The 112,792-nt window shown below is 58.5% G+C and carries 113 protein-coding genes and 3 pseudogenes (1 of these 116 cut by a window edge); 65 read left to right on the forward strand and 51 right to left on the reverse strand.

The features are described 5' to 3' along the window. Positions 1-134: 134 nt before the first annotated feature. The 16 genes from BLQ98_RS18255 to BLQ98_RS18265 form a co-directional block, all read right to left on the reverse strand. Positions 135-284, reverse strand: a complete 150-nt coding sequence (locus BLQ98_RS18255) for a hypothetical protein (protein WP_167354529.1) — start codon at positions 282-284, stop codon at positions 135-137. A 187-nt stretch (positions 285-471) separates the two neighbouring features. Continuing rightward, positions 472-1,497, reverse strand: coding sequence for an IS110 family RNA-guided transposase (locus BLQ98_RS09475; RefSeq protein WP_093733195.1), 1,026 nt, complete (start codon positions 1,495-1,497; stop codon positions 472-474). A 125-nt stretch (positions 1,498-1,622) separates the two neighbouring features. Beyond that, positions 1,623-1,997 (reverse strand): helix-turn-helix domain-containing protein, encoded by a 375-nt coding sequence (locus BLQ98_RS09480; protein WP_093733108.1) that lies wholly within the window; start codon positions 1,995-1,997, stop codon positions 1,623-1,625. Between the two features lie 254 nt (positions 1,998-2,251). Next, positions 2,252-3,160 (reverse strand): EamA family transporter, encoded by a 909-nt coding sequence (locus tag BLQ98_RS09485; RefSeq protein ID WP_093733109.1) that lies wholly within the window; start codon positions 3,158-3,160, stop codon positions 2,252-2,254. 135 nt (positions 3,161-3,295) lie between these two features. Further along, on the reverse strand, positions 3,296-4,576 hold the full coding sequence (locus tag BLQ98_RS09490; RefSeq protein WP_093733110.1) for a Rieske 2Fe-2S domain-containing protein: 1,281 nt from the start codon (positions 4,574-4,576) through the stop codon (positions 3,296-3,298). 102 nt (positions 4,577-4,678) lie between these two features. After that, a complete protein-coding gene (locus BLQ98_RS18260) occupies positions 4,679-4,969 on the reverse strand; it encodes a putative antibiotic biosynthesis monooxygenase (protein WP_093733111.1) in 291 nt (96 codons plus the stop codon). 85 nt (positions 4,970-5,054) lie between these two features. Further along, positions 5,055-6,956: a TRAP transporter permease gene (locus BLQ98_RS09500; protein ID WP_093733112.1), complete on the reverse strand. Its 1,902-nt coding sequence runs from the start codon at positions 6,954-6,956 to the stop codon at positions 5,055-5,057. Beyond that, positions 6,953-7,936 (reverse strand): TAXI family TRAP transporter solute-binding subunit, encoded by a 984-nt coding sequence (locus BLQ98_RS09505; protein ID WP_093733113.1) that lies wholly within the window; start codon positions 7,934-7,936, stop codon positions 6,953-6,955. Before BLQ98_RS09505 ends, BLQ98_RS09500 begins: the two co-directional genes overlap by 4 nt. A 189-nt stretch (positions 7,937-8,125) precedes the next feature. Next, positions 8,126-8,701, reverse strand: coding sequence for a MarR family winged helix-turn-helix transcriptional regulator (locus tag BLQ98_RS09510; RefSeq protein ID WP_244148407.1), 576 nt, complete (start codon positions 8,699-8,701; stop codon positions 8,126-8,128). Positions 8,702-8,751: 50 nt separating this feature from the next. Continuing rightward, a complete protein-coding gene (locus tag BLQ98_RS09515) occupies positions 8,752-10,512 on the reverse strand; it encodes a thiamine pyrophosphate-binding protein (RefSeq protein WP_093733114.1) in 1,761 nt (586 codons plus the stop codon). A gap of 21 nt (positions 10,513-10,533) precedes the next feature. After that, positions 10,534-12,006, reverse strand: coding sequence for an aldehyde dehydrogenase family protein (locus tag BLQ98_RS09520; RefSeq protein WP_093733115.1), 1,473 nt, complete (start codon positions 12,004-12,006; stop codon positions 10,534-10,536). A 71-nt stretch (positions 12,007-12,077) separates the two neighbouring features. Continuing rightward, a complete protein-coding gene (locus BLQ98_RS09525; RefSeq protein ID WP_093733116.1) occupies positions 12,078-12,515 on the reverse strand; it encodes a hypothetical protein in 438 nt (145 codons plus the stop codon). A gap of 9 nt (positions 12,516-12,524) precedes the next feature. Beyond that, the gene (locus tag BLQ98_RS09530; RefSeq protein WP_244148408.1) at positions 12,525-13,517 is read right to left on the reverse strand and encodes an ABC transporter substrate-binding protein; all 993 of its coding nucleotides are present in this window, start codon (positions 13,515-13,517) and stop codon (positions 12,525-12,527) included. Then, positions 13,514-14,704, reverse strand: a complete 1,191-nt coding sequence (locus tag BLQ98_RS09535) for a Gfo/Idh/MocA family protein (protein WP_093733117.1) — start codon at positions 14,702-14,704, stop codon at positions 13,514-13,516. The genes BLQ98_RS09530 and BLQ98_RS09535 overlap by 4 nt, the downstream gene beginning before the upstream one ends. Next, positions 14,694-15,632: a PDR/VanB family oxidoreductase gene (locus tag BLQ98_RS09540; RefSeq protein WP_093733118.1), complete on the reverse strand. Its 939-nt coding sequence runs from the start codon at positions 15,630-15,632 to the stop codon at positions 14,694-14,696. The genes BLQ98_RS09535 and BLQ98_RS09540 overlap by 11 nt, the downstream gene beginning before the upstream one ends. A 408-nt stretch (positions 15,633-16,040) precedes the next feature. Further along, a complete protein-coding gene (locus BLQ98_RS18265) occupies positions 16,041-16,190 on the reverse strand; it encodes a hypothetical protein (RefSeq protein WP_167354530.1) in 150 nt (49 codons plus the stop codon). A gap of 163 nt (positions 16,191-16,353) precedes the next feature. Here BLQ98_RS18265 and BLQ98_RS09545 point away from each other — a divergent pair. Continuing rightward, positions 16,354-16,913 (forward strand): annotated as a pseudogene (locus BLQ98_RS09545) (IS5 family transposase); the annotation flags it as partial. Here the strand turns inward: BLQ98_RS09545 and BLQ98_RS18660 are convergent. Together BLQ98_RS18660 and BLQ98_RS09555 are read right to left on the reverse strand one after the other, a co-directional pair. Next, on the reverse strand, positions 16,868-17,137 hold the full coding sequence (locus BLQ98_RS18660; protein WP_167354531.1) for an integrase core domain-containing protein: 270 nt from the start codon (positions 17,135-17,137) through the stop codon (positions 16,868-16,870). The pseudogene BLQ98_RS09545 and the gene BLQ98_RS18660 overlap by 46 nt on opposite strands. Positions 17,138-17,269: 132 nt before the next feature. After that, a complete protein-coding gene (locus BLQ98_RS09555; protein ID WP_093733199.1) occupies positions 17,270-18,028 on the reverse strand; it encodes an IclR family transcriptional regulator domain-containing protein in 759 nt (252 codons plus the stop codon). A gap of 104 nt (positions 18,029-18,132) precedes the next feature. Here BLQ98_RS09555 and BLQ98_RS09560 point away from each other — a divergent pair, with 104 nt between their 5' ends. The 3 genes from BLQ98_RS09560 to pcaF are packed head-to-tail and all read left to right on the forward strand — an operon-like array spanning position 18,133 to position 20,744. Then, on the forward strand, positions 18,133-18,852 hold the full coding sequence (locus tag BLQ98_RS09560) for a 3-oxoacid CoA-transferase subunit A (protein WP_093733119.1): 720 nt from the start codon (positions 18,133-18,135) through the stop codon (positions 18,850-18,852). Next, positions 18,852-19,544, forward strand: coding sequence for a 3-oxoacid CoA-transferase subunit B (locus tag BLQ98_RS09565; protein WP_093733120.1), 693 nt, complete (start codon positions 18,852-18,854; stop codon positions 19,542-19,544). Before BLQ98_RS09560 ends, BLQ98_RS09565 begins: the two co-directional genes overlap by 1 nt. Then, positions 19,545-20,744, forward strand: a complete 1,200-nt coding sequence (gene pcaF / locus BLQ98_RS09570) for a 3-oxoadipyl-CoA thiolase (RefSeq protein WP_093733121.1) — start codon at positions 19,545-19,547, stop codon at positions 20,742-20,744. Between the two features lie 10 nt (positions 20,745-20,754). Here pcaF and BLQ98_RS09575 read toward each other — a convergent pair whose 3' ends face one another. Then, positions 20,755-21,669, reverse strand: coding sequence for a LysR substrate-binding domain-containing protein (locus BLQ98_RS09575; protein WP_093733122.1), 915 nt, complete (start codon positions 21,667-21,669; stop codon positions 20,755-20,757). A gap of 75 nt (positions 21,670-21,744) precedes the next feature. On the opposite strand from BLQ98_RS09575, the gene pcaD reads away from it, so the two are divergent. The 5 genes from pcaD to BLQ98_RS09600 all read left to right on the forward strand — a co-directional run bounded on the left by pcaD (position 21,745) and on the right by BLQ98_RS09600 (position 25,357). Continuing rightward, complete coding sequence (pcaD, locus tag BLQ98_RS09580; RefSeq protein ID WP_093733123.1) at positions 21,745-22,527, forward strand: 3-oxoadipate enol-lactonase; 783 nt, start codon at positions 21,745-21,747, stop codon at positions 22,525-22,527. Continuing rightward, positions 22,524-22,910 (forward strand): 4-carboxymuconolactone decarboxylase, encoded by a 387-nt coding sequence (gene pcaC / locus BLQ98_RS09585; protein ID WP_093733124.1) that lies wholly within the window; start codon positions 22,524-22,526, stop codon positions 22,908-22,910. The genes pcaD and pcaC overlap by 4 nt, the downstream gene beginning before the upstream one ends. Then, on the forward strand, positions 22,903-23,631 hold the full coding sequence (pcaH, locus tag BLQ98_RS09590) for a protocatechuate 3,4-dioxygenase subunit beta (RefSeq protein ID WP_093733125.1): 729 nt from the start codon (positions 22,903-22,905) through the stop codon (positions 23,629-23,631). Before pcaC ends, pcaH begins: the two co-directional genes overlap by 8 nt. Position 23,632: 1 nt before the next feature. Then, on the forward strand, positions 23,633-24,238 hold the full coding sequence (pcaG, locus tag BLQ98_RS09595; protein WP_093733126.1) for a protocatechuate 3,4-dioxygenase subunit alpha: 606 nt from the start codon (positions 23,633-23,635) through the stop codon (positions 24,236-24,238). A gap of 66 nt (positions 24,239-24,304) precedes the next feature. After that, complete coding sequence (locus tag BLQ98_RS09600) at positions 24,305-25,357, forward strand: 3-carboxy-cis,cis-muconate cycloisomerase (protein WP_093733127.1); 1,053 nt, start codon at positions 24,305-24,307, stop codon at positions 25,355-25,357. 8 nt (positions 25,358-25,365) lie between these two features. On the opposite strand, the gene BLQ98_RS09605 is transcribed toward BLQ98_RS09600, so the two are convergent. Further along, positions 25,366-25,605, reverse strand: a complete 240-nt coding sequence (locus tag BLQ98_RS09605) for a hypothetical protein (RefSeq protein ID WP_064224172.1) — start codon at positions 25,603-25,605, stop codon at positions 25,366-25,368. A 139-nt stretch (positions 25,606-25,744) separates the two neighbouring features. On the opposite strand from BLQ98_RS09605, the gene BLQ98_RS09610 reads away from it, so the two are divergent. Next, positions 25,745-26,308: a ParB/RepB/Spo0J family partition protein gene (locus BLQ98_RS09610; RefSeq protein WP_244148410.1), complete on the forward strand. Its 564-nt coding sequence runs from the start codon at positions 25,745-25,747 to the stop codon at positions 26,306-26,308. A 30-nt stretch (positions 26,309-26,338) separates the two neighbouring features. Here BLQ98_RS09610 and BLQ98_RS09615 read toward each other — a convergent pair whose 3' ends face one another. The 3 genes from BLQ98_RS09615 to BLQ98_RS09625 all read right to left on the reverse strand — a co-directional run bounded on the left by BLQ98_RS09615 (position 26,339) and on the right by BLQ98_RS09625 (position 28,827). Then, positions 26,339-27,055, reverse strand: coding sequence for an IS6 family transposase (locus tag BLQ98_RS09615; protein WP_093733128.1), 717 nt, complete (start codon positions 27,053-27,055; stop codon positions 26,339-26,341). Between the two features lie 288 nt (positions 27,056-27,343). Continuing rightward, positions 27,344-27,940, reverse strand: a complete 597-nt coding sequence (gene scpB, locus BLQ98_RS09620; RefSeq protein WP_093733129.1) for an SMC-Scp complex subunit ScpB — start codon at positions 27,938-27,940, stop codon at positions 27,344-27,346. Between the two features lie 2 nt (positions 27,941-27,942). Then, the gene (locus BLQ98_RS09625; RefSeq protein WP_093733200.1) at positions 27,943-28,827 is read right to left on the reverse strand and encodes a DUF1403 family protein; all 885 of its coding nucleotides are present in this window, start codon (positions 28,825-28,827) and stop codon (positions 27,943-27,945) included. Between the two features lie 157 nt (positions 28,828-28,984). On the opposite strand from BLQ98_RS09625, the gene BLQ98_RS09630 reads away from it, so the two are divergent. Next, entirely contained in the window at positions 28,985-30,118 is a 1,134-nt protein-coding gene (locus tag BLQ98_RS09630; RefSeq protein WP_093733201.1) for a tyrosine-type recombinase/integrase, read from the forward strand. A 103-nt stretch (positions 30,119-30,221) separates the two neighbouring features. Here BLQ98_RS09630 and BLQ98_RS09635 read toward each other — a convergent pair whose 3' ends face one another. Then, positions 30,222-33,638 (reverse strand): DEAD/DEAH box helicase, encoded by a 3,417-nt coding sequence (locus BLQ98_RS09635; RefSeq protein ID WP_093733130.1) that lies wholly within the window; start codon positions 33,636-33,638, stop codon positions 30,222-30,224. Between the two features lie 116 nt (positions 33,639-33,754). On the opposite strand from BLQ98_RS09635, the gene BLQ98_RS09640 reads away from it, so the two are divergent. From BLQ98_RS09640 to BLQ98_RS09720, 16 genes and pseudogenes are all read left to right on the forward strand, one after another. After that, the gene (locus BLQ98_RS09640) at positions 33,755-34,636 is read left to right on the forward strand and encodes a recombinase family protein (protein ID WP_093733131.1); all 882 of its coding nucleotides are present in this window, start codon (positions 33,755-33,757) and stop codon (positions 34,634-34,636) included. A 119-nt stretch (positions 34,637-34,755) separates the two neighbouring features. Then, complete coding sequence (locus BLQ98_RS09645) at positions 34,756-35,919, forward strand: ATP-binding protein (protein ID WP_093733132.1); 1,164 nt, start codon at positions 34,756-34,758, stop codon at positions 35,917-35,919. Between the two features lie 778 nt (positions 35,920-36,697). Beyond that, on the forward strand, positions 36,698-38,053 hold the full coding sequence (locus tag BLQ98_RS09655) for a ParA family protein (protein WP_208596040.1): 1,356 nt from the start codon (positions 36,698-36,700) through the stop codon (positions 38,051-38,053). Further along, positions 38,050-39,072, forward strand: coding sequence for a ParB N-terminal domain-containing protein (locus BLQ98_RS09660; protein ID WP_092765122.1), 1,023 nt, complete (start codon positions 38,050-38,052; stop codon positions 39,070-39,072). Before BLQ98_RS09655 ends, BLQ98_RS09660 begins: the two co-directional genes overlap by 4 nt. Before the next feature lie 227 nt (positions 39,073-39,299). Further along, positions 39,300-40,580: a plasmid replication protein RepC gene (gene repC, locus BLQ98_RS09665; RefSeq protein ID WP_093733133.1), complete on the forward strand. Its 1,281-nt coding sequence runs from the start codon at positions 39,300-39,302 to the stop codon at positions 40,578-40,580. Positions 40,581-40,954: 374 nt separating this feature from the next. Beyond that, positions 40,955-41,425, forward strand: a complete 471-nt coding sequence (locus BLQ98_RS09670; RefSeq protein WP_093733134.1) for a hypothetical protein — start codon at positions 40,955-40,957, stop codon at positions 41,423-41,425. Positions 41,426-41,465: 40 nt separating this feature from the next. After that, a complete protein-coding gene (locus BLQ98_RS09675) occupies positions 41,466-42,407 on the forward strand; it encodes an ArdC family protein (RefSeq protein ID WP_093733135.1) in 942 nt (313 codons plus the stop codon). Between the two features lie 23 nt (positions 42,408-42,430). Beyond that, the gene (locus tag BLQ98_RS09680) at positions 42,431-42,640 is read left to right on the forward strand and encodes a DUF6330 family protein (protein ID WP_009824441.1); all 210 of its coding nucleotides are present in this window, start codon (positions 42,431-42,433) and stop codon (positions 42,638-42,640) included. A gap of 88 nt (positions 42,641-42,728) precedes the next feature. Further along, entirely contained in the window at positions 42,729-43,118 is a 390-nt protein-coding gene (locus BLQ98_RS09685; protein WP_093733136.1) for a DUF3768 domain-containing protein, read from the forward strand. A gap of 154 nt (positions 43,119-43,272) precedes the next feature. Further along, a complete protein-coding gene (locus BLQ98_RS09690; protein ID WP_093733137.1) occupies positions 43,273-45,255 on the forward strand; it encodes a ParB/RepB/Spo0J family partition protein in 1,983 nt (660 codons plus the stop codon). A 76-nt stretch (positions 45,256-45,331) separates the two neighbouring features. Then, the gene (locus BLQ98_RS09695) at positions 45,332-45,925 is read left to right on the forward strand and encodes a hypothetical protein (RefSeq protein WP_009503761.1); all 594 of its coding nucleotides are present in this window, start codon (positions 45,332-45,334) and stop codon (positions 45,923-45,925) included. Further along, positions 45,925-46,578, forward strand: coding sequence for a DUF6927 domain-containing protein (locus BLQ98_RS09700; protein WP_093733138.1), 654 nt, complete (start codon positions 45,925-45,927; stop codon positions 46,576-46,578). Before BLQ98_RS09695 ends, BLQ98_RS09700 begins: the two co-directional genes overlap by 1 nt. A gap of 125 nt (positions 46,579-46,703) precedes the next feature. Next, a complete protein-coding gene (locus BLQ98_RS09705; RefSeq protein WP_074637394.1) occupies positions 46,704-47,030 on the forward strand; it encodes a type II toxin-antitoxin system PrlF family antitoxin in 327 nt (108 codons plus the stop codon). Further along, positions 47,027-47,545 carry a type II toxin-antitoxin system YhaV family toxin gene (locus BLQ98_RS09710; protein ID WP_093733139.1) on the forward strand — a complete coding sequence of 173 codons (519 nt, stop codon included), beginning with the start codon at positions 47,027-47,029 and terminating at the stop codon, positions 47,543-47,545. The genes BLQ98_RS09705 and BLQ98_RS09710 overlap by 4 nt, the downstream gene beginning before the upstream one ends. A 249-nt stretch (positions 47,546-47,794) precedes the next feature. Then, positions 47,795-47,947, forward strand: coding sequence for an antitoxin PaaA2 family protein (locus BLQ98_RS09715; RefSeq protein WP_009819682.1), 153 nt, complete (start codon positions 47,795-47,797; stop codon positions 47,945-47,947). 101 nt (positions 47,948-48,048) lie between these two features. Then, positions 48,049-48,243 (forward strand): annotated as a pseudogene (locus BLQ98_RS09720) (hypothetical protein); the annotation flags it as partial. A 35-nt stretch (positions 48,244-48,278) separates the two neighbouring features. Here the strand turns inward: BLQ98_RS09720 and BLQ98_RS09725 are convergent. Beyond that, positions 48,279-49,475, reverse strand: a complete 1,197-nt coding sequence (locus BLQ98_RS09725) for an IS256 family transposase (RefSeq protein ID WP_093733141.1) — start codon at positions 49,473-49,475, stop codon at positions 48,279-48,281. Between the two features lie 166 nt (positions 49,476-49,641). Here BLQ98_RS09725 and BLQ98_RS09730 point away from each other — a divergent pair, with 166 nt between their 5' ends. Together BLQ98_RS09730 and BLQ98_RS09735 are read left to right on the forward strand one after the other, a co-directional pair. After that, entirely contained in the window at positions 49,642-50,055 is a 414-nt protein-coding gene (locus tag BLQ98_RS09730) for a hypothetical protein (RefSeq protein WP_093733142.1), read from the forward strand. Positions 50,056-50,174: 119 nt separating this feature from the next. Further along, positions 50,175-50,501, forward strand: a complete 327-nt coding sequence (locus BLQ98_RS09735) for a YnfA family protein (protein WP_167354532.1) — start codon at positions 50,175-50,177, stop codon at positions 50,499-50,501. 138 nt (positions 50,502-50,639) lie between these two features. Here the strand turns inward: BLQ98_RS09735 and arsH are convergent, their stop codons facing one another. The 3 genes from arsH to BLQ98_RS09750 form a co-directional block, all read right to left on the reverse strand. Continuing rightward, on the reverse strand, positions 50,640-51,764 hold the full coding sequence (gene arsH, locus BLQ98_RS18705) for an arsenical resistance protein ArsH (protein WP_093733144.1): 1,125 nt from the start codon (positions 51,762-51,764) through the stop codon (positions 50,640-50,642). A 103-nt stretch (positions 51,765-51,867) separates the two neighbouring features. Further along, the gene (locus BLQ98_RS09745) at positions 51,868-52,254 is read right to left on the reverse strand and encodes a rhodanese-like domain-containing protein (RefSeq protein WP_208596041.1); all 387 of its coding nucleotides are present in this window, start codon (positions 52,252-52,254) and stop codon (positions 51,868-51,870) included. Between the two features lie 13 nt (positions 52,255-52,267). Next, a complete protein-coding gene (locus BLQ98_RS09750) occupies positions 52,268-53,179 on the reverse strand; it encodes an MBL fold metallo-hydrolase (RefSeq protein WP_093733145.1) in 912 nt (303 codons plus the stop codon). 136 nt (positions 53,180-53,315) lie between these two features. Here BLQ98_RS09750 and BLQ98_RS09755 point away from each other — a divergent pair, with 136 nt between their 5' ends. After that, on the forward strand, positions 53,316-53,633 hold the full coding sequence (locus BLQ98_RS09755; protein WP_208596042.1) for an ArsR/SmtB family transcription factor: 318 nt from the start codon (positions 53,316-53,318) through the stop codon (positions 53,631-53,633). Between the two features lie 85 nt (positions 53,634-53,718). On the opposite strand, the gene BLQ98_RS09760 is transcribed toward BLQ98_RS09755, so the two are convergent. Continuing rightward, on the reverse strand, positions 53,719-54,069 hold the full coding sequence (locus BLQ98_RS09760) for an ArsR/SmtB family transcription factor (RefSeq protein ID WP_093733147.1): 351 nt from the start codon (positions 54,067-54,069) through the stop codon (positions 53,719-53,721). A gap of 56 nt (positions 54,070-54,125) precedes the next feature. Between BLQ98_RS09760 and BLQ98_RS09765 the strand changes: the two genes are divergently transcribed. The 14 genes from BLQ98_RS09765 (at position 54,126) to BLQ98_RS09830 (ending at position 67,473) form a co-directional block, all read left to right on the forward strand. Next, positions 54,126-54,980 carry a cation efflux transmembrane domain-containing protein gene (locus tag BLQ98_RS09765; protein WP_093733148.1) on the forward strand — a complete coding sequence of 285 codons (855 nt, stop codon included), beginning with the start codon at positions 54,126-54,128 and terminating at the stop codon, positions 54,978-54,980. After that, positions 54,977-55,474, forward strand: a complete 498-nt coding sequence (gene lspA, locus BLQ98_RS09770; RefSeq protein ID WP_093733149.1) for a signal peptidase II — start codon at positions 54,977-54,979, stop codon at positions 55,472-55,474. Before BLQ98_RS09765 ends, lspA begins: the two co-directional genes overlap by 4 nt. Before the next feature lie 37 nt (positions 55,475-55,511). Beyond that, positions 55,512-56,033 carry a TRAP transporter small permease subunit gene (locus BLQ98_RS09775; RefSeq protein ID WP_244148411.1) on the forward strand — a complete coding sequence of 174 codons (522 nt, stop codon included), beginning with the start codon at positions 55,512-55,514 and terminating at the stop codon, positions 56,031-56,033. Further along, positions 56,023-57,396, forward strand: coding sequence for a TRAP transporter large permease (locus BLQ98_RS09780; RefSeq protein WP_093733151.1), 1,374 nt, complete (start codon positions 56,023-56,025; stop codon positions 57,394-57,396). Before BLQ98_RS09775 ends, BLQ98_RS09780 begins: the two co-directional genes overlap by 11 nt. 140 nt (positions 57,397-57,536) lie before the next feature. Further along, positions 57,537-58,790 carry a cytochrome P450 gene (locus BLQ98_RS09785; RefSeq protein ID WP_093733152.1) on the forward strand — a complete coding sequence of 418 codons (1,254 nt, stop codon included), beginning with the start codon at positions 57,537-57,539 and terminating at the stop codon, positions 58,788-58,790. A gap of 175 nt (positions 58,791-58,965) precedes the next feature. Further along, the gene (locus BLQ98_RS09790; protein ID WP_244148412.1) at positions 58,966-59,220 is read left to right on the forward strand and encodes a transposase; all 255 of its coding nucleotides are present in this window, start codon (positions 58,966-58,968) and stop codon (positions 59,218-59,220) included. A 41-nt stretch (positions 59,221-59,261) separates the two neighbouring features. Further along, positions 59,262-60,194, forward strand: coding sequence for an IS5 family transposase (locus BLQ98_RS09795; protein WP_093733153.1), 933 nt, complete (start codon positions 59,262-59,264; stop codon positions 60,192-60,194). 120 nt (positions 60,195-60,314) lie between these two features. Continuing rightward, positions 60,315-60,614 (forward strand): type II toxin-antitoxin system RelB/DinJ family antitoxin, encoded by a 300-nt coding sequence (locus BLQ98_RS09800; protein WP_093733154.1) that lies wholly within the window; start codon positions 60,315-60,317, stop codon positions 60,612-60,614. Next, positions 60,601-60,876, forward strand: a complete 276-nt coding sequence (locus BLQ98_RS09805; RefSeq protein WP_093733155.1) for a type II toxin-antitoxin system RelE/ParE family toxin — start codon at positions 60,601-60,603, stop codon at positions 60,874-60,876. Before BLQ98_RS09800 ends, BLQ98_RS09805 begins: the two co-directional genes overlap by 14 nt. A gap of 107 nt (positions 60,877-60,983) precedes the next feature. Beyond that, positions 60,984-65,246, forward strand: a complete 4,263-nt coding sequence (locus BLQ98_RS09810) for a strawberry notch family protein (RefSeq protein WP_093733156.1) — start codon at positions 60,984-60,986, stop codon at positions 65,244-65,246. Between the two features lie 121 nt (positions 65,247-65,367). Next, positions 65,368-65,754, forward strand: coding sequence for a DUF6878 family protein (locus BLQ98_RS09815; RefSeq protein ID WP_093733157.1), 387 nt, complete (start codon positions 65,368-65,370; stop codon positions 65,752-65,754). Position 65,755: 1 nt separating this feature from the next. Next, a complete protein-coding gene (locus tag BLQ98_RS09820) occupies positions 65,756-66,217 on the forward strand; it encodes a DUF6915 family protein (protein ID WP_093733158.1) in 462 nt (153 codons plus the stop codon). Between the two features lie 99 nt (positions 66,218-66,316). Next, positions 66,317-66,637 (forward strand): hypothetical protein, encoded by a 321-nt coding sequence (locus BLQ98_RS09825; protein WP_093733159.1) that lies wholly within the window; start codon positions 66,317-66,319, stop codon positions 66,635-66,637. A 107-nt stretch (positions 66,638-66,744) separates the two neighbouring features. Further along, positions 66,745-67,473, forward strand: a complete 729-nt coding sequence (locus BLQ98_RS09830) for a DUF736 family protein (RefSeq protein WP_093733160.1) — start codon at positions 66,745-66,747, stop codon at positions 67,471-67,473. A 166-nt stretch (positions 67,474-67,639) separates the two neighbouring features. Here the strand turns inward: BLQ98_RS09830 and BLQ98_RS09835 are convergent, their stop codons facing one another. Both BLQ98_RS09835 and BLQ98_RS09840 read right to left on the reverse strand, forming a co-directional pair. Next, on the reverse strand, positions 67,640-69,979 hold the full coding sequence (locus tag BLQ98_RS09835; protein ID WP_244148413.1) for a S8 family peptidase: 2,340 nt from the start codon (positions 69,977-69,979) through the stop codon (positions 67,640-67,642). A 31-nt stretch (positions 69,980-70,010) separates the two neighbouring features. Beyond that, the gene (locus BLQ98_RS09840; RefSeq protein ID WP_093733162.1) at positions 70,011-71,093 is read right to left on the reverse strand and encodes an AAA family ATPase; all 1,083 of its coding nucleotides are present in this window, start codon (positions 71,091-71,093) and stop codon (positions 70,011-70,013) included. Positions 71,094-71,774: 681 nt separating this feature from the next. On the opposite strand from BLQ98_RS09840, the gene BLQ98_RS09845 reads away from it, so the two are divergent. The 6 genes from BLQ98_RS09845 (at position 71,775) to BLQ98_RS09870 (ending at position 79,273) form a co-directional block, all read left to right on the forward strand. Beyond that, complete coding sequence (locus BLQ98_RS09845; protein WP_093733163.1) at positions 71,775-72,704, forward strand: DUF2493 domain-containing protein; 930 nt, start codon at positions 71,775-71,777, stop codon at positions 72,702-72,704. A gap of 539 nt (positions 72,705-73,243) precedes the next feature. Continuing rightward, on the forward strand, positions 73,244-73,450 hold the full coding sequence (locus tag BLQ98_RS09850) for a hypothetical protein (protein ID WP_007120662.1): 207 nt from the start codon (positions 73,244-73,246) through the stop codon (positions 73,448-73,450). A gap of 561 nt (positions 73,451-74,011) precedes the next feature. Further along, a complete protein-coding gene (locus BLQ98_RS09855) occupies positions 74,012-74,593 on the forward strand; it encodes a helix-turn-helix domain-containing protein (protein WP_037941661.1) in 582 nt (193 codons plus the stop codon). Then, entirely contained in the window at positions 74,580-76,823 is a 2,244-nt protein-coding gene (locus BLQ98_RS09860; protein WP_093733164.1) for a relaxase/mobilization nuclease domain-containing protein, read from the forward strand. Before BLQ98_RS09855 ends, BLQ98_RS09860 begins: the two co-directional genes overlap by 14 nt. An 8-nt stretch (positions 76,824-76,831) precedes the next feature. Beyond that, positions 76,832-78,823, forward strand: coding sequence for a type IV secretory system conjugative DNA transfer family protein (locus BLQ98_RS09865; protein WP_093733165.1), 1,992 nt, complete (start codon positions 76,832-76,834; stop codon positions 78,821-78,823). Positions 78,824-79,045: 222 nt separating this feature from the next. Next, positions 79,046-79,273, forward strand: a complete 228-nt coding sequence (locus tag BLQ98_RS09870; RefSeq protein ID WP_037941664.1) for a hypothetical protein — start codon at positions 79,046-79,048, stop codon at positions 79,271-79,273. Here the strand turns inward: BLQ98_RS09870 and BLQ98_RS09875 are convergent. Further along, positions 79,270-79,905, reverse strand: a complete 636-nt coding sequence (locus BLQ98_RS09875) for a vWA domain-containing protein (protein WP_064217178.1) — start codon at positions 79,903-79,905, stop codon at positions 79,270-79,272. The genes BLQ98_RS09870 and BLQ98_RS09875 overlap by 4 nt on opposite strands. A gap of 305 nt (positions 79,906-80,210) precedes the next feature. Here BLQ98_RS09875 and pqqA point away from each other — a divergent pair, with 305 nt between their 5' ends. The 5 genes from pqqA to pqqE are packed head-to-tail and all read left to right on the forward strand — an operon-like array spanning position 80,211 to position 83,339. Then, positions 80,211-80,315, forward strand: a complete 105-nt coding sequence (pqqA, locus tag BLQ98_RS09880) for a pyrroloquinoline quinone precursor peptide PqqA (RefSeq protein ID WP_037941665.1) — start codon at positions 80,211-80,213, stop codon at positions 80,313-80,315. A gap of 24 nt (positions 80,316-80,339) precedes the next feature. Beyond that, positions 80,340-81,236, forward strand: coding sequence for a pyrroloquinoline quinone biosynthesis protein PqqB (pqqB, locus tag BLQ98_RS09885; protein WP_093733166.1), 897 nt, complete (start codon positions 80,340-80,342; stop codon positions 81,234-81,236). Beyond that, positions 81,233-81,979, forward strand: a complete 747-nt coding sequence (gene pqqC, locus BLQ98_RS09890) for a pyrroloquinoline-quinone synthase PqqC (protein WP_037941667.1) — start codon at positions 81,233-81,235, stop codon at positions 81,977-81,979. The genes pqqB and pqqC overlap by 4 nt, the downstream gene beginning before the upstream one ends. After that, a complete protein-coding gene (pqqD, locus tag BLQ98_RS09895) occupies positions 81,976-82,260 on the forward strand; it encodes a pyrroloquinoline quinone biosynthesis peptide chaperone PqqD (protein WP_037941668.1) in 285 nt (94 codons plus the stop codon). The genes pqqC and pqqD overlap by 4 nt, the downstream gene beginning before the upstream one ends. Next, on the forward strand, positions 82,257-83,339 hold the full coding sequence (gene pqqE, locus BLQ98_RS09900; RefSeq protein ID WP_037941669.1) for a pyrroloquinoline quinone biosynthesis protein PqqE: 1,083 nt from the start codon (positions 82,257-82,259) through the stop codon (positions 83,337-83,339). The genes pqqD and pqqE overlap by 4 nt, the downstream gene beginning before the upstream one ends. A gap of 2 nt (positions 83,340-83,341) precedes the next feature. Here the strand turns inward: pqqE and BLQ98_RS09905 are convergent, their stop codons facing one another. The 4 genes from BLQ98_RS09905 to BLQ98_RS09920 all read right to left on the reverse strand — a co-directional run bounded on the left by BLQ98_RS09905 (position 83,342) and on the right by BLQ98_RS09920 (position 89,321). Further along, positions 83,342-85,534 carry a hybrid sensor histidine kinase/response regulator gene (locus BLQ98_RS09905; RefSeq protein WP_037941670.1) on the reverse strand — a complete coding sequence of 731 codons (2,193 nt, stop codon included), beginning with the start codon at positions 85,532-85,534 and terminating at the stop codon, positions 83,342-83,344. A 5-nt stretch (positions 85,535-85,539) separates the two neighbouring features. Then, positions 85,540-86,709: an FIST N-terminal domain-containing protein gene (locus BLQ98_RS09910; RefSeq protein WP_037941671.1), complete on the reverse strand. Its 1,170-nt coding sequence runs from the start codon at positions 86,707-86,709 to the stop codon at positions 85,540-85,542. A gap of 33 nt (positions 86,710-86,742) precedes the next feature. Beyond that, positions 86,743-87,441: a response regulator gene (locus BLQ98_RS09915; protein WP_093733167.1), complete on the reverse strand. Its 699-nt coding sequence runs from the start codon at positions 87,439-87,441 to the stop codon at positions 86,743-86,745. A 113-nt stretch (positions 87,442-87,554) separates the two neighbouring features. Next, complete coding sequence (locus BLQ98_RS09920) at positions 87,555-89,321, reverse strand: PQQ-dependent methanol/ethanol family dehydrogenase (protein ID WP_037941673.1); 1,767 nt, start codon at positions 89,319-89,321, stop codon at positions 87,555-87,557. A gap of 222 nt (positions 89,322-89,543) precedes the next feature. On the opposite strand from BLQ98_RS09920, the gene BLQ98_RS09925 reads away from it, so the two are divergent. Further along, entirely contained in the window at positions 89,544-90,518 is a 975-nt protein-coding gene (locus BLQ98_RS09925) for an ABC transporter substrate-binding protein (protein WP_341833156.1), read from the forward strand. Position 90,519: 1 nt separating this feature from the next. Next, positions 90,520-91,131, forward strand: coding sequence for an ABC transporter ATP-binding protein (locus tag BLQ98_RS09930; RefSeq protein ID WP_093733168.1), 612 nt, complete (start codon positions 90,520-90,522; stop codon positions 91,129-91,131). Positions 91,132-91,139: 8 nt separating this feature from the next. Here the strand turns inward: BLQ98_RS09930 and BLQ98_RS09935 are convergent, their stop codons facing one another. Genes BLQ98_RS09935 through BLQ98_RS09955 form a run of 5 tightly spaced genes read right to left on the reverse strand, consistent with a single transcriptional unit; the run spans position 91,140 to position 95,243 of the window. Continuing rightward, on the reverse strand, positions 91,140-91,931 hold the full coding sequence (locus BLQ98_RS09935) for an ABC transporter permease (RefSeq protein WP_037941675.1): 792 nt from the start codon (positions 91,929-91,931) through the stop codon (positions 91,140-91,142). Next, positions 91,928-92,644 (reverse strand): ABC transporter ATP-binding protein, encoded by a 717-nt coding sequence (locus BLQ98_RS09940; RefSeq protein ID WP_093733169.1) that lies wholly within the window; start codon positions 92,642-92,644, stop codon positions 91,928-91,930. Before BLQ98_RS09940 ends, BLQ98_RS09935 begins: the two co-directional genes overlap by 4 nt. Next, complete coding sequence (locus BLQ98_RS09945) at positions 92,641-93,090, reverse strand: hypothetical protein (RefSeq protein WP_037941677.1); 450 nt, start codon at positions 93,088-93,090, stop codon at positions 92,641-92,643. The genes BLQ98_RS09940 and BLQ98_RS09945 overlap by 4 nt, the downstream gene beginning before the upstream one ends. Before the next feature lie 24 nt (positions 93,091-93,114). Further along, on the reverse strand, positions 93,115-94,086 hold the full coding sequence (locus BLQ98_RS09950) for a YVTN family beta-propeller repeat protein (protein WP_051843814.1): 972 nt from the start codon (positions 94,084-94,086) through the stop codon (positions 93,115-93,117). Continuing rightward, positions 94,083-95,243, reverse strand: coding sequence for an ABC transporter substrate-binding protein (locus BLQ98_RS09955; RefSeq protein ID WP_037941679.1), 1,161 nt, complete (start codon positions 95,241-95,243; stop codon positions 94,083-94,085). The genes BLQ98_RS09950 and BLQ98_RS09955 overlap by 4 nt, the downstream gene beginning before the upstream one ends. Before the next feature lie 163 nt (positions 95,244-95,406). Here BLQ98_RS09955 and pedF point away from each other — a divergent pair, with 163 nt between their 5' ends. The 6 genes from pedF to BLQ98_RS09985 all read left to right on the forward strand — a co-directional run bounded on the left by pedF (position 95,407) and on the right by BLQ98_RS09985 (position 101,365). Beyond that, a complete protein-coding gene (gene pedF / locus BLQ98_RS09960; RefSeq protein WP_037941681.1) occupies positions 95,407-96,111 on the forward strand; it encodes a cytochrome c-550 PedF in 705 nt (234 codons plus the stop codon). A gap of 1 nt (position 96,112) precedes the next feature. Further along, entirely contained in the window at positions 96,113-97,015 is a 903-nt protein-coding gene (locus BLQ98_RS09965) for a transporter substrate-binding domain-containing protein (RefSeq protein WP_037941683.1), read from the forward strand. 76 nt (positions 97,016-97,091) lie between these two features. Then, the gene (locus tag BLQ98_RS09970; RefSeq protein ID WP_037941685.1) at positions 97,092-97,610 is read left to right on the forward strand and encodes an SRPBCC family protein; all 519 of its coding nucleotides are present in this window, start codon (positions 97,092-97,094) and stop codon (positions 97,608-97,610) included. A gap of 34 nt (positions 97,611-97,644) precedes the next feature. After that, entirely contained in the window at positions 97,645-98,130 is a 486-nt protein-coding gene (locus BLQ98_RS09975; protein WP_037941687.1) for a (2Fe-2S)-binding protein, read from the forward strand. Positions 98,131-98,190: 60 nt separating this feature from the next. Beyond that, entirely contained in the window at positions 98,191-100,563 is a 2,373-nt protein-coding gene (locus BLQ98_RS09980; protein ID WP_037941689.1) for a xanthine dehydrogenase family protein molybdopterin-binding subunit, read from the forward strand. Positions 100,564-100,576: 13 nt separating this feature from the next. Beyond that, a complete protein-coding gene (locus tag BLQ98_RS09985) occupies positions 100,577-101,365 on the forward strand; it encodes an FAD binding domain-containing protein (protein WP_037941691.1) in 789 nt (262 codons plus the stop codon). 50 nt (positions 101,366-101,415) lie between these two features. On the opposite strand, the gene BLQ98_RS09990 is transcribed toward BLQ98_RS09985, so the two are convergent. Both BLQ98_RS09990 and BLQ98_RS09995 read right to left on the reverse strand, forming a co-directional pair. Further along, complete coding sequence (locus BLQ98_RS09990) at positions 101,416-102,306, reverse strand: FAD:protein FMN transferase (protein WP_037941692.1); 891 nt, start codon at positions 102,304-102,306, stop codon at positions 101,416-101,418. Continuing rightward, positions 102,303-104,405: a 4Fe-4S binding protein gene (locus BLQ98_RS09995; RefSeq protein ID WP_093733170.1), complete on the reverse strand. Its 2,103-nt coding sequence runs from the start codon at positions 104,403-104,405 to the stop codon at positions 102,303-102,305. Before BLQ98_RS09995 ends, BLQ98_RS09990 begins: the two co-directional genes overlap by 4 nt. Positions 104,406-104,543: 138 nt before the next feature. On the opposite strand from BLQ98_RS09995, the gene BLQ98_RS10000 reads away from it, so the two are divergent. Beyond that, positions 104,544-105,281 carry an ABC transporter permease gene (locus tag BLQ98_RS10000; protein ID WP_341833157.1) on the forward strand — a complete coding sequence of 246 codons (738 nt, stop codon included), beginning with the start codon at positions 104,544-104,546 and terminating at the stop codon, positions 105,279-105,281. 180 nt (positions 105,282-105,461) lie between these two features. Here the strand turns inward: BLQ98_RS10000 and BLQ98_RS10005 are convergent. Further along, positions 105,462-105,602: pseudogene (locus BLQ98_RS10005) on the reverse strand (IS3 family transposase); the annotation flags it as partial. A gap of 270 nt (positions 105,603-105,872) precedes the next feature. On the opposite strand from BLQ98_RS10005, the gene BLQ98_RS10010 reads away from it, so the two are divergent. Beyond that, positions 105,873-106,892, forward strand: a complete 1,020-nt coding sequence (locus tag BLQ98_RS10010; RefSeq protein ID WP_093733171.1) for an IS110 family RNA-guided transposase — start codon at positions 105,873-105,875, stop codon at positions 106,890-106,892. A gap of 476 nt (positions 106,893-107,368) precedes the next feature. On the opposite strand, the gene BLQ98_RS10015 is transcribed toward BLQ98_RS10010, so the two are convergent. From BLQ98_RS10015 to BLQ98_RS10045, 7 genes are all read right to left on the reverse strand, one after another. Beyond that, positions 107,369-108,013: a helix-turn-helix transcriptional regulator gene (locus BLQ98_RS10015; RefSeq protein WP_141135316.1), complete on the reverse strand. Its 645-nt coding sequence runs from the start codon at positions 108,011-108,013 to the stop codon at positions 107,369-107,371. A gap of 124 nt (positions 108,014-108,137) precedes the next feature. Then, positions 108,138-109,217, reverse strand: coding sequence for a TrbL/VirB6 family protein (locus BLQ98_RS10020; protein ID WP_093733173.1), 1,080 nt, complete (start codon positions 109,215-109,217; stop codon positions 108,138-108,140). 6 nt (positions 109,218-109,223) lie between these two features. Then, the gene (locus tag BLQ98_RS10025) at positions 109,224-109,628 is read right to left on the reverse strand and encodes a hypothetical protein (protein WP_093733174.1); all 405 of its coding nucleotides are present in this window, start codon (positions 109,626-109,628) and stop codon (positions 109,224-109,226) included. Further along, complete coding sequence (locus tag BLQ98_RS10030; protein WP_093733175.1) at positions 109,625-109,813, reverse strand: hypothetical protein; 189 nt, start codon at positions 109,811-109,813, stop codon at positions 109,625-109,627. The genes BLQ98_RS10025 and BLQ98_RS10030 overlap by 4 nt, the downstream gene beginning before the upstream one ends. Beyond that, positions 109,810-110,796 carry an ATPase, T2SS/T4P/T4SS family gene (locus BLQ98_RS10035; RefSeq protein ID WP_093733176.1) on the reverse strand — a complete coding sequence of 329 codons (987 nt, stop codon included), beginning with the start codon at positions 110,794-110,796 and terminating at the stop codon, positions 109,810-109,812. Before BLQ98_RS10035 ends, BLQ98_RS10030 begins: the two co-directional genes overlap by 4 nt. 4 nt (positions 110,797-110,800) lie before the next feature. After that, positions 110,801-112,180: a TraB/TrbI/VirB10 family type IV secretion system protein gene (locus BLQ98_RS10040; protein ID WP_093733177.1), complete on the reverse strand. Its 1,380-nt coding sequence runs from the start codon at positions 112,178-112,180 to the stop codon at positions 110,801-110,803. Next, on the reverse strand, positions 112,177-112,792 hold the 3' portion of the coding sequence (locus BLQ98_RS10045; RefSeq protein ID WP_208596044.1) for a TrbG/VirB9 family P-type conjugative transfer protein. The gene runs 83 nt beyond the window's last position; 616 of the gene's 699 nt are visible here — the last part of the coding sequence; the start codon falls outside the window, past its right edge; it ends in the stop codon at positions 112,177-112,179. The genes BLQ98_RS10040 and BLQ98_RS10045 overlap by 4 nt, the downstream gene beginning before the upstream one ends.

The following is a 112,792-nucleotide window of genomic DNA, read 5'->3' on the forward strand; positions in this document are numbered from 1 at the left end:
GCGATCACATCTGACGGGAAACGGTGCCGGTGATAGAGCGAAGAAGGGCTAGATTTGGTCATGCCTTCCCTTCGCATATCAACAGACCCGGTGCATTAAGTTTACGGTGCCCTCGGAGTGGTTTCGATACTAACTCAGGGCTCGCGAACCTTTAAGGACCCAATGTTGCGCACCGTGATCATGGTCTCGGGAATGTTTTCCAAACCCTTTTCCCATGTGTGGATGCCCCGTTTGATGCAAGAGATTTTTTTCAACGGTTCGAACATGTGATCGGGTACGGTCATGTGTCAGGCCTCAGTTTGCGACTTTTCACATGCCGCGGGCCGGTATGGCGATGCGAAGGTCGGGTCCAAATCAATGCCGCGAGCGCGAAGCTCTTTGGGAAGGCCTGGTTTTCCTAACCTCGATCTAATCGATCATTTTGTCCTTACTGTCTCTGTGTCCTTCTCACATCATACCGAGCGTTGCAGTTTACACAGCCGCGATCGGATCTCGATAATCTTCATGCTTCGTCATCATTGCCCAGATGGTGCGCGCTGTTTTGTTGGCCAGCGCAATCGCCACCAACATGCGCGGCTTGCGCTCCAACATCTGCTCCAGCCATGAGCCTTTCGGCGGGCCATTCTTGATCGCCCATCTGACCCGGGACATGGCACCAATGATCAACAATCTACGGATATCGCGTTGCCCCATCTTCGATGTCTTGCCTAATATTTGCCTGCCGCCGGTGGATTTCTGGACAGGGACCAACCCAAGCCATGCGGCATAATCACGTCCTCTCTTGAAGCCCTCCAGTGGGGGTGAGAACGCTTTGATTGCCATGGCGCTGACTGGGCCAATGCCCGGTGCTGTCTGCAAACGGATCGTCTCCGGGTCAGATTTCGACTCCTCCTTTAGACGTCGCTCTATCGCGACAACCTTGTCCGTGATGACACTGAGCTGATCCAGATGCACACGGCTAAGTTCCATGACAATTGAAGGCAGGTCACTATCTGGGTTTTCAATCTGTTCAGCTAATTTCTTCACAAAATTTCGGCCGGGTGGAGCGATGATGCCGTATTCCATCAAATGGCCGCGCAACGCGTTAATGATCGCATTGCGTTGCCGAACGAACAAATCTCGCGTCTTAAAAACCATAGAACGGGATTGTTGTTCAGCCGATTTGACCGGCACAAACCGCATCGTTGGCCGGACGGCTGCTTCTGCAATGGCCTCGGCATCGTTCGCGTCATTCTTCTGACGCTTGACGAATGGCTTCACATAGATCGGCGGGATCAAGCGGACGTCATGGCCGAGCTTCATGATCTCACGTCCCCAGTAATGCGATGAGGCACAAGCCTCCATCGCCACCACACAGGGCGGATGTTCGCTGAGGAACTTTAAGAACTGCCCTCGAGATAATTTCTTACGGAACACGGGTTCACCCGTCGCTGTCGCGCCATGCGCTTGGAAAACTGACTTTGCCAAGTCTACGCCAATCATTGTAACTTCGTTCATGGATGCCTCCTCCGGTTTGGTGCTTTCAACATCACCACTATGGCACAGTTTGATGCCGGTTTCGGGGTGGGGCATCCACACCATCAATACCGGATGATCTCGCCATTATTCCACGTGTAGTCGCTCTAAACCACAATGGCGGGTTCATCTGAAAGAATGACGCCCTCTTGAGCAATATTCGCTTTTAGGCGTTTGGATTTCTTCGGGCTTGGTTTTGAGCTTTCATCGGCAATTTCCATCGGGCGAAACACTCCCTTTTCTTTATCGAAGCGTTGTACAAACTGGAAAGGCTCGTCTCCGACAAGCAGCCAGGACGGCACGACATTCAAGGCCGTCACGATCCTCTCAACCATGTCCAAACTGGCCGAATTCTTCGCATTCTCCAGCTTGCCCATATAGCCACGATTGACCTTCGCCATCAGCGCAAGATCTTCCTGACTGATGCCGCGTTCGCGGCGCAGTTTCTGAATGTTGAGACCCACTTGGTGACGAAGTTTCATGTGACTGAAAACGCCACAGTGGGTCACATTTAGCCACTCACTATATTATACATTCGGTGAAGGAATGAAAGAAAAGGGTATGTTTTTAAAGGGGAAAATCAAAAAGGTAAAAGAGGCGGCACTGAAAGGTTCAGTGCCGCCAGTACTTCACTCACAGGGAGGAGGTAGAGGATGAAATGCGATTTTCGCCAGGACTCGGCGACGTACGAAAGTGGGACGGGTCAAGACAACAGATTCACTGTCGATAATACAGCTTAACCCATTGCTACCATCGCAACACCAATCGCGGCGACTATTGTCGCCAGGATCATCGCGCGGCCCGGCACAGGTTCGCTCTTGAACAGAAAGGCTGCAAAATATGCACCGACAAACATCTCGAGCGACCCAATGATCGCAACCACCGCGACAGGTGCCGAAAGCAAAGCAAAGAACAGCAGGATTTGCCCAAAAGACATTCCGAGGGCAGCCATCCACTGCCAGATGCCGGACGACTTCAAAACAGAGGTTATCGCCATGCGATATCGAACACTTATGCACGCCGCGATAAAATACCACACAACACCGGTCAAAGCGCCCACAAGCGCGCCCAAGGCAGCGTCTGGCAGGTCCTCCAATGCCAATTTGCGCGCGACATAAGCGAGAGCATAACAAAGGGCTGAAACCGCTGCCAGCAAGAGGCCGAGCTGGAGATTACCCGTGGGTATTGCGGACGCTTTAGCGGAGATTTGTGGCACCCGTACCCACATTGCAACGGCGATGCTGCACAGGATCACGATCATACCCACAAGAACCATTACCGAGTAACGCTCTTGAAGCAGGACAAAAGCAAGTGCTGTGGAAAACACCGGGATCAGCCGCCTGAACAGGCTGGAGCGAATAGCACCGGATAGCGCAATAGACCGGAAATTCGTCAACCGCCCAAAAACTGTCGCTAATACACCCGCGGAGATGAAGAACCCGATGCCGATCAGAAATGAGCGCGTGTCGTCAACGGTTGTGAGGTCGATGCCGCACGCCAGCCAGATCACGCTCGACAGGGCGAGCGTAAGCATGATTGAAAGGAAGACACCGTTGTCGCCCTTCGCTTTGGAGGCACCCTTGGCGACAGCGGCACCGGCGATGCCAAAACTTACCGCCGAAAGTAGTGCATATATCTCACCCATATTGGCTGCCCTTCAATTCTTTAGCGGCCTGTCTAAGCTAGACTCGCTGAAATCGGTTGGCCATTCCGCAAGTGCAAACAAACTGCGCACCCACCTTTGACAGGTCGGTGCGCAGTTTGGCCTAGAAAACACAGCTTACTCGGCGGCTTGATCTGCCGACGGGGAAGAAACAAGTGTACGCCAATCGACTTCTTTCGGATGAACACCTTCGTGGGACGCAATTTGCCCCTGCGGGATTTCGGACTCCGTTCCGATCGCCTTGCCGCCATCTGCCACTTTCTGCGCGGCATCTGCCATCAAGCGGCGAAACTCGACAATCGCCAGGTCGGACGCGCCAAGTGTATCGGTAGAACGCTGTACCCGGCTGCCCATGGACACCCACATGATGATATCTTCGTTCGGAATACCGGGAACACCTGTGAAATGGCCCTCTTTCATCAACTCACGGTCTTGCATGAAGTCATTTTCGAGTGTCCGCTTGGTCCGCCACTTCTTGTCCACATCCTTACCTGGAACCGCGTGGTTAAACGCGCGCCATTCGGCATTCGATGGTACATTGGGGCCACCAAATGCCAGAAAGTGAAATGCGGTTTCGTCGTCATTAATTGGCACGATCACGCTGGCCACTTTGTAATTGTTGTTTGGCGGAATCAGTGAGTAGTAAGGCGCGATGAACTCGGTGATCCGGAGATAGTTGTGCGTCTTTGCATTCTTGATTGGCTTGCGGATCGCGGCGTAGTGGAAACCATAGCTCGTCGTTTCGGTCTGCATGCGCGGTGACTTGTCCGTCGAGGGACGGTACCAGGCCTTGTCATCTGCCGACGCACTTTCGACCCGGGCGGGCTTCATTGTGGACGAGTGCAAAGAGGAAGAGTGGGCAGAATCAATCTGACCTTCGTGGATTTGGGCCCAGTTTGCAGGAACACGGATCTTGAGTACCGCAACCGGTGTATCCTCCTCCGGCGCAAATGCGGGCGGTTGGAATTCTGGCATGTCGTCTTTTTCACCCAGCCATGCCCAGACAAAACCACCCCATTCACGTAACGGGTAGGCGCGCGCCTTGACCTTGTCCATCAACGGGCTGCCTTCGGGCTCCGACGACATAGCGACAATATTGCCATCAACGTCCATCTTCCAGCCGTGATACAAGCAACGAAGCCCGCATTCTTCGTTGCGTCCATATACGAGAGAAGCTTTGCGGTGCGGGCAAAGCTCATCGAGCATCCCAAGGCGACCTTTTGTATCTCTGAAAGCAACGTAAGTTTCGCCGAGTACCTCCACACGCAAAGGATTGCCGTCGGGTGTATCGACTTCTTCGACAAGGCACACCGGTGTCCAGTGTTGACGCATGAGCTGCGCCATGGGAGCATCGTTTTCAACACGTGTAAGAAGCTCGTTTTCTTCGTGAGTAAGCATAAGTTCCTCCTTAGCAAAAGTGACTACATTAGTTTGATTAATTACTTAGCTATCTAAGTTTATATGTCAAGCTGAGAACTGTAATTACAGTTGGGCAAATCCTTATTGATATAGCCAGTCGTGAAGCTGACGGTTCAGGAATGGCAATATCAGACCGGTAGTCAGGCCCGTCAGGCAAGTCGCGATGATGAACAATGAAAGGACCACAGGCGTTGAATCGAGCACGTATCTGGAGGCAAGCACCAAGCATACCAGCGGAGGATAGACCGCGAGCATGCTCACCGCCCACCTTTTCCAGAAAACAGGCATCGAGCGCATCTCTACGAGGTCTGATTCATCTCTAGCCTGTTTGCCGTTAGTGATTTTACTCTTTGCTGGCACGGCTATCTCCATTGTCTAACGAGGTCATTTTTGTTCTGGCCCATCGCGGATTGGAAAGGCAAGGCAAAGGGAGTGTGCCCTGCCGTTCTTTTGTGGTTCACGACAGATTTATGGGGTCCTGCTTGCGGAGCAACATGACATAGCGCACAGCCATTGCAATAATCACGGCAATACCTACAAACGCCAATGGTATGCTTGGCAACACTGCGGCAATGGCAGCAACCACGAGGATAATTCGCTCCACCGGACTTAGTGCTACGCCGATATAGCCCTCGATCGAAATCGCTATTGCAGCAGTAGCAAACAAACCACCGATCAAAGCCACAGTGTTCGTCGTAAAATCACCTAGCAAAAGCAACCCGGGGTTCCAGATGAACGCAAATGGCATAAGAAACCCGATGGCTGCGAGCCTAACTGCCGAAAATGCAATCTTGAAAGGATCTGTATCGGCAATTGCGGCCGCTGCCAGCGCTGCAACCGCAATCGGTGGCGTAAGTGCAGACATAATTGCGTAGTAGAGCAAGAACATGTGGCTTTGAAGAATCGGATATCCGAGCTTTGCCAGCGCGGGACCAACCAGTACTGCTGCAAGAATGTAAGCACTTGGAGTCGGCATTCCCAAACCCAAGATGATCGTCACAATGGCGGCAATTATCAACGTCAAAGCCGGCTGCCCTCCACTGACTGTCAGGATCACGTTAGCTGACTTCATACCTAATCCGGTCATCGATAAACCACCAATCACCAAACCTGCAGCGGCACATGCACCGGCCACTGGAAGAATTCGAAGCGTAGTTTCGCCAAGCCCCTCTACGATCTGCCATGGCGAAAGCCGCGTGGCTTTCAGAAGGCCAGAGGCTATGACTGCCGCCAATACTCCAACACCCGCAGTGAATGTGGGCGAATAACCTGCAACAAGGGCTGCTACTATCCCGAAGATAGGTATGAGAAATACCCAACCTGTCCCGAACGTTTCAGCAGCTGTCGGAATTTCGCCATCGGACGGTCTGAGGTCTTCCTTAACGGCCCTGAAGTGAACCTGAAGAAAAACGCCTAGGTAATAAAGCAAGGCGGGAAACAACGCAGCTAGCACAACTTCTTTGTAAGGGACTGTGGTATATTCGGCGAGAATGAATGCCGCTGATCCCATAATCGGTGGCATCGCGCTACCGCCTGTAGATGCCGCAACTTCTACCGCGCCTGCAAAACGAGCACTGTAACCAAGGCGTTTCATTACGGGAATGGTAATCGAACCGGTCGCGACCACGTCCGAAGTCGGACTTCCCGACATTGTTCCGTAAAGGCCCGAAGAAAGAACCGCAATCTTTGCTGGACCACCCCTCGATTTTCCGGTGACCAATGACGCGAGGTTAAAGAAAAACTCTCCGCCGCCTGATTTCGACAAAAACGTACCGAACATTACGAACAAAAAGACATAGCTGGCCACAACCTGAATCGGAACGCCGAAAACTCCGTCTGTAGTAAACACCAGAATATCAAGAAGATAAGTATATTCAGATATGCCGTGTCCGAATGGTGGCGGAAGGTAAGATCCGAACTGGTTGTATAGCAAGAACAGGACGACAACGCCCGTCAAACCCAGACCTGTGGTTCTGCGCGTCACTTCCAGCGTCAGGAATAACAAAGCACTTCCGAAGAAAAGCTGTGCCGGCGTGAACGGATTGAGCAAGCTAATGCGGTCCGAAATTGCCCCGGCATTTAAGAAGAAAAAGATACCGCACGAGATACTGAGTAGCGTGAAAATCCAATCATAGAAGGGCACTTTGTTCGGCGCGTTAGGTGTTGCACCGATCGCGACAAACAAGATTGTGTAAATTCCGCTGACAAAAAGAATGCCCAGAATAAGAGGGTCGGAAATTGTGAACAAATTCGCGTATACGACCCAACCTGCAAAGATTGCGGAAGCAATAATCAGGGTGCGCTGCGAACCAGCCGCAAGCGTACGCCTGCGGCCGGTGGCTACAAGAGAACCTATCACTTGATCAAACCTGCTTCTTTATAGACTGCAGCTGCAGCTGGGTGGAATTCAAGAACGCTCGGCTTTGCAAGAAGTTCTGGTGACAGCGCTTTCATGGCTCCGTGTACGGCGCGAATTTCATCCATGTGGTTAAGCAGCGAGCTTGCCAGAGAACCTGCGGTTGCGTCGTCCATTGCATCTGTGGTGACCAGAAGTGCTCCGAGGGTAACAGTTTCAAGATCGCCAGCTTGATTAGGATAGCTGCCAGCAGGAATGACCATTGTACCTGTCCCGAATGCTTCATTCGTCGCGGCGATAACCTCCGCAGGAACCGCCAGCAAAACAACATCACTGTTTTCGTTCACAGCTCTGAAGGAAGAGTGGTTAATGAAAATTCCGTTTGTGATCATATCCAGGCGCCCGTCCTGAATCAAATCGGCCTGCTCGTTCGCTCCGGCGCGAACAAATTGTCCGCCTGCGTTGCTAAGTGACTCCTCGGTTACACCAACCAATTCTAGCATATGCAGGGCTATGTTTGATGTAATGTTGCCGGACCGGTTGATCCCGATCCGCACCGCTCCCCCGCTGGTCGCGATATCGTCAATACTGTCAATGTTGTATTTTTCAGCAACCGAGCGCTCGAGGAAGAAATGCATTGGTGCCCAGTTGTACATGTAGCCAATGGCGCGCATGTTCTCAACGGGTGCTTGGAACGGCTCACCGCCGTCCAGTGCGATTTTTGCTTCTGCGTCATGTACCAAACCAAGGTCCGAACGGTTGGTGCCAAGCAGACCGATGTTCGCAAAACCACCACCAGTCGCCTGATATGTCACGACAGAAGATGAATCATCAACTTTGGTCGCGCGGTCAATACCAGCGCCGAGAAGCGACCATAGCCCGCCGGGGTTACCACCGGACAAAGTAAGATTCACAGGTTCCGCGACGGCGAAAGTCGTTGTTGCAGCGATGCAAATAGCAGCCGCCAGTGCAGTCAGTCTCATTAGGTCTTCCTCCCAGTTTGCTTTGCGGCAAAAACCGTCAAAACGTTTTTTCAGCGGTCGGCGGACCGACTACATACTTAGACGTCTATGATTTAATCAAATCGCGCCGCTGTCAACTACTTAGATATCTTATTTTCTAACAAAAATCGAAAATATCGACTGCACACAGAATTTTTCTGGGGATTCAGATCAAAGGCCGTTGCGCGAACGCGTAGAGGGAATCTTTAGGCCTCGGGAAGCGCCAACCTTTTCATCATGTTCAAGGTTTCGAATCATTTTGCTCAATGCACGGCGCAGGATCGTAACCTCATCATCCTTGAGCCCTGCAATGGCAGATTCGTTGGTTTCAACAGCCATTGGCTCTAAACGATCGCGCAAATCCCAGCCCTTCTCCGTCAGAAAGGCATGTTGGCGTCTCTTGTTGCTGCCAACGTTCCGGCGAACAATAAAGCCAAGCTCTTCCATGCGACGCAATGCGGAATGCGCGGTTGGCTCGGTCAAGTGTGCCTTGTCGCTCAGTTCACGCTGTGAAAGGCCATCGTGGCTCCACAATATTCGTAAAAATATCCACTGGCCGAACGTCACGCCCTCGGTGTTTAACCGCATCTGTAAAGACCGGTTGAAAGCGCGCGCAGCAAGTCGAACCAACCGCGCAATTCGCTCTTCCGACTGTCCGGCCGAATGCGGAATGCTACCTTCAGGGGGTAATTCTGTCACTTGTGCATCTCCGGGTTCGCGATTTTTGCCTGCGACCCAACGTTGCATGCATTCTATGTTATTCGCGATGAATACGCCAAACGGGAGAATTACTCAAATCAGTTGTTGGTCATCCCGTCGGTCATGTCGTCGCTATAGCCAGGCGTCACTCTTGCATCGACAACAACGGTTTTCCCTTCTTGCGCGGCACGGATCGCCTCTGCGAGTGTTGTGTTTAGCTCCCCGATCGTCTTCACCGGCCCGAAGGCCTTGGCTCCCTGCGCTGCTGCAATCGCGGCGATATCGATGTCCGGCTCGCCGATTGCCTGCCCGACATGTTTGTTTTCTACGGGCCGGCTCCGATCAATTGCGACGCGCTCCTGATGCACCTCATCATTGAAATAAGACCGGTTGTTCGCGACGACTATGAGCAACGGAACTTTGTGATGTGCTGCCGTCCAGATTGCGGTTGCCCCCATCATGAAATCGCCATCCCCCAAGACAGCGACCGGCAGGCGATCGGAATCTTTAAACGCGAGGGCGGATCCAACAGCCATTCCAGGCCCTGAACCGATGCCTGCGCCGCCATCATATCCGAGATAATCCAGAGGGCCGCGGAAATCACATTTCGAGCCGTTCCAGCTCAGTGTGAGGCGTAAAAAGCTCGCGGTTTCCTCGCTCAACGCGTCGGCCAAAACATCAGAAAGAGAGTCGATGGATATCTGAGCATCCGGATGATGATCGGGACGCGCCGGTGCCTCGATTGCCATTTTCCCAACAGCCATATCTGAAAGCCCCGCTGCCAGACAGATTGCACGGATCGCTTCGTCGGGGTCCGCCAACATGGTAAGGTCCGAAGGTGAGAGCGACTGGTGGTCCAGCGACCAGCCATTGGTCAGCAGGGAATCGAGCGAGATATTTACAACTTTAGTGCGCTCAAGGTCGACATCGGCCTGTTGCAATGTTCCACCAAGATCAACCCAATCGAAGCTGACAACCAGATCGGCTTGACCGATACGCTGCGCAGCATCCTGCGACACAAAGTAGCCCGGTGCACCAAAATGCAGTGGATGGCATGTTGGAAATGCTGCGGCGGTCTTGATATCAGTGACAACACGGGCCCCGAAATGCTCCGCGAGCGCGACGCGCCGGTTCCAATCTGCCTGATCGCGCGACACCCGCCCCATCAAGAAGACCGGTTTTTCTGATGTTTCCAGCAAATCTAAAACCGAACGTGCATCGGATTCCGAGAATTGCGCCATTCGGGGTGCGGCATGGCGCTCTGGTGACGGAAACGCCGGCATTTCGTCGATTGGCTCTTCTTGTACGGATACGTCAAAACAGACATAGGTTGGCGCCTTGGGTGCCGTCTGTGTGATAATCGAAGACCGCAACATCGAAGATAATGACGCCTCCAGCGAAGCGGGCTGGTCATCCCATTTCACATAAGGGCGGATGATCGCAGCCTGATCGCGCGACGTATGTATCCAGTCAATCCAAGGCCTGCGCTTGGCGGCATCCACCGGACCTGTAGCGCCGAAAATCAGCATCGGCACGCGGTCGCACCATGCATTATATACGGCCATGGAAGCGTGCATTACACCGACGTTCGCATGTAGGATTACGGCCAATGGTGTGCCTGTAACTTTGGCCCAACCATGCGCGATGGCAACCGCGTGTTCTTCGTGCAGGCATAACAGCATCTGCGGATCGCGATTGCCCAGGTAGTTGACGAGGCTGTCATGTAGTCCTCGAAAGCTCGAGCCAGGATTGAGCGCCACATAGGGCGTGTCGAGCTTGCGCAGCATCTCAGCAATGGCATCGCTGCCGAAAAGCTCTGTGATTTCGCTGGGAATTGGGCGGTCTAGATCATCGTTCATTGCTGTCTCCAACTATCCTGCCTATTGGCCGGACAGGTTGATGTGAATGTTCTTTTCGTGGGTAAAGGAAAGCAGTTCGCCAATACCTTCTTCCCGGCCAATGCCGGATTGTTTTACGCCGCCAAACGGCGCACCGAGGAAGTGTTTGCCAACCTCGTTGATCCAGACGAACCCGGCCTCAACGCGATTTGCCGCGCGATGCGCTTTCGCCAGATCGCGGCTCCAGATCGCACAGGTCAGGCCGACATCAAGGCCGTTGACCTCTTCAAGCATCTCGGTCTCGTCACTCCACCGGCGAACGGCGAGCACAGGGCCAAAAATTTCTTCCCGCGCGATCCGCATTTGTGGCGTTACGTCGGCAAAAATCGTGGGCGCTATGAAACACCCGTCTGCCAGCGCGCCATCGGTCACTGCATGCCCTCCGGTCACGGCGTGCGCCCCTTCGGATTTGGCACTTTCAATAAATTCCATCACACGATTAAAATGCGTTTGGGATACCAGTGCCCCCATCGTCGTCGCGGGATCTGTTGGAATGCCGGGTTGGTAACGCGCTATTTTCGCGGGCAATTGCGAAACGACAGCATCATGTAGTTCATCATGCAGGAACGCGCGGCTGGTCGATCCACAGGATTGCCCGCACCAGCCGAAATTCATACCAGCGACAATCGCATCGGCAATCTTGCTTGGGTCACTGTCGGGATAGGCGATCAACGCGTTTTTTCCGCCAAGTTCCAACAGGACCGGTTTAAGTGTGTCTGATGCACTACGCATTACAGCCTGCCCTGCGGCCACTGACCCGATCAAGGTGACTTTTGCCACGCCCGGATGTTCGGCCAGCGCTGCACCCGCCTCCGTGCCACCGGGCAGTACGCTGAATACCCCCTCCGGAAACAAACCATCGACCAGCTCTGCCAGTCTCAACGCCGAAAGCGGTGCCTGCACAGGAGGCTTAATAATCACCGCGTTACCTGCGGCCAGCGGCGCTGCCATCTTTCCCCCGCAGAACATGAACGGGTGGTTAAAAGCGAGGATCCGCGCGACGACGCCCAACGGTTCACGGGTTGTCATATTCACACGATCGGGACCCATCGGGATCGTGTCACCTTTCATTTCAGTCACCAGACCCGCAAAGAAATCCATTTGCGCCGCAGCAATCGCGGCATCCCCCCGCATCTCGGTATAGGGGTTTCCGCAGTTGGCCGCATCGATCATGGCAAGTTCGTCACCGTGAAGTCGTAGTAGCGTGGCAACTTCTTTAAGGATACGGGCGCGTTCAAGCGGGACAACGTCGCGCCATTCCAAAAAGCCCTTCTGGGCCCTTTTAACAACGGCATCCGCATCCTGTGCACTGGCCTCTGCAACCGATGCCAGAACTTTCCCTGTTGCCGGATTCAAGGTGTCGACATAGCTGCCCGCGATAGGGGCCTGCCATGTGCCACCAGCATAAATATCAGTGCGACGTGGCAACACCTTGTCCAATTCCGGTTGTGTCATTGCACACACCCTCCCAGTTTTAAGCGATTTTCAAATGGTCTGCTCTACAGGGACAAACCATGCGGATGGTTTCAGGCCGCGATGAGCTCGAGGAAGCGCTTCCCCGTCATGACCTCGCGCAATGGCAGGGCGTCTTGTGCTTCTGTCAATTCGACATCATAGCTCAAACCTCGCCCATCCCACAGCCACCAATAGATAATTTCGCCCTTCTTATCCCGTATCGGCATGCGAAAGGTCGGAAAATCTCGGTGAGCAGCCGGAACTTCGAAATTCCCGACGATCTCGAAAGAAGCGCCCGCGCGCTTCAAGGCCGTACCGAGCGGGATCATCGCTATGAACTGCGTCTCTCCCGCTACCAGCGCGCCAATGTCAGATGGTCTTTCGTCAAGAAGGCCATCCAAGACGCGTACAACAGGGGGATAACTCGAATGGTAGTGCGTGATCTGGGCATAGGCCTTCCTCTGGCCGACCTCGATCTCGACCACTTCTCCTGGGGTCAAATCGGTCATATCACTTCCTTACAGACTATATGCTTCGTAGGTTGACGGGTGGAACAGATCCTCGACCGAAACACGCTGGGGCGATAAGCCCTGATCGTGGTGGTACTGCAGAAACTTATCCAGCACATGGGTGTTAGGGGCCACGCCGTAAGACCAAGGATCGGGACCCATAAGCGCGCGCGCGCGGTTCAACGTGTCCTCCACAAAGGGCATTGTCACTTTGGTAGCCGAAGTATCATTCAACGCCTCCTGCGCAGCGGCCTTTGACTGTGTGAAGCCTTTTACCAATGCGCCCGGCAACCAAGGATGTTCTTCAGCCAAACTACGCCGCACTCCTAGAACGTGCATAATAGGAAAGATCTGAGTTTCACGGAAATAGCCCTCTGCCGCTCCGATACTGTCAGAGAAGAGCCGCCCCACATGCGGATGACCCTCTGAAAAACAGCGCGGCCAGCGCGGTCCGATGAAACCGTCGATTTCCCCGTCTGCTAACATCTGGTTAAGTGTCGAGCCTTCGGGGGCAAGCGTTACGCGAACGTCATCGGGCAAATCGACTTTGATCTTTTCGGGGCGACCCGGAGTGTCCATCCCACCACGAACCCACTCTATATCGGAAGGCTTCACCCCGAAGTGTTCTTCGAGAATGCCGCGCACCCAGACATTTGCGGAAAGCTGGTATTCCGCGATTCCGATCTTGCGCCCTTTCAAGTCCTCGGGACGGTCAATTCCTCGGTCGGTCCGGATGTAGACGGACGTATGGCGGAATGCACGGCTCAGAAACACAGGGACCGCGACATAGTGCGGATCACCGCGCGCTACCGATATTGAATAGGATGACAGTGACAACTCGGAGATGTCGAACGCCTGATGCCGGAAAGCACGGAAGAACATTTCTTCGGGCGAAAGAAGCATCGGCACCGGATCGACGCCATCAATCTTGACTGTGCCGTCCACAATGGCGCGTGTTCTGTCATAGTTGCCCATTGCGAGGGAAAGGGAAAGGTTGGTCAAAGTGTTTCCTCCTGAAATTCAACGCCACATTGCCTTGTGAGCGGTATTTTTTCGCCTGTTTCGGCCGAGTCTAGGATCGCATGACAAACTTCCAGACTCGCCCTGCCCCACGCTGCGGTTTGTGGCGGCGCAATATTTTTCCTGACAGCGGCCTCAAGGGCATCGATCACGGTTTTACGTGGCGCGGCGTTAAGCGGTACTTCGATGTGCTGCCGCTCTGTGTCGCCAAAAATGTCGATACCGCCCGGGCGCAATCTCAGATCGGCACGGTCACTTAGAATAAGGATCGGCCCAAAATGTTCGTTATTCTGAGCTATTGGCGGCACGGTACCCGCTCCATATGTGCGGGTGGCCTTCAGCTTTGTCTCTGCCGCTGAGTCGAGTGTCTGCAGCGCACGGCGCGCTTCGCCATAATTCGCGGGATCTTTCATGCCTCCAAGTTCGGCCACATTGTCCATCCAGATATCGCTGTCAAAGTGCGCGTAACCCGAATAGGTCACTGACGCAAAGCTGCCGGCTTCGAAATCCAGCAAGGCAGAATACGCGCCCTCTGTCGGTCGCTCCGGATCCCATACACCGGTCATTGCCGTCACACTCTTCGCGCGGCCACCGCAAAGCAGCCGAACGATATCAATCTGATGAACGCCTTGGCTGAACAGAACCCCGCCGCCTTCTTCGGTCCGCAGCTCTTCGGGGCGGCGCGGTCGATAGAGAAAGTCGGTATAATTGAACGCCTGCACCATCCGAACTGCACCGAATTCACCGCTCTCGATTATCTGCCGCGCATGGAGAACTGACGGATCAAAGCTGTGACTGGGCCCGACGATAAGATGAACACCCGCGGATCTCGCGGCCTCCACCATCATGTCCGCATCTTCCATCGTAACAGAGAGCGGCTTGTCGACCAGAATATGCTTGCCTGCCGCAGCAAAGATAGCAACGTGCTCGGCGTGCATCTGATGCGGGGTCGCAATATACACGGCTTCAACCTCAGGGTCTTCGGCCATCTCTTCCACACAGCTATAGCCGCGTCCACCGAACTCTGCCTCAAATGCGGCACGGCTCTCGGCACGTGGAGCGGCGGCCGCGACCAACTTGACACGGGGATCGTTTTGGAAGGTTCGAAGCATCAGCACGAAGGCCCGCCCAAGCCCGGCAACACCGAGGCGAATAGGTTCAGAGGTCAAGAACAAGATCCCCTTCTTCGGCTCGTGAAACGCAGATCATCACATAACTGTCTTTTTCTTCCTCCATCAGCACCATGTCCCGGTGATCGACCTTCCCAGAGACGAGCCGGGTCTTGCAAGTACCGCAGGTGCCGCTTTCGCAAGAACTCACGGTCGGCACACCACTTTCCCTCAGGGCTTCCAGTATGGATCGATCTGCAGGGACCTCGATCGTTATGCCGGATTTCTCGAGCTTGACCTCGAATGGTTTGTCATCAGCGCGCACAACTTCGACAGGCTTGAAATCCTCAAAGATCACGCGACCTTCGGGCCAGTGTCCGGAAATGGCTTCGATCTCGTCAATCAGTGGTTGCGGTCCGCAGCAATAGACTTTCATGTCCTTGGGTTCTTCAAAGTGATCCCAGAAATCAAAAACCGCTTCGGGATCGCCGCCATCGTGGTGCAGTGTCAGCCGGTCGCCGAGCGTGGATTTCATCTCTTCAAGAAACGCTGTGTCGGCCTCGCCCCTTGTGCAATAAATTACCTCAAAAGGCTTAAACTCGCGCAATAGTTGCTGAGACATAGCGTAAATTGGCGTGACACCAATACCACCCGCGATGAGAAGGTAGTTCTTGGCATCGGTCAGCTCAAAGGTATTTTCCGGGACCTCAACTTGTAGCTCGGTCCCCTCTTGCGCATCGTCATGCATAGACATCGATCCGCCGCGACCGTGAATTTCGCGCTTCAGAGCAATCTTGTATACTTCGGGGTTCGTCCCGTCATTGACGAGCGAGTATCGCCGCATTGCTCCCGAAGGCGTTTCGACGGTGATATGCGCTCCAGCAGTGAAGGATTGAAGTTTGCTTCCGTCAGCGGGTGCCAGAGTAAATTCACAAATGTGCTCGGTCAGTTGGCGCCTTTCGGCAACAGTCATCTTCAGGGCATCCATATTCCCGTCCTCTTTTCTAGGTCGCCAATTTTGATAGGCTTTGATCCATTCACAGAACAAATAATTAGATAACTAAGTTGTTGTCAAGATTAGACATGAACAGAATTGCACGGCGGCACAGGTTGAATAAATTTAAGAACAATTGCAGGTGCTTACGCAATCGAAAGGCCCCATTCCTTTTGTTCTTGCCGGTACGAATGTTGGATATTGACGCCACCACCCGTGTGGAGTCGTAGGTGAGGTGACGAGATCTCGCCCGTTAGACCAAGGCGTTAGCGTCTGGCCGCTTGTTCTGGAATGATCGAAGCATGAACCCGTTTCAGCGTCGTTGATACAACAATCAAATTAGCTGACCAGCATGATGACCTATAATTATTGTACATTGCTACACGCCGACGTCACAAAGGCTTAGCTTTGGGCGCGCACCTCTTCAACCAGATCAAGCAGCCGTGAGCAGACCATCTCTGCCTTGTCCGTGATACGGGAGGTTGGGCCGTGCACACCGACACCAAGGAGGCGGCGATGCCCTTCCGGAACAGGGATCAGGGCTGAGACCATAGAGGCGTTTCAGTGGGCCGTACCCATGAGCAGATCCTTTGCATGCAAAACGGAGACTTCACGTTCGCGATGTTCTTTGATTGTAGCTAGGCGCCAGACCCATTAATCGGCTTGAGCCTGTCAAGCCTGCGTGATTCAACCTCACCAAATTGAGGGGGGGATTATGAGCAATCTTTATTGGCTGAGCGAAGATCAAATGGCGCGGCTCCGGCCGTATTTTCCGAAGAGCCATGGCGTGCCACGCGTTGATGATCGTCGCGTCCTCAGTGGTATTATCTTCGTCAATCGCAATGGCTTGCGGTGGTCTGATGCGCCGAAAGAGTATGGTCCTCCCAAGACGTTTTACAACCGCTGGAAACGGTGGAGCGATATGGGTGTGTTCGCGAGGATCATGACCGGACTGGCTGCGGAGGCACCCGAGAATAAAACGATCTCCATTGACGCAACTTATCTCAAAGCGCACCGCACAGCCTCAAGCCTGCGGTTGAAAAAAGGGGGCGTGGACGCCTGATCAGGCGAACGCAAGGCGGTATGAACACGAAGCTGCATGCCGTCACCGACACCATTGGGCGGCCAATCCGGTTCTTCATGACCGCAGGCCAGGTTAGTGATTACACTGGGGCCAGAGCTTTGGTGGAAAGCCTGCCAGCCGCTGATTGGTTATTGGGAGACCGAGGTTATGACGCAGATTGGTTCCGTGAAGCCCTTGTAGGCAAAGGAATGAACCGCCCCTTGTTTGCCGGAGAACGTTTGGCTGCTTTTTCATTTGGGTTCAAGGTTGCATGGAACATTTCCTCTGCTTCATGCGGCGTGACATATCCGATGGCGCTGTGCAGGCGCTTGGTGTTGTACCAATCGACCCATTTCAGCGTTTCCCGGCTTTGTTGATGGCGTGGATGCCCCCACCTACCGGCATAGAGCTTGCAAAGCGCGTGTGTCAACTTCACGGGGCTTGCGCAAACGGAGCCGTTATTTTTGAACCTCTTCAATTAGGGGGCGGAGCAACAGGTGCATGGCTCAGTGCGGTTTGTGAATTGCTCGTGCAAAAAAAAGGAATTTACGGAGTTGATGAACAATTTCTACAGAATCCGCCTTAGCCCCGCTTGAACCATCAGAAGCTTCGGAAGAATTGTTTCAATCAATCCTTCTGCGGGTTCTGGAATTGCGGCCATTCCTGTGTTCAATGCCGCGACAACATTGCTCCGCTGGTCAAAAATAGGCACGGCGATCGAGCGCAAACCAATCTCGACTTCTTGGTCGATGATAGCATAGTGTTGTTGCCGGCTTAAATCCACGCACGCCATAACGTCGACGGGGTATGTTATGCTGTGAACGGTTCGTGGCGTCAGGTCCGAAGCTTCAACAATTGCCTCTGCTTCTTGGCGCGGCAAAGCTGCCAAAAGCACCCGCCCCATTGATGTGCAATGGGCAGGAAGGCGCGAGCCCGGCATAAGCCCGATGGACATCACCCGCTTTTGCGCGGCGCGTGCAAGATAGACAATTTCGGTGCCGTCTAGAATCGAAACCGAGCAGCTTTCGCCGATCTGCTCGGTGAGTTGATCCAGCCATGGCTGTACCAGTTGTGGCAAGGGCAGCGATGCAATAGCGCTCAATCCTAATCGAAGAGCGCGTGGTGTCAGCGTAAAAAATTTGCCATCGTAGTCGGCATAACCTTCGGAATGCAAAGTAAGGAGGCAACGCCGTGCCGTAGCACGATCCAAACCAGTTTGTTTGGATACATCTGTAATCGAAAGCTTGGGCGTTTCTGCACCGAAGCATTCAAGAACATGCAGCCCTTTGGCCAATGAAGAGATTATATCAGGGGATTTGTTCGCCACGCGGATCACTATGTTCGCATAACGAATAAAGATCAAGATGCGCACAAATAGTTTCGCGCAAGCGACAGAATGATCTACATCGGCAACAAAAAAAGGAGTGTTTCATGGACAAAACCATCCCTACCTTGGAAAAGGCGATTTCCGAAATCCCCGACGGCGCGCAGATCATGATCGGCGGTTTCGGCGGTTCTGGCGCACCAATCGAGCTGATCCACGCATTGATCGACCGCTTTCGTGCAACTGGCAGCCCAAAGAATGTCACTGTAATTAACAACAATGCCGGAAACGGATTTATCGGCATCGCAGCCATGATCAAAGCTGGAATGGTTGGCAAGATGATCTGCTCGTTTCCGCGCAGTTCCAACGCAGAAGCGTTTAATGAGAAGTATCTTGCTGGCGATATTGAACTAGAACTCGTGCCGCAAGGGACTTTGGCCGAACGCATTCGTGCGGCTGGGGCGGGCATTCCTGCGTTTTATACGCCGTCATCCTTTGGCACCGAACTCGCGAACGGCAAGCCAACTGAGGAATTCGAGGGAAAAAGTTATGTGCGAGAGCACTGGCTAAAGGCGGACTTCGCTTTAATCAAAGGTCAAGAAGGCGACACTGTCGGAAACTTAACCTATCGCCTCGCAGGGCGGAATTTTAATCCGCTGATGGCCATGGCCGCTGACAAGACCATCGCGCAGGTCTCCGTATTGGGTGCTGCTGGAACCATAAACCCAGAGCAAGTAATAACGCCCGGCATCTTTGTCGATGCGGTGGTCGAGGTTTCAAATCCTCAACAAGAAGAAGTGCTTGTTCGCACAGGAGAGGTTCACTGATGACTGATTTCAACATTTCCGATGTGGCCCTATCCAACGCTCAAATTGCGTGGCGCGCGGCCCAAGACATCGAAGACGGTTCATATGTGAATCTTGGCATCGGTTTCCCTGAGATGATCGCCAAGTTCCAACCTGATGGTCGCGATGTTACCTATCACACTGAAAATGGCGTGTTAGGTTTTGGCAAAGCGCCGCTTGAAGGCGAGGAAGACTGGGACCTGATCAATGCAGGGAAAAAGGCGATTACGCTTAACCCCGGTGCTTCGTATTTTCATCACGCTGACAGTTTCGCGATGGTTCGCGGTGGGCACCTCGATTTGGCTGTTTTAGGAGCCTATCAGATTGCCCAGAACGGGGATCTTGCAAATTGGCGTATCGGCTCCAAGGGTGTTCCTGCCGTTGGCGGTGCGATGGACTTGGTCCATGGCGCAAAGCGGGTCGCTGTTGTCACCGATCATGTCACCAAAGATGGCAAACCCAAGCTAGTTGAATCCTGCACCTTCCCACTTACTGGTGTAGGATGTGTTACGCGGGTTTATACCTCACTGGCTGTAATAGATATTGCGGGTAGTAAATTCGTTTTGAAAGAAAAATTGCCAGCGGTCACCCTAACGCAACTGCAATCGGTGACGGGTGCGACGCTGCACATTGATGGCGAAGTTGCCGACCTTACTGTTCCTGAGGATTTGTAAATGACTGGCGTTTATATCTGCGATTACATCCGCACACCGATTGGCCGCTATGGCGGCGCTTTGTCAACCGTGCGCGCCGACGATCTGGGTGCAATTCCGCTAAAGGCTTTGGCTGAACGCAACCCTAAAATGGACCTATCTGCTATTGATGAAGTGATTTTTGGTTGCGCCAACCAAGCGGGCGAAGACAACCGCAACGTCGCTCGCATGTCTTTGCTGTTGGCAGGCTATCCGGATTGCGTCCCTGGTACGACGATGAACCGGCTCTGCGGCTCAGGCATGGACGCGGTGATAACTGCGGCGCGTGCCATTAAGGCAGGCGAGGCCGAATTGATCGTCGCAGGCGGTGTCGAATCCATGTCACGTGCGCCGTTTGTAATGCCTAAGGCAGAAACCGCGTATTCCCGCGCGAACACCGTCCATGATACAACCATTGGCTGGCGCTTCGTTAACCCAGTGATGAAAACGCTATATGGCTTCGATTCCATGCCCGAAACTGGGGAGAACGTTGCCGAAGATTTTGGCATTACCCGCGCAGATCAAGATCATTTTGCACTGCGATCACAGCACAACGCAGGCACCGCGATAGCGCAAGGGCGTTTTGCCAAAGAGATCACACCGGTAAGGGTTCCGCAGCGCAGAGGCGATCCAATTATCGTGTCCGAGGACGAACATCCGCGGCCATCAACCACGTTGGCAGATCTCCAAAAGCTGAAGGCCTTCGTCAAGGCCGACGGAACAGTGACAGCCGGGAATGCCTCTGGCGTGAACGACGGCGCTGCGGCGCTCATCCTGGCCAGCGAAGACGCGGTAAAAAAGCATGGGCTAAACCCAATTGCCAAGGTATTAGGCGGCGCTAGCGCCGGTGTCGCGCCACGCATCATGGGTTTTGGCCCCGCGCCCGCGTCCCGCAAATTGATGGCAAGGCTTGGCCTGACGGTGAACGATTTTGCGGTCATCGAACTGAACGAAGCTTTTGCCTCACAGGGGTTGGCCACATTGCGTGATCTGGGCATTGCTGACGATGACGCTCGTGTAAATCGTAACGGCGGCGCGATTGCGCTGGGGCATCCATTGGGCATGTCGGGTGCAAGGATCACTGGCACAGCGATGCTAGACCTCAAGGCTGGTGAAAAATCTTTATCGACCATGTGTATTGGGGTCGGTCAAGGTATCGCAATCGCCTTGGAAGCCGTCTAGGATAATCGCATCAGCGAGCAGTATTAAGTGCCGCCCGCTGATGCAGCAATTCGGCTAATAGAGTCGCCAAGCTATTCTGGCCAGCGCCGGTCTTACGCGTCAGCCCCACTGCACCTGACAAATAGTCGACCTTTAAATCCATAGCGACAAGGCTGCCGTTTTTCAGCTCACGCGCAACGACACCCTTTGAGATAAACCACAACATTTTCGAACGTTCCAGCAATGTCAGCGCGACTGGCAAAGCTACGGTTTCGAGCGCCGGACGCAGATCAGACAGACCCATGGCTGACAGATACTGATCTACAGATTGTCGAATGATTGCACCGGGGTTGGGCAGGATAAGCGGGTATTCCGTAAGCATCTGAGCCGGTTTACGGCCAAGTGCCGGATGATCTGAGCGCGCGACCAGTTCTATCGGTTCGTCATAAAGGTGTTCAAACGACAGGCCTGGCATATCCTTTGAATTGGGCATCCGGCCTATCATAAGATCAATCTTCCCAGAACGGAGCATGTCGATCAGATAGTGATTTGGACCGGTCAGCACGCCAATGCGCGCGTCAGGACGCTGATCATAAAACTCCAATGCGACCGAAGGAAAAAATCCGCCGGCCACAGTGGGCAACACCCCCGCTTTGACCAGATCCGTATGCGACGGGGCACTAAGCACCCGACACCCAGCCTCAAGGCTTTGTAGTGACGCCTTTGCATGGCGGCGAAAAACCTCACCACCCGTTGTTAGAATAGCGCGTCGCCCTGTACGCTCGAACAATTGGCATCCAAGCTGCCCCTCAAGATCAGATAGGGTTTTAGACATCGCAGGTTGCGACACATGCTGCGCCCGCGCAGCGCCCGAAATCGTTCCAGTCTCCGCAATTGCGAGGAATGCCTCAAGATGGCGAAGCTTTAGATCTCTTGGTATATTCATTTGATTATACCTTTAGCATAGTTTTGTATTTTTCCCATGCTTTTAATTATGGCACATTAACATCAGGAGGAACCAATGCACGCACTAGATTTAGAGTGGGGCACCATGCATCTAAGCCTATCAAATGGCGACGGACCCACCCTCGTTTTCCTAAATTCGCTGGGCACCGATCTTCGTATGTGGGATGCGGTTTGCGCCCTATTGCCCACTGATTGGGCCACGCTGCGGATGGACAAGCGTGGGCATGGGCTTTCAGATACAGCGCCCGACAGCTACAGCATTCCCGATTTGGCAAAAGACGTATTGGCCGCAATGGACAACGTTGGCATCAACCGCGCAGTCGTAGTTGGCTGTTCGATTGGCGGCTTGATTGCACAGCATATCGCCTTGATGGCACCCGAGCGGGTCTTGGGGTTGGTATTGTCCAACACAGCGCCAAAGCTGGGCTCCGCTGAGGATTGGCATGCGCGTATTGAGATGATCAATGAAAGTGGTATGCGCGCTGTGGCAGAGGGCATTTTGCCGCGTTGGTTTGGGCCCGAGTTTCTCATGAAACCAGAGGTCAACCTATGGCGCACGCTGCTCGCACGCACTGACCAGGCGGGATACGTTGCCACCTGTAACGCGATTGCAGGCACTGACATAACAGAACAACTGAGTGAGATTGCGGCACCTACGCTGGTTTTTGCAGGACAACACGATTTGGCCACTCCGCCGAACGTCATTGCGGCGCTAGCAGCTGCCCTACCCGACGCCGATCTGATCTCTTTTGAAACGACGGGGCACTTGCCCGCGATTGAAGCGCCGGATGCACTTGTCGATGCACTCATTAGTTTTGTTAAAAGGATTACCCCATGAGCGAAAAGTTCGACCAAGGGATGAAAACCCGCCGCGAGGTTCTGGGCGACGCCCATGTTGACCGTGCGGAAGCCGCAAAATCAGAATTCGACCTACCTTTCCAAGGCCTCATAACCGAAGGGGCCTGGGGTACCGTCTGGTCGTCGGACAAAATCAGCCGGCGCGAGCGTTCTATGCTGACCATCGCTCTTTTGGCCGCGACAGGAAATTTTGAAGAAATCCCGATGCACATTCGCGCCACCGCACGCACGGGAGCGTCTAAAGACGATGTGGCTGAGGCACTACAACATGTCGCGATCTATGCGGGCGTGCCCAAAGCCAACCACGCCCTAAAACTCGCGAAACAGACTTTTGTTGAAATGGAGGAAAACAACGATGCTTGATCTTGGCCCATTAATTCCGCGCAACCGCGAAATTCACCCGATACCGCATGCCCCGGACTATAAAACGAGCGTCTCTCGCTCCCCTAACCTGCCGCTCCTTTCAATGGAAAGCGGCCTTTCTGAGGAAACCGGCCCCACCTTTGGCCACAACAAACTCGGAGCGCTAGACAACAATCTGATTTTGAATTGGAGCAAAGGCGCGGCCCCCGCTGTGGGTGAACGCATCTTGGTCCACGGGCGCGTATTGGATGAAAATAGTCGGCCCGTGCCTCATACTTTGGTCGAGATTTGGCAGGCAAATGCGGGCGGACGATATCGCCACAAGAAAGATACCTATTTCGCGCCCCTTGATCCAAACTTTGGCGGATGCGGTAGGACGATAACGGACGAAAACGGCTATTACGAATTTCTGACTGTGCGTCCCGGAGCCTATCCTTGGCCCAATCGGGGCAACGATTGGCGCCCCATGCACCTTCACGTCTCAGTGTTCGGAAATAGTTTTGGTCAGCGCTTGATTACCCAGATGTATTTCGAAGGTGATCCGTTGATCAATCACTGCCCGATTGCCGCAACAATCAAAGATCGCAGCCAACTTGACCGGCTTGTGGCCCCGCTTGATTTCTCAAAGTCGCGCCCGCTAGATTTCCTTGCGTACAAGTTTGACATCGTGTTGCGCGGCAGGCGTCAAACCATGTTCGAAAACAAATTGGAGGGGATGTAAAATGAGCCAGAAATTAAATACATTGATTGAATCCGCTTCTCAAACTGCGGGCCCCTATGTCCACATCGGCCTAATGCCGACCTATGCAGGCAATGCTGGCTATTATGACGAAGAAATCGGCACCACCCCATTTCTAGACGAGGGCAATGCCAAAGGCGAGATTGTCGAGATCGTCGGCTCTGTGTTTGATGGCACCGGTTGGGCGATGCGCGATGCGTTGATCGAAAGCTGGCAATGTGACGCGAGCGGCCTGTTTGCGGGCGCAGAAGGTTCGGATCCGGCCTTTACCGGCCACTGCCGTTTTGCCGCCGACGCGGACTCCGGTGAATTTACACTGCGCACGGTCAAACCCGCCCCCACCACGGGGCGTGGCGGTGTTAAACTCGCGCCGCATATCTCGCTTTGGGTTGTGGCGCGGGGGATTAACATCGGCCTGCAAACCCGCATCTATTTCGAAGATGAGGACAATTCCAACGATCCACTTTTGAACCGGATCGAACAACGTCCGCGCGTTGACACGCTAATCGCCCAAAAGACCGGCGACGGGAAATACAGATTTGATATTCGGCTTCAAGGCGCTGGCGAAACCGTGTTTCTAGATATCTAAACCTGCACCGATATGATTAAATGGGGTGCATGATGCGCCCCATTTTTACGTGATTAGGAAATCGCGATGACTGTATCTGCCTTCAATCACCTATGGCTTTCGGGATTATTTGGTGATCTCGCAATGGGCGAAGTATTTTCGCCCGAAAGGCAAATGGCGCACATGCTCGCCTTCGAGGCGGCGTGGTCACGCGCTTGCGGAGCGGCTGGGCTATTTGACCCGACTAGGGCCGAAACTGCCGCGTGTGCGATCGAAACAGCACAGGTCAATTATGCAGATATCGCAGCGGGAATGGCACAAGACGGCGTTCCGGTTCCGCGTTTGGTGAAACAGTTGCAAGCAATTGCGCCTGCCGATGCCCTGCACAAAGGTGCCACTTCACAAGATGTGGTCGACACGGCGCTGGCGATGACCCTGCGCGAGGCATCAGATCTGATTGCCGCTCGGTTGGCCGATTTGGAAACACATTTAATGGCACTAGAGGCCCGTTTCGGGGACAGGCCACTTATGGGGCGCACCCGAATGCAGGCCGCCACCCAAATCACCGTGCGCGACCGGATATTGACATGGCACTGTCCATTGAAAGGGCATTTGGATCGGTTGGAGATGCTGCGTCCAAAGACCGAAAAGGTTCAGATCGGCGGTGCGTCGGGCGACCGCAAGGCGCTTGGTGACAAGGCCGATACGGTTGTCGCCGAGGTCGCCAAATCTCTTGGCCTCGCACCAACGAATAAAGCGTGGCACACTATGCGCGAAAGCGTGACTGAGTATGCTTCGTTTCTATCGCTAGTGAGTGGAACGCTGGGCAAGGTGGGTCAGGATATTTCCTTGATGTCCCAACAGGGCATCGAGGAAATTAGTATGTCTCGCGGTGGTGGATCGTCGGCAATGCCCCATAAACAAAACCCTGTCGCAGCAGAACTATTGGTCACGCTGGCACGATTTAACGCAACCCAAGTCTCGGCGATGCACCACGCCATGGTGCATGAACTGGAACGTTCGGGCGCGGCTTGGGCGTTGGAGTGGATGATATTGCCGCAAATGGCGATGGCCACGGCGCGGGCGCTTACCGTAGCTATCGACCTGTCTCAGAATATCACCCGATTGGGCAGTGATTAAGCTACGCGCTAGAACGGCAGCCCGATGTAGTTTTCCGCCAAGTCGCGCCGCGCTGTTTCCGACGCCGCAAGGTGAGCCAGTGAGGCTTTGCGAATTTGTTCGGCAAAGGCGTCTTCACCGTCGAACCGGTGCAACATGGTGGTCATCTGCCAACTAAACCGCATCGCCTTCCAAATCCGCTCCGATGCGCGGGCCGAATATTCATCGATGCCTGATTTGGAACCGGCCTTAACGGCGTCAAAGGGCACCTGATTTGGAAATTGGACGTCGGATGGGGCTGTTAATCAGGGCGCTGCAAACAGAGAGCCAGAGAAAGGGAAGCCCGGATGCCGGGCTTGAAAGGATAGAGAGAGTCTCATTCGGGCCCGGTCTGAAAGGACCATCCCCATGGCCAAGACCACAACCAAATCCATGGCTGCTAGCGGTAAAAAGACACCTGCAAAGCAGTCAGCACCCGAAGCAACCGGCGTATCCCGTTTCTCCGACATTCGCATGATCCCCCTCAACCAGCTGTCGCTCAGCCCGCTCAATGTGCGCAAAGTCGCGGCTAATGCCGCTGACGACGCCGAACTGCTGGCCAGCATTCGCGAAAATGGCATCAAGCAGAACCTGGTGGTTCATCCGGTTTCAGAAACGGGTTTCGCAGTGGATGCAGGTGGACGTCGCCTGAAAGCGCTGCAACAGCTTGCTGAAGATGGGGCAATTCCAACGGATCATCCAATCCCGTGCTTGATCGAGGATGAACGCGACGCTGTCGTTACTTCCGCTACAGAAAACCTTCAGCGCGCAGCCATGCACCCTGCCGAACAGTTCGAAGCCTTTGACAAGATGATTGGCGAGAGCCGCAGTGAAGACGAGATCGCGCTGAAGTTCGGCGTCTCGGTCGATCTGGTGCGCCGCCGCCTTAAACTGGCCCGTGTTGCGCCCGAGGGCACCGTAAACTTAACTTAACTGGGCCAATGAGTTTTCCGCACCCGGAAGCTATACTGCTCTAACCTGTGCGATTTCGCGCCAAGTTTGCGTCGCAAATGATCTCATTTCACGGAAACCGGTGGATGTCATTTTGTGGCGAGGAAGCTGGAACAAGTTTGCAATCGGATCATGGATGGAAAGAAATCGTTGCAACTGCCTCGGGGATTTGAACCGCTTCATCGCCCTCTCTCGCTGCCGCGTTGGCTGATGGGAATTCTCGGCTCTATTATTCAGGCCCTTGTGTGATCGGTGTTCGACACCGGGCATGACCTCTCGTTTTGCCGCCCCGTATGACCGCAATTTATCGGTGATCATGACACGCGGCGCTGATCCATGTCGCTTCAGAAGTTTGCGCATCAAGCGCTTGGCCGCCTTCGTATTGCGGCGGCTTTGCACCAAAACATCCAAAACGAAACCGTTCTGATCGACAGCGCGCCACAGCCAGTGCTTCTTGCCGCGCATCGTGATCACGACCTCATCGAGATGCCACTTGCCATCGAACTGGCCCGCCGACCTGCGGCGGATGTTGGCGGCATATTGACAGCCAAATTTCTCGGCCCACGTCCGTATTGTCTGATGCGAAACGATTATGCCGCGCTCGGCCAGCATGTCTTCGACCATTCGCAAACTGAGTGGAAATTTGAAATACAGCCAAACCGCATGAGCGATCACATCTGACGGGAAACGGTGCCGGTGATAGAGCGAAGAAGGGCTAGATTTGGTCATGCCTTCCCTTCGCATATCAACAGACCCGGTGCACTAAGTTTACGGTGCCGCTTAGACTGACCTGCTGGTGGTTTTTTGGTCACCCAGAACTCAGCACCCGCCAAGCCGAATGTAACGGTGACCAAGTCCAAGGCATAGAAATCGCAGAACAGCATTTTGATCAGCTTCACCAGTTAATTAGACGTGAATACCTGCGCTTGATCGCTTCTGGAACAGCCTCTCAAGGCAAACCGCCCAGATCAGCGCGTTTCGCAGCGTGAGCCGCACCCATCGGGCATGCCGACCGCCTCAGACCTCAGCAATCACCCCTGCATCCACCAGCTGCTCCCGATCCGGAAGATCGCGAAGGCTCTCAAAGCCAAACGCGACAAGGAACTGGCCAGTCGTCACATAGGTGTATGGTGCCCCGCGCCGAGGCGACCGTGGTCCCGTCCCGATGAGTCCACGCGCATGTAGCCGACCGATCAAATCCCGGCTGATCTCCTTGCCGAAAATGTCTTTGAGACCGTCGCGCGTGATGGGCTGATTATAAGCGATGGCGGCCAGCACCGCCGCGTCGAATTCACTCAAATCCAGCAGTTGGTCCCCGACATCTCCCGCCGAGCGGATCGCGGGCGCGTAGGCCGCACGCGTGCGGAACATCCAGCCGCCGGCCACCTGGGTGATCTCGAAGGCCCGGCCTTCAATATCCGTGGCAAGGTCCTCGACCAGCAGATCGACCGAGGCCCCCTGACCCACCACGCGGGCGAGGTCTTCGCGCGGCACAGGCGAGGCGGAAGCAAACAGCACAGCCTCAATCCGGCGCATCCATTCGCGCCACCGCAGCTCCGGTGGCAGGTCGGACAACTCGCGGTCCAGCTCGGGTGCGGATCTGTCCTTGGCCATGCTTACACCCCGTAGAGCCGGAAAGTGTCGCGCCCCGTGAGTTCGCGCACGGCACCGAGGTCAACCAGCCGGTCGCAGAGCCGCCGCGCGGCGCGATCCGGCAAAGGCAAGGCCGAAGGTGCCACGGCATCGCAGGTCAGGAACATCTCGACCGCGTCGCCCGCACCCTTGGCCCGCAGCTTTGGCGCGACCGCTTTCAGGTGCTCTGCCCGACGCGCGAGCTCGGCGGCCTGCCGCACAGCTTTGATCGTCGATGAGATGAGCCCCCGATGACATGCCGAGCGAAGGTCATCGCCTTGCTTGCGCAGGTCGGCACGTTTCAGGCCGGCGGCCAGAAGAGGCACGAGATGATCCCAGCCAAGCGCCTGTGCCAGCGCTGCATCCGCAAGGATAAGCGCTGCCTCGTCTGCACGGGGCACCTCGCGCAGAACGGTCTCCAGCACCATCGCGGCGCGATCGACCGGCCCGCCCTTCCCCGCATCGAACCACGCGGCAAGCTGGCCCGGCTCGAAGGTCGGCAAGGCTCGGCCTAAAGCCTTGATCGACACCGGCCGCTCCACCGCGCGCCGCCAAGCAAGGTAGGTTTCTCCCGCCGGCCCAGGCAAATCACCGGGTCGCAACAAATGCACGGCATCGCGCAACTCCCCTGCCCGCTCTGGCCGCCCAGAGAACGCGACACAAGCCTCCGTTGCCCGCAGCGCCAAGCGGTCCCGCAGCAAGGTATGGGGGACTTCCTCGCGGCTCAACACAAGATGCAAATGAGACAGCGAGGCACCCGAAAAAAACGAAACATCTTCAAGGTCTTCTGGTCGTACTGAGGTGACCCACTCGGGCATCCGGGGTAGCGCATCAAGGGTGCTGATGTGTTCTGGCCGAGTAAATTTCATGCCTGAAGCATATGTCATCACGGCGCTTTATACCACAGAATAGCACAATAACCGCCCTACTTTATCGCTTCAATTTATGTCCAATAAGTTTACATTATCGGACACAAAGGAATATGCTGTAACATAGGCTTAAAATGAGTGGATTTTTGGAAAAATGATGGGCGCAGAACACGATAAATCGACCTCAGCACGCTCTGATAAGTTTGATGATGCTCAGGGTAACGAGAGCCGTCAAGAGAAAAGCGACTGGATCGCCCGGCCGGCTCATGTTGCTGGGTCTGGCACCCTCGATCGGCTGGTAGATACCGCCCGCGGCTACGCGCGCGCCGCGGCCTCCGATAACACACTGAAGGCCTACGCAAAGGACTGGGCGCACTTCGCGCGCTGGTGCCGACTGAGGGGGGTGGAGCCCCTGCCCCCCTCGGCCGAGATGATTGGCCTTTACCTCGCGGATCTCGCCTCCGGGTCCGGTCCCTCACCATCGCAGTCCACGTTCGGACCGCAGTCGGCGTCCCGCCCCCTGTCTGTCAGCACGATCGAACGTCGCCTGTCAGGCCTTGCCTGGAACTATGCGCAACGCGGCTTCACCTTTGAACGTAAGAACCGCCACATCGCAACCGTCCTTGCCGGGATCAAGCGCAAGCACGCGCGACCGCCCGTGCAAAAGGAGGCGATCCTGGCCGAGGACATCCTCGCGATGGTGGCCACCCTGCCCTACGACCTGCGCGGGCTCAGGGATCGGGCGATCCTGCTGAACGGTTATGCGGGCGGTATGCGCCGGTCAGAAATCGTCAGCCTCGACGTGCACAAGGACGACACGCCGGATTCTGGTGGCTGGATTGAGATCTTCGACAAAGGCGCCCTGCTCACGCTCAACGCCAAGACCGGCTGGCGCGAGGTCGAAATTGGCCGCGGCTCCAGCGATCAGACCTGCCCGGTCCAGGCGCTGGAACAATGGCTGCACTTTGCAAAGATCGACTTCGGCCCTGTCTTCGTCGGCACCTCGCGGGATGGCAAGCGCGCATCTGAAACACGCCTGAACGACAAACATGTCGCACGACTGATCAAGCGCACGGTCCTCGACGCCGGCATCCGATCCGAACTGTCCGAAAAAGAGCGCCTGGCGCTGTTTTCCGGCCATTCCTTGCGCGCCGGTCTCGCGAGCTCTGCCGAAGTCGATGAGCGCTACGTCCAAAAGCATCTTGGTCACGCCTCAGCCGAAATGACCCGCCGCTATCAGCGTCGCCGCGACCGGTTCCGCGTAAACCTGACCAAGGCTGCGGGGCTGTAATCTTCGGACCTTCGGCGCGTTTGCCAGAAATGGTCAGCAACACCTCAAGCCGGAAGAGCCGCGTTCGCATGCTTTGGCGCAACGTCTAGGCGGCGAGCCCCTGTCACACCCCGAGCGGCGCAAACAGATCTTGCAGTATCGCCTCGTCCAGCAACGGGCCAGCCTGTCCCCCATCCTTGTCGAACAAGGCGTCGGCCAGCGCCTGTTTGTGCGACTGCATGTCCAGTATCTTTTCCTCTACCGTGCCTGCAGCGACCAGACGATGCACGAATACCGGTTTGTCCTGACCTATGCGATGGGTGCGGTCCATGGCCTGACGCTCCACAGCTGGGTTCCACCATGGGTCATAAAGGATCACCGTATCCGCCTCGGTCAAGGTCAGCCCAAGACCACCGGCTTTCAGGCTGAGCAGGAAAACCGGCGCAGTGCCTTTTGCAAAGCTTTCCAGTACATCGGCACGCTTTTGCGTCTGGCCCGTCAATGTCAGATGGGGGATACCGGCGGCCGCAAGATCCGCTTCGATCAGATGCAGCATTTCAACGAATTGCGAAAACACCAGAACGCGGCGACCCTCGGCCACAAGCTCGGCCAGCAATTCACGCAAACGCACGCGTTTGGCGCTGTCCGCCACCGCGCGCGCCGCGTCAGTCTTGACCAGCGCGGGGTCGCAGCACACCTGCCGCAGCTTGAGCAGCGCATCGAGCACAGTAATCCGCGCTGCGGCCAGACCACGGGCGCTGATCGCCTCGCGCACCCGGGCATCCATGGTGCTGCGCACGGTTTCATAAAGCGCTTGCTGCGGCTTTGGCAGCTCCACCCGTTCCAGGATTTCGGTCTTAGGAGGAAGTTCGGTTGCGACCTGCTCCTTGGTGCGACGCAGCATGAAGGGGCGCAGCCGACGGTTGAGACGCGATTGTGCGACCGCGTCACCATGCTTTTCGATCGGGGTGCGAAACAGTTTCTGAAACTCTTTTCTATACCCCAGAAGACCCGGATTCACCCAGTCGATCAGTGTCCAAAGGTCTTGCAGCGAGTTTTCCAGCGGCGTGCCGGTCAGCGCCAGCCGCCCCTTGGCAGGAATGTTGCGCAGGCTCTTGGCCATTTGCGACGCAGGGTTCTTGAGGGTTTGCGCTTCGTCCAGGATCACCAGAGGCCACTCTGTCGCTGTCAGCCAGTCTTGATCACGCGCCAGCAACGGATAGGTGGTGACGACCAGATCGGCGCGCAGAGCCTCGTCGCGCAGCGCCGCCCGGCCTGTGCCATGCAGGACCACGAGTCGAATATCCGGTGTGAATTGCGCGGACTGCATCTGCCAGCCATGCAGCAGGCTGGTCGGTACGATCAGAAGCGCCGGGCCAGCTGCTCCTGCTTCGCGACGTGCCTGCAAGAGGGCCAACACCTGAATTGTCTTGCCCAGCCCCATATCATCCGCCAGAACTCCGCCAAAACCGGCTTCGAGCAAGCTGCCCATCCAGGCGGAACCATAGGCCTGATAGGGGCGCAACTGCGCGCGCAATCCCTTTGGTGGAGCAAAACTCTCGGCCTCGGCCAATGCCTTCAGGCTACGAGCCAGCGGAATGATCCCGGCGTTATCGGCGAAGTGTACCGAGCTGCCTGCCAGCGCCTTTTCTGCCAACCGAGCGACATCGGCATCCGACGGGTGCAGCGCGCCCAACTCGGCATAATGCGTCAGCACCAGATGGAGTAGGGGTGCCAGCGGACTGAGGTCCAGGGGGGCATAGCCCGCCTTGCCCCGGTTCAGGTAAACCGGCTTATCGGACAGATGCTGCGACAGGACGTCGACATCCGGCACGGCGTCCCATTCGTCACGCACCTGTTCAAGAAAGGCCGCGATCAGGGGCGCGACATCCACTGGCTTGCCGCCGATCTCGGCTTGAAACCCCAGCGAGAACCAGTCGTTGCCGTGGAATGCGTCGCCTGCCTCGGTCTGTGTTGCAACCGTCAGCGCGGCAGCTTCATCGCTCAAACGGAAGGGCCACTTTGATGTTTCAATGATTTCCCAGCCTTCGGTCCGCAACCCGGGCAGCGTCCGGAACGCAAACTCGAGACCATCGCGCGACGACGGGAGGCGCATACTGTTCGCGCCCATCTCCTCCTCAGCGAAGACGAAATCGCATTGCAGCATTCGAGCGCTCGGCAAAAGATAGTCCATTTCGTCAACGGGTATCGCCCCTGCATCCATCAGCCGGATGACGCAAGCAGCTTCCCATTGATGATCGCGCGTCAGCGTTACGACCTCGTTGTTTTCAACGACCCGGGGGTCGGCGTCGCCTTCCCAAACCTCCTGCCCGTCATAGACAAAGCGCAATGTCAGTGTTGGCAGAGTGACAGAAACGCTGTCCCAACGCCTATAGCCGTCACGCGCGCTCTCCGCTCCAAGCGTCAAACGAGCGATGCGTTTATGGGCCGCGCGCCGTCTCTGTCGCGCCACATGCGGCGGCGGCAAGGCCAGTCCAGCGAGCGTGGCGGGCATCTCCGCAGCCAGGGCCGCCGCTTCATCGGGCGCGACTTGGGGAGCGCTCTGGACAAGCTGCAGCGCCTCAATCTGCACCGGCTGTGCCAGCGCCCCGATCTGACCGTGCGCGGTGTTCACCCATAGCGCTGCCCCGTCCAACGCCCGCAACTCCAACTGTATGCCGTCTGCGTCCTCAAACCCCAGGCTCTGACTGCCATCCGCCGCCATGCGCCAGGCCAGTCTGGCCTTTGGACACGCTTCTGACCAGCTCAACTCCGCGTCCGGAGAATTGTCATGGAGGAAGCGACCCGTGTCGCACAAGCGCCGGATCAGGGGCAAAGCATCCTGCCCCTTTGGCTTGAACATACCGGGCAGGCCGTAGCTATAGTGCGTTTCCCACAGTTGGGTCTGCGCCAGCGCAGACAAAAGCTCCAGATCGGTCGGTCGGATGAATTTTGCCACAGCGTTGCTGCGCAGCGCATCATAGCGCCGGATCGCCTTGTTCAGGCCTGTGCCAGCAGCATTGATACGGCCCTTGTAAATGTCGATCCTGACTTTTGTTTCATTCGGGATCAGGACATAAAGCAGGCGTTCCTTCACCTTGTCCGGATAGTCCTCGGGACGTGCCTCAGGCGGCACTAGGGCTGTCGGCTGCTGCTTGACACGGGTCAGCCAACCCCGCACCGGTGCTGCCAGTTGCGGGGAGCTGGAATCGCGTTCCGCCGATGTCATCAAAACAGCGACCACGTGCTTGCAATTATGCCCCACCGGGCAAGAGCAAATCCCGTCCACAAAGCTGTTGCTCAGGGTAATCCGCTGTTGGTAGCTTTCCCCGCGCCCATTCAACACACGCCCGCGGATACTCCCATCCGGCAGAGGCTCGACCGTCGCGACCAGACCGCGATGCGCATAATCTTCACCGCGTTGCAGCGTGCCGACATCAAAATAATCCCTCAACCGTAAGTCCATGCAACACCCCAATGCCCGCCCCGCAGACCCGGCCCACAGGTCTCCCGCATATTCTTCCAGATAGCGGTTTTCCATTGCGCCGCCTATGTGGAACTTACAGAAAAAAGGTGGCACCAACCTCCGAAACGTTATTCTTCTGCCATCAATCGGTCGTTTATTGGCGTTATATGAAACTGCAAAAGACTGTTTTGATGCCCCTGATAGGTTATGCCCGGGTCTCGACCGAGGATCAGACCCCCCTGCCCCAGTCGCAGGCCCTGAAATCAGCAGGCTGCGCCGAGATCCATGAGGAGCAGGCCTCTGGCGGCAATCGTGCGCGGCCGGTGTTGGCGCGCGTGCTGGAACGCGTCGCCAAGGGCGACACGCTGGTGGTCGTGCGGATCGACCGGCTGGCGCGGTCGCTTTCGCATCTCCTCGAGGTGATCGAACGGCTTGAGGCAAAGGGCGCATTCTTCCGCTCGATCGAGGATCCGATCGACACCGGATCCCCGCAGGGCAAGTTCACGCTGCAGGTTCTGGGTGCAGCAGCCGAGTTCGAGCGCGCCCTGATCCGTGAACGGACCAAGGCTGGGCTTGCCAGCGCACGAACAAAGGGGCGGGTCGGCGGAAACCCTGGCCTGCGCGCCCGGGATCCGGCTGCGCTACGCAAGGTCCGACTGGCGCGACAGGACGGATATATGGAACGCCTGAATGAAACTGCGCAGGACTGGGTGCCCCATGTGCGTCGGCTGCGCCCCGATCTGGCTTGGGAAGATGTGGTGCGCATCATCAACGGCCCCCTACCCGAGGCCCGGCGCTGGACGCAAAGCCGTCTGCTGCGCGCTGTGAACGCCTACGTCCGCGATGGGTTCCTCCCCGCGACCGTGCTTGATCGCGCGGGCCCGCGTGCGCGAGATGATCGCCTGCCCGCCATCGTCGCGGGTATCAAGGGCGCCGATCCCGACATTACGCTTCAGGCCATCTGCGCCCGCTTGGAGAACATGCGTGAGCGCACACCCCGCGGCCGGACAAGCTGGCAGCCATCATCAGTGAAGATGTTGCTGGAGCGGGCGAAGCGGCTTGGAATACTATGAGTGAGTTTTGACGCTAAGCCTGTTCGTCACATCAGGCGACATCTCCAATTGAGTGGCAACTTTACCCGCTAAGCAGTTTATCCTTGCAAATCTTCCATCGTGTGGAGTAATTGCAAGGTATGTATAAGCGCCAAACTCATCACTTTGTGCAATCCGCGCTAGAGAGCCAAGCTGCTGTTGTCCTCCTCGGCCCCCGGCAGGTTGGGAAAACCACGCTCGCTCTAGACATCGCTTCGGAGCAACCATCGGTATACTTTGATCTAGAACGAGATGCGGACAGGCAGATCCTGACCGAACCGGATCTATATCTGGATGAACAGGCGGGAAAACTCGTCATCCTCGATGAGGTGCAGCAGATGCCTGGCCTGTTCAAGAGCCTGCGTGGTCAGATCGACCAGCGCAGGCGGGCCGGTTTTCGAGCGGGCCAGTTTCTGCTCTTGGGATCAGCCTCCAACGTCCTACTCCAACAGTCGGCAGAATCCCTTGCTGGACGTGTCAGGTATATCGAAATGCCCCCTCTACAGCTTACCGAGGTGGGGGCTGATCAGTTGAATGCGCTCTGGCTGCGTGGTGGCTTTCCTGACAGCTTCATGGCTTCAAGCGATCAAGCCAGCATGGATTGGCGTCTGGATTTTCTGCGTACATATTTGGAACGTGACATCCCTGCCCTCGGACCGCGTATTCCAGCCGCAACCTTGCGGCGCTTCTGGACAATGCTTGCGCATGTGCAAGGTGGTCTATTGAACGCTTCAGCCCTCGCCGAGGGGCTGGGCGTCTCCGGCCAAACGATTGGACGCTACCTCGATCTGCTCGTTGATCTCATGCTGGTGCGGCGACTGCAGCCCTGGCATGAGAATGTCGGCAAGCGTTTGGTGAAATCGCCAAAGGTTTATGTCCGCGACAGCGGGGTCGTGCATGCCCTGTTAAGTATTGGGACAATCGAGGGCTTGCTCGGGCACCCCGTCGTTGGCGGCAGTTGGGAGGGGTTCTGCATCGAGGCCCTTCTTGCCGCTGCACCAACCGGCACCGAACCCTTCTTCTATCGCACTTCTGCCGGAGCTGAACTTGACTTGGTCCTTCGCCTGCCTGGGGGTGACATCTGGGCCGTTGAGATCAAGCGCACGACTGCGCCAAAGGTCTCGCGCGGGTTCTATGTGGGCGCGGAAGACATCAAGGCCAGCCGGAAGCTGTTGATCTACGCCGGAGAGCATGACGTCCCCGTGGCCGAAGGCGTTCGTGCAATGCCTCTTGAGCAAGGGATCGGGCTGTTGAGAGCACTATAGCGCAACGCTTGTTGCGCGCGTGCACGAGAGTAAGGAGTCTACTTGTTTTGTTCAGTTTTAAGTACGCCGCGCATTTCCCTGTGGCATTTTTTCCGGTCCCCGCAGGTCTCCCGGTGCGTACCGGTTGCATGGAATGCACATCGCAGCGGCCGCCCCGTCTACAACGGCTGTGGCCCATCTTCCTCCCCTACCCTTCTATGCGGCGCTTCGCATCCAGCGTGGTCAGGCCTTGGTCAACCGCGCAGCTACCCTTCGGGCTGCATCAGTTTCACAAGCGCCGACAATGAAACCGCCAAATGCTTCGGCACAATCTCCATCTTGACCTCCGACCTGGAAATTACCATCGAACCCGTCGCGAGGTCGAACAGGACGGCCTTCGCGCAACGCGTCGCCGGACGCTCCCCGTGAGGCAAGCTGACCGAGTGCGGCGGCATCTAGAAGATTCAGAAAGGGGAGACCGGTGCTGGCTACTTCACGGTGAGCATCTGTGATCACGGCTTCAACGCAGACATGGGCAAAGCCACCAACTAGGACGGTCATCTCCCGGGGTCCGAAAGACGCGGCGTGAAACATGCATGGTTGATCGGCTTCGCTCTGGTCAGCCACTTAAACTCCAATCTTGAACGCGTTCAAGATTGGAGTTTCTGGAGCCACTGAACCTCAAAATAAGCGCCTGAAACCTATAGGCGCGTGGTATCTTTATCTTTTGCTCAGAACCATGCTACCATTGGAACAGAATCGAGTCGAACTCGGACCCAACCGAAGTCAGGGCTTATAAATGAGCGGTAGTTTAGAACAGTTTTTGACGGATCTGTCACGTGGGCTTGAGCGCACGATGGTGGCAGTGAACAAGGAACTCACCTTGCGTCAGCGCATCAAGCGAACCTGGTCCATGCGCCAGTGCGCTAGGTTTCTCAATGTGAGTATTCAGTATCTGACCAAATTCGCCAATTCGAGCGATGACTTTCCCGCAGGAGAATATGTTGGAAGAGAGCGTGTTTTCACGCTTTCAGAATTGATGCACATGCGGGCCCTTCTGGCAGCCTCGGCAAAGCGGCCGTACGACTACCTGGCCTGGCGGAAGCCTGACGCACCTTTGCCCGTCATCTCGTTTGCAAGCCAGAAAGGCGGCACCGCCAAAAGTCTGAGCGCCGCGCATTTTGCCCAGTATCTCAGCTTGCACTACGGCATGCGTGTCGGTGTCATGGATGCTGACCCGCAAAGTACAATAACGCTCTACTTCGTCGGGGGAGAAGGCCTTCCCCAAATGCCCGACGAAAACACCGCCTCCATGGTGGACTTTGCTGGACTCTTTCAGTCGGAAGACGCGCCATATACCGACCACGATGCGCAAACGCTCGACAGCTTTCTTCTCAAGACCTCCTGGCCAGGCCTGCGCCTGCTTCCAGCTCACGGCGAAACATCCGAGGGCGAGATCCAGATTGCGCGGCTTGTCCGCGAAGCCCCCGCAGGAAAGAGCTTTTACCGCTACCTACGCGATGCCATCGACCGCTGGAAAGCGGGCCACCCACCGAAAACGCTACCCAACGAATTGGTAGTCGACGGCAAGGTCGACCAGGAGCGGCTCGACACCGCACTAACGGAGACGCTGGATGTCATCATCATCGACTATCAACCCGCGCTCACACTGTTCCAGTTGAATAACGTGATTGCGTCGTCTTCGCTGGTCATACCGCAAACCATGAAGGGGTTCGACATCGCGACGTTGTCGACCTTTGTGACTGGCCTGCTTGGGATGCTTCAGCACATCCTGGCCCATGAAAGGATCGAGATCGGAACCGGTGCGAACATGCTGTTGCCAACGATCGTTCAACGGTCCAATGCGCAGGATCTTAACCACATCGGAAACCTGCTAGAACATTGCCCCACGGAGATTCTGCCCGTGTTTTATCTGCGTTCCGACGCGATCTCGAACGCGTCGGACGTCTATCAGTCCGTATACGAATACGAGCCGGACACGCCGGGAAAGCGCAAGGGGATCAACCGGTTCATCACGAATGCCGATGCCGTGAACGACGCCATAATATCGCGACTCTGGCCAGGACTCGAACGTGGCTACGCCAATACTTGGATGGACGAATTCTATGAAGATGACGGCGAGGGTGAAGCATGAAACGCAGTATTCCAAGGTCTCTGGTCAGCAAGGCTACCAATCTCGATACAAACAAGGAACGTGCGAGCGGCTCCGAAGGCAGGACAGAATCGAGTGATGCTGTTTCGACTCCTTTCAAGGGGGCCGGCAGTGCCTGGAAATCAGGAGCGCTTGCGCAGTCGCAAGCTGCAGTAGAGCGAAGCAGAGCCGAGCTTTGTTTGGATATCCTCAACGGTCGCCATGAGATAAGCCTGTCGCCAGATCAAATCTCCGATCCAATGGGAACCGACCGCCGACAAGACTGGATGTCCCAGGAAGCCTTCAGGTCTTTGGTAAACAGCATCGCTTCGAACGGGCAGGACACGCCCATTCTAGTGTGGCCGGAGGATCCGGATTGGCAGCCGGATCCGTTGGACCCGTCGAATATCGCGGGGGTTCCATTCGTGATGCTGACAGGACGCCGCCGACTGGCTGCCGCGTCAGAGCTCGGTGTACCCCTTCGTGCAATACTTGCTCCGCCTGACGCGCGAAACGCTGAGAACAGCAAGTTTGAAATGTTGTTTCTGCGGTTTCGCGAGAATGAGGAGCGCGAGAATCTCAGCCCTTTTGAGCGATTGGTTTCGATTGGTGAAATGTATGAGACGCTGGCTTCTGGCGAAGAGAAACTGACAGCTGTGGCCTTCGCCAAGAAAATTGGTGTGCATGAGAGCCTAGTCTCGCGAGCACGGTCCGTTTTCGCTGCGCAGGATCAAATCTTGAACACGTTCAAGAACGTCTACGACATGAGCTTTCGCGATTTACAGGGTGCCTTAGCGAGCTTGGAGAGAACGAACAAAGCCAAGCCAAAACCAAAGACAAAGCCCCAAAAACTCACCGTAAAGCGCAAGGTGGGCAACCGAAATCTTTCGGTCACTTCCGTCGATGGAAACCTATCAATCAAGGTTGCAGGAGTGCCGATTGACCAAGAGCGTCTCGAAAAGCTTGGAGACTTAGTCGCAAGCTATTTGAACGTCGAAGACGCGGAGAAGGATACCGACTGAAGACAGCGTTGGTGAGATGTTCTTCGGAACGATGAGGCAAGGAGCAAAAAAGGAACGACAAGTGAATTAACGGCAAAAGAAAAGCCCCCAAGCGGTGTGGCCTGAGAGCTGATCTTAATGGTTTGGTCACCTTCAAGATAAGTCTCACAGGATTCACTGTCAACGACGAACGCTTCTGAGCGAACGGCTTTCTTTTGCCTCCACACAACCGGAGGTGAGATACAGGCATGAAACATACAGGTTGGCGCAAGCCGACACCGGGTCTTGGGGTTGCTGAGCAGCTTGCCCAAGCCGGTGAACGGGTAGCAGTACCCAAGACGCGGGCATTTGTCGCGCTCAAGCGCGTTGGAGCGCATATCGGTCTGAAGGCCGGCGACATGATGCTCCTCGATACACTGGGGGCCTTCACGCAGGCCCAGGACTGGGAGGAGGGGCAGCGCCCGATCGTCTGGGCCTCTAACGCCTATCTGATGGAACAGACCGGCTTCTCTCTGTCGGCACTAAAGCGTCATGCGCGGCGTCTGGCAGAGAACGGTGTGATCTCTTTCCAGGATAGCCCGAATGGCAAACGGTGGGGCCGCAGAGACGCTGAGGGGCGTATCGTCGAGGCCTACGGCTTCGATCTGTCGCCGCTTTCGGCTCGAGTCGAGGAGTTTGAAGAGCTGCAGGCCGAGTTGCAGGCCGAGCGCGAGCTCTGCCAGCGCTTGAAGCGTCAGATCACGGTTGCGCGCCGGATGATCCGCGCGCGGATCGAGGCGGCGGTAAGCGGCGCGTTGCGCGGGCCCTGGACGCAATTCACGGGTCTCTTCGAGGAGCTTCTGGACCGACTTCCGCGCCGCCATCAAGCCTCTGAACAACTGGAGCGACTACTGGCGTGGTTCAAGGAACTTCAGGAACGAGTCGAGGCGGCCTACCTCAAGGCGACTGGTGCGATAAACCCTGTGGAAAACACCGACAAAAATGACGCCCAAGTTATGAAGAAGACTCAAGAAATGAACTCCAGGGAGGTCATTTCTGAACCCCATATACTAATTACAAATCAACTTATTCCTGTAATAAGTAATTCCTCTGAAAAAGAGGAAGCGGCGGATGTCGTGCCCAATGCACGACCCGAGGAGCGGGTTGATGGGGAACTGGAAGACTGGGTTGCAGAGGTGCGCAAGAAGCGAACCGCGCTTGACCTGCCAACAATCATGCAGGCCTGTCCAGAGTTCGCGTCCTGGGCGCGTAATATGGGCGGATTCCTGAAGGATTGGGGCGATCTGCATCGGGTTGCCGGGCAACTCAGGCCGATGATCGGGATTTCGGAGCATGCTTGGAACGTGGCTCAGGACCGAATGGGCACTCAGGTGGCCACGGCTGCGTTTGCACTTGTGTTCGAGAAGCACAGCGCGGGCGAGGTTGCTTCACCAGGCGGATATCTGCGCGGCATGGTCGAGAAAGCCGGGGCAGGGGAGCTGCATCTTGAGCGTAGCTTTTATGGCAGGCTCAGCGGGCAAGCGGCGTAAGAGGGTAAGATTAAAAGATGTTACGCATCCGCAGATGTAGGCAGGGCTGTAGAAAAATATCTTGCCGATCTGCTGAATCTGCTAACTACCTGCCAAGTAACGATAATTTAGCAACTTGTGCAAGCTTTTGCCGATTCCCGTTGCCGATTTTGCGTCCCCAGATGCCTCTGCTGTTCCAGATCAATGGCTTCGACAAAAACGCAGGCATGGCGCGGTGTGGTGAGGATCCGCTGAAATTGGCCAGGACAGGGTCAATGCACGAAAAAAGAGAAAGTGTTCTTCGGGTTTTGTGACTGACGGATGAGGGCCTTTGGGGTCCCTCAGATGGGTCCGGGCCGGGTTCCGGTTTGCCGTTCCTGATTAAGGGCATTCCCATGCAAACAGGTGTCTTGCGCGTGTTGCGCGCGACCGCTGCCTCGTGGTGGCGACACAAGGAACTACGCCGAACCGGCCAGACGGGGCAGGCACAGCAGCCCAAGCGCGAGACCATCCTGCGTGATCTCGGCTATCTGAAGCAGGCGGCGTTATTGCCAAACGCGCACGTGATCTGCGGAGAGGGCGGGACATTCATCCATCTTGGTTGGACCACCGTGTCGACCTTCGCGCCGATCGAGCGCTTTCCCTTGGCCTCTCTTGCGGTCGCACGAGGGACCCCGTTCATCGATATCCGACCCGTCACCGATGTCATCGCCTTCGCGAACCTGCCGCGGGTGGCGCGGGACGGATCGGACGACTCTGAACACTGGGGCCCTGGCAGGTCCGTCTCGCTGACCACCTACATCGACATGGTCGAAGGGCTCGGCGCGAGGATCGCCAACGATCCACGCCCCCGTCAGTCAACCTGATCACCACTCCCTCTCATCAACACTCGAAAGGAGGCCATCCATGGCCCGATCCCGCACGCCCAAATTCGATGCCTCCGAGGTCATCACAAACGAAATCATCCGCATCATTGAGCGCGGCGTCCTGCCATGGCGCAAGCCCTGGACTGCAGGCGGCAGCTCTCGTCCCCTGCGCGTGGGCGGTGAGCCCTACCAGGGGGTGAACAACTTCCTGCTGACGATGCGGACCGTGATGGCGGGCCACAGCTCTCCCTTCTGGATGACGCTGCCGCAAGCCAATGCGTTGGACGCAAAGGTCCGCAAGGGCGAGAAGTCCTCTGTCGTCGTTTATTACGGTCAAAGCCGGAAAGACGCGGGCGGCGACGAGCATGACCGCAGCGACGGGGATGATCGCTCCGAGGAAGCCCACATCTTCCGCTTCCAGAAATCCTACCGCGTGTTCAATGCCTGCCAGATCGATGGCCTGCCCGACAGTTTCTACCCCAATCCGGAGCCCGCGCCCGAGCATCCGTCGTCCGAGCCCATCCCGCACATGCAGGCGTTTTTCGATGCCATCGACATCACAACCGTCTTCACGGGCACGGAGGCGTACTATTTGCCCCCCGTGGACAAGGTCTACATGCCATCCATCACGCGGTTCCAGGACCCGCGCAATTTCTACGGGGTCTGGGCCCATGAGCTGGCCCATGCCACGAAAGCCCCACATCGACTGAACCGTGATTTCGGGTTCTCGAAGTTTGGCAACACGTCCTATGCGCGCGAGGAGATCGTCGCGGAATTGACCTCGGTGTTCCTGGGTCAGACGCTCGGCTTCACGGCGCATACGCTCGAGATGAATGCCGCCTATCTCCACAACTGGTTGCGCGTTCTTCGGTCGGATAAGGGCGCGATCTTCCGGCACGCCGCGGACGCGCAGCGCGCCTGCGACTATCTGATCGCCAGATCGGAGACGGGCAGGGCAGGGCGCAGTGCCGAGGCCGCCTGACCGCACTGAGAACGGAGACTTCCATGTCATGCAAGGAACCCAAGACGCTGCGGGTGGCATGCTTCAAAGATGGCCGCCGCAAGATCATCACCTTCAAGCGCAGTGCCTATTGGTGGAGCGCGTCCGAGGGTGCCTATCCTCTCTCGGCAGCGCTCGGAACCATCAAAAAACAGGGTGGCTGGGTCGAAACCATCCCTAACCCGAATTACAGACCCAAAGGGCTGTTCGGGTAGGGCGCCTTCGGCCTCGATTCATCCGCCAAGCGGAAAAGAAAAAGCGGGCTTTGAGAAAGGTGTTTCAAACCTCTCAAAGGAGATCCCCATGTCCATGACCGTTCAACCCCAGCCAGACCGTCCGGATCCGAGTGTGATCGCGGCGCAGAACGACGCGTTTCGCAAGCTCGCGTGCCTTGGAGTGCCGCCCGCGCAGCCCATCCAGGGCCGGATGCATGTCACCCGCTCGCTTATGGAGGCCGGTGACGGCTTCATGGCCGAGGCGGTGAAGGCCACCGGTGCGTTCGATACATTCGAGCCTGAGAATGATCCCGAGGGATGGCACGATTTTGGCGCGGTCGAGATCCGGGGCGAGACCGTGTTCTGGAAAATCGATCTCTATGAGGCAGATTCGGATTTCCGCTACGGGGCCGAGACCCCGGACAATCCTGCCACAACCATGCGCGTGCTGACCATCATGCTGGCGCGTGACTGGTAGGGTAGGAGGGCTTCCCAAAGTGTCGATCTGAAAACTCAAGGCCCACTGACCCCTCAAAGGGAAAGTGGGCCTTTTGTCTTGGTGATCCCTGAAGCCGGGGATTGGTCACGCGCAAGCGCGCGGGCCGCATCTCACCCACCTGGAAGGATATCCCATGACCGCAAGCTTTGCCCCTCTCACCGTCGCCATCGGCGATCTCACTGCGCATGCCGCCAATGTGCGCAGCAACTCTTCGGAAACCTATGACCCCGAGAACATCGCGCATCTGAAGGCCAGCATCGCTGTGCTGGGCCTGCTCCAGCCGCTCTTGGTCCAGAAGCTTGACGGCAAATATGCTGTCCTCGCCGGTGGCCGGCGCCATGCCGCGCTGAAGGAGCTGGTCGCCGACAAGGTCGCCAAGGGGTTCACTGCGAAAACCAAGGTCGACTGTCGCCTTGTGCCGGAGGAGTGCGACGTCACCACGGCGCTGTCGCTCGCCGAGAACATCACCCAGGCACCGATGAACGCCATTGACGAGTTCGAGGCTTTCGCGCGGATGATGGAGGCCGACGGCCAGACGCCCGAGACGATCGCAAAGACCTTTGGCACCACGGTGGCCGCCGTGAAAGGCCGGTTGCGCTATGGCCTTATCCACCCCGACATCCGCGCCGCGGCCCGGGGCAAGGTGATCACGCTCGACACGATGAAAGCCTTCGCCGAGCACCCGAGCCAGGAGGCGCAGCGCGAGGTCTTCGAGGCGCTCACGAAAGACGGCGGCTATCTGCAGGCCTACACCGTCCGTCAGGCCCTCAAATCCCGCGGCGTGCACGTCAGCGATGATATTGGGGCCTTTGTGCGCGCGGACTACGAGGCGCGGGGCGGTGCTGTCGCGGCTGACCTTCTGGAAGAGCATTCCGTGCTTGAGGATGCAGCACTGGTCGAGACCATCCTGCTCGAGAAGCTCGGTGCCGCCGCCGAAGAGGCCCGTATGAGGCTGGGCTTTGCCTGGGCCGATGCGATGGTCCGCTATGATTACGCGACCATGGCGGACTATGGCCGCGTCTATCCCGGCCCGATTGAGCCGGATGAAGCGGCCCAGAAGCGCATCGATGAGATCACCGCAGAACTCGAGAAGCTGCAGCTCGAGATGGAGGATGAGGGGCTCGAGGACGGTGCCTACAATGCCCTTTACGAGCGCGTGGACGCCTTGGAAGAAGAAGCGCGCGATCTGCAGGAGGCCTACAGCGCCGAGGACCTCGCGCGGTCCGGGGTGATCGCGTCGTGGCAGGGTGGGCAGGTCACGCTCCATGTGGGCCTAGTCCGCCCCGAGGACACCGTGAAAGTGGAAGGCGCGCGCGGCCCGTCGGTCAACCCGACGGGGGAGGAGGCCCCGGACGCCGGCGAAATCAGCTACCCGGCCTCACTGGCCGAGGATCTGAAGACCGAGCGCGCCATGGCGCTCGGGGCCGCGATGGCGCTGCATCCGGAAGCCACGCTCGATCTGACGCTCTTCAAGCTGGTCAGTGACGTTCTGGCCAGTGGCATGAGTGTCACGCAGGCGATCAAGATCGATGCCCGCAAGGAATACCGCAGCCATGCCAAGATGGACGAGATCGACGAGACCTCGCTCGAGCAGGTGGCGGCGGCGCATGATGCGCTTGATCTGTCCTGGCTCGATGACACCCGCGCGCCCGCCGATCAGTTCGCGGCGTTTCGCGCGCTGGAGGCAGGGGAGAAGGCCAAGCTTGTCGCCTATGCTACGGCCAGCACCACGCAGTCCTGCTTCGCACGGGACCGCCAGCGCGACAGCCTGATGCATGATTTCGAGATTGAGATCATGCCCGACATTCGCGCCCACTGGACGCCGAATGCGGCGCTCTTCAACCGCTTCAAGAAGGCCTGGCTCCTGAAGATCCTCGGCGAGGATTTGGGCCTGGCCCAGGAGGCTGTGACGCTCGCCTCGTCGAGCAAGAAGGAGATCGTCGCCTTCTGCGACAAGCTCTTCGCCGAGCCCTTCGCCACGCTCACGGACGCGCAGCGCGCCGCGGTGGCCGCCTGGTGCCCACCGATGATGCAGACCGCCGGTGTCGCCTTTGAGGAGGCGGAGCCCGCTGCGGAAACCCCGGAGCCTGACAGCGAGGTCGCGCAAGCGGCCTGAGCCATCACGCGACCCGCGCGTGGACCACGCCGCCCGCGCGGGTCGACCCTCCCACACCCAACGGAAAGACATCCCCATGGCTATTCTCAAGTTCTCTGCCTCCGCTGTCGCAGCGCAGATCGCCCACGCGCGTGCCTGCAAAACCTTCCTGCCCAACTGGAACGGGCCCGTGGACAGGCCCGCCCTGATCCTCATCGTCGGCAACGGCGTGCATCTGCGCTCGAACGGCATCGATGGCACGACCACCCGTATCGTCACCACCGAACAGGCCGATCCCTCCTTCGCCTTCGCCGACGGCATGAACCCGTTTCGGGACACCGACTGGATGGCGCAGCGCCGCATGGCGTTTCGCGATCTGACCGGCCAGTTCTACACCGACATCCTGGACGATGTGCAGGTGCTCATCGACCGAGGGCAGGGGGCGATCCGGCTCGCCACCGATGGCCACAGCATCCGCGTCTTCGTGCGCCGGGCCTCGGACTATCTCATCGGCGGGACCTACGAGGTGCCCTCGGGCCTCGGCGGCACCTTCCGGGTCATCCTCAAGGATGCCTGCGACACCTTCGCGATCGTGCAGAACTGCGGCAATTGCGAGGATTTCGACGCCATGCAGCCCTATCGCGTGCCGCTTGATGCGCTGATGGAAATCGATGACCGGAGGGCGGCGTGATGGGTTGGCTCTTCTACACCGACGGCCGCGTCCAGACCTACGCAGATGAGAAAGCGGAGATTGCTCGGCTGTGCACCTTCGAGGGCGAAAGGCGCAAGACGGAACTGGTCAAAGCCTGCAAGGTGGGTTCGACTTGGTACGCGGCGGCAAAGGTCACATATATCGACGGCACCCCTGTCGAAGACACGACCTATGTCACCGATGCGGATGGCTCCATCACTTTCGCCGCCGTATTCCTTACCCGATATGATGACGGCAGCTGGGGCTACAAGAACATGGAGGAAAGCGCGGGACCGGTCGAATCCCGCGCGCCACTGAGCCTATTGGCCCTGCTGTCCGAGCTGAAAGACCCAGACAGCTATGCTCATGCCTGGTGCCAGCGCTGCCAGGACTGGGCTGCGATCCCGGACTACGAGGAAGGCGACAAGATCAAGCTCGCAGCACCTGTGACGCTCACCGATGGCAGTACCTGCCAGATTGTCACCGCGACCCACTACAGGCGCGGGCGGCAAAAGCGCCGCTGCTACCGCATCGAGGAAACTGGTGGGCTCGTGCGCCTGTCGAAGGCCTCGCTTGCGGGCTCGGAGCTGCTCAGCTCCGCGAAAGGTGCGGCTAGCCCGGTGCTGGCGGAGTTCCTGACGAGGCGAAATTAGGTCCTGCGCCGGACGGGTCATCGACCTGCCCGGCGACAGCAGATGCTGCGGCTTGTCTTGACAAGGCAATGCAAATGCATTACCTATCGCAGGCAGCAAAGATCCCTCTCTTTCAGGAGACTGCCATGACAGCGCTCGCACAAGATGTCTCGAAACTCACGGATCGGTATCAGACGACCGTGCCGGCGGGTGTTCGCAAGCAACTCAAGCTGGGCAAGGGCGACCAGATTCGTTACTGCACTGAGCCGAGTGGCAGGGTCTATATCGAGCCCGTGCGCAGCGAAGAGGAAGATCCCGTGCTCGGAGCCTTTCTCGATTTTGTCGAGGCCGATATCAAGGCGCATCCGGACCGCATTCGGGCCTTCGATGGGGCTTTGCATGACCGTCTTGCAGCACTGGTCGGAGACGTTGACGTCGATCTCGATGCGCCGCTATCGCTCGAGGATGAATGAGCGGCGATAGCGTGCCCGCCCAAGCGCCCCTTGTCGTAAACGGATGGTCGATATATGCGCATCCGCTCTTTCTGGACCAGCTCGAAGGGCTGACCCTGGAGGTCGAGGCGCGTAAGGCGCGCGATCCCAAGACCTGGCGCAAGAAAAATTCCACGAAACGGCTGGCCGCCATCTTCAAGCTGGTGACCGAGGCCATACCGGCAGATCCGGGTGCCGCAGCCTTCCGGCAAGGCGGCACACTCGGCGACCACCGCAAGCACTGGTTCCGGGCGAAATTCTTCCAGCAGTATCGGTTGTTCTACCGGTTCAACAGCGATGCGAAGGTCATCGTGGTGGCCTGGGTGAACGACGACAAGACCCTGCGCGCCTATGGCAGCAAGACGGATGCCTATGCGACGTTCAAAGGGATGCTGGAAGATGGCAACCCACCTGACAATTTCGACGCGCTCTTGAAAGAAGCTGCGGCGGCGGACAAGCGGTTCGAAACTTCCCTTGAAGCGGCGCCAGATCGGTAGGTGGCCCGGTTTGCTGTGAACCTACCGGCATTGCCGTTTACGACGTCAGGCTGGGTGATGTAGCATCAACCCATAGTATAGTCGGAGAAAGCGCAATGGACCCAAAGGGTAAGGAAGGGCCGCACCTCGGCACCGATGAGCAAGGCGCGTCTCGGATGAAACGGAAGCGTTGCCAATTTGCGGTGCGCGTTGCAGACATGCCCGATGACCTCGGCAAGCTTCTGGACTGGGGCCTAGAGGAGCATTTCCGTGGCCGCTGAAGCGAATTCGTATGACGCCTGGTTTTGCGCGCAGGTACAGGCCGCGCTGGAGGATGCACGCTCGGGAACATCTCAGGTTCAGGTGATGCAGGCCGCACAGGCATTGATTGATGCGAAGCGGCAGGTCGAACCCAAGTCCTGACCAAGCCTTGGAGGTCAGCGCGGTCTGACCCCGTCACCCTGAAAAGCGAAAGCGGGCTTTTTGTCCTTTGGAACTCAGACCCTGATCCAAAGGAAATCCCCATGTCCAAGCCCAAACCGGCAAACCCGGCTCTCTCAATCTCCGACGCTGATCTCGTCTGTGCGCTGGCGCAAATCGGCGCGGAGATCGACCACCAACCCCTGCGCAGCTCAGCGCTCGCGCGCATCATGCGCGAGACATTCCATGGCAGTGATGCCGGCGGCGCCTGGGACGGGATAGTGTCCCACCGACTGGTGTAAGAGCGCCGACCTTCGGAGAAGTCCAAGCCTGATCAGGAGGCCACGGCGGGCAACCTGATGCCGGGATTGTCGATGACGCGTGCGAGGGATTCAAGGCTCATGTAGCGGCGCGCGACTGTCCACTCGTCATTGGTCTCCAGCATCAATGCGCCAACGAGCCGAACAATGGCCTCGTCGTTGGGAAAGATGCCGATGACATCGGACCTTCTCTTTATTTCGCGGTTCACCCGCTCAAGTGGGTTCGTCGACGCGATCTGGGGCCAGTGCTCGCGAGGGAAATCCATGTAGGCGAGCACGTCATCGCGGGAAGCGTCCATCAGGGCGCCGAGCGTCGCCTGCTTCTCACGCAGCGCGTCGGCAACCACCTCCCACTGGGCTTCGGCATCGGCCTTGTTGTCCTGGGCAAAGATCGTCTTCAGCATCGCGGCCACGGCCGTGCGCTGCTTGGCCGGGGCATGGGCCAGAGCGTTTCGCATCCAGTGAACCCGGCATCTTTGGTGGGTCGCATTGAAGACCCGCCGCGCGGCGGCCCGGAGCCCCTTGTGATCGTCGGAGATCACCAGTTTCACTCCCCGCAGGCCGCGGTCGGCAAGACTGCGCAGGAAGTCGATCCAGAAGGTTTCTGCCTCGGAGAGGCCCGTGGCGACGCCCAGCACCTCGCGTTTGCCATCTTCGTTGACTGCCACGGCCACTATCACAGCACGGCTGACGATCCGCCCGCCGTCACGGACCTTCAGATAGGTCGCGTCGAGCCAGAGGTATGGCCAGCTCCCCTCCAGCGGCCGATCCAGGAACGCGTTCACCCGATCGTCGATCTCGCCGCAGAGGCGACTGACCTGGCTCTTCGACATGCCACCGGCGCCCATGGCCTTCACCAGGTTGTCGACCGAGCGGGTGGAAATGCCTTGGACGTAAGCCTCCTGGATCACGGCCACGAGCGCCTTCTCGGCCGTGCGGCGAGGCTCAAGGAAGCTGGGCAGATAGCTGCCCTTGCGCAGCTTCGGAATTTCCAACGCGACCCGGCCGGCACGCGTGTCCCAGTCCCGCGCGCGATAGCCGTTCCGATGGACCTCGCGCAGCGGCGAACGCGCGCCCTTCGCAACGCCCGTTCTCGCCTCAACCTCTGCCTCCATGATCCGCTCGGCCGCGAAGGCCAGCATCTCGCGGACCAGATCTCCATCAGCCTGCTTTTCAACCAGCTCGAGCAGAGCCATTCTGTCGTCGGTCATCGTCGTCTCCATCTGGTTCAAGGTTGCCCAACCTGAACCTACTTCGAAGATCGACGGTGACCGCCAGCGTCACACCCGGCCGCGCGCTGCGCTACGCCAAGGGCTCCGCCCGCGGCCTCTTACACCAAGCGTTGGGACACTATCGTTTCGCGCCAACGGAGCAGCATTGCGGGGCGCACTTTGCGACGGTGTGGTCTGGCCGCGCAGTCGATGGCACCGGTTGAACGTCTTGCTGGGTGCTGTTGCCGCCAAGCTGATCTCAGCCACGCATTACGTCTGGGCCGGGCTTGCCGTGGGCGTGGTGCTGGCACCTTTCGACTATCTGTTCTTGATGGTATTCGCCGGTTTTTCACTTGTGCTGTCGCGGTTTGTCCGGGTGCCGGGAGGTTTTGTCATCGGGTCCGCACTGGCGTTCGATCTGCTCGGAGTGCCCGTTGAACAGGCCCTTTTGATGATCCTGTTCAACTGGATGATGTCGATCATACTCGTCGTCAGTGTCGGGCTGATCGTCCTGTGGCAATCCGGCATCGACATCCGGCGCGCGCGACAGGAAGCTGAGGCCGCCGATGTCAGCGCCTGACGTCCCTGTTCTGCGCAACCAGCGGAGGCGCTTTTGGCATGGCGCGCGCAAGCCACTTTCTCGTGCGCATTGACATGAAGGAATAGACCCGACCCTGTCTGGAGCGTATGTCCGCCCCGATGAAAACAGTTCTGATCAACTTCATTGCCGCGCTTGCTGAAATCACTGGATGTTTTGCCTTCTGGGCTAGGTTCCGACTGGACAAGAGTCCGTTCTGGCTGGTGCATGGGATGCTGTCATTGGCGGTTTTCGCATCGTTGCTAGCCCTCAGCCCCGCCGATCAGGCGGGACGCGCCTATCCAGTCTACGGTGGCATCTACATCGTATCGTCCCTGCTATGGCTATGGGGTGTGGAAGGCCATCGCCCGGATCAATGGGATGTTATCGGAGCGGCCATTTGCCTTGTCGGTGCGGGTATAATTCTCTTGGCACCGCGTGGTATTTGACGCGGCTCTGCCACAACCCTGTCTTCCCCGAAAATCGTGATCAGTCTTTCGTTTCACAGGTTCCATTGATGTTGGCATTCTGCACATTCGGAAGGTTTTCCTGAGTCGCAGACGGTGCGAAAACGCTGGAGCGTTCGATCAGATCGCTTTCTGATTCACCCGCTTCGACAACTTGGCGGCGCTTTCCCTGCGCTCGCTGTAACGGTCGAGCAGGACATCCACGTTGTCCCGGGTAAGCAGGGTGAACTTCATCAGCTCCTCCATAACATCGACCATCCTGTCGTATAACGGAGACGGCTTCATGCGGCCCGCCTCGTCGAATTCCAGAAACGCCTTCGGGGTGGAGGACTGGTTCGGGATGGTCAGCAGGCACATCCATCGGCCGAGGATGCGGAGCTGGTTCACGGCGTTGAAGCTCTGCGAGCCGCCGCTGACCTGCATGACGGCCAGCGTCTTGCCCTGCGTCGGGCGCACGCCGCCGAGGCATAGCGGTATCCAGTCGATCTGGGTTTTCATGACGCCGGTCATCGCGCCGTGGCGTTCGGGCGAACACCAGACCATGCCCTCGGACCAGGTGACGAGATCGCGTAGTTCTTTCACCTTCGGATGATCGGCGTCCGCGTCGTCGGGCAGTGGAAAACCGGACGGGCAATAGGTTCGCGTCTCCGCCCCCAGTCGCGTCAGGATACGGGCGGCTTCCTCGGTCATCAGTCGGCTGAACGAGCTATCTCGCAGCGAACCGTAGAGCAGCAGGATGCGCGGGGCGTGCGTCGCCCGCGCGGGTGCCAACAGCCGATCGGTGTCAATGGGTTGGAAATGGGTTTCTTCGATGTTCCGTGTATCAGCCAAAGCGGCGTCTGCAGGGTGATCAATTGGCAGTTCCGGTGCCCAGGTCTCCCCCGGCCCGAAGGCAAGCTGCGGGCCGCCATCAAGGTAGCCCGGCACGTGCATCCCGTGCCAGTGTGCCGTGATTGGCTCATCAAGGCGGTTCGTTACGCTGATGTTTGCGGTGCGCCCACGCTGGAAACGCAGCAATGGCCCAAGGTAATCCTGCGAGTAACCCCAAGTCTCTGAGGCAGCTCCACCGACGAAGTCACGTGTTCCGCGTATAGCCTCAAGCGCGTTACCCGCGCCGGATCCGACCTCCATAATCTCCGGTATTGGCAATGGCGCACCAGGCTCGGCAGCCCAAGCCCGACTGATGTTGAGTACAGGGGTTGCGATAGCGGCGGTGGCGAGGCCGAGGAATTTGCGGCGTTTCATAGGGATACTCCGTTATTGCAAGAGTTGTAGGGCGTTGGCTAACCATTGAGGGAAACATGATCGTCACGATCCCCGCAGCGATAAGATCGCGACAGCGTCCGCGTTAGATCCGAAACGGCAGGTCCGCCTCTTTCCAAGCCGCGAGACCGCCTTCGATCACCGTTGTGACATAGCCCATCTGGCGCAGGCTGTCGGCTGCCAGAGCCGCACGCGCACCCGATGCACACAGCACGTGAACCCGTCCGTTGCCGCCGCGTTTATTGGCCAGGACCTCGTTTGCCTTGCCCGTGTCCGCGTCGGCCTGCGCCTCGACCAGTCCGCGCGGGATATGGACCGCGCCGTCAACCGCTCCATCGCTGTCCAGTTCCGCCGGTTCGCGCACGTCGAGAATAATATCTCCCTGCTTCATCGCGCTGTGGGCTTCCGCTGGGCTGATCACATCAACACGTGATCTGGCATCTTCAACGAGGTCTTTCATGGATTTATTCATAATGGCATCTCCTTCAAAATTTGTTCACGGGCATTTTCAAGTAATGCGCACCGTCGTCCTCGGACGCGGGTAATTGGCCCGCGCGAAGATTGATCTGGAGCGCGGCCAACATCCGGTCCGGCAAACCCAGCGTGGCATCGCGATCCTCACGGGTCTGAATGTAGTCGCTTTTGTCGGTGCCGTCCTTCACATGCACATTCTCGGCCTTGTGCATAGCGACTGTGGCTTCCCAATGCGGCTCGTCGCGATCCTCGGACCCGTAGTCATGCCCGACAAAGAGCCGGGTCTCCTCCGGCAAAGACAGGATTGCCTGGATGGAATTCCACAGGTCCTCAGTGGACCCGCCAGGAAAATCGGCACGCGATGTGCCACTGTCGGGCTGCATCAGCGTGTCGTGTACGAAGGCCGCATCGCCGCAAACATAGGTGATAGAGCCCAGTGTGTGCCCTGGTGACAGCATTACGTAAATGTCCAGATCGCCGATGCTGAAGGTATCGCCGGCCGCGAACAGACGATCAAAATCGCGATCCACGTCGAACGCGTCCGGCGTGTTGTAGTATTCGCGCCAGAGTCCGGCGATATCGCGAACCTTCTCACCGATGGCGTTGACGGCACCGGTCCGTTCCTTGAGGTGCGAAGAAGCCGTGACGTGATCGGCGTGGGGGTGCGTATCGAGAACCCATTCGACTGTAAGGCCGTGTTCGGCCACAAGGTCCAGTACCTGCTCCATACTGCGCATATCGGTTGTAAAACTTGCAGGATCGAAGTTCAGTACGACATCGATCAATGCAGCCTTTTTGGTCGTCGGGTCGGCGCAAATGTACTGGATGGACCCGGTGTCGGGCTCATAGATGCCCCAGACATCGGGGCTATTTTCCCCTGTCGATGCAGAATGGCGAACGACAGGTTCTTTCAGCTTGGACATGTTTACGCTCCTTTGCTTGCGAAGTCTGTGACCGGCCCAGTATGGGGCTCTGTTGAAATATTGTATTGTTCAAGTCGTCTGTCGGAAGTATATGTAAGTCATGTCTAAATTAGTCAACTCTAATACAGAGAAACCCATGCCCTCCCTCTCCATCTTGCAGACGCGCGCGCAGGATGTGGCGGGTCAACTGGCGTTGCTGTCGAATGCCAACAGGCTTCTCGTGCTCTGTCACTTACTGGAGGGAGAGCAATCGGTGGGTGAGCTACAGGGCCAGCTCGCCCTGAGCCAGTCGGCACTCAGCCAGCATCTCGCGAAGTTGCGTGAGGCTGGCATGGTCGCGACAAGGCGCGAAAGTCAGACGATTCACTACAGCATTGCCGATCTACGCCTACACGACATGATCGATGCGCTCTATCGCATCTACTGTGAAAGGGATGAGAGCGCGCTGGGTTGATGAACGTACCGGTTCCGTTACCCGGACGGGCTAGGTTGTAATTATGGTGAAGAGTTCAGGATTTCGCGGGCCGCGACATGATCGCTTACGCTTCGCGGTAATTGTCACACGCCTCAACACCCTCTGCAACCAATTCTAGAAGTGCGTCAACATCGTTCAAAAGGGCTGTAATGCGCGGGTTGCTGATGCGGTAGCGGATGAAGCGTCCGTCGCGATCGCTGGCCACGAGCCCGCAATCCAGAAGACACCGGAGATGGTTGGAAACGTTTGGCTGCGATAACTCCGTGCGCGTCACGATCTCATGAACGGCCAACGGCGCTTCGCGCAAGGCGTCCATAATCGCGAGGCGGCTCGGGTCCGCAAAGCCGCGAAACAGCTTCGCTCTTCGTTCAATAACGGTAGTCCCGGTATTGCAGTCGGCGATAATTTGATCCATATCATTCCTCGCTGATATGTTGTTTCTTGATTCACTCTAGCAGGAGAAGTGCACCCATGGCCAACACCGATAGCGCCGGTTCGACGGCAGATATCCCATCCTTCCGTTACCGCGTCTCCGGCATGGATTGCGCCAAGGACGCCGCGCAGATTGAACGAGCGGCGCAATCTGCCGGGGTCGCGCCCGACGCGGTGAAAGTGTCGGCGGCGACCCACATTATGACCCTGAAGGCCCCCGAAGCGCGGTTGCCGGAGATCGAGAAAGCCGTTGAAACCACGGGGTACGGGTTCGACCGCATCGAGAGCGACGAGGACCTTCAGCAAGGTGCGGCCCATCAGGATCCAGCCTACCGACGCGCGCTCTGGATCGTCGTGATCCTGAACGTTGGTTACGGTGTCATCGAGTTGGTCGGCGGGTTCATCTCCGGATCGCAGGCTGTGAAGGCCGATGCGCTCGATTTCATCGGCGATGGCGCGATCACCTTCCTTGGCCTTCTGGCAATCGGTTGGAGCCTTGCCTGGCGGGCGCGGTCAGCCCTGATTCAGGGCATCTTTCTCGGTCTGCTCGGTCTTGGCGTCCTTGGCACAACCATCATGCGGGCATTCGAGCCGACACCGCCAGATGCCACTCTGATGGGGATACTGGGCCTGATTGCTCTTGTCATCAATGTCATCTCCGTGTTGCCCCTGCTGAAATTCCGCAAGGGCGACGCGAACATGCGGGCTGTTTGGCTGTTTTCGCGCAACGACGCCATCGGCAACGCGGCAGTCGTTATCGCCGCCGGTCTGGTGTTTTGGCTGGGTAGCGCATGGCCCGACCTGATCGTCGCCTTCGGCATCGCCGGATTGTTCCTGCATTCTTCCTGGGCGATCATCAGCGATGCGCGTTCCGATCTGAAAGTGGCGGCATGAACAGCCGCATTCTGGGTGCGCTCTGCGCGATTGCAGCTTTCGGTCTCGATCAGGGCACCAAGACGCTGGCCCTTAACACCCCGGCGCTTGAGCATGGGGTCGAAGTTCTGCCCTTTCTCAATCTCGTTCGTGTCCTGAACGATGGGGTCAGCTTCGGCATGCTCGGCGGGATCGTGCCCTGGTGGGGTCTCATCGCGCTTGCTGCCGTGATCGTGGCATGGCTGCTGATCTGGTTATGGCGCGCGCCGGACAGGCTGACGGCTGCTGCTCTCGGTCTGGTTATCGGCGGTGCGCTCGGCAATGTCATCGACCGGCTGCGTTATCAGGCGGTCCCTGACTTTCTGGATTTCCATTTCGGAACATACCACTGGCCGTCCTTCAACCTCGCTGACGTGGCGATTTTCTGCGGGGCGGCACTGCTGTTCTGGGACGGCTTTCGCGCGACGAAAGACTCCGAACAGGACCACCGCAAGGAAAATATCACCGGGGGATAAAAGCTGACAAGTAAGGAACTTTGGGAGGTGACTAGGCTTGAGATTTTTGGATTGGATTGACCGTGGGATACGCGGCATCGGCGTCGTGACTGCATGGCTGACAGTTGTTGCGATTGCCGCTTACGGCGCGCTTCAGATGCTGGATCGCAAGCTACAACTTGGCGTTTCGAGCTACCTGCCGGACCTGTCCACGTCACTGCTGTTCATCCTGATCTTCTTGACCTTTGGGTATACCTACCTGCGCGACGGTCACGTGCGCGTGGATGTTCTTCGCAGGCATTGGTCCGCGCACCGCATTGCGTGGATCGAATTGATAGGTGGCCTTTTTGTCCTTCTCCCGCTCGCCGCCATCCTGACCTATTACGGGTGGGACGGTCTGATGCGCACCACGAAATACGCCGAGACCCAGTTGTGGGCAGAACGCATTGCCGGAGTCATCGGCCCCATCTTGCTGGCTCTTGCGGGGGTGATCGTAGCCCTGCGCAACATCGCCTTTCTGGCGGGGAAACGTGCGCAAGGCGCTCCGGAACAATCGGGCGGCCTCCATAATGGCAAATGAGGTCCTCACGGTCGCTATGCTGGTTGTGATGGCCATCGGGGTCTTCAGTGGCTTTCCGGTGGCTCTGGTCCTGGCGGGGACGGGCTTTCTGGGATTTGCGGCTGCGGTCTGGGTGGGAATCACTGACTTTCAGCATCTGGGGCTGATCTACCTGCGGGCTCGCGGCGTGCTGACCAATGAATCAGTCCAATTCACCAGCGTGCCAATGCTGATTTTCCTCGGACTGGTCCTGAATGCCAGCGGGGTTGCCGAAACCATGTTTCGCTTGCTGGGGCGTCTTCTGACAGGCGTTCCGGGTCGCTACGCCATTGCGACCCTGCTGATCGGCCTCGTGCTCGCGCCAGCCGCCGGGGTCATCGGCGCTTCGGTCATCACGGTGGCGCTGGTCGCCTATGCCCCGATGATGGCCTCCGGCTACGCACCGCGAACCGCGGGTGCCGCTGTCGCGGCCTCCGGCGCATTGGGCGTCGTGTTTCCACCCGCCGTGATGTTGTTCTTCATCTCGAACGTGTTCTATCTGCGTATCGGGTTGATGTACGTGGCCCTGATCGTGCCTGTTCTTCTGATGGTCATGGCCTTCGCGATCTACTTTGCCCTCACCTTGCGAAAAACCGTTGAAATCCCCCTGGACGCGCCTAAGACCAATCTTGTGTCAGACCTTTTGTTCGTACTCGCTTCAGTCGCTGTTATCGCATTCATTCCGCTCAGCATTATCCTGGGCTTTGCAACACTCACGGAGGCGGCTGGCGTAGGGGTGTTTGGCGCTCTGTTGGTCGCGCTGGTGCGAAAGCGCTTGTCTTTCTCGTCGTTGAACTCTGTCACGGTGCAGACAAGTACCATGACGTCGATGGTCTTCTTCATTGTACTGGGCGCATCAGTCTTTTCGCTGAGTTTCCACCTTGTTGGTGGACCCGATGTCATCTTCGACTGGATATCCGCATTTGATCTCTCCCGATGGGAATTATTGGCGATGCTCCTTGGTGTGGTCATCGTCCTCGGGTTTGTTTTTGACTGGATCGAGGTGCTGCTGGTTTTCATACCCGTGCTGATGCCGATCTTCTCGGAACTCGACTTCGCGGATCACGTCGGCTCTGCATACTTTGCGCAAATCTGGATCGCCGGACTGATAGCACTGGCGTTGCAGACGTCTTTTCTGACGCCTCCTTTCGGCTATGCCCTGTTCTTTGCCAAGATGGCGGCACCGAAGGGTATCAACCTTTCCGATATCTACCGCGGCGCGGTACCGCTTGTCGCCATCGAGATCGTATTGATTGCGGCGCTAATCTCGTTCCCTCAGCTTATCACCTGGCTGCCTGAAATGTCCCTTGGGTCTGCTGATGCGCCGCAGTTGATCCAGCGGTGACAGGTATTGCTGGCGCGGATGTAGTGACTTCCTGCCGAGTGGCACTTCTGTTCTGGAATAGCTGCCGCACCGCAGGCGGCCAGACTGAACAGGGCGAAAGTAAAGAAACAGAAACAGAAACAGAAACAGAAGGATAATGCATGTCCGACATACCATCCGCAAAGGGCTTTGACAGCACGCTCTCCCTTCTGCGCAATCCTTACGGGTTCATCCCGGACACCTGCCGCGCCCTTGACACCGATCTGTTCGCAACCCGCATCCTCCTTCAAAAGACGATCTGTATGACCGGTGCGGCGGCAGCGGAAGTTTTCTACTCCGAGGATAAACTGGTTCGCGAAGGCTCGATGCCCGGCCGCATTCAGAAGACACTGCTCGGAGAAGGTGGCGTTCAGGGACTGGACGGCGAGGCCCATCGGCACCGCAAACAGATGTTCATGTCGCTGATGGGAACGGAGCGGATCGCTGCTCTCCAGGGCATATCGCTTCACATGCTGGACAATTACGCACCCGACTGGGCGGCAGCAGATAAGATCGTTCTCTATGGCGAATTGCGCGAGATTCTTACGAGAGCTGTCTGCGCGTGGGCCGGAGTGCCGCTTCCCGAGGCGGAGGCGAAGACGCGAACGGCGCAGCTGACGGCTCTGTTTCAGGATGCCGGAGCCGTTGGCCTAAAACATTGGCGCGCGCGTCTGTCGCGGCACAGCCTGGAAAGGTGGGCTGAACGGATCATCGGGCAGGTTCGCGATGGAAGTCTCCAGCCACAAAAAGAAAACGCCCTCCACGTCATCGCGACATGGAGCGACCTCAATGGGGAGTTATTGACCCCCAAGGTGGCCGCCGTAGAGCTTTTGAATGTCCTGCGCCCGACCGTCGCGGTATCCGTGTTCATCGTTCAGGCCGTCCATGCCCTGCACCAGTATCCCCACTGGGTGCAAAAACTGAAAGACGACGAAAGCCGACTTGAGCCTTTCGTGCAGGAGGTTCGCCGCCTATATCCGTTCTTTCCCGCAGTCGCGGCACGGGTAAAAAGCGCATTCGAGTGGCGCGGATATCGGTTTCCGGAAGGGTGCAGGGTTCTGCTCGACCTTTATGGCACAAACACCGATCCGCGTTCATGGGACGCGCCGCAAGAGTTCCGGCCCGAACGCTTTCGGGACCGCGCCAAAAACCCCTATGATTTCATCCCGCAGGGCGGTGGCGACCACCACTTGGACCACCGCTGTCCGGGCGAATGGATTGCTATCAGCCAGATGAAGGCATTCTGCGGATATTTCGTGAATTCCATCGACTACGATGTGCCGGATCAGGATTTGGAGCTTGATACAAAAGAGTTGCCGCCCCTGCCGAAGACCCGGTTTGTCATGTCCGATGTCAGGCTTAAAAATGGATCGTGATTGGACAGCTCCGGTTTCCCTGCGAGCTCTGGAAATCGAGGCGCGCCGATTGGTTGCTAAGAAAGTGGAACATACAAATGCCCAAACGAACTAAACGTCCGGTCTGACTGCCCTGCCTGCGCGATGGAGTGGGTGATAGTGTCCACCATGGATAGTGGACATCTTGAGGTTGGTGATGGCGGGGAAGAAGGGTTTGAAGAAGCGGCTCTGGTCGGATGACGAGAAGCGCACGATTTGCGCGCAGACGTTGACGCCGGGCGTTTCGGTTGCACAGGTTGCCCGCCGCTATTCGATGAACGCGACCCTGATTTTCAAGTGGCTGAAAGATCCCCGGTTTGCGCCGTTGGAGAGCGGACCGTCGCCAGAGGAAAGTATCGCTCTTGAAGGCGTTTTCCTTCCTGTCGAGAGACCTTGTTGCACATATCGGTGAGGGGGATTCACTGAGCGCGCGCTGACGGTTAGCTCGAGGTCATGCCGAAGCCTTCCCCGATCCGCTACCGCACGACGAACTGGTCAGACTACAACGCGGCGCTGCGCAAGCGCGGCTCGCTGTCGGTCTGGTTCGACCCCGAGATGGTCTGGCATGCGGAGAAAACTGGCAAGCGCGGACGGCCCGAGACCTTCTCGGACGCTGCGATCCAGACATGCCTCACCCTGAAAGTGCTCTTCGGTCTTCCGCTCCGGCAGACGGTCGGGCTGGTTGAAAGCCTGATCCAGATGGCGGGGCTCGACTGGCCGGTTCCGGACTATTCGACGCTGTGCCGCCGGCAGGCGCGGATCGCGGTGCAGGTCCCGTATCGCACCTCGGGCCAGCCGCTGAACCTGTTGATCGACAGCACTGGCATCAAGTTCCGCGGTGATGGCGAGTGGCAGGCTCGCAAGCATGGCCCGTCACGCCGGAGGCAATGGCGGAAGGTTCATATTGCCATGGACGCGGGCACCGGGGATGTGCGCGCGGTTGAATTCACCTCGAGCCGCCAAGGCGACAGCCCGTTGCTGCCGGAGCTGCTGACGCAGATCCCCCCGGAGGAGGCGATCGGCACGGTCACCGCGGACGGGGCTTACGATACACGACGATGCCATGGCGCGATCATCGACCGAGGCGCGGATGCCGTCATACCGATCCGCCGTAATGGCCGCGCCTGGCAAGAAAACTGTCCCGCTGCTGCCGCGCGAAATGAGATCCTGCGGGCAACCAGGCGCTTGGGCCGGACGCTCTGGAAGAAATGGACCGGCTATCACGTCCGAAGTCGGGTCGAGGCTGTGATGAACTGCCTGAAGCTCTTCGGCGAGAGGATCATGTCACGAGACCCCGACCGCCAGACCGCCGAAATCCAGATCCGCATCGCCATCATGAACCGCTTCTCGGCCCTTGGCAGGGCCGAGATCGAAGCCGTCCGCTGAAGAAAGGCGGGAAAGGGGGCAGTCATGCTCGGGGCTGATTTGCGCAACATCGCCCATACTGCCGACTTGAATTCGTATCTCAAATGAGATACATCACTCCCATCAACTGGAGGACCATCCATGCCTGCCCAAACATCCATGCTTCATGTCCGTGTTGACGATCAGCTGAAAGCACAGGCTTCGGAGGCACTTGCGGGCGTCGGTCTGACGCTCTCCGACGCGGTGCGTATTCTTCTGACCCGCGTGGCCGCAGAAGGCGGCTTGCCTGCCGGATTGACTGCTGATCCGGATGCCTATGACGCCTGGTTCAGGGCGAAGGTACAGGAAGCGCTGGACGATCCAAGGCCCACAACGCCCCATGCCAAGGCGATGCAAGACGCCCAGGCATTGATTGACGGGAAGCGCCTTGCCAAATCTTGAATGGAAAGCCACGGCCATAGCCGACTTGCTGGCAATCATTGACTACATCTCTGACGACAACCCGGATGCCGCCCAAGTTCTCAAAGACGAGATTGAACACAAGACGTCCCTCATTCCAGAACGCCCTCAGATGTACCGTGCGGGCCGTGTGGACGGGACTAGGGAGATGGTTGTTCGGCCGAACTACATCGTGGTTTATGCTGAAAGCCCTGAGATGGTGACCATTTTGCGCGTTCTTCATGCTGCGCAGCAGTGGCCATGATCGGGGTGCAGGCCCCCCGCTAAGAAATTGCCCGCTCTACGCCTTCAAAGTGTAGAGCGGGCTTTTTGTCCTTTGGAACTCAGACCCTGATCCAAAGGAATATTCCCATGTTCAAGCCCAATCCGGCAAACCCGGCTTTCCCAATCTCCGATACTGACCTCGCCTCTGCGCTGGCGCAGATCTGCGCGGAGATCGTCCACCAACCCCTGCGCAGCTCAGCGCTGGCGCGCATCATGCGCGAGACGTTTCATGGCAGCGATGCCGGCGGTGCCTGGGACTGGCGCATGGCATATGACCTGATGCAGGCCGCGGCTGTCCAAGTGCTGCTGCGTGGGAACGGCGTGGCAGGTGACATCGCCGCTGCAAGGCTGCTTGCCTCGCGGCTGCTGACGGAAACCCGCCGGTCAGAGCAGCAGATCCGGCTGCAGCAGTTTTCCACGCCGCTGGCATGCGCGGCCCTGACGGTGCGGGCTGCAGCGATCCGCAAGGGCGAGACCGTGCTGGAGCCGTCGGCTGGCATCGGCGCCCTGGCTGCTTTCGCTGCCCGGGCCGGTGCCACGCTTGTGCTCAATGAAATCGACCCCTTTCGCCAGCGCCTCCTGCGCGCGGTTTTCGGCGGCGAGGTGACGGGCCATGACGGCGAGCATATCGACGATCTGCTGCAGACGCCGGTTCTACCCGACGTCGTGGTGATGAACCCGCCCTTCGCTTCCTCGGTCGATCGCTCCCGGGACAAGCACATCGCCGCCAAACATCTTATCGCGGCTGCCAAGCGCCTGGCACCCGGCGGGCGGCTGGTGGCGATCATGCCTCCGGGGTTCAGCCCCGAACGCGATGCCGCGCATTGGTCCCGCGCCTGCGGTCTCCTGAAGCCGCGCTTGGCACTCACGATGCCGGGACAGGTCTATCGCAAGCTCGGCACCTCTGTGGAAACCCAGCTGATGGTCTTCGACAAGGTGCAGGAGGACGGCGAGATGATCCGCGCCAATGTCCGGGATCTGGATGAAGCCTTGGTATATGTCGATGCCATGGCCGCAACCCGGACCGAGATACGCCCCGTCCAACGGGCGGCAGCGGTTACTCCTGCGCGACCGATCGGTCCATCCTCTGCCCCGCGCAAGACCGCCGCTGCGCCTGTTGCCGCCTACAAACCCCGGGCCAATGCCGTCCGTCCGCTCAGCTTCACAAGCTTTGAGACCCCTCGTGACAACACGCCCATCTCGGACATCTATGCGCGCTACCGTCCTCAGCGGATCGAGATCGCAGGCGCGCAGGAACATCCCACGCCGCTCGTTGAAAGCATCGCCATGGCCTCGGTTGCACCGCCCATGCCCTCAAACACGGGCAGTGATGACTTGCGACTGCCCGCACGGTTGATCGAGGAGGGACATCTCTCCGAGGCGCAGCTGGAAACCATCATCATGGCGCATGATGCCCATGGGCGCGACCTGCCCGGTCGGTTCACTATCGATGACGACCAGACCAAGCTGACGCGCGCCGATGATGACCCGGACGCACGGGCCTATCGCCTCGGGTATTTCCTCGGCGACGGCACCGGTTGCGGCAAGGGGCGCGAATGCGCGGGACTCATTCTCGTGAACTGGCTTGCCGGGCGCAGGAAGGCGATCTGGGTCTCCAAATCCGCCACGCTCATCGAGGACGCCACCCGCGACTGGACCGATCTCGGCGGCTCGCCCGCTGACATCCAGCCGCTCTCCAAATGGAAACCGGACCAGCCCATCACCGTGACCTGTGGCATCCTCTTCGTCACCTACGCCACGCTGCGGTCCGCGGGCAAATGCGGCACCACGCGACTGAGCCAGATCCTCGACTGGATGGGCGAAGACTTCGACGGCGTGCTGGCTTTTGATGAGGCCCATGCCATGCAGAATGCGGCGGGGTCCGAGCAGGGCAGGGGGGCCAAACCCTCCCAGCAGGGCCTTGCCGGCCTGCGTTTGCAACTGGCAGCACCCCGCGCTCGCGTCTTCTACATCTCGGCCACGGGTGCCACGAGCGTGCACAACCTGGCCTATGCCGCGCGGCTGGGGCTCTGGGGGCAGGGCCCCGAATACCCCTTCCCGAGCCGCGAGAGCTTTGTGTCGGCGATGGAAGCTGGCGGTGTCGCCGCCATGGAGGTGGTCGCGCGCGATCTCAAGACGCTCGGGCTTTACACGGCCCGCGCCCTCAGCTTCGACGGCGTGGAGTATGACGTGCTCGAACACGCGCTCACCCCGGCCCAGATCGAGGTCTACGACGCCTACGCTGGAGCGTTTCGGACGATCCACCACAATCTCGAAGCCGCGCTGACGGCGACCGGCGTCAACGATGCCTCTGGCGAGACCAATGCCTCGGCCGCTCGCGCCTCGGCCAAGTCCCGCTTCGAGAGCACGAAGCAGCGCTTCTTCAACCATCTCCTGATGGGCATGAAAGCCCCGACCATCATCCGCGCCATCAAGGACGATCTGGCGGCAGGCAATGCTTGCGTCATCCAGGTTGTCTCGACAGGCGAGAGCCTGCTGAAACGCCGGCTTGAGACAATGGACCCCGAGGATGAACTCGTCGAGGGTGCCTTGACGCCGCGCGACTATGTTCTGGGCTACCTCGAACAGGCCTTCCCGATCCATGCGCAAAAGCTCGTGGAGATTGACGGCAACATGGTGGCGGAACCTTTGCGGGATGAGACCGGGGCGCTGGTCGTCTCGCGCGAGGCGCTCGCTCTGCGTGACGCGGCCATGATAGAGTTGATGACGCTGGCTCCGATCCCCTCGGCGCTCGATCAGATCCTCTGGGCCTTTGGCGACGAGGCCGTGGCAGAAGTCACGGGGCGGTCCATCCGGCCCCTCAAGGCCGAGGACGGCCATCTCTTCATCGAGAAGCGCGCCGCCAGCAGTAATTCGTCAGAGACCCAAGCCTTTATGGATGGTGAGAAGGATATCCTGATCTTCTCCGATGCGGGCGGTACGGGCCGGTCCTATCATGCGGCGCAAACGGCGAAGAACCAGAAACGGCGGCGGCACTACCTGTTGGAGCCCGGCTGGCGCGCAGATGCGGCCATCCAAGGGCTCGGCCGCACGCATCGCTCTGCCCAGGTCAGCGCGCCCTTCTTCCGGGTCTGCACCTCCGATGTGCATGGCGAGAAACGCTTCACCTCAACTATAGCCAAACGCCTCGACCAGCTGGGGGCCTTGACGAAGGGCCAGCGCGAGACCGGCTCGCAGGGCATGTTCCGCGAGGAGGACAATCTCGAAAGCCCGATCGCGCGGGCGGCGCTGCGTGGGTATTTCGCCGATCTTGCCACCGGGCGGGCCGAGGCGATGAGCTACGAGAGCTTCACCGACTGGACGGCCTTGCGGCTGATCGACAAGGATGGGGTGCTCCTTGAGGAGCTTCCCCCGATCCAGCGGTTTCTGAACCGGGTTCTGGCCCTGCCCATCCACATGCAGAACGCGCTCTTTGCCGAGTTCATGCGCCGGATTGCCGATCAGACTGAACGGGCGCGCGCGGCGGGCACGCTCGATCTCGGCGTGGAAACCCTGCGTGGCGAAAAGATCGAACAGGTCTCCACAGAGGATCTCTGGACCTGCCCGAAATCCGGCGCCGTGACGCGGATCATCGGGCTCGAGGTGACGGACCCGGTCCATGTCCTGGGCGCTGAAGAGGCCCTGTCGCGCAATCCCGACAAGACCACGATGGTCAACCGAGCGTCTGGCCGCGCGGCGCTCATCTCGGCGCGGCCCATGCAGATGTATGACGAGGATATCGTCACGCTCATGCGCAAGGCGGTGCGGCCCAATGGCTCCAGCTACCTCGAAGAGACGCGCTTCGAGTCCTCGGCCTGGGAAGACATCGGAAGGCCCGAGTTTGCAGGACTTTGGGATGCCGAGGCCGCATCCCTGCCCAATACCACCACGACCAAGCTCTACCTGTTGACAGGACTGCTGTTGCCGATCTGGAAGGACATCCCGACCACCAATGAACGCATCTACAGGGTCACGCCGGACGGGGCGACAGCGATGATCGGGCGCACGCTGAGCGAAGAAGGGGCGGCCGCGCTGCGCGCCCGCTTCCTCGTCTCAAACCCGCAAACACCGCAGGAGATGTTGACCGCTGCGCTCGGCACCACGGCGCCGGTCGATCTGGGCCAGGGTCTCACCCTGACCCGTCGCCGGGTCGCAGGCGAGATGCGCCTTGAGTTGGGTGGTGCGGATCGGGGCATGATCGACGGCCTCAAGGCGCTCGGCTGCTTCACCGAGATCATCGCCTTCCAGCTACGGGTGTTCCTGCCGCATGGGGACAGGATCGACACGGGAAGCATTCTGGCCCGGATCGTTGGGCAGGGAACCACCAAAGCGGCAGAACAAGCCGCCTGAAAAGTCAAAGAGGGCTTTGGGCCGGGCGTCGCGGATCGGGGTTTGCCCGGTCTGCGCTTTCCGGGCGCGCGCTGACCTATGCCAAGCCCGGCCCCCCAACTTCAGACGAGAGGACAGACCCATGACCAATCCCCAGATCGACTATGCCGCGATGGCGGCTCAGTGGCGCGCGGAGCGCGAAACCACCCTGAAGGCATCCCGAGCGGAGCTGCTTGCGCAACTACGCGCGCTTGGCATCAGCGAGGTCACCGCCGAATACGAAGGCTATGGCGATTCCGGCAATGTCGAGGATGTGACGGTGCAGCCTGCGGAGGTCCAACTGCCGGAGGCGCTTGCCACTGAGGTGGGCGATTTCGCCTGGTCGCTTGCCTATCACCATCATCCGGGGTTCGAAAACAACGAGGGCGGCTACGGCACGCTGACCTGGGACTTGCGCAACGACAGCATCACGCTCGATCATGCGGACCGCTACGTTGAATGCTCGCACAGCCATGACGAGGGACTGTGAGATGGCACATCCGCTTCATCACGCTGAAAGCTCTGCCCGGAAATTCGGCGGGGTGCCGTCTGACTATCAGGCCGTGCACGAATGGTTCGACGCCTCGAAAGAGCACCTCGCGCTCTTCACGCACCGCGCCTTGCGTCATCATTCCCAAGGCCTGTTCGAATCCGAACGTGTCTTCGGCCTGACCCTGACCAATAGCGCGGGTCGGGACATTCCCGTGCGCTGGATCGGTGAGCAGCATGTCCGTGAAGATTGCCAAGGCCGCATCCCGAGCATGGCGGACTGGCTGCGTCGGATCCAGCCCGAGCCATGGATGGCCAATGGCCACATCGACCGGCATGTCGGCTCCGAGCCCTGCGGCGACCCAAGGGTTGCCTGGGCCTCCGACGTCGCCGCCGGCAGAACAGTTCTTGGCTTGAAGGATTGGATGGCGGCGCGCGCGACACAAGCCACGCAAGGTGCCTGACAGCCTCGGCCGTTTGCCAAACAAATGCTGCAGTGAAGCCCGGTTCGATGACCGGGCTTCCTGCGTCGTTTCCCCACCATTCTTCGTAAGGAGGTTCGCATGACACTCGATGACATCAAGGCGGCCGTCGATGCCGGCCAGACCGTGCACTGGGCCAATACCGGCTACGTTGTCCAAAAGGATCGGCTCGGTCAGTACCTGATCAGCTTTCTGCCGAACGGCAGCTGCATCGGTCTGACCGACTGGGAAGGGCAACGGTTGAATGGCAAAGAGGCGGAGTTCTTCATCGCGCAATCGAAGGACGCTGCGGAAAATCCGGGCCGCCAATCAAGATCAGACGGGCAGGAGAGGGGCGCAGCACCCGGGGGCGCGGCGGCACACCTACTCAGACGGCATCGCGAAGCTGGGGGCGGGGCATAAAGGGAAAGCAAGCTTTCTGATTTGTGATCCCTCAAGGGGTCGAGAAAGCAATCCCGGATGCGCTGGCAAGGACGTCAGGCACCGGCCAATCCAAAAGGAACCATCCCATGTTCGCAGGAACCCTCACCCGCAACGTCGAGACCGCAGCCGCCGAATACACCGGCATGATCCATTCGACGCGCTTTGACATTGCCATCCAGCTCGAGGCACGGGCCAAGATGTCCGAACGCAGCCCGGATTTTGATGTAACCGCGGTCAACAAGTCGGGCCGCAAGGTGCGCATCGGCACAGCCTGGAACGAGACCGGCAATACCAGCGGTAACCCCTACATCTCCATGCAGATCGATGTGGGCCTCGGCCCGTTCCGGGTCAACGCGGTGCAGACGAAAGAGGCGCGCGCGGCCCAGAGCGGCGAATTCGAGATCATCCCGTTGGTCTCGAACGGTCTGATGAAATCCGGCTCGATCTCGGGCGAGCTCACCGCCATGGACGCTGACAACGCCTTCACCGGCTACATCGCCAATATGATGTTCGATCTGGAGTTCATGCTGATCGAGAACAGCTACAAGACCGAGGAGACCCACCCTGACTACCGCATCGAGGTCAGCTCGCCCCGGGGCACACCGATCCGCGTTGGCTCGGCGTGGATGGCCAAGAGCAGCCGCACGGGCAATGACTACCTTTCGCTGCTGATCAACACGCCCGATGGCGACCTGCGTGTCAACGCCGTCCAGAACGAAGAACAGCGCGGTGGCCAGACTTTCTCGATCATCCCGTTCATCGACAGCGGTGAGCAGCCGCAGGACGCAGGCGCGGGGCTGTCGCTGGTCGCGTGATCAACGCGTAAGAATAGACGATCTGAACCGAAAGGGGAGCCGTGAGATCACGGTTCCCCTTTTGCTGTGTTTGTTTCAATAGAGCGATCGAACTGCCATTTCATGTGGAGGCCCGATGTAGATGCGATGCCGAGATAGGGAGCGCTGCGCGGGGTCTCCAATACAGTCAGACTTGTACAACTGCTTGAGCGGCAATCAATGCGTCAACAGCAACTTGAACCTCGGCGTAGAGCTCGGTGTCCAACTCTGCTGCGTCGATTTCCACAATCAGTGCGTAGCGTACGGAAGGCAAACTCTCAGCGAGAAGCTTTTTCGACTTCCACCAACCGGTGACTGGGTGAACAGCCAGCAAGTTGCGCCGCGCCAGATCTGAAGCCCTGCATGTCAGCTGATCTATATGGAGCGACCCGACATGGCGCCGATTGCTACCGAAGTCCCAAAGATCATCTTCGTCGCTTGCAGGACCATCGGGCTGTTCGGCCGCCTTGCTGATCCGGGCCAGAAATTGGGCTTCGTTCTCGCCAGCGCGATTGAGTTGGAAACGTAAGTTGTGGGACGCGTAGCGATACCGAACGCCGCGCGAGGCTTCGGACGGGTTCGGAGCGATAAAGCTACTGAGTGCCACCCGCAAGGTCACATCGGCATTGCCGAGCGCGCGCAAAGCCTCAACGGGCCAGGGAAGGGCGAACAGCTTCATTTCATTGTGGACATCACCGCCGGTCTTCTCTGAAATCCCGTACGGCGTAATCGTATCTTCCACGATGAGGGTCAGCGCGTTCGACGCGCTGCGGCGGGCACGCGCCATGTCCGGCACACCATACCCATAGCGCTGAAAAAGGGGCGTGAAGTGACCCTTGTTTGGCTGGGCCGGCAGATGCGCACGCATCTGCTGCGTCCACCGCGCTGACGACACGTAGAGACCACGCACTGTCTCGGGCCAAAGCGTCGGATAGTCCGACCAGAGTTCCGTTACATCCTTCGCGGCAAGCGCGGTCGCCGCGCTGGTATCGAAGGTGAATGTGAAGGATCGGACTGGGTAATTGTGGTGAGTCGAAAGCAGCGATAACCATCCATGCCGCATTGGCGGTGGCATGGCACTTAGCGCCCAGTTTCCACCCTCAAGGACGACGTCCGGCTTGTTCGGCCAATGGGACGACCACGATGCAGTTCTCGAAGCTGGCGATAGATCGCCGAATGGTGCAAGCGCCTGGGCCGGCTCTCCGTCTGGCAGTACGGTCTTCTCTGTAAAGGCCCCAACAGACAAAACATTCCACGCCTGGGCCGGCGATTCGATTTCGTTGTCCTCGTGATCGCATCGGTCGAGGTAGTTTCCGGCACCAAAGGTGAAGTTGTCGGTATTCCCTGCCGAAACAAGTACCAAGCGCTGTTGTTTGATGTCACCTGATACACCGGCGGCAAGCTGATCGACTTCCGTTGACCAGGAGGTGGGAGCTCCGTCGTGCGGCGTATCCTCACCTGTCGTCGTCGTCATGGCAAATGTACGGCGTCGGTGGCCAACCTGTTCTACTGTATTGATAGCCTGCTTGGTCACCGCGCCAAGGAGATGATGCGGGTTCATCCCTGCATCAGGCAGCAGCTTCACGGATTCCAAACGGTTCACGACCTTAACTGGGTTCGCCTGGTGCAGTTTCAGCGTCAGATCGCCAAAGAGCGCAAGTCCTCCCATCTCTGTGCCATGGCCCTTCACATCCTCCAGTCCCCAGGCCGGGTTGGCGGCATGTCGGTCATCCACGCTGAGCGCTGGCTGAATGAGAGGATGCGCGCGACTGACACCGGTATCCAAAAGCGTAACGTAGCCAGGATCGGGATTGTCAGTGTAGGTCGTACGGCCCGCGAGCTCGTCGACCCACTGCGCCTGTTCGGCCACCGGCAAGCCGTCGAAGAAATCCGCTGTGATGGTCGGAGCGGCAAGTGCGCGTACGCCACCCAGTCGCCGGACGGCTTGGGCAAGCTGATTGCGATCGGCCTGGACGACCACCACTGTATCTTCGGGAAACTCCAGCCGATCCGCGCCCACAGTCACACCATAGTTTGGCGCTGCTGCAACGAAGGCCTCGGTCATTTGGGGCTCGAGCCAAGCCTCCCAGACGGTCGCAACATCCGCCACGGGAAACTTGCCTGGAGGGCTGCGCCATAGGGCACGCAATCCCGCTTCCGTGATGGCAGCAACGCTTTGCACCAGGTCCGCGTTCTTCGGACGGCCCGGGACAATTTCACCATCTTTCTCGCGATCAGGCGTGTCTTCAGTCCGAAACTGCTCGACCTTCATACGTAGCTTTTCGATACCCTTGGCAGTCGCAAACACCGTCGCGCGCTCTTGGGCGCCACCAGGAACTGGAGTATCTTCGATGCGAAGAAGCATCAGGCCGCTGGCGTCCAAGCTGTCCTTTTTCAGGCGCTCGTCGATGCGGGAGGCGACTTCCAGATAGACGCCGGGAAGTTCGGCTGCTGGAATATCCGGCAGCGCGTCGATTGCCTGAAGCAATGCTTGGGCGTGCGCAGCGCGATTGGGGACATCACTTGGTCTTTTGGACCCGCCCCCGCCCTTTGCCTGGAATGGGCGCGGCTGTCCTAGATTGCGAAGGTGAAAGTGTGGAAGCTCTCGTGCCATTGTCGTTGGTCCCTAAATCTTGGAGCGACCGTCGGCGTTCGAGGGCGTCAAGTAAATCCTGTGTCGCAATCTTGTCAGTATCATTCAAAACCGCACGTCTCGCGGCATCTTCCGCCGCCGCCACAATATCGGCTGTTGAGAGGCCAGTGGCGACATCCGTCACCCGCTTCCATCCTATTCGATTGAACGAGAAACCGATCAGACGGCGTTCGAGCGCTTGCCTAATGGCCGGGCCATCGGGCATGACATAAGGCAACACAAGATCGAAGCGGCGCAGCACCGCGCGGTCAAGAATTCCCGGCAGGTTTGTGGTGGCAATGACGATCGAAGGCCCGGTATCCTCATCTAAGAACTGCAAGAATGAGTTCAGAACCCGCCGGGCTTCGCCGACGTCGTTCTCACCGCCCCGGGCGGCAGCCAAAGCGTCGATTTCGTCGAAGAGATAAATACCGCGCGTCGTCTTAATGGCATCGAAGATCATCTTCAGCTTCTGCGCTGTTTCACCCATGAACTTGGTGATCAGCCCGTGGAGCATGACCGAAAATAAGGGGTACTGCAGCTCCCCGGCCAGTGCCGACGCACTCAGTGTCTTGCCGGTACCGGGAGGACCTGAGAGGAGAACACGCCTCCGTGGCTTCAGGCCTTTTGCCTCGAGCTTTTCGCGCATGCGCGTCTCGAAAACGAGATGCGACAGTTCACTTCCAATCCTATCCGGTAAGATTACATCGACGATTCGCTCCGTCGGATAAGACGCGGCAAGAAACTCTGCAAGATCGCCGCGAGGCATTGCGATAGGGGTGACTGCAGGGGTTCGCTTTGCTGGCGGTTTTTGCCCCGCTTCAGCCCACTGCCGCAACTGTTCAGCCAGCCGAGTGTGTCCCTTCTGTTCTTCGGCCGCCGAGAGTTGCATCGCCAGATCGTAAAAACGATCAGCGTCCCCTTCTGCGTGGCTCTTAACGAGACCGATGAGTTGTTGGGCGGAAGCCAAGGTCGGACTGCTCTTTCTGAATGATCATTTTCAGCGTTGATAGGATCTTGTCTACATCCGAACCCTTTAACAGACCAGACAATTTGCACGGTTTGCATGCGGAGTGTGTCGGTTTTGTGCACTCGACCATCGACCTGAGTCCCAGCCTTGCGGCCTCCCCAGCTCGGCTTCGCGTGTCGCAGGGGAGAACGGCCCTTCGGTCCGTCGCGCATTCGGCCATGCGGCCTCACCGCGGCGTCGCACCCAGGCCCCCGGTTTGCCCGCCTCGCGAGCACGTCTCTCCCTGGCCGCTCCGCCGGATTGCGCTCAGGTCTGTTTTGCGGGGCAAAACGAGCCCGCCGCTTCATCCGTCTCCCGCGTCCGGTCGGGCCGTTTGCCTGCTCGGGTCGGGCAAACCTACCGTCAAAACACACACACATGAGCGCGGAAGCATATCCTCCGGATGGCCCCCAAATCAGCCCGCGTCAAGGATCGCAAAACTTTTCGGCGAGGGCGGGGCGTGTGGGGCGGGGCGGTCCCGTGCGTGAGCGCGCGCATGTGTCGGGTGCTGCGCGCAGAAAACTTTTGCGCCCAGCAAGCCGGCGGCTGCGCCGTCCCTGACCCGGGCAGATTCGGAAACCAGACATTCGGCCATGCCACCACACTCACGTGGTGGTCGAACCCAATATCTGGAGAAAGAACATGGCTTACGACACCGCTAACACATACGAGACGATCGAGCTTTTCGGACTGACCGAGAAGGACGCGCAGCTGCCGATCCCGGAGGATCACGTCCTGACCGACCGCATCATCCGAGAGAGCTTCGAGGCTCTGCTCGGGCAGCTGCGCGGGACCGGGCTCGAAGCGGAAATCGAACCGCTGGCGCATGGGCTCGCCACGATCCTGCAGCGCCGCAAGGTGGCGCTTGGCAAGGAGGTCGACCGCACTGCTGACAAGATCGGCGCGCTGGCAAAATCCCACGACGGGTCGGAGATCGCCGAGACCGCGCTCGAAGAGGCGCAGGCGCGCTTTCTGCAGCTGCGCGAGATCGTCAGCGCCATCGAGGTGATGAGCGAGGCGGCGGCGGAATGCTACGAGGTCGAAACGGGCCACGCCTTCATCCCGGCAGCCGGGTCGCGCGCAAGCGTCCGGGCGCAGGAGACCGGGGCGGTCTTCGAGGCGCGGCAGCTCCTGGAGCAGCACGACCGTGAAACCGCCGAGAAGTCGAAAGTCGAGGGGATCCCCTTGATCGTCTCGGGCGCGACCGACTGGACCGATGTCGATGTGATCTTCAACACGCTCGACAAGGTTCGCGAACGGATCAAGCAGAACCGCAATCAGGAGATCTTCCTCTGCCACAAGGGTGGCAAGCACGGGGCGGAGATGATTGCGGCTCGGTGGGCCCGGGCACGCGGGGTCGCGCAGGCGCGCTTCGATCCGCGCTGGTCCGCGCACGGGCGGGCGGCACCGTTCAAGTGCAACGACGAAATGCTGGACGACAAGTTCGCGGCGACGGGGGTTGTTCTCTTCGGTGGCAACGGGGTCGCGCTGAACCTCGGGCAGAAGGCGGAAGCGAAAGGCCTGACGGTCATGCGGGTTGCGGACCCGGCGAAGAAGGCGTCGCAGGATTGAAGAGAGAGGGTCGCGCATGGCGCGGCCCTTTCGTCATGTCTCATGGCGCGTGCGGTCGGTTACGCAAGATCGACAGGCTGCGGCGGTCGGCACTGTCATCGCTCTACCCGGTCCGTCAGCGTGCGGCCCATCCGCATCGGTACGGGTTGGGGATGGTGCGTACCTCACGCACATCGTCAGCGGGGCAAGACGCGAGGGGTCGAGACGTCGCACTTTAGGCCGAAGACTTGCGCGTCCCTCGGGTGGTGTTTCAGAACATCGCATCCACGCGGGCGGGCTCCGTCAGCTCCCCGGCCAGGCTTGGCGGGACGCGGACGCGGATGGTGGCGGCTGCGTGATGGCAAGGATCATCCGGATCTCTCCTTTTTGCTCATAGATGTGGATCGCACGGGGTCGGCCCAATCGTGCCCTCAGCTCACGCTTCGGCAAGCACAAATACGGCTTCCACGGCGGGGCCGCGGACCCTCCGCATTTGCGCTTGCGACCGGGCCTCTTGCCCCGGTGCTGGCAGATCCCCATCGCAAAAAGGAGAGACCCAAATGACCAACCACTACGTCGCCACCGTCCCCGTCAAGTTCACCGACACCGATGGCCAGGAGCGCACCCGTTTTCAGCGCGTGGGTGCGATGTTCCGCAACACCCGCAACGGGGACGGCTCGGAGTTCTTCAGCCTCAAGCTCGACTTCCCGGTCGCGGTCTCGGAGCTGGTGATGTTCCCACCGAGCGCGAAAGATCCCCAGGACTAAATCCTCTGACGAGGATGGGCCGCCCCAGCACGATCTTGGGGCGGCCCGATCCCTGTTCCAGGGATGCCGCGTCCGGCGGTCAGATCGCCCGAGGCGACTTCACGAAGCCGTCGGCCGCTGCGCGTTCAACAGACGCACTCCTCCCGAAATGATCAGGCCGCGACAGACCGGCCAGTCAGCCTCAAGGGGGCCATCCACAAAAACCTATCGGCCAGGGCCTCCCGGTTTTTGCGGCAGAGATTTGGCAAGCCAAATCTGGCCCTCCTTGACCCTGCCTGTCCGCCCTGTCGGTGGGGTTTGCGCCCGCCCGCGGTTCCGTCCGAACACATGCGCGTTCGGCCAGACCCTCGGGCGGGGCTGGTGGACGGGACCCCTAGGACAGGTGGTGCACCCGGTGGTGAGGGCGGCAGAGCCGCGTCCCTGCGGGCCGCGGGGGAAGCGGACACCAAGGCTGCCTGAGACTGAATGCGACGTAAGTATATAATTGACATATCGGTATATTATCGTAAGGTGGGGGCAGCCTTGGTGGAAGGTGGCAGGAAATAGGGGGTCTTTCTTCGCATGTCTCGCTCGAAACGTCTCACGGATGCGCAACGTATGGAGATCGTGCGCGAAGCCGCGGACGGAGTCTCGACGTCCGTGCTTGCGAAGCGGTTCGGGGTGACACCGCGGGCGGTGCAATACACCTTGAAGAGTGACGATCAGCGCCAGCGCGATACGGCCGTGCCGGTCTTGGCGGTGAGTGTGAAAGTGACCCCTGACGAGATGGCGGCATTCGATGCGGTGCTGGCGTCGGCGGGGATCGAGACCCGCTCGGAAGGGCTGCGCCGCTTGATGCAAGCGGCAGGTGGCACCTTTGTGGCGGACACATCGTTGGCGGCAGAGATGGCGCGCTATCGCGCCTCATTAAATGATGTTGGAAACGGTGTCGCCCAGATTGCCAAGCAGATGCAGAAGGCCAACAGGGAGGGACAGGGAACTGGTGCTGAGTTCTCAGAATTGCGGCTTGCACAGATGCGCGGGTTGGCGCGATTCATCCTCGATAGTGCAGATGAGATTGACCTGCTTGTGCGCCGCCGGCGTGACGCGATGCAGCTGAAAGCAACGGCTGCCTTGAAGGAGTTCGCCCATGCGGCTGAATGATGCGGTTGGTGCCGTCACCGGAGAGATATTTGAGGATGGGTGGAGCCGGATCCGTGGCTCGATGCAGGGTCTGTATGCCTCCAAGCAAAAGCAGATGGTGCGCGCCGCTGCGGGACATCGGGCCGCTGTGTTCAAAGCGATCCGGGGCGGGGGCACGCATAATAAATCCCAGCTGTCCAACCAGCTCGAATACCTCACGACAAAGTCCACCCATATCGTCGACAGCAGCGGGTTCCTGGATGGCAAATCCAAGCTTGAGCGCGGCGAGATCAAAGACCTGACCGAGCGCTTTGCCAAGCGGTGGGACGCGGGGTTCAAACCCAAACTTGGGCAAACCACACATCTGCTGATGTCCTTCCCGATTGGAACGCGCGGAGAGGACGTGCGCGACATCGCGACTGACGTGGCCGAGCGGTTCTTCCAGAAAGATGAAGGCCACTTTGATTATATCATTGCTGTACATGAGGACCGCGAGCATCCGCATGCGCATCTCGTATTGAATCGCCGCTCTCAAGAGGGCGAGTTTTTCTATTTGGCGCGCAATCATCGGTTCAACTATGACGACTTCCGGTTGGCGATGGTCGAAGAGGCCGAGACCTACGGCGTGCGGTTGGAGGCAACGCGGCGGATAGATCGCGGCGAGGTGCATTACCCGGCCAAGACCCGCGAGGTCTATGCCGCCAAAGAAGAGGGCAGGACGCCAGTGGAGCGCGAACGGGTGGGTAAAGACCTGACCCGCACGCTTGCCGAGATCGCAAACACCAAAATCATATTCCACTCGCTGGCTGCCGAGGCGTCCTCCGAGAACCGCGAAGACATTGCTGAGGTTCTGTTCCGTGCGGGCGAGGTTCTGGCGAAGGGTGGTCACGTTGAAACCGCAGGAGGCATTTACATGGCCGAAGACGAAACGTTCGAGGATCTGCGCAGCCGCTACGCGGAGAAGGTCGCAAACATCACAGATTTGATCGCGGCAAAGCCGGATGCAGAGCGACCCGCGCTGGAGAAGTCTCTCAACGCAATTCAAGCGCGGGTGCAGCATATGCAGCCCCTTGGGCTACGGTCCAATTCCCTCTCGGAGGTCCCATCAGAAGGCGGGGTTTATTCTGAAGCCAATATTCAGCAAAGCCAGTTGGAGCGTCTGTCTGAGCCACGGGTGCGCGCCCGCGTCGATGCAGCACTGCGCGGCACGGGGATCAGCACATCCGAGGTTGTGGCCCGGATGGAGACGGGGGCGCAAAACGCGGCTCTGGAACATCAATGGATTGCGGATGATTTGTCCAAGGTGGCCGAGGCGAAGGATTTGAACCTTGAGCGCCGCGCGGATTTGGAACAGGCGCGGGATATCCTCAATGATGTACATGTGCAGCTGGGGACCATGCTGGAACGGGAAGGTGTGCTGCGCCGTGACGGGGTCATTGAAGACGCCCGCGAGGTGCAGGCGCATGTCACGCAAGCTCAGATCGAAACCGCTGCCAATGCCGTTCGCGTCGAGACTCAGATTGAAGCTCAGAGTGAGGACCTTGATGAGGCCGTGATCGAAAGCCTTGCCGTAGAGCGTTTGGAGGACGAACAGCGGGACTATCTGCGCGACCATCCAGAGCTGATTGCGCGCCCGACCGATGTGATCCGCACGGATGAGGAGGGCAGGGCGGTGATCGTAGATCAGGCCGCAGCAGACTGGGTTATCAATGAGGTCGAAGCGGCGCGTTTGGGGGCGCACGGCAGCACGCCAATCTCCGTTTCCGTCGCGCGCGATCTACAGACGCGATATCCTGATATGCCCGAGCAGCTGGCGGAGGGTCTCGGCGACACTTACGCGCGTGTCTATGAAGCGCGCGGCGCTGAACGGGAGGAAAACCTGACGGAGCGCGAGACAGTCCAGAATGAGACGCCCGAACTGTCCCGTGTTCTCGCCCATGAACGGGCAGGGGAGTTGTCTTCGCCCTTTGAGACCAACCAAGAACGTGAGGCCTTCCGCAGCGATGTGGCGCGGGTTTTGGACGCGGCGCAGCTCGATCGCCTGAAGGAGGGTGACAGTGACGCTTTGGAAAATGTGATCGAAGATCGCCTTGATCGGCTCTATGTCGCAAAGGTCTATCTACAATCGGATGCGGCAACGGCAAACTCGGAGGCGTTGCGACAGGTTGTCGATGAGTTGGCAGACGTAGAAGTCGAGAGACACCGCGCGGCGGACGTGGACGGCGAGATTGAGCGGGGCCAGGTCCATTGAGTGGATCCATGGGAAAGGCTTGGATTGCCATAGGGGTGGTTCTGGTCACCTTGGTGGCAGGGGCGATGGGCTACACCATTGCCTCGGCTGTGCTGACCTTTAAGGCGCTTGGGTTCAGCGCCGATATCGATTTTGGATATATCGCGCAAAATTACCTCTGGATCAGAGATAGACGGCCTGATGATTTCCAACTGATCAACCTGATCATTGGCGGTGCCGCCGTCGCGGGGCTAATGATGAGCCTTGCCCTTTCCGGCTCGGCCCTCACGCGCTTCGGGCAGACCCATTGGCAAAAGCGCGATGAGATGAAAACCAACGGGTTCTTTGGCAAGCCAGGGACCGGGTTTATTCTGGGCAAATTGGGCAGCCCAAAGTCGCGGGCCCGCTACATCACATCTAAGGTCTTTCCCCATGCCCTGATCGTGGCACCAACGGGGCGCGGTAAAACCAGCGGCTTTGTGATCCCGAACCTGCTCACATGGCAGGGGTCTGCCGTTACGTTGGATGTGAAGGGCGAGTGTTTTGAAGCCACGGCGCGTCACCGTGCCGCCCAGGGCGACAAGGTCTACCGCTTTGCGCCCACGGACTGGGAAGACAAGCGCACCCATCGCTACAATCCGCTGCTGCGCATCTATGAATTGGAAGACCCCGCGCGCCAGCAGATGGAATTGCAGCTGCTGGCGACCTTGTTTCTGCAAAGTGACAATGATCGCGTGCAAGGGCTTTTGAAGGGCGGCATTGATTTGTTTGTGGCCGCGGGCTTGCTGGCGTTCCAGCGCAAGAAGCCCAACTTGGGCGAGATCTACCGGATCGCGGCTTCGGGGGGCAACAAACAGAAAGAATATGTGGCGCGGGGCCACGAGATCGACAACAAAGCCGCGAAGTTGATCTTTACGCGGCTGGCGTCCACCAACAACGACACGCTAACCTCCTATGTCTCGCTTCTGATGACCTCAGGTCTGGATCAATGGCAGAACCCGGCGATTGACGAAGCGACGCAGATTTCCGACTTTGATTTCCGCACGATCCGCAAGAAGCCCTTCACGGTCTATCTCGTTGTCCAACCGCTGATGGTGAAACCACTCGCGCCGCTAATCCGGTTGTTTTTCTCAGACCTTCTCTCGGCCATGCAAGAGAAGGAACCGGGCAAAGATGAGCCTTGGCCTGTGATGATCATGCTCGATGAGTTCAACCGCCTTGGCAAAATGCCCATTGTGGTCGAGAGCATCGAAACTCTGCGCACCTATCGCGGCCACTTGGCGGTGGTGACCCAAACCATCCCTGCCCTTGATGAAATCTACGGTGAAAACACCCGCCGCGCGTTGCAGGGCAACGCAGGTGTGAAGCTCTACCTCACTCCCTCAGATGAAAAGACCATCGAGGAGCTCAGCAAGGCAGTTGGGAAGACAACGAAGACAGTTATCACTCGATCGCGGTCCATTGGGAAGAACCCGTTTGAGGGGCGCAGTCAGTCCACACGGACGGAAGAGACATCGTTGTTGCCTGAAGACGAAGCGCGCCGGTTGCCGCTTGATGAAATTATCATGGTCGTGGATGCGCAAATGCCAGTGCGGGCGAAGCGGATCCAGTATTTTGATGATCGGCTGTTTGCGGCGATCCATGGCGCGCAGCGGGGCGAGTTGCCGTTTCCGGTGATGGGCGGAGGTGGCGGCAAGGCGGATGGTTCAGATTTCGGCGGAACAGAGCGGAGTCCGAGCCAAGCTGGAACGAGTGCGGAGCCCCAGGTGCATGATGAGCGTCTGGATGGTCCAAACGAGGTCGGTTCAGGTAAATCAGTGCCGCCAGCCAAGAAAAGTTCGAAGGCTGTTCAAGCCGTTGTCGAAGAGGAGCAACGGCAGATGGAAATGAGCTTTGCCGACCAGGTTGAGATGCAAATTGAGGAAATCGATGGTGGCGGTATAGATCGACTCGATACAGTGGTGGATGATTTGGACGGGCTGGAAAGCCGGTTGAAGCAAGGGGAGGGGGTGTCTGGCTGAGATGGGTAAGGCGTAGCGCAACCATTGAATGCACGTAGATCACTGAACCAGTCGTTCGCCGCACCAGATTTGAAGGACAACAAAGCGGATAAGGACGAAACCGCTCTGGCGGTATTGGCGCTTGTGGCAGGCGTAGCGCGTTGATTTGTGCGTTGTGATTTTGTGAACTGACGAACCTGTTGGACGATTGGGAGCTTTTTAATCTGACGACAGGAAGTTTCAATGTCAGACCAATATGTACCGGCTCTGCGCCAGCGATTTCTCGAAGACATGCAGATCAAGGGTCTGCAACCAAAGACGCAGACGATGTATTTGCGAGGGATGCGCGACTTCTTGTTATTCAAATTGAATGCACCGGTATTGAGGGAGCCTAAGAATTACCGGACGCCAGCTAATGGACAATACCAAGCGCCTGTTTTTGCTGTTAGCAGTGATTGCCTGGCTCGTTAGAACAAGAACTGGCATCCCAACGTCTCGCGCAATGCAGCGATCAGCTGGTCCAAAGTTTCGGCACTGGTATAAGTCCCGCCCGTCCGGTCGGCGAGGCACCGGGATGTACTTTCCGACGTATTGTAGTCGTTGTCGGTCTGCCGGTCCCATGAAAAGAACGTACCGCGCACTTTGAAACCGATCACATGGACGGTGGTGTTAAACCCGTCTGTTGCCAATTCGGCGGCCAGCATACAGGGCATGCCGCCACAGGTCTCCTTGCCGTCTGTGACCAACACTACGGTCGCGGGTTGCGTTTTGTAATCCAGCGTTTGCGCCGCCAATTTGACGGCCTGCGTCAACGCGGTGCTGCCACCGGGTTCAAGTGCGTTGATGGCTGAAATGATCAGCGAGGCGGCATTGGCTTCGGGCGCGAACCGCATCTCGACGCCCGAACACTCATCCGCGCCGTTGGGACCGTAGACGACAAGGCCAAGGCGACGGTTCTGCGCAATTTGCGGCAGTGCATCGGCCATCGCCCGGCGCGCCTCAAAAATGCGCGGCTCGTCAATGTCGTTGAAGCCCATCTCGGCCATGGAACCCGAACCGTCAAAGACGATCATCGCGTCGGCGGCGCAATCGTCTGTCGCCATGGCATTTGTGGCGCCGAGAAGTGTGAAGATGAAGGGAAGGCAAAATCGCATAACGCAAGCGTGTCACGGCACCCGCAAGCTGTCCAGAAATTTGCGGCTCTCAGGCATGAGACGATGGTCGGAAGTATCTACCAAAAGCATCGCGGGCGGGAATGCGCCGACAATGGGAGGCTCTGGTGGGTAAGATCCGCCGTCATTTGAAGTTCTGGTTCATCTCCGAGGTTTGATACCTTAGTCTCATAGACAATCGCGAGGTCGCGACGAATACTCGAAGCTGAGAAAACGTAACCTGTGGAGGAAACACAATGGCATGGTCAAAACCGATTATCCGCGAAATTGAATGCGGGATGGAGATCAACATGTACGGCCCGGACGGTGATCGCGAGCAAGACGACGGCGATCTGTTCTGATATTTCTGCGCGCGGAGAGTTGCATTGACGTTTCGCGCGCATGTTCTTGGGTCGGCTGCCGGTGGTGGTTTGCCACAGTGGAACTGCGGGTGCGAGAATTGCAATCTGGCGCGTGCAGGAACGATACCCGCGCAAACCCAGTCTTCGCTCGCCCTCAGCGCCAATGGCACCGAGTGGGCGGTTTTGAATGCGTCGCCCGATATTCGGGACCAGATGCTCAAAGCCCCGCCTCTGCATCCGAGTGACCTGCGCAAATCCCCCTTGCGGTCTGTCCTGCTCACCAATGGCGATATCGACCACATTGCAGGGTTGTTGACCCTGCGCGAGCAACAGGCTTTTACGCTTTTCGCCACACCTGAAATTCATCGCGTGCTCGCCGAAAATCCGATTTTTAATGCCCTCCATCCGGACTTCGTCAAACGCGTTTCGATTGAGCTGGGATGCGAGGTCGAAATTGCACCGGGTCTGACGGCGCAGCTGTTTCCGGTGCCGGGCAAGGTGCCGCTCTATCTGGAAGGTGCGGAAGTCCAAACCGACCTGGAGGGTGAGCAGACGGTCGGGGTACATTTGCGGGCAGGGGACAAAAACGCATTCTACATTCCCGGCTGTGCGGCAATGCGCGATACGCTTGCGGCGCGGCTGGACGGGGCGGATGCGGTTTTCTTTGACGGGACACTTTGGCAGGACGACGAGATGGTGCGCGCAGGACTGAGCCAGAAAACCGGGCGGCGGATGGGGCATATGTCCATGTCCGGCCCCGACGGTTCCATCGCTGCCTTCGAAGATATCAAGATTGCGAAGAAAGTTTTTGTCCATATGAACAATACCAATCCAGTGTTCCGGCCTATGTCAGAAGAGCGCAAAGCGGTCGAAGCCGCCGGATGGATCATTGCGCAGGACGGGATGGAGTTGGAGATATGACGGCCACACCCGCCGAATTCGAAGCCCGCCTGCGCCGGATCGGGGCCGAGCGGTATCACGACAAGCATCCGTTTCACGACTTGCTGCATGGCGGCGGTTGCACGCCCGATCAGGTCCGCGCATGGGTGATCAACAGGTTCTACTATCAGGCCAGTATCCCGATGAAAGATGCCGCTTTCATGAGCCGTGTCGATGATCCCGCGCTGCGCCGCGCGTGGCGGTCACGCATTGAGGACCACGACGGCACTGACGAGGTCGAGGGCGGCATTGCCCGCTGGTTGCATCTTGCAGATGCTGTTGGGCTAGACCGCGACTATGTTGCCAGTGCCCGCGGGGTGTTACCGGCTACGCGCTTTGCGGTGGATGCCTACGTGCGCTTTGTCCGAGACAAGACGCTGCTTGAAGCGGTCGCCGCGTCGCTGACCGAGCTGTTTGCGCCAAAAATTCACGCCGCGCGGATCGAAGGACTGATGGCGAATTACGCCTTTGCCGACGACACGAGCCTGTCCTATTTCCGCAACCGGCTGACACAGGCGCCCAAGGATGTGGCCTTCGGGTTGGGATGGGTTCTGGAGCACGCCGATACTGCCGAGAAACAGGACGCGGCGGCGGCTGCGCTTGAATTCAAGACCGATGTGCTTTGGGCGCAGCTCGATGCGTTACATGCGGCCTATGTCACGCCTGCGCGTATTCCGCCGGGGGCCTGGGTGCCCGGTTCATACGTTTTGACCCCCGCATCATGACGGCGCTCGACGGTCAGGCAGTACCACGGATACCGCGCGGCGTGCGGATGCATGATGATACGGTACGCGGCAAAACTGTCTTGCTGGCACCCGAGCGGGTCATCGACCTTGATGCCATCGGACTTGCCATTTTGCAGCAGATCGACGGTGAGAAAACCATGTCCCAGATTATCGAGACGCTCGCAGCGCTTTATGCCGCACCTGTTGCGCAAATCTCGGAGGATGTGTCCGGGTATGTGGTGGGCCTGATGGACCGCCGGATACTGGAGATTAAACCATGACCGCGCCCGCACCCATCGCCATGCTGGCGGAGCTGACCTATCGCTGCCCCCTGTCGTGCCCCTATTGCTCCAATCCCGTCGAAATGGCGGCACGGGAGAAGGAGATTTCGACGGAACTCTGGGTCGACGTCTTTCGTCAGGCCGCAGGCCTTGGCGTGTTGCAACTGCATCTGTCGGGAGGCGAGCCTGCTTCGCGGCGGGATCTGGTTGATCTGGTGGCGGGCGCGCGGGATGCCGGGCTGTACACCAACCTCATCACCTCGGCCATCGGCCTCACGCAGCGGCGACTTGCCGAACTGGACGCAGCAGGGCTTGATCATGTGCAGCTGTCCTTGCAAGGCACGGATGCAGATATGGCCGACCGGATCGGCGGGTACAACGGCGGGTTCAAACGCAAGATGCAGGCAGCGGCGTGGATCGTCGAGGCAGGTTTTCCGCTGACGCTCAACGCTGTGGTGCATCGCCAGAACCTGCACCAATTGCCGGAGGCGATCGAGATGGCCGTTGAAATGAAAGCGCGGCGGATCGAAGTTGCGATTGTGCAATTCCACGGCTGGGCGATGCTGAACCGCAGCGCGATGATGCCGACACGCGCGCAGGCAGACGAGGCCAGCCGCGTGGTCGCTGAAGCGCGCAAGCGGCTCAAAGGTCAGCTGGTCATCGACTATGTGCCGGCGGATTACCACGGCGATTATCCCAAACGGTGTATGGGCGGATGGGGGCTCTCGGGTCTGAACGTAACGCCTGACGGGCTGGTGTTGCCCTGTCACGCTGCGCAGACGATCCCCAACCTCGTCTTCGACAACGTGGCGGACAAGCCGCTGTCGGACATCTGGTATCACGGCGGCGCCTTCAACGCCTATCGCGGCGAGGACTGGATGCAGGAGCCGTGTAAATCCTGCGATCGGCGCAAGCTGGACTTTGGGGGGTGCAGGTGTCAGGCGATGGCGATTGCGGGCGATCCGGCGGCCACGGACCCGACCTGCATCAAATCGCCGTTGCATTCACGCATGCAGGAACTGGCGCAAGGGTTTTCAACGGATGACACCGCCGAACTGGTTTACCGCAAAAGCCCGTAACCTCACGAGACACTGCGGAGAAAGTCGAACAGCCTGAGACGGTCGATGGGTTTGGGCATCAGGTTCAACCCCATCGAGGCACACTGTTGCGCAAGCGCGCTACTGCGGTCGGCAGAGATCATACGCGTCGGGATTGGCCCGTATTGCTGAATGATCCGTTGGTGCAGCTCGGGCCCCGACATGCCATCGCCCAACTGGCAATCGAGCAATAGTACATCGGGGACAAGATCGATGTCCCTGAGGATGGCAATTGCCTCCTCACCGTTGAGCGCGTGAATGACATGGGCGCCCCAGCCTTCGATCATGAGGGATATTGCGTTGGCAAGATCCCCGTCATTCTCCACAAGCAATATAATCTGACCGAGCTTCGGTAACTTGGGGCTGTCGCTCATTGGTCTTACGGTCGTTTTTTGGGCTTTGTCACTGCAGAGGATCTTCAGCTCTACCGTAAAACAGCTACCCTTGTCCGGAATGGAGCAGAGATGCAGCGGGTGGTTCAGGGACTTGCAAGCCCGTTCGACAATGGCCAGACCCAGACCCAGACCGGCCGCAGAGTTCGCCATATCCAGACGCTTGAACTCCTGAAAGATCAGTTTCTGATCAGCCTCTGCAATGCCAAAGCCCGTATCCCAGATCTCCATACGGGCCGTGGCCCCGCTGCGCCGCACGCCCACAAGAACCTTGCCACTCTGCGTGTACCGGATCGCGTTGGAAATGAGGTTCTGTGCGATGCGCCGCAAATAGCCGGGATCACTGCGCACGGTCAGGCCGCAGCTCACGATGGTGAGATCCAGCCCCTTGTCCCGTGCTACGGGCGTCAACTCGTCGCTGAGAGGGCCAAGGATGGCGTCCAGCCGCACCGGCTGGATGTCGAAAGTGGGGCTGGTCGCGTCCAGTTTGGAGATGTCCAGCAAAGCTTCGATGATCTTCTCGACGCTGATCAAGGCTGTTTCGGCCTTGCCGATCACATTGAGTAGGTCTGGCTGCGTCAACCGGTCCGACACCGAAGCCACAAACAGTTTTGCAGCAGAAAGCGGTTGCAACAGGTCATGGCTTGCAGCAGCGACAAATCGGGATTTTGACGCATTGGCGCGCTCCGCTTCCGACAAGGCGATCCCCAACTCATTCGTGCGGTCCTGCACGCGCTGTTCCAGCACTTCGTTCATTTCGGCCAATGATTTCGCCGCAGACCGCTCGGCAGTGACGTCGGTAAAACTCATCACAAAGCCACGGTCCGGCATTTCCTGACCAAAAACGCTAAAGGTCTGGCGGCCGTTGCGCGTGACTTCAAAAGCAATCGGGGACCGCCCTTCATTGTGGTTGGCCCATCGCACCAGCATGTCGACGTCGAACTGGTCGGAGAAGATGAGCTGTTTTTCAAGCTGTTCGAGGAGAATGACAAAATTTCTCCCCAATGCTGCTTCCTGAGGGGGCAGATCCAGCAGCTGATTCATCTTCTTGTTCCAGCCCACAAGATTTTTTGCATGATCAAAAATGCAAACTCCCTGATTGAGATGGTCAAGCGTGGCTTGAAGGATCTGCGCCTGGCGGTCGCGCATCCGGTCCTGTTCTTTTCGTTCCAGCCGGATAATTTCGGTGACGTCCGTCTGCAGGATAACGGTGCCGCGACGGGCTGTGCGGTGTTCGCTGACCTGTATCCAGCGGTCATGTTTCAGACTGACATTGAACACCACATGGTTGTCGCGGTGCCGCTCGGTGCGCCGATTGGCCCACTGGGCGGGTGTCACATCAGGCGGCAGTGCGAGGGAGCTGCTTCGCGAAACCAGGTCGACGTAGTCGTTGAAAGGCAACCCTTCGACCAATCGCATCTCCACGTCTTTCATATCGCGGCAAAAACGGCTGTTGAACAGGACGAGTAGGTCGTTGGAATCAAACAGCGCAAAACCTTCGTTGATCGTCTCAATAGCCTCACCCAGATTGGTGCGGGCGGTTTCGGTCTCGCGGTTGGCCTCTTCAAGCTGTGCATTGGATTCCTGCAACAGATCGAGTGTGCGCTCCAGATCAATGGTCCGTTCCTTGACCTGCATCTCAAGCAGGGCGGCCCGTTCGAACTGGGCATAGGCAAGACCGGACTGTTCGTTTTTTTGCTCCACGCGGCGCATGAGAACTTTGGAAATCAGCAGCAGCTTTTCATTCTGGCGCTCGATGCTGTCGAGTGGGTTGATCAATGACATGGGTGTCAGGCCTCGCCGCCATGGGTTTCGGCATAGATCGCCAGACCGGACATGGTGTGGTTGACGTGAAGCGGCCCGATTTGTTCGCCATAGGTTGAAAAGCCGATGACCTTGTGACGGGTCAGTACGTCCGACACCTGGCGGGTGCTCTGTTTTTGCTCGGCTTCAATGCGGCGCAGAATGCAGTCACATCCTACGATGTCCGTCAGCGTGCCCATTCTGGACAGCTCGGTCAGCTTCTCGTCCAGATGTTCGGCCATGTCCCGCGGCTCTGCCACAGTCAGCACCATGCCTTCGTCTATGGCAGAGAAGAACACCAACTCGCCTTTTGGCGTGACCTGCTGGATCGCGCGGACATGATGGGCACCGCCGATACGCACGACGACCGGATGGGAGGCGAAAGTGAACTGGTCGAGCTGGTCAGGGTTCGTACCGACCAATCGCGCATATTCGCGCGCGGCCGGCTCTGCGTTGATGGATTTCACGATGCGCCTGTCGGGATCGGCGTCGGTGACGACCATCTGAATATCCGTGGGGACAAGGTGATCAATGCTGAAGACCTGCGTTTTATGATCTGTCTGGATCATCGTCAGAACGGCAGCGTTTTGGCGCACCCGTCCATTAAATGACACGAACGTCTGTTTGAATCTGGTGCCGTCTCCCGCCGATCCGCCAAACAGCGGCATGTCCCGCAGCGCAGGCGAGATCGCAGCCGTCAGGGTATCCTCGCGCAGGGAAAGGCCGTCCACCACGAGAAAGGCAAACCCATTCAGTTTTTTGGGGTTTCTATCGCGCAAGGCAACCCGGTCCTGCGCAATGCGGTCAACCGCGCTTTGGGTCTCGCGACCGTCAAGGTCTTCGACGAGGATCGAAATGCTGTCAAAATGTGCGGCGGGGTAGCCAAGTCCGAGGATCGTTCCCTCCTCATAGCCTCCCGCGCCGATTTCTCCGGCGGTGGTACAGGCTACAATATCAGTTGTGGGAAATACTGCGTTGAGTCTCTCTGAGACAGCAGCAAAATCGACATTCGGGGTCACAAAGACCGTGAGCAGGGCCAAGGGAGCGTCCCCCAGCTTTTCGCGCAGATGCGCGACCGGATCGTCGCATTTTACCGAGACCTGGGCCTGAGATAATACATGCACGTCCCGCCCGTTGCTCTGGATCTTTTCGGTCATTCTGATCACCCCGTTCCGGTCACGATAGAGGTGCTATTCCCGGTTTGGCAAGACTTCGGAAAAATTCGCTTCATGTGCAACCAGCACCGCCTGGGTGCGGCTTTGAACGCCGAGTTTGCGCATGATCGCGGTCACATGCGCCTTTACAGTTGTTTCCGCAATCGTCAGGTCGAATGCGATCTGCTTGTTGAGCTTACCCTCGCAGATGAGGTTCAGGATACGGGCTTGCTGGTTGGTCAGGGACGACAATCTTCGCAGCGTGTCATCCTTGGCAGACCCCTCGCTGCCTTTGACAAAACCGGGCGGCGTGAAAATCTTGCCTTCCCTGATCTGGTCGACGGCATCCTTGAACACCGACCGGCGGCTGTGTTTGGGCACAAAACCCGCTGCACCGGATGTGATTGCGGCGTTGATGATTGTGTTATCGGTCATCGAAGAGACTACGATGATTTTCGACTCTTCGGACTTCCGGCGCAGCTGCATCAATCCGTCAAGGCCGCTGACATCGGGTAGGTTCAAATCGAGCAGGATGAGGTGCGGCGCTTTGAAGGTGTCGAGCGTCTTGAGTGCCGATTGAAGGCAATCTGCTGTGCGAACTTCCACGAACTCTGCCACCGACCGCAGGGTCAGATCAAGCGCATCGCAAAACAGAGGATGGTCATCGACGATGAGCGCCCAGGGTGCGATGTCTTGCAATAAATGTTTTGATATTGGCGATTGATGAGGTGTCATGGCCCTACGCTAGGGCACAACAATCCAAAAGTCTCTTGTCAAAAAGTCCTAGTCGCCCGTGCCAAAAAAATGCGCCCCTACGAGAGGGGCGCACAAGGTTACAGGGAGATTTCTTAGTTGTTGGAAGCAAGCTGTGCAGGCAGACGGAAGGTCCACAGCAGGCCGCCCTGGTTGAGGTAGCTCACCTTCTGGGCCACTTCGCCGCCCCAGAGTGGCACCGCACCACCCCATCCGGAGATTACGGTCACAAACTGTTCACCGTCCTGTTCCCAGGTGATGGGCTGGCCGACGATGCCGGAACCGGTCTGGAACGACCAAAGCTTGTCGCCGGTTTCGTCATCGAAGGCGATGAATTCACCCTCGGGCGTGCCTGTGAACACCAGTCCACCGGCAGTGGTCATCACACCGGCCCAAAGGGGCGCGTCGTTCTTGTACTCCCACTTGATCTCGCCGGTGTCGGGGTCCATCGCCTTGAGGCTGCCGATGTGGTCCTCGTAGTTCGGCTTGATCGTGAAGCCCGAACCAAGGTAGGCCGCACCTTTCTTGTAGGTGATCGGCTCGTTCCAGACGTCCATGCCCCATTCGTTGGAGGGCACATAAAACAGGCCAGTTACGGGCGAGTGTGCCATAGGCATCCAGTTTTTGCCGCCGAGGAAGGAAGGCGACGAGAACACGACTTCCCCCTTGTTGCCATCGGCCGACGCAGCCGGGTCGCCGGGGCGATTCTCTTCGACGAAGATCGGACGACCGGTATCATCGATGCCGCTGGCCCATGTGATGTCCTTGACGAAAGGTGCGGCACTCACAAATGCGCCGTCCTCGCGGTTGAGAACATAGAAGTAGCCGTTGCGGTCGGCGGTAGCCCACCGTTTGTTGCCTGCGCGGTCTTCATAGGCGACGACTTCGTTCACCCCGTCATAGTCCCAGCCTTCGCGGGGCGTCGTCTGGAAGTGCCACTTGATCTCGCCCGTGGCCGGGTCGATACCGATGCGTGACGCGGCATAGAGGTTGTCACCGGAGTTGCCTTCTGTCGGCTGGCCCGCATTGCGCAGGTGGCTGTTCCAGGGGGCAGGGTTTCCCGCGCCGAACACCAGCGTATCCGTGTCCGCGTCATACGATCCACCGAGCCAGGTAGCCCCGCCGCCGGTTTTCCACATATCGCCCGGCCATGTCGCGTTCAACGTGCCGGTCATCGTGCTTTCTTCGCCGTTCAGCATCCCCATGTGACCCTCGATCACCGGACGATCCCAGATCAGTTCGCCGGTCTCGGTATCACGGGCTTGGACACGGCCGACCACGCCGAACTCACCGCCAGAGTTGCCGGTGATGATCATGCCGTTCAGGATCAGCGGGGCGGCAGTGTAGCTGTACCCCGCCTTGTAATCGGCGATCTGCTTGTTCCAGACCACATCGCCGGTGTCCTTGTTCAATGCAACGATGCGCGCATCGAGCGTGCCGAAGTAAACCTTGTCGCCAAAGATGGCGGCACCCCGGTTCACGACGTCGCAACACGGCAGGATACCTTCGGGCAGGCGGGCGTCATACTGCCACAGCTCTTTGCCTGTCTTGATGTCGATTGCATACATCCGCGAATAGGAGCCGGTGATGTACATCACGCCGTCATGCACGATGGGCTGCGTTTCCTGGCCGCGCTGCTTTTCACCGCCGAGAGAGAACGCCCAGGCCGGCACAAGGTTCTTGACGTTGTCCTTGTTCAGAGTTGTCAGCGGAGAGTGGCGTTGCAGGTGACGCCCCATGCCGTTTGTCAACACGTCACCCGTGGATGCCGTATCATTCGCAAGATCGGCCTCTGTGACGTCAGCGACCGCCAGGGTTGCCGTCATCATCGAAGCCGTCAGCGCCAAAATAAATCTGTTCATTCGGTATTCCTCCCAAGAATTATCTGGTCCGGCCACACCTTATGAATGAACGGCGCAATCCGGCATAGCTCGACTATCTGCACAAAAAGGCAAAGCGGCTATTGAACAATGGTCGTATCTCCAAGGGCGTCTCGCCCAAGACCAAAGTCGCAGTGCTGACGCGGGTGCGAGGGGGCTAGTCTGGCAGTCGAACGGACAGCCCTCCAGATCAAAGGACACCCCTTGCGAAACTTCATTACGGCTCTCTTTCTTTCCATGGCTGCTGCGTTCGGGGTAACGCCGGTACGCGCTGAACTGCCCGTCTTGCGCATCGCCGTTCTACCGGTTGGAACGGTAAACTGGGAGCTTGATACAATCCGTCACCACGGCCTCGATACCGCCAACGGTTTCACACTCGAGGTTCAGGGCGTCGCGGGCGGAGCAGCGGCGATGGTGGCGTTTCAGGGGGGTGCTGCCGACGCGATGGTGAGCGACTGGCTGTGGGTTGCGCGGCAGCGGGCGGCGGGCAAGGATTTCGTGTTTCTCCCCTATTCACGCGCAGTCGGTGCATTGATGGTACAGGAAGAAAGCGCGGCGCAGACGCTTGCCGATCTGCGGGGCCGCAAAATCGGTATCGCAGGCGGTCCGCTGGATAAAAGCTGGCTGGTGCTGCGGGCCTATGCGGCTCAGGAATACGGCATGGATCTGAAGGCCGAAACCGAACAAGTCTTTGGTGCGCCCCCGCTGATCTTCAAGACAGCAGTTGATGGCGGTGTGGACGGTGCGATCAATTATTGGCATTTCAATGCCAAGATGCAGGCGCGTGGCATGCGCAAACTGATCGACATAGACGATGCCGCCCGCGCGCTGGACCTTGATCCGCAAAAACCGCTGCTGGGATATGTCGTGAGGGGTGAATTGCTGCGCGCCAAACCGGGCCTTGTTGCAGGCCTTGCCGCGGCGTCGCGTGCGGCGAAAGATATCATGCTGTCGAATGATGCTGTATGGGACCGTCTGCGGCCCTTAATGAGCGCACGGTCAGATGCACAATTCCTAGCCCTCAGGGATGGATTTCGCGCAGGAATCCCACCAGCTGCTCCGGTTGACGAGCAGGCCGCGGCGCGCATGCTGGCATTGATGGCCGATCTGGGCGGTACCGAGTTGCTGGGGGATGCCACGACCCTCCCGCAAGGCGTTTTCTACAAACAGGTGCCCTGACATGCAGGCGTCACATGCCCCTGTGGTGGATCTTGATCTGCGGTCATTCGCGAAGAACGACACGGCAATCCTGGGCAGCATCAAGATCACCCTGAGCCCTGCGGAAACGCTGGCGCTAGTCGGGCCTTCGGGGATTGGAAAGACGTCGCTGTTGCGGATCATCGCGGGGATCGAGACGGGGTTCGAAGGCGACAGGCGGGTGCACGGAAAAATCGCGATGGTGTTTCAGGAGCCCACCTTGCTGCCCTGGCGCTGCCTGCGCGACAATATCACGATCCCGACCGGTGTTGATGCCAAGACTGCCGAGGATGCCTTGACGGAAGTCGGGCTGGCCGGGCGCGGCAGCGATTTTCCGGCGCAGCTATCACTGGGCCAGCAGCGCCGCTTGTCTCTGGCGCGGGCGTTTGCGGTCAAGCCGACGCTCTTGCTGCTGGACGAGCCGTTCGTATCGCTGGACCCTGCGCTGGCCGATGAAATGATTTTGCTTTTCATAAGGCTGCGCGAGGCGCATCAGGTGGCCAGCATCTTTGTGACCCACGTCGTTGACGAAGCCGAGAAGATGGCGAGCCGTACGATCCGGTTGGCCGGATCACCGGCCCGTCTGGTCCTCTGACAGCCGCCTCACCGCTTGCGCCCGACCATGCCACGTGCCGGATCGTATCCCCAGACGGCACCGGCGACAAAAACACCGGCGGCCAGCAGCGTCCACAACAGCGCCTCTCCGTTGAACTGGCCGTAAAGCGCGAAACGGATCAGTTCGATCCCGTGTGTGAACGGGTTGAAAGCGCAGATTGCATAGAGAAGTTCAGAGCTTTCGGCCATTTTCCATAGCGGATAGAGTGCGGAGGACAAAAAGAACATCGGGAAGATGACGAAGTTCATCACACCTGCGAAATTCTCGAGCTGTTTGACAAAGCTCGACAAAACCAGCCCAAGCGCGCCAAGCATCAGGCCGACAATCAAGAACGCAGGGAAAACTGCGAGGTACCCCGCCACGGGGGCCGACACACCAAAGGCCGCCGCGATGGCCAGAAACGCGTATGCCTGCAAGATCGAGATCAGAGTGGAGCCGACAAGTTTGCAAAACAGCAACCACCAGCGGGGCAGGGGGCTGGTCAGCAACAGCTTCATCGAGCCCATCTCGCGGTCATACACAAGGCTGAGCGAAGATTGCATGCCATTGAACAACAAGATCATGCCGCACAGACCCGGTACGATATATGTCTCGTAGGTGATGTAGGTCTGATAGGGCGCGATAATGCTGATGCCCAACGCCGCGCGAAAGCCTGCGGCAAAGACCAGCAGCCAGACGAGCGGCCGCACGAGTGCGGCGACAAAACGCTCGCGCTGGTGCACGAAACGCAACGCTTCGCGCAGCGAAATGGCGTAAAGCGATGTCATATAGGCATTCATGCAGCCGCCCCTGTCAGCTTTAGAAAACGGTCGGAAAGAGGCATCTCTGCACTGATGTCGCCGGCGGTGCCATCGGCCAGAATTTTCCCTCGGTGCAGGATCACAAGGCGGTCGTCGGGGCGCACTTCATCGGCCAGATGGGTCGCCCAGAGCACACAGGTGCCCTCTGCCCCCAGGTCGTGTACATGGGCCGTGATTGCATGGCGTGCCGCAGCATCCAAGCCGACGGTTGGTTCGTCCAGCAAAAGCACCGAAGGGCTGTGCAGAAGGGCGCGGGCGATTTCGGTCCGGCGTTTGTGACCGCCGTTCAGCGTGCGCGCTTTTTCACCGGCGCGGGCGCGCATGTCCAAACGGTCAAGTGCCGCATCAATGGCGGTCTCTGCCCTGCGGCCCGACATACCCTGCAACGCCGCAAAATAGCGCAGGTTCTGGCGCACTGTCAGATCCAGATCCAGCGTTGTCTGCTGGAACACGATGCCCAGATGCGACAGCGCGCGGCGTGGATGGTCCGACAGGGTCTCACCCGCAATCGTGATGCGGCCCTGCCGTGACACGATCAACCGCGTCAGCAGATTGAACAATGTCGATTTTCCCGCCCCGTTGGGGCCCAGCAGGGCGCAAAACTGTCCTGACGAGACCTCGAACGAGACGTCGTCCAACGCGACCTTTGACCCGTAGCGATAGCTCAGGCCGCTGATGGATAATCCTGTCATTCGATGGTGATTTCAATCCGCTGGGTTTCACCCGTGCTGCCGGGTACTTTCATATAATAGCGTCCCGGCTTGATCGCCAAGAACCCGATCTCCATTTCGCCCGCTTCGTCGAACTCAACACTGTCGAGGCCAAGGGGTCTGATCTCAAGCCCCTCAACGACAATCTCGTCGATCCAGATCGACCGAAAGAACTCCGGCCCCGTCAACGCCAGCTCCTGCGAGCCATCGCCGATGATCTCGAACTCGTAATAGGTGCCGGATTTCAGCACCCATGGACCCTCCGAAATGGGCATGCCCGAGGACAGTGTCAGGGGCGGCAGGTCTTCCTTATTCTTGCCCGACAGCACGCCCGCGGCACCAAAGCCGCTGTCGTGATCGTCCCCAAATGCCGGTGAGGACAGTGCAAGGCAGGCAATCAGCGTGGGTTTCAGCAGTGTTTTCAACATATGTATTCTCCGGTTGTCGTGTCGTTATGGACGAAAGGCGGCACCCCATGGAAAGCGTCCGACCTTGATTGTCTTGACGGCCTTGCGCGATGCCACGTCGATGACGGTCACGTCACCTGAAACACCGTTGGTGGTGAACAACTGCGAATGGTCCTCGTTGAACTCCATGTGCCAGACGCGGCGCCCGACGAGGATGTATTCTTCGACCTCGTAGGTTTCGGCGTTGACCGCTGCGATGTGATTGGACGGCCCTAGGGCCACAAATACGGTGCCGTAATCGGGCGTAAACTCGAAGCCGACGGGCTGTACGCGGTCGGGATGCACGCCCTGCACCTCGAACTCGATCTTTCCCTTTTCGGTTTGCGTCGCTGTATCAAACACCGTGAGCGTGCCGCCGATTTCAGAGCTGACCCACATTTCGGTGCCCTGTTTGGCAAATTCGGCGTGGCGCGGGCGGCTGTCGACCAGCGTGTTGGCAAACAGCTCGTTGGTTTCGGTGTTGATCCAATGCGCCATGTTCGTGGTCTCGGACGTGGTGATGGCAATCTTTCCATCCGGCGATACGGCCATGCCTTCGGGTTCAACGCCTACGTCGATCTGGGCCACAACCTCGCCGGTTTGCGTGTTGACGACCGTGGTGATCGCGTCGTCTTCGTTGGCGATATAGAGGTGGATGTCATCGGGGTGCAGCACGAATTGTTCGGGGTCTTCCCCCGAGGGCAGATCGCGCAGGATCTCGCCGGTGTTCGGGTCCATCACCTGGACTGAATCACTGTCGGACGCGCAGATGTAGAGGCGGGTGAAGTCCTTTGAAAAGGTAATGCCGCGCGGGCGTTCGCCTGTGGGATAGGTCTGGATGACTTCCAGTGTGTCGGTGTCGATCACACTGACGGTGTCGTCCTTTTCGTTGGTGACCCAGATTTCGCCGGCGGTGACAGGCGCGGCGAGCGCCAGAGGCACAATCAGGGGCAGCAGTTTTGTCAGGGGTTCGTTCATTGGAAAGCCTCACATTTGCTTTCGGGCTGATCCAGCCCGAGGGTATCGAGTTCATTGACGCGGTGCAGAAATCCTTCGAGAGGTGCCTGCTCCACCAGCGCGCGGGGGTGCACGATGGCGATGGGCTGGCGCAGCTGACCGTTCCAGGTGCGGTAGGTCAACGGGCGGCCCTTGAAGCCCGCCAACTCGAAATCATCTGACAGGATATAGGCGCGCACAGCGCCGACAACGCCGGTGTTCGCGCGCGTCACGGCTTCGCCTACGGTGCGCGCGGCGGCCCAGCCTGCGTAATCCTCGGATGCCATCGGGCGCAAGCTTTCCTCCTCGAAGCGGCTTTGCAGCTGTGCGGCGCCCCATTGCTCGATCACGCGGTCCCATGTCACTGCCGACAGCCCTTCAGAGCCGACAACAGGCCGTGCAGCCCAAGTGTTGTAGAGAACGTAGCGCCCGAAATCATGCAATTCGTCCGCAACGATCAGCGCGTCATAATCGCCCAGTTCTTGCGTAAACAGGGGCACTTCTTGCGCTGCATTGCGCCGCATGTCCGCATCAAAAAGCCATTGCTTTTCGGGCCCGGGCTTTAGCCCGAATTTGACGAGCGAGGCGCGCATTGCCGCGGCATAGGCCTCATCCTGCGGATGCCCGCCGACGATCATCGCAAGGTCCGTCCAGCGTTTTTGCACCAGTACCTGCGCCAGTGCATCGGTGCGCATTGCGACGGACGGGAGGGCATGCAGCAGGTTGGCGCGGCAGGCGTCATCACGCAGCGCCACATTGCCCGATGATATGTTGAACAACAGCGCATCGCGCGCCTCTGGCAGATCGGCGATCTGGAGGATGATCTCCGGGGCGGCATTCAGGATCAGAAATTTCGTGTCCTGTAGCAAGATCTTTGCAGCGGCCAGCGGATCCTCCCCTTCCGCCACATGCCCGTCGATCAGCGCGTATGTCTGGCCAAGGAACCTGCCGGTCGTCGCATTGTCCGCGATCCCTGTCCGCACGCCCGCAAGGCCAAGATCGTCCGGGAGTGGATCAAGGTTGGACAGGGTAGGGGGCAAGGGCTGCTCGACGTGCAGATAGGCCACTGTCACAGCGACATCGGCCTGCGCCATTCGGGTAAGGCCGAGGGTTACCGCAATCGCAAGTCTCAAGATCATATCCGCCTCCCGCTTTTATCAAACGTACCGCGCGCGCCGGAACTGTCTAATGAGACCTTCGTAGAATACCTGCCGAAGGGTGTACCCAACCAAAGTCTAATATCGCCACCGTTTGGCAATCCTTAGACAGGTGGAAAAACACAACCTGACTTGGGAGAGTGATATGAAACTTCGTCTGTTCGCAAAAACAGCCCTGCCGACAATTATTCTGGCAGGCGCTGTCACCACCGCATTCGCGGCGGGTCCGCCTATCGGAATCTCGCCGGTGGATACGGGCAGCCTGCCGTCAACGGGCGAGGAATGGTTGACCGTCAATCCCTACCGCGCGGACACGGCCGGTGTCGATGTCTGGAAAGAAGCTGTCGAGGTCGGTGCCTCGGGATACAACCAGAACTGTGCGCGCTGTCACGGGATCGAGGGCGTATCGGGGGGCCTTGCACCCGATCTGCGGTATCTCGAAGCCGAAGAATACGGCGACGAATGGTATGCGGAACGGTTCCGCTCGGGCATGACGCAGAACGGCATTACCAAAATGCCCGCTTTCGAAGAGCAGCTGGGACAGGACGCCGCCTGGGCGATCCGAACATACATCGAAACGCGCCCCGACAGCGATGCAATGGATGCGGTGTCAGACGAGCTGAAAGCTTTGCGTGACCAGATGGCAGAATACGCTAACAATGCAGAGGGCGCGGATGCGGAAGCATTACAGGCCCGGCTGACCGAGATCGGCGAGGGGATTGATACGCTGTCCGGCGCGCCAGTTGCAGACTCCATTGCCCTGCGTGCGGCGGCTCAGATCGACGGTACGCCTGCTGCATACAAAACTGCGGCAGAGACGCTTACAATCGGATTGTCGGCGGCGAACTAGCATGCGCGCCCTGACAGTCGCTCTTTCGCTGGCGCTTGCGGGCCTGTCCTTTGCGGGGCAGGCCCACGCTGCCGATCCTTGTGCCGATTATGTGCCGCAACCCAAACCGCAGAATGCCGGCCGCGACGAGGTGGGGCAGGACCTTGATCAGATCGTGGAGCGTGGATTCATGCTGTTTGCGGTCTACGAAAACTACCCACCCTACAGCTGGGAGGAGGCGGGCAAGCCAAGGGGGGTCGATGTCGACATTGCCCGCCTGATTGCCGAAGAAATCGGCGTTAAGGCACAATTCAATTTTGTGTCGTCGGACGAGAACCTCGAAGCGGATCTGCGCAACAACGTCTGGAAGGGTGCTGTCATCGGTGGGCGTGTCTCCAATGTGATGATGCGGGTGCCTTACGATTCAGCGTTCAAGTGCCGGGTCGAGCAGGTGGTGTTCACGGGCCAGTATTCCACCGAATCCATCGCCATCGCCTATGTCAAATCCGAGTATCCGGACGAAAAGCCCGTACCGGCCTATTTCCGGTTCGATACGGTTGCGGTTGAAAACGATTCAATATCGGATTTCTACCTGACGTCATTTGCAGGCGGGCAGTTGGCGGCGAATATTACGAGATATCCCGATATGCAGGCCGCAATGACCGCGCTGAACGGCGGCGAGACGAAGGCGGCCATGGGCCCGCTGGGGCAGTTGGAATACGGGCTGACCGAGGCGACGGACGTACACCAGCCCCCGCTGGCAGGCTTTGCCGTCAGCAAGTGGACTTTGGGTGTCGGGGTCAACTTCCGTTTTCGGCCACTGTCTTATGCCGTGGATGACGCGATCTATGCAGCGCTCGAGGATGGACGGATCGCAGCAATATTCGACAGCTACGGGTTGAGTTTCCAGCCCCCTCTGCGCTGAGATATGCGCCGTTGGTCTAATATGCCGCTGCGTCTCGTTGGACTAGCGTAGAGAAAATCAAAGTGGGGATTATGACGTGAACCTTAGTGATACAAAGACGATCGACGCAGACCGCGCGACGGTCTATGCCGCCTTGCTGAACGCAGAGGTTTTGCAAGCCTGTGTGCCCGGGTGCCAGGAAATGACCGGATCACCCGAAAACGGTTTCGAAGCCGTGGTGGTTCAAAAGGTCGGGCCGGTAAAGGCGACCTTCAAGGGCGCTGTCCAGCTGAGCGAGATGGTCGAGCCTGAAAGCCTGACCATCACCGGCGAGGGCAAAGGCGGTGCCGCCGGCTTTGCGAAGGGCGGTGCGAAAGTCCGTCTGGAAGCCGACGGCGACCAGACGATCCTGCACTACGACGTCGAGGCAAAGGTGGGCGGCAAGCTGGCCCAGCTTGGCAGCCGCATCATCGATGGATTTGCCAAGAAAATGGCAGATCAGTTTTTCAGCAATTTCCAGGATGCCCTCGGCACACCATCGCAAGAGGTTGCCGCAACTGCCGAGGCAGCGCCAGAACAGAAAAAAGGCTGGTTCCGCAAGCTGGTAAAAAGCTGAGCGGGTCACACGAGTACACCAAGGGAGAAACGACATGACGAAAGTAGAAATGACGGTCAACGGGAAGCAGGTGTCCCGCGACGTTGAGGGGCAGACGCTTTTGGTGTCAATGCTGCGTGAGGATCTGCGACTGACGGGCACCCATGTCGGGTGCGATACATCGCAGTGCGGCGCATGCGTGGTTCATGTGAACGGAAAATCTGTGAAAGCCTGCACCATGTTCGCAATCGAAGCCGATGGTGCGGATATCAAGACGATCGAAGGGATGGCAGGCTCGGACGGATCGCTCAGCGTGATCCAGAGCGCGTTTCAGGAGCATCACGGATTGCAGTGCGGATTCTGCACACCGGGCATGGTGATGACGGCGGCCAACCTTCTCAAGGACAATCCGAAACCGACAGAGGCCGAAGTGCGCCACTATCTGCAAGGCAATATCTGCCGTTGCACGGGATACCACAACATCGTCAAGGCGATCATGGCCGCATCCGGTCAGGATGTCAGCGCCATCGCTGCAGAATAGCCCGGGCCGGAATACAAAGGCCGACGCCTACACAAAATAAAAGATTAAGGGAGAAGTTTCATGCCGAAGGACACCGGAATTGGCGCATCGACACGCCGCCGCGAAGACGTTCGTTTCCTCAAGGGAAAAGGACAATACACCGATGATATCCCGCCCGCCCATGATCAGGCGGCGGCGGTCTTCGCCCGCTCGACCGTGGCAAACGGCGTTATCAAATCAATCGACACATCCGTTGCGGAAAGCATGCCCGGCGTGCTGGCGGTTTTTACCGGTGCCGATTTCGCCGATGTTGGCGGCAACCCCGCAGGCTGGCTTATCAACAGCCGCGATGGCGAGCCGATGAAGGAGCCCAAGCGTCCCGTGCTGGCCCACGGCAAGGTCCGTCATGTGGGCGATGCCTATGCCGCGGTCATTGCCGAGACGGAAAAACAGGCGCGTGATGCGGTAGAAGCCATCGAGGCCGACATCGAGGAACTGCCCGCCATCATGGACGTGAAGGCGGCGCTCACATCGGACAATTTCGTACATGACGAGATTGGCACGAACCAGTGTTTCGACTGGGGCTGGATCGAAGACAACCGACGGGCCACTGATGATGCGATCAAAGGTGCGGCGCATGTCACCACGCTCGAGCTGGTCAACAACCGGTTGGTGCCCAACGCGATGGAACCGCGCTGCTCCATGGCAAGCTACAAAGAGAGCAGCGATGAATATACGCTGCACACCACATCGCAAAATCCTCATCTGACCCGGTTGCTGATTTCGGCCTTCGTGATGGGTATTCCCGAAAACAAGCTGACGGTAATCGCGCCTGACGTGGGCGGCGGCTTTGGCTCCAAGATTTACCACTACGGCGAAGAGGCACTGGTGCTGGCGGCGGCGAAACGCGTGGGTCGCACGGTCAAGTGGACGTCCGACAGGACCGAAGCGTTTCTGACCGATGCCCATGGCCGTGACCATGTGACCACAATTGAACTGGCCACAGATGCCGAAGGCAACTTTCTGGCCTTCCGCACCGAGACCTATGCAAACGTCGGTGCCTACCTGTCAAACTTTGCCACTGCCACGCCGACCTTTCTGCACGGCACGTTGATGGCGGGCAACTATACGGTGCCGAATGTCTATGTGAACGTCAAAGCGGTGTTTACAAACACCGCGCCGGTCGACGCCTACCGCGGTGCCGGTCGGCCCGAAGCGACCTATTCTCTGGAGCGGGTCATCGACAAATGCGCACGCGAGTTGGGCATGGACCCGATTGCCCTGCGGCGCAAAAACTTCATCAAGCCGGACCAGTATCCTTTCGCCTCCGCGGCCGGTCTGGAATACGATTCCGGCAATTACGACGCCCTGATGGACAAGATGGAGGAAGTTGCGGACGTTGCGGGTTTCGCTGAGCGCCGCAAGGCGTCCGAGGCCAAAGGCCTGCTGCGCGGATTTGGTGTGAACGCCTATGTCGAGGCTTGCGGCATTGCGCCCTCCAACCTTGTCGGCGTGCTGGGCAGCCGTGTGGGTCTCTATGATGCGGCGACCGTGCGGGTGAACGCCACGGGCAACCTCAGTGTCATGGTCGGCGCGCACAGCCACGGCCAGGGCCATGAAACCGTGTTCCCGCAGATTGTCGCCGATATGCTGGGCATCGACGCCCAAAGCATCGACATCGTGCATGGCGATACGTCCAAGATCCCCTTCGGGATGGGCACCTACGGGTCGCGTAGCCTTGCGGTGTGTGGCTCTGCCGTTGTCCGCGCCACCGAAAAGATCATCGCCAAAGCCAAGAAGATCGCAGGACATATGCTGGAAGCTGCCGAGACCGATATCGAGCTCAAGGACGGTCAATTCTCGGTCGTGGGAACGAACAAGGGCGTTTCCTTTGGCGAGGTAGCCCTCAAGGCCTACATCCCGCATAATTTCCCGATTGAAGACATCGAGCCGGGGCTGGAGGAAACAGCCTTCTATGATCCGGCCAACTTCACGTTTCCGTCAGGCGCTTACTGCTGTGAGGTCGAGGTTGATCCGGATACGGGCAAGGTGCGGGTAGACCGCATGACAGCCGTGGATGATTTCGGCAATGTCATGAACCCGATGATCGTGACCGGCCAAGTGCATGGCGGTCTGGGGCAGGGCATCGGCCAGGCGCTGCTGGAAGCGGCGCGTTATAACGAAGATGGCCAGTTGGAGAGCGCGTCCTACATGGACTATGCCATGCCGCGCGCGGACGATCTGCCCTTCTATATCGTTGATCACAGTCAGGGAACACCCTGCACCCACAACCCGCTGGGGGCCAAAGGCTGCGGTGAAGCCGGTGCCATCGGATCCCCGCCCACAGTTGTGAACGCTGTGATCGACGCCCTTCAATCGGGCGGCAAGAACGTCACACACATCGACATGCCGTTGACTCCACACCGTGTGTGGTCAGCCATGAACAACGCGTAAAGGGACCCAAACCATGTATGCATTTGACATAGAACGTCCAACGACAGTTGCAGAAGCGGTGAACGCGCTGAAAACGGATGAAGCCCAGCCTCTTGGCGGCGGGCAAACCCTGATCCCCACGCTCAAGGCACGGCTCGCTGCCCCCAGCAAGTTGGTCTCCCTCAGCGCGATTGCGGAAATGATCGGAATATCGCGCGAAGGATCAACGATCCGCATCGGCGGTGCGACGACGCACGGGCAGGTCGCGACAGAGTTGGCTGAGAGCTATCCCGCACTCGGCTATCTTGCCTCCAAGATCGGCGATCCTGCGGTGCGCAACCGCGGGACGATAGGCGGATCGGTGGCCAACAACGATCCCGCAGCCTGCTATCCGGCAGCGTGCCTCGCCTCCGGTGCGACCATCACCACCAACACCCGCGACATCGCGGCGGACGACTTCTTTCTGGGCATGTTCGAAACGGCGTTGGAGGAGGACGAGATTGTGACGGCGGTGACGTTCCCCGTGCCGCAAAAAGCGGACTACCAGAAGTTCGAGCAGCCCGCCTCGCGGTTCCCGCTGGTGGGTGTGTTTGTGGCCAAGCACGACGACGGTGTGCGGGTCGCTGTCACCGGCGCTTCCGAGAGCGGCGTTTTCCGGTGGACCGAAGCAGAGGAGGCGCTGTCGGCGGATTTCTCCGCAGGTGCGCTGGACGGGTTGAGTGTGGACGCAGACGGGATGATCACCGACCTGCACGGCGATGGCGCCTACCGCGCCCATCTGATCAAGGTTCTGACCGGACGGGCCGTTACAGCCTCACGCTAAGCTCGCATGCCTGAACAACACGAAGGCCTCCGCATAATGCGGGGGCTTTTTTATGCAGGGGCCTCGACCCTCGAGACATCGCCTTGATCACTAACAAGCGTGATCCGCCGGATCCCGAATGTCCCCACCGCCGCACGGATATCCTCAAGGCGGGCCATTGTCAGCGCTGTGGAAAACCCGTCCGCCATGGTTGCGGTCGCCGCCTCGACCGAGACTGTAGACCAACGCGGTTTTGCGTGCCCATGCAGGATATGCCCTTGACCGCCCAGCGGAACGGCCTTGGGGCTGGAGGTGGCGATGGCCGACGAGGTGAGCGTGCGCGTGCCGATCATCCCGATTTCGGGGTCACTGATGCCCAGCCTCCACGGCCCGCCGGTGCCTCGAAATTCACCGATATTGACCAGCGTGCGCTCGAGCCCCGCATCCCGCAGCGCCTCGGCCACCAGATCTGTCGCGAACCCTTGGGCGATTCCGTTAAAGGTCAACGCCTGTCCTTCGCCCAACGTAACCGACGCAGCACTATGGCGCACACGCGACCAGTCGATGAGCGCGCGCGCGGCCTCAGGTGGTTGCCCTTCGGCTAATGCGCGCCACAGCGGCTGAACGGTGGGGTCAAATAGCCCGCCGGTTGCTGCGTGAACCTGTGTGCAGGCCTGCATCAACCTGCGAAACATCACATCGGGCGCATCAAGGTGCCCGGTCCGGTTCAACCGCGAGACTGTGGAGGCCGGATCGAACAGGTCGAATTGCGCCATAACGGCATCCAGAGACCCACGGGCGCGGTCCAATGCGGGCTCGGCAATCTCTGCCGGGGCATGCAGGGTTATGTCAACCTCCGCCCCCAGGGCACGACCCTGCCAGCGGTGGATCTGCGCCCGCGCGGGCGTCGCCAGCATGCAGGCGGCCGAGATAGACAAGAAACGCCGACGATTCAGTTTCATTGCGCGGCCACCTTATGCAGTCTGCGCCCGTTCCGCGCCGCCACGATCAGCGGCACGCATTGTTTTGGGTCATCGTGGATCGTGACGCAATCAAGGCATTGGAAACATTCGGAATACTGGATTTCGCCGGTTTTCTTGATGGCTCCGTAGGCGCATTTGACGCGGCACAACTGGCAGGGCGATCCGCATTCCGCCCGCCTGTCGATCCATTTGCGGGTGCGTATCAATCCGCCGATCGCCATGACGGCGCCCAGTGGGCAAATGTAGCGGCAGAACCCTTTGAACACCACCATGGACAGCACCAAAAGCCCCACCGCATAAGCCACATAATACCATTCGCGGACAAAGAACGTGGTCACTGCGGTCTTGAACGGCTCGACTTCGATGGCTTTGTCCAATCGCGCAGGGGCGGTGAACATGATCGCCACAAGTGCGAACAAGACGGCGTATTTGATCCATTTCAGGCGGTCGTCCCACGCATCGGGCACGTCAATCTGGCGGATGCGCAACAGTCTTGCGAGGTGGTGGGCGAACTCTTGCATCGCCCCGAAGGGACACAACCAGCCGCAAAACAGACCTCGCCCCCAGAGCACAAACCCGAGGATCGTGACAGCCCAGATGACAAGCGAGAAGGGATCGTAGAGTAAAAACGCCAGTGATCCGCCCTCGGCCACCGTACGGATCACCCCGAGCGGCGTAACGATCGACAATTGCCCTTGCCCCCACCAGCCGACAAACCCGATGACAAAGGCCAGAATCCCGAGGCGGATCGGTGTGAAATATCTATGCCCGGCCAGGCGGTTCAGGCTAAGGCCCAGCAGTGCGATCAATCCGACAAGAAAGACGGCGAGGATAATCAGATCCGCCGCACGGTTGCGCAACGCATCTACCCACGCAGGCGTCGGTTTGACCGCTTCGAGACGTTTGAAAAACCGCGCGTCCGTGCTGTGGGTGATGTCTACCGAGGCTGAACCGATTTCGGGTTTGAACATGCCATGCTCGCGCAGCGCCTTGATCCGCAGTGTCCATTCCGCAGTAGGATCGAACCCCAGCCGCCTGTCCGTGCGCAGGATCAGGGCAGCACTGTCGTGCAGTTCGTCGGGCAGGGCGTCATTCAGCTCAATGTAGATGTCGGCATCTCGCAGGGCTATCGGAAAACCGCCTTGTTCCGCGCTGATCAGATCGGGTGAGGTGTTGCGGATGAATTCATCGGTGACCAACCCGTGCCGTGCCGTCTCGATTACAAGAATGGGTTCGTCGCTGGTGGAGATACCCATAAACCCCTTCAGTTCAGCGAGGCTGCCGGGAGACAGCACCGCGCGGGCGATCGAGGGCGGGCCTATGTCCACAACCCAAAGATCGAGGAAGGTGCCGTCGGGATTGTCTCTTGCTTCCGGATCATCGTCGGCCCAGATCGTCCCTGCAAATTCAGCGTTTATCTCCGCATTCGACACGCGGTGACGGGTGACCAGTCCTTGTCTGACCAGATCCTCCCAGTCCAATGGCTCATCATAGGTAAGGTCCGGATAGGCGGGCGGACCTGTCGAGACGCCGCTCATCTTTTCGCGTGCGACCTTCAGCGTCGCGGCCAGCACGCTTTCATGGGCGATGCGCACGGAGGCGGTCGCTTTGGTGACGCCGTCAAGATAGACCAGCGCGGATCCGTCAGTTCCCGCGCCATAAGGCGTCCCGACCACCAGACTTTCGGTAATCGAATGGCCACGATATTGCTCGAAGAACTTGTGGAACGGTGCCTGTCCCAGCCCTGAGACAAAGATCGGCTCGTTGTGGGAGATCAGTTTGACGTCGAGAAAACGAGCTTCAAGGTCAAGGACCACCAGCACGTTGATAGGCGCACCGGAAAAGCCGGGCAGCGGTGCCATCGGCTCAGTCTCGAACACAAATCCTGCCTCGGCACCGCCCGAGTTCAGAAGCTGCCACACGCCTTCATCGTTGATCCTCTCGCCCAGCGACATCGGCGGAACGATGTAGGGCTCCAACGTCTCTCGATCCAGCGGCTGGGCGGCCAGCGCAATGCACGACACCAGCCATAAAGTGACCGCACCAAGCACGATGTGTAATATCCAGTGGCGTTGCATTGATCGAGATTAGAAGCAGGTGGAAAAATGCTCTATGCGACTATGGTAGGGCTTCGCTATTTCGCCTTGGGATTGGCGCGGGATTTGTGCATGGTAATTGCTATGCCTGACCACAACCCTCACCCCTCATTGCCGGTCGTGGTGATATCACTTTTCGGGCTGTATTTGATCTGGGTCCTTGCGGCATGGGTAACAAGTGATGGTGCGGTCCTTCCCGGCCCTGCCGAGGTCTGGCGCGTCGGCTTGCTCGAGGGCCGATCGGGTGAGTTGCAGCGGCACATCTGGGCAACGCTCAAGCGGGTTGCCATGGCCTTCGCGCTTGCGATGGTTTTTGGCACGGTGGCGGGGCTGTTGTTGGGGTTCTATCCGTATCTCAACCGCTGGTTCGGGCCATGGCTGATCGTGCTTTTGAATATTCCCGCATTGGTTGTTATCGTTTTGTGCTACCTCTGGATCGGTCTGAACGAGGTTGCTGCGGTTACTGCTGTCGCCCTCAATAAAATGGCGATGGTGGCTGTGACCTTGCGCGAAGGGGTGCAGGCCCTGGACCCTAAACTTGGCGAAATGGCACGTGTCTTCCGGATGCGGCCCATACAGCGCCTTCGCCATGTGACACTACCCCAGCTTTGGCCCTATTTTGCTGCCAGCACGCGCAACGGGTTGGCGATTATTTGGAAAATTGTGCTCGTGGTCGAGTTTCTGGGCCGCAGCGATGGCATCGGGTTTCAGATCCACCTCTATTTCCAGCTGTTCGAGACGCGCTATGTTCTCGCCTATGCGCTGAGTTTTGTGTTTCTGATGTTGGCGCTCGAATACGGAGCGCTGCAAACCTTGGAGCGACGCGCAACACGCTGGCGTAGCGCGTCCTGGGTCTGATCTCCCAAAGTTCAGTTGGCGTTAAGTTGCGCCGCGGTAGGGTCCCAGTGAGCTGCCACCGGTTTCTTAATAGCACCTTCGTCGGACGGCTCTTGTGACCCGTGAAGAGTTCTTGGCTATATAAAATGGTGCATCAGTGCGGCTTGAGCATTGGAGGCTCTGGCTCGTTTGCGTGATTGATTATTCGGCTTGTTTTTGATTTTGCCAGCGGCGCTGGCGGATTTTCAGTTTCTTGATCTTCTCCCTTTCCCTGAGAATGGCTTTGTCTCGCCCGAAGTAAACGTCTGCGGGTGTGACGTTGTGCGGGCTCTCGTGATAACGATCACGGTACTTGCGGTGAACCTGCTCGGCGGCGTCTTTCGACGTCTGGGGTTTCTTTATCATCTCGATCTCCTAATCGATAAGATGAACCAGAAATCCTCCCTTTTTCAAATCCTCAAATCTGTCCCGTGGGTGCTGACGTCATACAATTTTCCGCTGCGTTGCAGCTCATTTCACCGAAGCGGATGGTGTGGATAGCTCCTGCTCCAACCGGCGTCGCAATGCGCCATACTGCAGTTGTTATTGACTGCTTTTGAGAGGAGCTACCCAATGCAGGTTACAACAGTCGTCCTCGATTTGGCCAAGAATATCTTTCAGGTTCACGGAGTGACTGAGAATGGCGAAGTCGCTTTCAACCAAGCTTTGCGGCGCGCGCAGTTGTTCGCATTCTTTGAGAAACTCCCACCCTGTCTGGTTGGCATGGAGGCTTGCGGTTCCAGTCATTATTGGGCCCGACAGCTAAGTAAGTTGGGCCATGATGTGCGCCTGATCCCAGCGATGTATGTGAAGCCCTATGTGAAACGGGGCAAATCCGACGCGGTTGATGCCGCTGCTATCTGCGAGGCAGTGACTTGTCCAATAATGCGGTTTGTCGCGATTAAGTCAGAAGAGCAACAGGGCGTTCTCTTCCTCCACCGAGCCCGTGATCTGATCGTCCGGCAGAGAACCCAACTAAGTAATATGCTGCGTGGCTTGCTGGGCGAATTTGGTATCGTAATTGTGCAGGGGATCGGCAGCGCGATCAAGTTTGCAAAGGGTGTGCTGGATGGCGACAAGCCAGGCATTCCAGAAGTTGCCATCGATGTGCTCGACAATCTGAGCAACCAACTTGTTGCCCTGCATCTCCGCGTGCGGCGGTATGAAATGCGTATAAGGCTTCAAGCCAAGCAGGACCTCCGCGTGACGTTACTTCGGTCGATCCCCGGCGTTGGTCCAGTGACCGCGTCAGCAATTGTCGCAACAGCAGGAGATGCCAGTCAGTTCAAGAACGGTCGCGAATTTGCCGCCTGGCTGGGGCTGACGCCGCTTAACCGATCAAGTGGTGGCAAAGAAAAACTTGGGCTTATCACAAAGATGGGGGATCGATATATCATACGCCTGCTGGTCACTGGTATAACTTCTCGGCTGAGGCAGATGAAAACACATCCCGAACGCGTTGATCCGTGGTCCCGAGCATTGCTTGACCGCAAACCTACCCGCCTTGCCACCGTGGCAATGGCAAACAAGACAGCGCGGATTATCTGGGCCGTTTTGAGCAAGAACGAGTACTACAGACCGCACACGATCTAAACTGAGGAGAACAGAACACACGAGACAGCAAGACCATTGAAATGATGGAGCACAGTCAGCCCGTCAGCCAAGAAACCCCGTCGAATGTCAGTGGCTTCACTTGTCCGCAGACCGGTTTGGGACTTGGTTTGCGGAAACCATCCACTGCCCGGCAGGGCATTGCACAGCAATGTCCCGAGAGGGAGGGCCAGCGGCCGCGTGCGCCGCGCAAACAGGCCGGACACACGTCTGCTTCTGACCAGTGCCAAAATCAGCTTCAAATATGTCTTGCTTTGCAGCAGCTATCCACACAGGACATTGAACTCCGCTGCGCCTTACGGAATTCATACTGCTCTTTCGCTGTACAGCCCGTGAACATCTAAAATGCGCGACCAAAAAGAACATTCGTTATAGTTGCGCCAACTACTGGTTCAAAGGCCAGAAATGGATCATGCAGTAAATCGTAACAGCGTGATAGTTCGCATTGGAGCCCACTCTCAAACCTGACAAGCATCATCCTGGGTCGCTCTAACCCGCGCCGGTGTCTGCCCTGTCCAGGCACGAAACGCGCGATGGAAAGCATTGGTGTCGCGGTAGGCCAGCAGGCTGGCGACCTGTTTGACCGGCATGTCGCTATTGCGCAGGTATCTCAGCGCGAGAGATTTTCGCGTGTCGGTCAGAATGCCCTGAAACGTTACGCCCTCTGCTTGTAGTTCCCGCAGTAGCCCCGTGCGACTTCTTGACAGGCGTTCGCAAATATAGGCGATCGACGGGTCGCCGTCGCCAATGGCCCCGATCAAACAGGCACGGACGCGTTCTTGCATGCTGGTTGCCGTCGTGGCTTGCGCGAGCTGAAGGTCCTGCTCAACCGACGTCCAAAGCGCCGTATTTTCGGACACGAGAGACAGGCGCGCATCGTCAACAGCATAGATAACTTCTGGGTCACCTGTCTCTGGCATGGCACCAAACACGCCTGCCAATTCTTGTCGTTTTTCGATTGATCCTTGGAACTTCACCATTTCGGGCACAAGGCGTCGCGCGGTACACGAACACGCCTTCTCGTGAAGAAAGACGAGGATACCTGGTCCGAGGCACGCGGGGAAATCAAAGTTCTGATGCAAGAGCCGGATTGCGATACGCAAGCGACCTTTGTCATTTTTGACCGTTAGTGCAATTGGCCCAAAGATTGTTTTAAACTTTCCAAACCGTTCAAAACCACTGGCAAAACCTTTGCGGTTGTGGCAGGATTTTTTTTCCGCCTGGCTGTCACCGCCTGCCCAACCTACCAAGTCTCGAAAGCTGTGCCAGCATTCGGGCGCCTGTTCCGGTTGCGTCACCCGGACGAGCCGCAGTTGGCCCTCCAGCAGTATTTGGTCGGCTTGGCAACGCTTGCACGCCAAAGAATTGCCGCGCTCGAAGGGCTGCGTATTCAGCCCCAGTTGCGCCACCGATGGCATAGCGATTGTAAACTTGTTTGCTACCTGCAAGCCCTCTGGCGAAGGCATAGCTTCCCCCGAACCCGGCCGAGAGTGCTGGCATCATGATGTTTCCGGAAATCGCCCGAACCAAGAAAGGTGTTGCTATGATGAAACCCTTTGCCATCAGCACCATCATGAAAAATGGGAGAAGGGCCCCTATGTTCGAGGCCCCCTCTGGGTCACCAAGCTTAGCAAGAAGCGCACGAGAGACACCTGTGATCGTTGCGAACACGCCTGCGACGATGATCGGATACATCGCGAAAGAAACAAGTGCCGAAAGCCAGCGCGCGAAATAATCCTTGGTCACCTCGAAAAGGGTCAAGAAGATCATCACTGGCGCAATGCCAATTAGCAGAGCGATCATGAGCCGGGACGCCACAACAATGAACGCCGCCAACCCGCCAAGAATCGAGAGCAGCAGAATCCCAAGTGTGTCAAGCAAGGCACCCGCCATCCAGTTCAGCTCAGATCCCGCAGCATTCAGATAGTCCCCGAGCGCTGCAATTAGGTCGTCAAATTCCTCTGCAAAGGTACCGGACGGGCCAGGTGATCCGCCGCCGACAGAAGCCACAAGGGCCCCGGCAATGCTGTCGATTCCGTTCAGTATCGCTGAGGCAAGCGCATTGAACTGGACCCAGTTGGCTGCGAAGACCCCTATCAGTCCGACCTTCACGGCCAGCCAAAATGCAGTTCGGCCGTCCATGGCGCGATACTGGTAGATCATGTTGATGAAGACAAGAATGACAACCAGTGTTGTGCCCAGAACCAGCAACGTGCCGACCGTTGCTGCGACCGCACCAAACTGAGTTTCGGCAGCGGTATTGAGATAGCCATCGGCCGTTTCCACGAAGTAGGTGACAACACTCATGGTGACCTACCAGTTCCCGGCGGCTTCGCAGATTGGTATGGCTTCGCGTCGAAGCTCATTTGCTTGGTGCCGGTATGCGGAAGTCGCTTCCACGATGTCCCAGTATTCAGATGAGGCGTAGCGCTCGGTGTAGACGCGTACGGCGACCTCCCAAGTCGGATACCGTACGGGACAGTCACAGCTTTGCGCGTCAACGATGCGTTTCATGCTTTCAGCTCGGTAGATCTGTTGGATCAAGAGGCGCTTGTAGGACTCGCGCACATCGATGTTCTGCATCCACTCCGGCTCGGGTGACTGTTCTGGGCAAACATCTGGACGGTTGTCGAGCGTCGGGATCAGGTTCCGCTCGGCCACACCAGCGGTTGCGCCGAGAACGACGAGCAGGCCTACAGTCGCAACGACCCGCATCATTCTGAACCTGCCTTCTTTCTTAAAGATTCTCGCTTCAGGAACGTGGTGTAGCCGTAGTCACCTGCTTCAGCTGTAATGACTTCCCACCCCTCGGCGCCGCGCGCATTCAAGGCGCTTCGCATCGCGTCGTAGTCCTTTTGCTTTTTCACCTGAAAGGACAGGATATCGTATTCGAAGGTCTTCATTGGGAAGTTCCAATCTCAGTTGCGCCGGGCAGGTAGAATTCGGTGATGCCGCGTTTGCCGTCATGGCGACCGGCCTGGATGATCACATCGATGGAGTTCTCGATGTACTGGATCATGTCGGCATAGGTCATCGGGATTTCTGTCTTGAGGGCCGCGATCGCAAGCCGCTGCACGGCCAGTTGCGGGGTTTCGGCATGGAGCGTGGTCATGGAGCCGCCATGGCCGGTGTTGATCGCTTCCAGAAAGGTCATGGCCTCTTTGCCACGCACCTCGCCGAGGATGATCCGGTCGGGGCGCATGCGGAGCGTGGCGGTGAGAAGAACATCGGCGGTCTGGAATTCTGCGTCGCGATTGGCGAGGAGGGTCACGGTATTGGGCTGGGTCGGCAGAAGCTCGGCGGCTTCTTCGATGGTGACGATCCGTTCCTCGGCCGGTACGTGAGAGAGGATCTTGCGCGCGGCCACGGTCTTGCCGGTGGAGGTGCCGCCCGAGACGATCATGTTGAGTTTGTTCTCGACGCAGAAGGCCAGCGCATCATCTATCACACCTGCGGCCACCACGGCGCGCAAGGCGCGCTTTTTTTCGACACGCAGGTCTTCGAGCTTGCGCTCCTGGCCGTAAAGAAAATCGAGCGCAATGCCATCGAGAGGCAGGCTTGAGAAGAACCGCAGGCTGATCGACATGGCCGAGAGCACGGCGGGTGGGGTGATGACCTGCGCTCGGATCGGGCGCCCCTTGTAGGTGATCGATACCGAGACGATGGGGCGGTCCTTGCTCATCGTGGTATTGGCCGAGGAGGCGATCTGGTTGCCGAGGTCCCTGACCTGAACGCCCGTAAGCCTCTGGTCCAGCGCGCGCATGAAGTGATCGCCCTGGAACTCGCCCCAACAGGTCCCGTCGGGGTTGATACAAATCTCGATGACATCGTCGCGGTTGGCGGCGTCGATCCGGTCGAGCGATGTTTCAAGATAGCTCAGCGACATGGGCTCAGAATATTTCCAGATCGCGATCGACCATGACCGTGACGCGTGCGCCTTGGTCGACATAGATGACGGGGCCGATGGAGAGGTAATCACCAATGACGCTGTCCGTGGCATCTGCCAGATCATCGCCAACGTCTTCGAGAACGTCGGCTGTTCCCTCGTCTTCCACATTTGATGCAGCTGCATTGGGTGCAGCGGAAATTAGCGAGATCAGGGCGGCCGACCCGAAACGCTCGGCGAAGCGCGTGTCCACGAAACCGTTGACACCGGAACGGCCCAGTTCATCACCCCCGAAGGAGCTGATCTGGACGGTCTGGTTGTCGGGCATGATGATCCGGTCCCAGGCGATCGTCACGCGGCGCTGCGCGATATCGACGCCGGCGCGGTAGCGCCCGATGAGACGGGATCCGCGCGGGATCAGGAGGCGCGTGCCATCGACGCTGTAGACATCCTCGGACACCACGGCACGGGTCTGGCCGGGCAGTGAGCTGTCGAGGGCAGTTTCCATGACGGCCTGGATCATGGTGCCCTGAATGATGGTGTTGGAGGGATTGGCGATCACCTCGGCCTGCGTCACGGTGGCGGGCAACGCACCGTTCAGCACGAAATCCGTCACCTCGCCAAAGTTGCGTTCGGTCAGAGCCGTTTCATTCGCTCCGGAGGCGCCGCCAAAGGCGATGGTGGGCGAGGCGATCCGGCGTTCCTGGAACGCACGCTCTTCGGCCGCGCGGCGTTCGAGATCCGCCAGTCGCCGTGCCTCTTCCTCGCGGCGGAGCCGTTCCTCTTCCCGTGCGCGCAGCTCATCTTCCGTGGGGCCCGTTGGGGCAGGTTGCGGTCGGCTTGCCTCGAGTTGGGCCAATTCCAGATCCATGCGGAGTTGTTCAAGACTTCGATCCCGGGCTGTCAGTTCGTCCTGGAACCGCTGCTGTGCGGCTTCCGATGCAGCTTGCAGCGCCGCGATCTGAGTGGTCAGCGCGTCGATCGCCTCTGCGGCGGCGGTGTCTTCCTCGACAACTGGTCCAGGGGCGTTGCGCAATTCCTCGATCTGAGCCTGCAGGGCCGTGATCTGCGCCAGAAGCTCAGCGTTATGCTCGACTGGATCGGGTCCGACGAACACAACCTCGGGCTCGGGCGGGGGCAAGGTCTCGATGGCGCCAAAGCCGTCCCCCTCGTTTTGGAAGACGTCCGGGGTGGCCGTCGGCAAGGCTTCCTCTTCGTCGGGCTGTGAGAGGAGATAAAGCAGGGCACCACCCGCGCCGATGACGAGGACCACGATCAGCGCGAGAAGGGGCGACCGGCGCTGCGCCGCCGTGGGGGCGCGGGCACTGCCTTTCTCAAGGGCGGCGAGGCGCTTTTCCAGCTCGGTGTTCTCAGTATCGCTCATGAGGCGGCCTCCGCGGGCGGGATCGCCTCGATGCAGACCACCTCTTCGCCAAGTCGCAGGACCCATTGGCGGTTTACGCCGTTGACGCGGATCACGCCGTCCTCAGGGGTTTGCGTGTTAACCGTGCGTTCACGGCCGCCCGCATAGCGGAAGATCGCTGGCACAGGTGCGTTTCTCGGAAAGGCGAAATACGTGAACGTCCCGTCATCCCAGATGCGCGTTGGCGTGAACTCGGTCCGCGCGCTGGCGCCGTAATTGTAGTTAGGTGCTTGGGCGGCGATGGCCCGGGTCGGGCGCGCAGCGTCGTCCGGATAGCGGAACTGCACCACGTAGAAGGTCGGGCTACGGACCTCCTCGACGTTGAAATAGTAGCTTCGCCTGTTCGTGTAGACGGTCACGTTGGTATGGACACCGCGCGCGACGGGCTTGATCGCAAATGCCTCCCCGCCCGGCACGCCATCGATCTCGAAGCCCTCCGTGTCGCCCGCGATAATCGAGCGGATGCTTTCACCCTCACCGAATTCGACCGTGGTTACATGGGTGAGCGAAACACTCAGGCGATAGACCTGGCCCTCCTGGTAGGTGGCCAAGCGCACCCGATTGTCGTTGGGA

This window comes from Sulfitobacter litoralis, from assembly GCF_900103185.1.
Lineage (GTDB): Bacteria > Pseudomonadota > Alphaproteobacteria > Rhodobacterales > Rhodobacteraceae > Sulfitobacter > Sulfitobacter litoralis.

What these genes read in the sequence shown, in the direction of transcription:
- BLQ98_RS09510 (WP_244148407.1), bottom strand. Translation starts at nt 8,701, where the DNA reads ATGCAACGTTGGGTCGCAGGCAAAAATCGCGAACCCGGAGATGCACAA.
- BLQ98_RS09930 (WP_093733168.1), top strand. Translation starts at nt 90,520, where the DNA reads ATGCAGGCGTCACATGCCCCTGTGGTGGATCTTGATCTGCGGTCATTC.
- BLQ98_RS09790 (WP_244148412.1), top strand. Translation starts at nt 58,966, where the DNA reads ATGGCGGGGAAGAAGGGTTTGAAGAAGCGGCTCTGGTCGGATGACGAG.
- BLQ98_RS09855 (WP_037941661.1), top strand. Translation starts at nt 74,012, where the DNA reads ATGTCTCGCTCGAAACGTCTCACGGATGCGCAACGTATGGAGATCGTG.
- BLQ98_RS09655 (WP_208596040.1), top strand. Translation starts at nt 36,698, where the DNA reads ATGAGCGGTAGTTTAGAACAGTTTTTGACGGATCTGTCACGTGGGCTT.
- BLQ98_RS09660 (WP_092765122.1), top strand. Translation starts at nt 38,050, where the DNA reads ATGAAACGCAGTATTCCAAGGTCTCTGGTCAGCAAGGCTACCAATCTC.
- BLQ98_RS09575 (WP_093733122.1), bottom strand. Translation starts at nt 21,669, where the DNA reads ATGAATATACCAAGAGATCTAAAGCTTCGCCATCTTGAGGCATTCCTC.
- BLQ98_RS09920 (WP_037941673.1), bottom strand. Translation starts at nt 89,321, where the DNA reads ATGAACAGATTTATTTTGGCGCTGACGGCTTCGATGATGACGGCAACC.
- BLQ98_RS09475 (WP_093733195.1), bottom strand. Translation starts at nt 1,497, where the DNA reads ATGAACGAAGTTACAATGATTGGCGTAGACTTGGCAAAGTCAGTTTTC.
- BLQ98_RS09675 (WP_093733135.1), top strand. Translation starts at nt 41,466, where the DNA reads ATGGCCCGATCCCGCACGCCCAAATTCGATGCCTCCGAGGTCATCACA.
- pcaD (WP_093733123.1), top strand. Translation starts at nt 21,745, where the DNA reads ATGCACGCACTAGATTTAGAGTGGGGCACCATGCATCTAAGCCTATCA.
- BLQ98_RS09630 (WP_093733201.1), top strand. Translation starts at nt 28,985, where the DNA reads ATGGGCGCAGAACACGATAAATCGACCTCAGCACGCTCTGATAAGTTT.
- BLQ98_RS09755 (WP_208596042.1), top strand. Translation starts at nt 53,316, where the DNA reads ATGCCCTCCCTCTCCATCTTGCAGACGCGCGCGCAGGATGTGGCGGGT.
- BLQ98_RS09985 (WP_037941691.1), top strand. Translation starts at nt 100,577, where the DNA reads ATGTATGCATTTGACATAGAACGTCCAACGACAGTTGCAGAAGCGGTG.
- BLQ98_RS09945 (WP_037941677.1), bottom strand. Translation starts at nt 93,090, where the DNA reads ATGTTGAAAACACTGCTGAAACCCACGCTGATTGCCTGCCTTGCACTG.
- BLQ98_RS09915 (WP_093733167.1), bottom strand. Translation starts at nt 87,441, where the DNA reads ATGACACCTCATCAATCGCCAATATCAAAACATTTATTGCAAGACATC.
- BLQ98_RS09940 (WP_093733169.1), bottom strand. Translation starts at nt 92,644, where the DNA reads ATGACAGGATTATCCATCAGCGGCCTGAGCTATCGCTACGGGTCAAAG.
- BLQ98_RS09705 (WP_074637394.1), top strand. Translation starts at nt 46,704, where the DNA reads ATGACAGCGCTCGCACAAGATGTCTCGAAACTCACGGATCGGTATCAG.
- BLQ98_RS09560 (WP_093733119.1), top strand. Translation starts at nt 18,133, where the DNA reads ATGGACAAAACCATCCCTACCTTGGAAAAGGCGATTTCCGAAATCCCC.
- BLQ98_RS09785 (WP_093733152.1), top strand. Translation starts at nt 57,537, where the DNA reads ATGTCCGACATACCATCCGCAAAGGGCTTTGACAGCACGCTCTCCCTT.
- BLQ98_RS09625 (WP_093733200.1), bottom strand. Translation starts at nt 28,827, where the DNA reads ATGAAATTTACTCGGCCAGAACACATCAGCACCCTTGATGCGCTACCC.
- BLQ98_RS09760 (WP_093733147.1), bottom strand. Translation starts at nt 54,069, where the DNA reads ATGGATCAAATTATCGCCGACTGCAATACCGGGACTACCGTTATTGAA.
- BLQ98_RS09670 (WP_093733134.1), top strand. Translation starts at nt 40,955, where the DNA reads ATGCAAACAGGTGTCTTGCGCGTGTTGCGCGCGACCGCTGCCTCGTGG.
- pcaH (WP_093733125.1), top strand. Translation starts at nt 22,903, where the DNA reads ATGCTTGATCTTGGCCCATTAATTCCGCGCAACCGCGAAATTCACCCG.
- BLQ98_RS09525 (WP_093733116.1), bottom strand. Translation starts at nt 12,515, where the DNA reads ATGACCGATTTGACCCCAGGAGAAGTGGTCGAGATCGAGGTCGGCCAG.
- BLQ98_RS09610 (WP_244148410.1), top strand. Translation starts at nt 25,745, where the DNA reads ATGGCCAAGACCACAACCAAATCCATGGCTGCTAGCGGTAAAAAGACA.
- BLQ98_RS09965 (WP_037941683.1), top strand. Translation starts at nt 96,113, where the DNA reads ATGCGCGCCCTGACAGTCGCTCTTTCGCTGGCGCTTGCGGGCCTGTCC.
- BLQ98_RS09875 (WP_064217178.1), bottom strand. Translation starts at nt 79,905, where the DNA reads ATGGCGACAGACGATTGCGCCGCCGACGCGATGATCGTCTTTGACGGT.
- BLQ98_RS09700 (WP_093733138.1), top strand. Translation starts at nt 45,925, where the DNA reads ATGGGTTGGCTCTTCTACACCGACGGCCGCGTCCAGACCTACGCAGAT.
- BLQ98_RS09520 (WP_093733115.1), bottom strand. Translation starts at nt 12,006, where the DNA reads ATGACACAACCGGAATTGGACAAGGTGTTGCCACGTCGCACTGATATT.
- BLQ98_RS09980 (WP_037941689.1), top strand. Translation starts at nt 98,191, where the DNA reads ATGCCGAAGGACACCGGAATTGGCGCATCGACACGCCGCCGCGAAGAC.
- BLQ98_RS09905 (WP_037941670.1), bottom strand. Translation starts at nt 85,534, where the DNA reads ATGTCATTGATCAACCCACTCGACAGCATCGAGCGCCAGAATGAAAAG.
- BLQ98_RS09800 (WP_093733154.1), top strand. Translation starts at nt 60,315, where the DNA reads ATGCCTGCCCAAACATCCATGCTTCATGTCCGTGTTGACGATCAGCTG.
- BLQ98_RS09710 (WP_093733139.1), top strand. Translation starts at nt 47,027, where the DNA reads ATGAGCGGCGATAGCGTGCCCGCCCAAGCGCCCCTTGTCGTAAACGGA.
- BLQ98_RS09635 (WP_093733130.1), bottom strand. Translation starts at nt 33,638, where the DNA reads ATGGAAAACCGCTATCTGGAAGAATATGCGGGAGACCTGTGGGCCGGG.
- BLQ98_RS09845 (WP_093733163.1), top strand. Translation starts at nt 71,775, where the DNA reads ATGGCTTACGACACCGCTAACACATACGAGACGATCGAGCTTTTCGGA.
- BLQ98_RS09485 (WP_093733109.1), bottom strand. Translation starts at nt 3,160, where the DNA reads ATGGGTGAGATATATGCACTACTTTCGGCGGTAAGTTTTGGCATCGCC.
- pqqA (WP_037941665.1), top strand. Translation starts at nt 80,211, where the DNA reads ATGGCATGGTCAAAACCGATTATCCGCGAAATTGAATGCGGGATGGAG.
- BLQ98_RS09850 (WP_007120662.1), top strand. Translation starts at nt 73,244, where the DNA reads ATGACCAACCACTACGTCGCCACCGTCCCCGTCAAGTTCACCGACACC.
- BLQ98_RS09870 (WP_037941664.1), top strand. Translation starts at nt 79,046, where the DNA reads ATGTCAGACCAATATGTACCGGCTCTGCGCCAGCGATTTCTCGAAGAC.
- BLQ98_RS09750 (WP_093733145.1), bottom strand. Translation starts at nt 53,179, where the DNA reads ATGTCCAAGCTGAAAGAACCTGTCGTTCGCCATTCTGCATCGACAGGG.
- BLQ98_RS09515 (WP_093733114.1), bottom strand. Translation starts at nt 10,512, where the DNA reads ATGAACGATGATCTAGACCGCCCAATTCCCAGCGAAATCACAGAGCTT.
- scpB (WP_093733129.1), bottom strand. Translation starts at nt 27,940, where the DNA reads ATGGCCAAGGACAGATCCGCACCCGAGCTGGACCGCGAGTTGTCCGAC.
- BLQ98_RS09565 (WP_093733120.1), top strand. Translation starts at nt 18,852, where the DNA reads ATGACTGATTTCAACATTTCCGATGTGGCCCTATCCAACGCTCAAATT.
- BLQ98_RS10020 (WP_093733173.1), bottom strand. Translation starts at nt 109,217, where the DNA reads ATGAGTGTTGTCACCTACTTCGTGGAAACGGCCGATGGCTATCTCAAT.
- BLQ98_RS09725 (WP_093733141.1), bottom strand. Translation starts at nt 49,475, where the DNA reads ATGACCGACGACAGAATGGCTCTGCTCGAGCTGGTTGAAAAGCAGGCT.
- pqqE (WP_037941669.1), top strand. Translation starts at nt 82,257, where the DNA reads ATGACCGCGCCCGCACCCATCGCCATGCTGGCGGAGCTGACCTATCGC.
- BLQ98_RS09910 (WP_037941671.1), bottom strand. Translation starts at nt 86,709, where the DNA reads ATGACCGAAAAGATCCAGAGCAACGGGCGGGACGTGCATGTATTATCT.
- pqqD (WP_037941668.1), top strand. Translation starts at nt 81,976, where the DNA reads ATGACGGCGCTCGACGGTCAGGCAGTACCACGGATACCGCGCGGCGTG.
- BLQ98_RS18260 (WP_093733111.1), bottom strand. Translation starts at nt 4,969, where the DNA reads ATGGAGATAGCCGTGCCAGCAAAGAGTAAAATCACTAACGGCAAACAG.
- BLQ98_RS09780 (WP_093733151.1), top strand. Translation starts at nt 56,023, where the DNA reads ATGGCAAATGAGGTCCTCACGGTCGCTATGCTGGTTGTGATGGCCATC.
- BLQ98_RS10035 (WP_093733176.1), bottom strand. Translation starts at nt 110,796, where the DNA reads ATGTCGCTGAGCTATCTTGAAACATCGCTCGACCGGATCGACGCCGCC.
- BLQ98_RS09955 (WP_037941679.1), bottom strand. Translation starts at nt 95,243, where the DNA reads ATGATCTTGAGACTTGCGATTGCGGTAACCCTCGGCCTTACCCGAATG.
- BLQ98_RS09810 (WP_093733156.1), top strand. Translation starts at nt 60,984, where the DNA reads ATGTTCAAGCCCAATCCGGCAAACCCGGCTTTCCCAATCTCCGATACT.
- BLQ98_RS09865 (WP_093733165.1), top strand. Translation starts at nt 76,832, where the DNA reads ATGGGAAAGGCTTGGATTGCCATAGGGGTGGTTCTGGTCACCTTGGTG.
- BLQ98_RS09600 (WP_093733127.1), top strand. Translation starts at nt 24,305, where the DNA reads ATGACTGTATCTGCCTTCAATCACCTATGGCTTTCGGGATTATTTGGT.
- BLQ98_RS09735 (WP_167354532.1), top strand. Translation starts at nt 50,175, where the DNA reads ATGAAAACAGTTCTGATCAACTTCATTGCCGCGCTTGCTGAAATCACT.
- BLQ98_RS09990 (WP_037941692.1), bottom strand. Translation starts at nt 102,306, where the DNA reads ATGAAACTGAATCGTCGGCGTTTCTTGTCTATCTCGGCCGCCTGCATG.
- pedF (WP_037941681.1), top strand. Translation starts at nt 95,407, where the DNA reads ATGAAACTTCGTCTGTTCGCAAAAACAGCCCTGCCGACAATTATTCTG.
- BLQ98_RS09975 (WP_037941687.1), top strand. Translation starts at nt 97,645, where the DNA reads ATGACGAAAGTAGAAATGACGGTCAACGGGAAGCAGGTGTCCCGCGAC.
- pcaC (WP_093733124.1), top strand. Translation starts at nt 22,524, where the DNA reads ATGAGCGAAAAGTTCGACCAAGGGATGAAAACCCGCCGCGAGGTTCTG.
- BLQ98_RS09745 (WP_208596041.1), bottom strand. Translation starts at nt 52,254, where the DNA reads ATGAATAAATCCATGAAAGACCTCGTTGAAGATGCCAGATCACGTGTT.
- BLQ98_RS10010 (WP_093733171.1), top strand. Translation starts at nt 105,873, where the DNA reads ATGCAGGTTACAACAGTCGTCCTCGATTTGGCCAAGAATATCTTTCAG.
- lspA (WP_093733149.1), top strand. Translation starts at nt 54,977, where the DNA reads ATGAACAGCCGCATTCTGGGTGCGCTCTGCGCGATTGCAGCTTTCGGT.
- pcaF (WP_093733121.1), top strand. Translation starts at nt 19,545, where the DNA reads ATGACTGGCGTTTATATCTGCGATTACATCCGCACACCGATTGGCCGC.
- BLQ98_RS09765 (WP_093733148.1), top strand. Translation starts at nt 54,126, where the DNA reads ATGGCCAACACCGATAGCGCCGGTTCGACGGCAGATATCCCATCCTTC.
- BLQ98_RS09860 (WP_093733164.1), top strand. Translation starts at nt 74,580, where the DNA reads ATGCGGCTGAATGATGCGGTTGGTGCCGTCACCGGAGAGATATTTGAG.
- pqqC (WP_037941667.1), top strand. Translation starts at nt 81,233, where the DNA reads ATGACGGCCACACCCGCCGAATTCGAAGCCCGCCTGCGCCGGATCGGG.
- repC (WP_093733133.1), top strand. Translation starts at nt 39,300, where the DNA reads ATGAAACATACAGGTTGGCGCAAGCCGACACCGGGTCTTGGGGTTGCT.
- BLQ98_RS09685 (WP_093733136.1), top strand. Translation starts at nt 42,729, where the DNA reads ATGTCCATGACCGTTCAACCCCAGCCAGACCGTCCGGATCCGAGTGTG.
- BLQ98_RS09815 (WP_093733157.1), top strand. Translation starts at nt 65,368, where the DNA reads ATGACCAATCCCCAGATCGACTATGCCGCGATGGCGGCTCAGTGGCGC.
- BLQ98_RS09615 (WP_093733128.1), bottom strand. Translation starts at nt 27,055, where the DNA reads ATGACCAAATCTAGCCCTTCTTCGCTCTATCACCGGCACCGTTTCCCG.
- BLQ98_RS10040 (WP_093733177.1), bottom strand. Translation starts at nt 112,180, where the DNA reads ATGAGCGATACTGAGAACACCGAGCTGGAAAAGCGCCTCGCCGCCCTT.
- BLQ98_RS09680 (WP_009824441.1), top strand. Translation starts at nt 42,431, where the DNA reads ATGTCATGCAAGGAACCCAAGACGCTGCGGGTGGCATGCTTCAAAGAT.
- BLQ98_RS18255 (WP_167354529.1), bottom strand. Translation starts at nt 284, where the DNA reads ATGACCGTACCCGATCACATGTTCGAACCGTTGAAAAAAATCTCTTGC.
- BLQ98_RS10030 (WP_093733175.1), bottom strand. Translation starts at nt 109,813, where the DNA reads ATGAAGACCTTCGAATACGATATCCTGTCCTTTCAGGTGAAAAAGCAA.
- BLQ98_RS09950 (WP_051843814.1), bottom strand. Translation starts at nt 94,086, where the DNA reads ATGAACGAACCCCTGACAAAACTGCTGCCCCTGATTGTGCCTCTGGCG.
- BLQ98_RS09640 (WP_093733131.1), top strand. Translation starts at nt 33,755, where the DNA reads ATGCCCCTGATAGGTTATGCCCGGGTCTCGACCGAGGATCAGACCCCC.
- BLQ98_RS09540 (WP_093733118.1), bottom strand. Translation starts at nt 15,632, where the DNA reads ATGGATGCCCTGAAGATGACTGTTGCCGAAAGGCGCCAACTGACCGAG.
- BLQ98_RS09995 (WP_093733170.1), bottom strand. Translation starts at nt 104,405, where the DNA reads ATGCAACGCCACTGGATATTACACATCGTGCTTGGTGCGGTCACTTTA.
- arsH (WP_093733144.1), bottom strand. Translation starts at nt 51,764, where the DNA reads ATGAAACGCCGCAAATTCCTCGGCCTCGCCACCGCCGCTATCGCAACC.
- BLQ98_RS09820 (WP_093733158.1), top strand. Translation starts at nt 65,756, where the DNA reads ATGGCACATCCGCTTCATCACGCTGAAAGCTCTGCCCGGAAATTCGGC.
- BLQ98_RS09830 (WP_093733160.1), top strand. Translation starts at nt 66,745, where the DNA reads ATGTTCGCAGGAACCCTCACCCGCAACGTCGAGACCGCAGCCGCCGAA.
- BLQ98_RS09505 (WP_093733113.1), bottom strand. Translation starts at nt 7,936, where the DNA reads ATGAGACTGACTGCACTGGCGGCTGCTATTTGCATCGCTGCAACAACG.
- BLQ98_RS09490 (WP_093733110.1), bottom strand. Translation starts at nt 4,576, where the DNA reads ATGCTTACTCACGAAGAAAACGAGCTTCTTACACGTGTTGAAAACGAT.
- BLQ98_RS09935 (WP_037941675.1), bottom strand. Translation starts at nt 91,931, where the DNA reads ATGAATGCCTATATGACATCGCTTTACGCCATTTCGCTGCGCGAAGCG.
- BLQ98_RS09645 (WP_093733132.1), top strand. Translation starts at nt 34,756, where the DNA reads ATGTATAAGCGCCAAACTCATCACTTTGTGCAATCCGCGCTAGAGAGC.
- BLQ98_RS09825 (WP_093733159.1), top strand. Translation starts at nt 66,317, where the DNA reads ATGACACTCGATGACATCAAGGCGGCCGTCGATGCCGGCCAGACCGTG.
- BLQ98_RS10025 (WP_093733174.1), bottom strand. Translation starts at nt 109,628, where the DNA reads ATGATGCGGGTCGTTGCGACTGTAGGCCTGCTCGTCGTTCTCGGCGCA.
- pcaG (WP_093733126.1), top strand. Translation starts at nt 23,633, where the DNA reads ATGAGCCAGAAATTAAATACATTGATTGAATCCGCTTCTCAAACTGCG.
- BLQ98_RS09695 (WP_009503761.1), top strand. Translation starts at nt 45,332, where the DNA reads ATGGCTATTCTCAAGTTCTCTGCCTCCGCTGTCGCAGCGCAGATCGCC.
- BLQ98_RS18265 (WP_167354530.1), bottom strand. Translation starts at nt 16,190, where the DNA reads ATGGTCTCAGCCCTGATCCCTGTTCCGGAAGGGCATCGCCGCCTCCTT.
- BLQ98_RS09690 (WP_093733137.1), top strand. Translation starts at nt 43,273, where the DNA reads ATGACCGCAAGCTTTGCCCCTCTCACCGTCGCCATCGGCGATCTCACT.
- BLQ98_RS09795 (WP_093733153.1), top strand. Translation starts at nt 59,262, where the DNA reads ATGCCGAAGCCTTCCCCGATCCGCTACCGCACGACGAACTGGTCAGAC.
- BLQ98_RS09480 (WP_093733108.1), bottom strand. Translation starts at nt 1,997, where the DNA reads ATGAAACTTCGTCACCAAGTGGGTCTCAACATTCAGAAACTGCGCCGC.